This window comes from Mycobacterium conspicuum, from assembly GCF_010730195.1.
GTDB lineage: Bacteria > Actinomycetota > Actinomycetes > Mycobacteriales > Mycobacteriaceae > Mycobacterium > Mycobacterium conspicuum.
In genome coordinates this window covers 5,947,274-6,062,616 of record NZ_AP022613.1, presented here as the reverse complement: position 1 = coordinate 6,062,616, position 115,343 = coordinate 5,947,274, and the positions used below count along the sequence as shown (strand labels likewise).

General features: G+C 67.4%; 100 protein-coding genes, 1 pseudogene and 1 riboswitch (1 of these 102 cut by a window edge). Of the genes and pseudogenes, 46 read left to right on the top strand and 55 right to left on the bottom strand.

All coding sequences use genetic code 11. The annotated features are described in order from the left end of the window. The 3 genes in view from G6N66_RS27910 to G6N66_RS27900 are tightly spaced (at most 1 nt apart) and all read right to left on the bottom strand, a layout consistent with a single transcriptional unit that may run on beyond the window. On the bottom strand, positions 1-331 hold the 5' portion of the coding sequence (locus tag G6N66_RS27910) for an AMP-binding protein (RefSeq protein ID WP_085231872.1). Its footprint begins 1,289 nt before the window's first position; the window shows 331 of its 1,620 coding nt (coding positions 1-331); its start codon is at positions 329-331; its stop codon lies beyond the left edge, outside the window. A 1-nt stretch (position 332) separates the two neighbouring features. Next, positions 333-1,085 carry a GntR family transcriptional regulator gene (locus G6N66_RS27905; RefSeq protein WP_085231871.1) on the bottom strand — a complete coding sequence of 251 codons (753 nt, stop codon included), beginning with the start codon at positions 1,083-1,085 and terminating at the stop codon, positions 333-335. Further along, positions 1,085-2,719 carry an SMP-30/gluconolactonase/LRE family protein gene (locus tag G6N66_RS27900; protein WP_085231870.1) on the bottom strand — a complete coding sequence of 545 codons (1,635 nt, stop codon included), beginning with the start codon at positions 2,717-2,719 and terminating at the stop codon, positions 1,085-1,087. Before G6N66_RS27900 ends, G6N66_RS27905 begins: the two co-directional genes overlap by 1 nt. A gap of 152 nt (positions 2,720-2,871) precedes the next feature. Between G6N66_RS27900 and G6N66_RS27895 the strand changes: the two genes are divergently transcribed. The 12 genes and pseudogenes from G6N66_RS27895 to G6N66_RS27840 all read left to right on the top strand — a co-directional run bounded on the left by G6N66_RS27895 (position 2,872) and on the right by G6N66_RS27840 (position 18,599). Further along, positions 2,872-3,717, top strand: a complete 846-nt coding sequence (locus G6N66_RS27895) for an SDR family NAD(P)-dependent oxidoreductase (protein ID WP_085231869.1) — start codon at positions 2,872-2,874, stop codon at positions 3,715-3,717. After that, positions 3,717-5,093, top strand: coding sequence for an aromatic ring-hydroxylating oxygenase subunit alpha (locus G6N66_RS27890; protein WP_085231921.1), 1,377 nt, complete (start codon positions 3,717-3,719; stop codon positions 5,091-5,093). Before G6N66_RS27895 ends, G6N66_RS27890 begins: the two co-directional genes overlap by 1 nt. Beyond that, positions 5,090-6,940, top strand: a complete 1,851-nt coding sequence (locus G6N66_RS27885; RefSeq protein WP_085231868.1) for a flavin-containing monooxygenase — start codon at positions 5,090-5,092, stop codon at positions 6,938-6,940. The genes G6N66_RS27890 and G6N66_RS27885 overlap by 4 nt, the downstream gene beginning before the upstream one ends. Further along, a complete protein-coding gene (locus G6N66_RS27880) occupies positions 6,937-7,875 on the top strand; it encodes an SDR family NAD(P)-dependent oxidoreductase (protein ID WP_085231867.1) in 939 nt (312 codons plus the stop codon). The genes G6N66_RS27885 and G6N66_RS27880 overlap by 4 nt, the downstream gene beginning before the upstream one ends. Before the next feature lie 67 nt (positions 7,876-7,942). Continuing rightward, positions 7,943-9,088, top strand: coding sequence for a CaiB/BaiF CoA transferase family protein (locus G6N66_RS27875; protein ID WP_085231920.1), 1,146 nt, complete (start codon positions 7,943-7,945; stop codon positions 9,086-9,088). 2 nt (positions 9,089-9,090) lie between these two features. Beyond that, positions 9,091-10,803: a thiamine pyrophosphate-binding protein gene (locus G6N66_RS27870; RefSeq protein WP_085231866.1), complete on the top strand. Its 1,713-nt coding sequence runs from the start codon at positions 9,091-9,093 to the stop codon at positions 10,801-10,803. A gap of 16 nt (positions 10,804-10,819) precedes the next feature. Continuing rightward, on the top strand, positions 10,820-12,250 hold the full coding sequence (locus G6N66_RS27865; protein ID WP_085231865.1) for an aldehyde dehydrogenase family protein: 1,431 nt from the start codon (positions 10,820-10,822) through the stop codon (positions 12,248-12,250). A gap of 7 nt (positions 12,251-12,257) precedes the next feature. Beyond that, positions 12,258-13,241 carry an acrylyl-CoA reductase (NADPH) gene (gene acuI, locus G6N66_RS27860; protein WP_085231864.1) on the top strand — a complete coding sequence of 328 codons (984 nt, stop codon included), beginning with the start codon at positions 12,258-12,260 and terminating at the stop codon, positions 13,239-13,241. A gap of 26 nt (positions 13,242-13,267) precedes the next feature. Beyond that, the gene (locus G6N66_RS27855) at positions 13,268-14,464 is read left to right on the top strand and encodes a MaoC family dehydratase (protein ID WP_085231863.1); all 1,197 of its coding nucleotides are present in this window, start codon (positions 13,268-13,270) and stop codon (positions 14,462-14,464) included. 2 nt (positions 14,465-14,466) lie between these two features. Further along, complete coding sequence (locus G6N66_RS27850) at positions 14,467-16,146, top strand: class I adenylate-forming enzyme family protein (protein WP_085231862.1); 1,680 nt, start codon at positions 14,467-14,469, stop codon at positions 16,144-16,146. Next, positions 16,143-17,303, top strand: a complete 1,161-nt coding sequence (locus G6N66_RS27845) for an NDMA-dependent alcohol dehydrogenase (RefSeq protein ID WP_263988952.1) — start codon at positions 16,143-16,145, stop codon at positions 17,301-17,303. The genes G6N66_RS27850 and G6N66_RS27845 overlap by 4 nt, the downstream gene beginning before the upstream one ends. 46 nt (positions 17,304-17,349) lie before the next feature. Continuing rightward, a pseudogene (locus G6N66_RS27840) lies at positions 17,350-18,599 on the top strand (DUF222 domain-containing protein). Between the two features lie 46 nt (positions 18,600-18,645). Here G6N66_RS27840 and G6N66_RS27835 read toward each other — a convergent pair. After that, on the bottom strand, positions 18,646-19,107 hold the full coding sequence (locus G6N66_RS27835) for an SRPBCC family protein (protein ID WP_085234057.1): 462 nt from the start codon (positions 19,105-19,107) through the stop codon (positions 18,646-18,648). Beyond that, the gene (locus tag G6N66_RS27830) at positions 19,104-19,967 is read right to left on the bottom strand and encodes a rhomboid family intramembrane serine protease (protein WP_085234056.1); all 864 of its coding nucleotides are present in this window, start codon (positions 19,965-19,967) and stop codon (positions 19,104-19,106) included. The genes G6N66_RS27835 and G6N66_RS27830 overlap by 4 nt, the downstream gene beginning before the upstream one ends. Positions 19,968-19,998: 31 nt before the next feature. On the opposite strand from G6N66_RS27830, the gene G6N66_RS27825 reads away from it, so the two are divergent. Both G6N66_RS27825 and G6N66_RS27820 read left to right on the top strand, forming a co-directional pair. Beyond that, positions 19,999-20,367, top strand: a complete 369-nt coding sequence (locus G6N66_RS27825) for a nuclear transport factor 2 family protein (RefSeq protein WP_372515773.1) — start codon at positions 19,999-20,001, stop codon at positions 20,365-20,367. 42 nt (positions 20,368-20,409) lie between these two features. Continuing rightward, positions 20,410-20,634, top strand: a complete 225-nt coding sequence (locus G6N66_RS27820) for a hypothetical protein (protein ID WP_085234055.1) — start codon at positions 20,410-20,412, stop codon at positions 20,632-20,634. 65 nt (positions 20,635-20,699) lie between these two features. Here G6N66_RS27820 and G6N66_RS27815 read toward each other — a convergent pair whose 3' ends face one another. The 6 genes from G6N66_RS27815 to prpD are packed head-to-tail and all read right to left on the bottom strand — an operon-like array spanning position 20,700 to position 29,153. Then, positions 20,700-21,269 (bottom strand): DUF7676 family protein, encoded by a 570-nt coding sequence (locus G6N66_RS27815; protein WP_085234054.1) that lies wholly within the window; start codon positions 21,267-21,269, stop codon positions 20,700-20,702. A gap of 7 nt (positions 21,270-21,276) precedes the next feature. Then, positions 21,277-22,179, bottom strand: a complete 903-nt coding sequence (locus tag G6N66_RS27810; protein WP_085234053.1) for a mycobacterial-type methylenetetrahydrofolate reductase — start codon at positions 22,177-22,179, stop codon at positions 21,277-21,279. A 15-nt stretch (positions 22,180-22,194) separates the two neighbouring features. Then, on the bottom strand, positions 22,195-25,578 hold the full coding sequence (locus G6N66_RS27805) for a pyruvate carboxylase (protein WP_085234052.1): 3,384 nt from the start codon (positions 25,576-25,578) through the stop codon (positions 22,195-22,197). 7 nt (positions 25,579-25,585) lie between these two features. Next, positions 25,586-26,719: a bifunctional 2-methylcitrate synthase/citrate synthase gene (locus G6N66_RS27800; RefSeq protein ID WP_085234051.1), complete on the bottom strand. Its 1,134-nt coding sequence runs from the start codon at positions 26,717-26,719 to the stop codon at positions 25,586-25,588. Further along, complete coding sequence (gene prpB, locus G6N66_RS27795; RefSeq protein ID WP_085234050.1) at positions 26,716-27,633, bottom strand: methylisocitrate lyase; 918 nt, start codon at positions 27,631-27,633, stop codon at positions 26,716-26,718. The genes G6N66_RS27800 and prpB overlap by 4 nt, the downstream gene beginning before the upstream one ends. Next, positions 27,633-29,153: a 2-methylcitrate dehydratase PrpD gene (gene prpD / locus G6N66_RS27790; protein WP_085234049.1), complete on the bottom strand. Its 1,521-nt coding sequence runs from the start codon at positions 29,151-29,153 to the stop codon at positions 27,633-27,635. Before prpD ends, prpB begins: the two co-directional genes overlap by 1 nt. A gap of 110 nt (positions 29,154-29,263) precedes the next feature. Between prpD and G6N66_RS27785 the strand changes: the two genes are divergently transcribed. Together G6N66_RS27785 and G6N66_RS27780 are read left to right on the top strand one after the other, a co-directional pair. After that, complete coding sequence (locus tag G6N66_RS27785) at positions 29,264-30,688, top strand: short-chain fatty acyl-CoA regulator family protein (RefSeq protein WP_139825304.1); 1,425 nt, start codon at positions 29,264-29,266, stop codon at positions 30,686-30,688. A gap of 39 nt (positions 30,689-30,727) precedes the next feature. Further along, positions 30,728-30,921, top strand: a riboswitch (cobalamin riboswitch). A gap of 75 nt (positions 30,922-30,996) precedes the next feature. Beyond that, positions 30,997-32,706, top strand: coding sequence for a PPE family protein (locus G6N66_RS27780; protein WP_085234047.1), 1,710 nt, complete (start codon positions 30,997-30,999; stop codon positions 32,704-32,706). Here G6N66_RS27780 and G6N66_RS27775 read toward each other — a convergent pair. The 3 genes from G6N66_RS27775 to G6N66_RS27765 all read right to left on the bottom strand — a co-directional run bounded on the left by G6N66_RS27775 (position 32,703) and on the right by G6N66_RS27765 (position 35,669). Beyond that, on the bottom strand, positions 32,703-34,094 hold the full coding sequence (locus G6N66_RS27775; protein WP_085234046.1) for an FAD-dependent oxidoreductase: 1,392 nt from the start codon (positions 34,092-34,094) through the stop codon (positions 32,703-32,705). The two genes, G6N66_RS27780 and G6N66_RS27775, sit on opposite strands and share 4 nt — an antisense overlap. 62 nt (positions 34,095-34,156) lie before the next feature. Continuing rightward, positions 34,157-34,894, bottom strand: a complete 738-nt coding sequence (locus G6N66_RS27770; protein WP_085234045.1) for a DUF899 domain-containing protein — start codon at positions 34,892-34,894, stop codon at positions 34,157-34,159. Positions 34,895-34,916: 22 nt separating this feature from the next. Then, positions 34,917-35,669, bottom strand: a complete 753-nt coding sequence (locus G6N66_RS27765; protein WP_085234044.1) for an SDR family oxidoreductase — start codon at positions 35,667-35,669, stop codon at positions 34,917-34,919. Positions 35,670-35,807: 138 nt separating this feature from the next. Here G6N66_RS27765 and G6N66_RS27760 point away from each other — a divergent pair, with 138 nt between their 5' ends. Further along, positions 35,808-36,776: a sigma-70 family RNA polymerase sigma factor gene (locus G6N66_RS27760; protein WP_085234103.1), complete on the top strand. Its 969-nt coding sequence runs from the start codon at positions 35,808-35,810 to the stop codon at positions 36,774-36,776. 137 nt (positions 36,777-36,913) lie between these two features. After that, positions 36,914-41,710, top strand: a complete 4,797-nt coding sequence (locus tag G6N66_RS27755) for a cation-translocating P-type ATPase (RefSeq protein ID WP_085234043.1) — start codon at positions 36,914-36,916, stop codon at positions 41,708-41,710. Positions 41,711-41,808: 98 nt separating this feature from the next. Here G6N66_RS27755 and G6N66_RS27750 read toward each other — a convergent pair whose 3' ends face one another. The 5 genes from G6N66_RS27750 to G6N66_RS27730 form a co-directional block, all read right to left on the bottom strand. Then, entirely contained in the window at positions 41,809-43,380 is a 1,572-nt protein-coding gene (locus G6N66_RS27750; protein ID WP_085234042.1) for an AMP-binding protein, read from the bottom strand. Further along, entirely contained in the window at positions 43,377-44,252 is an 876-nt protein-coding gene (locus G6N66_RS27745; protein ID WP_085234041.1) for an SDR family NAD(P)-dependent oxidoreductase, read from the bottom strand. Before G6N66_RS27745 ends, G6N66_RS27750 begins: the two co-directional genes overlap by 4 nt. Before the next feature lie 104 nt (positions 44,253-44,356). Then, positions 44,357-45,733 (bottom strand): aldehyde dehydrogenase family protein, encoded by a 1,377-nt coding sequence (locus G6N66_RS27740; protein WP_085234102.1) that lies wholly within the window; start codon positions 45,731-45,733, stop codon positions 44,357-44,359. A 20-nt stretch (positions 45,734-45,753) separates the two neighbouring features. Then, positions 45,754-46,845, bottom strand: coding sequence for an acyl-CoA synthetase family protein (locus tag G6N66_RS27735; protein WP_085234040.1), 1,092 nt, complete (start codon positions 46,843-46,845; stop codon positions 45,754-45,756). Between the two features lie 85 nt (positions 46,846-46,930). Then, positions 46,931-47,689, bottom strand: a complete 759-nt coding sequence (locus G6N66_RS27730) for an SDR family oxidoreductase (protein ID WP_085234039.1) — start codon at positions 47,687-47,689, stop codon at positions 46,931-46,933. A gap of 313 nt (positions 47,690-48,002) precedes the next feature. Between G6N66_RS27730 and G6N66_RS27725 the strand changes: the two genes are divergently transcribed. Both G6N66_RS27725 and G6N66_RS27720 read left to right on the top strand, forming a co-directional pair. Then, positions 48,003-49,403, top strand: coding sequence for an adenylate/guanylate cyclase domain-containing protein (locus G6N66_RS27725; protein WP_085234038.1), 1,401 nt, complete (start codon positions 48,003-48,005; stop codon positions 49,401-49,403). A gap of 22 nt (positions 49,404-49,425) precedes the next feature. Continuing rightward, a complete protein-coding gene (locus tag G6N66_RS27720) occupies positions 49,426-50,151 on the top strand; it encodes a methyltransferase domain-containing protein (RefSeq protein WP_085234037.1) in 726 nt (241 codons plus the stop codon). 55 nt (positions 50,152-50,206) lie between these two features. Here the strand turns inward: G6N66_RS27720 and G6N66_RS27715 are convergent, their stop codons facing one another. The 3 genes from G6N66_RS27715 to G6N66_RS27705 all read right to left on the bottom strand — a co-directional run bounded on the left by G6N66_RS27715 (position 50,207) and on the right by G6N66_RS27705 (position 52,253). Next, positions 50,207-51,016: an SDR family NAD(P)-dependent oxidoreductase gene (locus tag G6N66_RS27715; protein WP_085234036.1), complete on the bottom strand. Its 810-nt coding sequence runs from the start codon at positions 51,014-51,016 to the stop codon at positions 50,207-50,209. Positions 51,017-51,038: 22 nt separating this feature from the next. Beyond that, entirely contained in the window at positions 51,039-51,491 is a 453-nt protein-coding gene (locus G6N66_RS27710; protein ID WP_085234035.1) for an SRPBCC family protein, read from the bottom strand. Positions 51,492-51,560: 69 nt separating this feature from the next. Then, entirely contained in the window at positions 51,561-52,253 is a 693-nt protein-coding gene (locus tag G6N66_RS27705; RefSeq protein WP_085234034.1) for an SDR family oxidoreductase, read from the bottom strand. Between the two features lie 85 nt (positions 52,254-52,338). Between G6N66_RS27705 and G6N66_RS27700 the strand changes: the two genes are divergently transcribed. Then, positions 52,339-52,932, top strand: coding sequence for a CGNR zinc finger domain-containing protein (locus tag G6N66_RS27700; RefSeq protein ID WP_232079436.1), 594 nt, complete (start codon positions 52,339-52,341; stop codon positions 52,930-52,932). On the opposite strand, the gene G6N66_RS28935 is transcribed toward G6N66_RS27700, so the two are convergent. Continuing rightward, on the bottom strand, positions 52,929-53,069 hold the full coding sequence (locus G6N66_RS28935) for a hypothetical protein (RefSeq protein WP_169721525.1): 141 nt from the start codon (positions 53,067-53,069) through the stop codon (positions 52,929-52,931). The two genes, G6N66_RS27700 and G6N66_RS28935, sit on opposite strands and share 4 nt — an antisense overlap. A 213-nt stretch (positions 53,070-53,282) precedes the next feature. Between G6N66_RS28935 and G6N66_RS27695 the strand changes: the two genes are divergently transcribed. Together G6N66_RS27695 and G6N66_RS27690 are read left to right on the top strand one after the other, a co-directional pair. Next, positions 53,283-54,134 carry an alpha/beta fold hydrolase gene (locus G6N66_RS27695; RefSeq protein WP_085234033.1) on the top strand — a complete coding sequence of 284 codons (852 nt, stop codon included), beginning with the start codon at positions 53,283-53,285 and terminating at the stop codon, positions 54,132-54,134. A 160-nt stretch (positions 54,135-54,294) separates the two neighbouring features. Then, positions 54,295-54,912 carry a helix-turn-helix transcriptional regulator gene (locus G6N66_RS27690; protein WP_276013056.1) on the top strand — a complete coding sequence of 206 codons (618 nt, stop codon included), beginning with the start codon at positions 54,295-54,297 and terminating at the stop codon, positions 54,910-54,912. Positions 54,913-54,948: 36 nt separating this feature from the next. Here G6N66_RS27690 and G6N66_RS27685 read toward each other — a convergent pair whose 3' ends face one another. Next, complete coding sequence (locus tag G6N66_RS27685) at positions 54,949-56,619, bottom strand: 3-ketosteroid-delta-1-dehydrogenase (RefSeq protein ID WP_139825302.1); 1,671 nt, start codon at positions 56,617-56,619, stop codon at positions 54,949-54,951. 164 nt (positions 56,620-56,783) lie between these two features. Here G6N66_RS27685 and G6N66_RS27680 point away from each other — a divergent pair, with 164 nt between their 5' ends. Next, a complete protein-coding gene (locus G6N66_RS27680; RefSeq protein ID WP_085234031.1) occupies positions 56,784-57,584 on the top strand; it encodes an SDR family NAD(P)-dependent oxidoreductase in 801 nt (266 codons plus the stop codon). A gap of 58 nt (positions 57,585-57,642) precedes the next feature. Here G6N66_RS27680 and G6N66_RS27675 read toward each other — a convergent pair whose 3' ends face one another. From G6N66_RS27675 to G6N66_RS27650, 6 genes are all read right to left on the bottom strand, one after another. Then, positions 57,643-58,473, bottom strand: coding sequence for an SDR family NAD(P)-dependent oxidoreductase (locus G6N66_RS27675; RefSeq protein ID WP_085234030.1), 831 nt, complete (start codon positions 58,471-58,473; stop codon positions 57,643-57,645). Continuing rightward, on the bottom strand, positions 58,470-59,387 hold the full coding sequence (locus G6N66_RS27670; protein ID WP_085234029.1) for an alpha/beta hydrolase: 918 nt from the start codon (positions 59,385-59,387) through the stop codon (positions 58,470-58,472). The genes G6N66_RS27675 and G6N66_RS27670 overlap by 4 nt, the downstream gene beginning before the upstream one ends. Further along, positions 59,384-60,196: an IclR family transcriptional regulator gene (locus G6N66_RS27665; protein WP_085234028.1), complete on the bottom strand. Its 813-nt coding sequence runs from the start codon at positions 60,194-60,196 to the stop codon at positions 59,384-59,386. Before G6N66_RS27665 ends, G6N66_RS27670 begins: the two co-directional genes overlap by 4 nt. Before the next feature lie 109 nt (positions 60,197-60,305). Continuing rightward, a complete protein-coding gene (locus G6N66_RS27660; protein ID WP_085234027.1) occupies positions 60,306-61,772 on the bottom strand; it encodes an FAD-dependent oxidoreductase in 1,467 nt (488 codons plus the stop codon). Then, positions 61,769-62,677: a biphenyl-2,3-diol 1,2-dioxygenase gene (gene bphC / locus G6N66_RS27655; RefSeq protein ID WP_085234026.1), complete on the bottom strand. Its 909-nt coding sequence runs from the start codon at positions 62,675-62,677 to the stop codon at positions 61,769-61,771. The genes G6N66_RS27660 and bphC overlap by 4 nt, the downstream gene beginning before the upstream one ends. Before the next feature lie 9 nt (positions 62,678-62,686). Further along, the gene (locus tag G6N66_RS27650; protein WP_085234025.1) at positions 62,687-63,871 is read right to left on the bottom strand and encodes an acyl-CoA dehydrogenase family protein; all 1,185 of its coding nucleotides are present in this window, start codon (positions 63,869-63,871) and stop codon (positions 62,687-62,689) included. 242 nt (positions 63,872-64,113) lie between these two features. On the opposite strand from G6N66_RS27650, the gene G6N66_RS27645 reads away from it, so the two are divergent. The 3 genes from G6N66_RS27645 to G6N66_RS27635 all read left to right on the top strand — a co-directional run bounded on the left by G6N66_RS27645 (position 64,114) and on the right by G6N66_RS27635 (position 67,204). Further along, positions 64,114-65,721 (top strand): flavin-containing monooxygenase, encoded by a 1,608-nt coding sequence (locus G6N66_RS27645; RefSeq protein WP_232079435.1) that lies wholly within the window; start codon positions 64,114-64,116, stop codon positions 65,719-65,721. Continuing rightward, positions 65,721-66,524: a mycofactocin-coupled SDR family oxidoreductase gene (locus tag G6N66_RS27640; RefSeq protein WP_085234024.1), complete on the top strand. Its 804-nt coding sequence runs from the start codon at positions 65,721-65,723 to the stop codon at positions 66,522-66,524. The genes G6N66_RS27645 and G6N66_RS27640 overlap by 1 nt, the downstream gene beginning before the upstream one ends. 65 nt (positions 66,525-66,589) lie before the next feature. Then, positions 66,590-67,204 carry a PaaI family thioesterase gene (locus G6N66_RS27635; protein ID WP_085234023.1) on the top strand — a complete coding sequence of 205 codons (615 nt, stop codon included), beginning with the start codon at positions 66,590-66,592 and terminating at the stop codon, positions 67,202-67,204. A 15-nt stretch (positions 67,205-67,219) separates the two neighbouring features. Here G6N66_RS27635 and G6N66_RS27630 read toward each other — a convergent pair whose 3' ends face one another. The 3 genes from G6N66_RS27630 to G6N66_RS27620 are packed head-to-tail and all read right to left on the bottom strand — an operon-like array spanning position 67,220 to position 70,229. Next, positions 67,220-67,978 carry a DUF2127 domain-containing protein gene (locus G6N66_RS27630; protein WP_085234022.1) on the bottom strand — a complete coding sequence of 253 codons (759 nt, stop codon included), beginning with the start codon at positions 67,976-67,978 and terminating at the stop codon, positions 67,220-67,222. A gap of 9 nt (positions 67,979-67,987) precedes the next feature. Then, the gene (locus G6N66_RS27625; RefSeq protein WP_085234021.1) at positions 67,988-69,376 is read right to left on the bottom strand and encodes an MmgE/PrpD family protein; all 1,389 of its coding nucleotides are present in this window, start codon (positions 69,374-69,376) and stop codon (positions 67,988-67,990) included. Between the two features lie 7 nt (positions 69,377-69,383). Continuing rightward, positions 69,384-70,229, bottom strand: a complete 846-nt coding sequence (locus G6N66_RS27620; protein WP_085234020.1) for a helix-turn-helix domain-containing protein — start codon at positions 70,227-70,229, stop codon at positions 69,384-69,386. A 129-nt stretch (positions 70,230-70,358) separates the two neighbouring features. Between G6N66_RS27620 and G6N66_RS27615 the strand changes: the two genes are divergently transcribed. The 5 genes from G6N66_RS27615 (at position 70,359) to G6N66_RS27595 (ending at position 75,106) form a co-directional block, all read left to right on the top strand. Then, entirely contained in the window at positions 70,359-71,402 is a 1,044-nt protein-coding gene (locus G6N66_RS27615) for a zinc-binding dehydrogenase (RefSeq protein ID WP_085234019.1), read from the top strand. Beyond that, positions 71,399-71,812, top strand: coding sequence for a nuclear transport factor 2 family protein (locus G6N66_RS27610; protein WP_085234018.1), 414 nt, complete (start codon positions 71,399-71,401; stop codon positions 71,810-71,812). The genes G6N66_RS27615 and G6N66_RS27610 overlap by 4 nt, the downstream gene beginning before the upstream one ends. Positions 71,813-71,821: 9 nt before the next feature. Further along, positions 71,822-72,637, top strand: a complete 816-nt coding sequence (locus G6N66_RS27605) for an SDR family NAD(P)-dependent oxidoreductase (RefSeq protein WP_085234017.1) — start codon at positions 71,822-71,824, stop codon at positions 72,635-72,637. A gap of 269 nt (positions 72,638-72,906) precedes the next feature. Then, positions 72,907-74,187, top strand: coding sequence for a sodium:proton exchanger (locus G6N66_RS27600; RefSeq protein WP_085234099.1), 1,281 nt, complete (start codon positions 72,907-72,909; stop codon positions 74,185-74,187). 73 nt (positions 74,188-74,260) lie between these two features. After that, positions 74,261-75,106, top strand: a complete 846-nt coding sequence (locus tag G6N66_RS27595) for an SDR family oxidoreductase (protein ID WP_085234016.1) — start codon at positions 74,261-74,263, stop codon at positions 75,104-75,106. Here the strand turns inward: G6N66_RS27595 and G6N66_RS27590 are convergent. Both G6N66_RS27590 and G6N66_RS27585 read right to left on the bottom strand, forming a co-directional pair. Then, a complete protein-coding gene (locus tag G6N66_RS27590; RefSeq protein ID WP_085234098.1) occupies positions 75,094-76,845 on the bottom strand; it encodes a SulP family inorganic anion transporter in 1,752 nt (583 codons plus the stop codon). The genes G6N66_RS27595 and G6N66_RS27590 overlap by 13 nt on opposite strands. Before the next feature lie 25 nt (positions 76,846-76,870). Then, complete coding sequence (locus tag G6N66_RS27585; RefSeq protein ID WP_085234015.1) at positions 76,871-77,950, bottom strand: sulfate ABC transporter substrate-binding protein; 1,080 nt, start codon at positions 77,948-77,950, stop codon at positions 76,871-76,873. A 146-nt stretch (positions 77,951-78,096) separates the two neighbouring features. Here G6N66_RS27585 and G6N66_RS27580 point away from each other — a divergent pair, with 146 nt between their 5' ends. Further along, positions 78,097-79,260: a Zn-dependent alcohol dehydrogenase gene (locus tag G6N66_RS27580; RefSeq protein ID WP_085234014.1), complete on the top strand. Its 1,164-nt coding sequence runs from the start codon at positions 78,097-78,099 to the stop codon at positions 79,258-79,260. On the opposite strand, the gene G6N66_RS27575 is transcribed toward G6N66_RS27580, so the two are convergent. After that, on the bottom strand, positions 79,261-80,541 hold the full coding sequence (locus tag G6N66_RS27575; protein ID WP_085234013.1) for a cytochrome P450: 1,281 nt from the start codon (positions 80,539-80,541) through the stop codon (positions 79,261-79,263). A 77-nt stretch (positions 80,542-80,618) separates the two neighbouring features. On the opposite strand from G6N66_RS27575, the gene G6N66_RS27570 reads away from it, so the two are divergent. After that, entirely contained in the window at positions 80,619-81,356 is a 738-nt protein-coding gene (locus G6N66_RS27570) for a MerR family transcriptional regulator (protein ID WP_232079570.1), read from the top strand. Here G6N66_RS27570 and G6N66_RS27565 read toward each other — a convergent pair. The 3 genes from G6N66_RS27565 to G6N66_RS27555 form a co-directional block, all read right to left on the bottom strand. Continuing rightward, positions 81,319-82,848, bottom strand: coding sequence for a flavin-containing monooxygenase (locus G6N66_RS27565; protein ID WP_085234011.1), 1,530 nt, complete (start codon positions 82,846-82,848; stop codon positions 81,319-81,321). The genes G6N66_RS27570 and G6N66_RS27565 overlap by 38 nt on opposite strands. Positions 82,849-82,874: 26 nt before the next feature. After that, on the bottom strand, positions 82,875-84,677 hold the full coding sequence (locus G6N66_RS27560; RefSeq protein WP_085234010.1) for a flavin-containing monooxygenase: 1,803 nt from the start codon (positions 84,675-84,677) through the stop codon (positions 82,875-82,877). A 72-nt stretch (positions 84,678-84,749) separates the two neighbouring features. Then, positions 84,750-85,358 (bottom strand): TetR/AcrR family transcriptional regulator, encoded by a 609-nt coding sequence (locus G6N66_RS27555; protein ID WP_085234009.1) that lies wholly within the window; start codon positions 85,356-85,358, stop codon positions 84,750-84,752. Between the two features lie 56 nt (positions 85,359-85,414). Between G6N66_RS27555 and G6N66_RS27550 the strand changes: the two genes are divergently transcribed. Then, the gene (locus G6N66_RS27550; RefSeq protein ID WP_085234008.1) at positions 85,415-86,026 is read left to right on the top strand and encodes a TetR/AcrR family transcriptional regulator; all 612 of its coding nucleotides are present in this window, start codon (positions 85,415-85,417) and stop codon (positions 86,024-86,026) included. Here the strand turns inward: G6N66_RS27550 and G6N66_RS27545 are convergent. Then, the gene (locus G6N66_RS27545; RefSeq protein ID WP_085234007.1) at positions 86,000-86,491 is read right to left on the bottom strand and encodes a DUF417 family protein; all 492 of its coding nucleotides are present in this window, start codon (positions 86,489-86,491) and stop codon (positions 86,000-86,002) included. The genes G6N66_RS27550 and G6N66_RS27545 overlap by 27 nt on opposite strands. A 16-nt stretch (positions 86,492-86,507) precedes the next feature. Continuing rightward, a complete protein-coding gene (locus tag G6N66_RS27540; protein ID WP_179968326.1) occupies positions 86,508-87,170 on the bottom strand; it encodes a peroxiredoxin-like family protein in 663 nt (220 codons plus the stop codon). Between the two features lie 107 nt (positions 87,171-87,277). Here G6N66_RS27540 and G6N66_RS27535 point away from each other — a divergent pair, with 107 nt between their 5' ends. Continuing rightward, entirely contained in the window at positions 87,278-87,889 is a 612-nt protein-coding gene (locus tag G6N66_RS27535; RefSeq protein WP_085234006.1) for a TetR/AcrR family transcriptional regulator, read from the top strand. On the opposite strand, the gene G6N66_RS27530 is transcribed toward G6N66_RS27535, so the two are convergent. Further along, the gene (locus G6N66_RS27530) at positions 87,875-88,492 is read right to left on the bottom strand and encodes a TetR/AcrR family transcriptional regulator (RefSeq protein WP_085234096.1); all 618 of its coding nucleotides are present in this window, start codon (positions 88,490-88,492) and stop codon (positions 87,875-87,877) included. The genes G6N66_RS27535 and G6N66_RS27530 overlap by 15 nt on opposite strands. A 130-nt stretch (positions 88,493-88,622) precedes the next feature. On the opposite strand from G6N66_RS27530, the gene G6N66_RS27525 reads away from it, so the two are divergent. Further along, positions 88,623-89,186: a pyridoxamine 5'-phosphate oxidase family protein gene (locus tag G6N66_RS27525; RefSeq protein ID WP_139825300.1), complete on the top strand. Its 564-nt coding sequence runs from the start codon at positions 88,623-88,625 to the stop codon at positions 89,184-89,186. A gap of 15 nt (positions 89,187-89,201) precedes the next feature. Here the strand turns inward: G6N66_RS27525 and G6N66_RS27520 are convergent, their stop codons facing one another. Then, positions 89,202-89,675 carry an SRPBCC family protein gene (locus tag G6N66_RS27520; protein ID WP_085234005.1) on the bottom strand — a complete coding sequence of 158 codons (474 nt, stop codon included), beginning with the start codon at positions 89,673-89,675 and terminating at the stop codon, positions 89,202-89,204. Positions 89,676-89,778: 103 nt separating this feature from the next. Here G6N66_RS27520 and G6N66_RS27515 point away from each other — a divergent pair, with 103 nt between their 5' ends. The 4 genes from G6N66_RS27515 (at position 89,779) to G6N66_RS27500 (ending at position 95,922) form a co-directional block, all read left to right on the top strand. After that, positions 89,779-90,600, top strand: a complete 822-nt coding sequence (locus tag G6N66_RS27515; protein ID WP_085234004.1) for a mycofactocin-coupled SDR family oxidoreductase — start codon at positions 89,779-89,781, stop codon at positions 90,598-90,600. 131 nt (positions 90,601-90,731) lie between these two features. Next, positions 90,732-92,117 carry an alpha/beta hydrolase gene (locus G6N66_RS27510; RefSeq protein WP_139825316.1) on the top strand — a complete coding sequence of 462 codons (1,386 nt, stop codon included), beginning with the start codon at positions 90,732-90,734 and terminating at the stop codon, positions 92,115-92,117. A 277-nt stretch (positions 92,118-92,394) separates the two neighbouring features. Then, a complete protein-coding gene (locus tag G6N66_RS27505) occupies positions 92,395-93,204 on the top strand; it encodes a polysaccharide deacetylase family protein (RefSeq protein ID WP_085234094.1) in 810 nt (269 codons plus the stop codon). 3 nt (positions 93,205-93,207) lie between these two features. Next, the gene (locus G6N66_RS27500; RefSeq protein ID WP_085234002.1) at positions 93,208-95,922 is read left to right on the top strand and encodes a helix-turn-helix transcriptional regulator; all 2,715 of its coding nucleotides are present in this window, start codon (positions 93,208-93,210) and stop codon (positions 95,920-95,922) included. Here the strand turns inward: G6N66_RS27500 and G6N66_RS27495 are convergent, their stop codons facing one another. Next, positions 95,923-97,317 carry an FAD-dependent oxidoreductase gene (locus G6N66_RS27495; protein ID WP_085234093.1) on the bottom strand — a complete coding sequence of 465 codons (1,395 nt, stop codon included), beginning with the start codon at positions 97,315-97,317 and terminating at the stop codon, positions 95,923-95,925. 132 nt (positions 97,318-97,449) lie between these two features. Beyond that, the gene (locus tag G6N66_RS27490; RefSeq protein WP_232079432.1) at positions 97,450-98,622 is read right to left on the bottom strand and encodes an aromatic ring-hydroxylating oxygenase subunit alpha; all 1,173 of its coding nucleotides are present in this window, start codon (positions 98,620-98,622) and stop codon (positions 97,450-97,452) included. A gap of 83 nt (positions 98,623-98,705) precedes the next feature. Here G6N66_RS27490 and G6N66_RS27485 point away from each other — a divergent pair, with 83 nt between their 5' ends. Further along, the gene (locus tag G6N66_RS27485) at positions 98,706-99,512 is read left to right on the top strand and encodes a PaaX family transcriptional regulator C-terminal domain-containing protein (RefSeq protein WP_085234000.1); all 807 of its coding nucleotides are present in this window, start codon (positions 98,706-98,708) and stop codon (positions 99,510-99,512) included. Here G6N66_RS27485 and G6N66_RS27480 read toward each other — a convergent pair. Together G6N66_RS27480 and G6N66_RS27475 are read right to left on the bottom strand one after the other, a co-directional pair. Next, on the bottom strand, positions 99,507-99,767 hold the full coding sequence (locus G6N66_RS27480; RefSeq protein ID WP_085233999.1) for a ribosomal protein L7/L12: 261 nt from the start codon (positions 99,765-99,767) through the stop codon (positions 99,507-99,509). The two genes, G6N66_RS27485 and G6N66_RS27480, sit on opposite strands and share 6 nt — an antisense overlap. Before the next feature lie 17 nt (positions 99,768-99,784). Then, on the bottom strand, positions 99,785-100,234 hold the full coding sequence (locus G6N66_RS27475; RefSeq protein ID WP_085233998.1) for a MarR family winged helix-turn-helix transcriptional regulator: 450 nt from the start codon (positions 100,232-100,234) through the stop codon (positions 99,785-99,787). A 128-nt stretch (positions 100,235-100,362) separates the two neighbouring features. On the opposite strand from G6N66_RS27475, the gene G6N66_RS27470 reads away from it, so the two are divergent. After that, on the top strand, positions 100,363-101,253 hold the full coding sequence (locus G6N66_RS27470) for an extracellular catalytic domain type 1 short-chain-length polyhydroxyalkanoate depolymerase (RefSeq protein ID WP_372515703.1): 891 nt from the start codon (positions 100,363-100,365) through the stop codon (positions 101,251-101,253). Positions 101,254-101,257: 4 nt separating this feature from the next. Here G6N66_RS27470 and G6N66_RS27465 read toward each other — a convergent pair whose 3' ends face one another. The 3 genes from G6N66_RS27465 to G6N66_RS27455 form a co-directional block, all read right to left on the bottom strand. Beyond that, the gene (locus tag G6N66_RS27465; RefSeq protein ID WP_085233996.1) at positions 101,258-103,897 is read right to left on the bottom strand and encodes a circularly permuted type 2 ATP-grasp protein; all 2,640 of its coding nucleotides are present in this window, start codon (positions 103,895-103,897) and stop codon (positions 101,258-101,260) included. A gap of 26 nt (positions 103,898-103,923) precedes the next feature. Further along, positions 103,924-107,250, bottom strand: coding sequence for a transglutaminase family protein (locus tag G6N66_RS27460; protein WP_085233995.1), 3,327 nt, complete (start codon positions 107,248-107,250; stop codon positions 103,924-103,926). Between the two features lie 97 nt (positions 107,251-107,347). Then, a complete protein-coding gene (locus G6N66_RS27455; RefSeq protein WP_085233994.1) occupies positions 107,348-107,965 on the bottom strand; it encodes a TetR/AcrR family transcriptional regulator in 618 nt (205 codons plus the stop codon). A gap of 74 nt (positions 107,966-108,039) precedes the next feature. Here G6N66_RS27455 and G6N66_RS27450 point away from each other — a divergent pair, with 74 nt between their 5' ends. The 3 genes from G6N66_RS27450 (at position 108,040) to G6N66_RS27440 (ending at position 110,527) form a co-directional block, all read left to right on the top strand. Beyond that, complete coding sequence (locus tag G6N66_RS27450) at positions 108,040-108,870, top strand: alpha/beta fold hydrolase (RefSeq protein ID WP_085233993.1); 831 nt, start codon at positions 108,040-108,042, stop codon at positions 108,868-108,870. A gap of 67 nt (positions 108,871-108,937) precedes the next feature. Then, complete coding sequence (locus G6N66_RS27445; protein WP_085233992.1) at positions 108,938-109,708, top strand: SDR family NAD(P)-dependent oxidoreductase; 771 nt, start codon at positions 108,938-108,940, stop codon at positions 109,706-109,708. A gap of 6 nt (positions 109,709-109,714) precedes the next feature. Then, positions 109,715-110,527, top strand: coding sequence for a sugar phosphate isomerase/epimerase family protein (locus G6N66_RS27440; protein ID WP_085233991.1), 813 nt, complete (start codon positions 109,715-109,717; stop codon positions 110,525-110,527). On the opposite strand, the gene G6N66_RS27435 is transcribed toward G6N66_RS27440, so the two are convergent. From G6N66_RS27435 to G6N66_RS27415, 5 genes are read right to left on the bottom strand one after another with little or no spacing between them, the layout of a single operon-like run. Then, on the bottom strand, positions 110,524-110,901 hold the full coding sequence (locus tag G6N66_RS27435; protein ID WP_085233990.1) for a hypothetical protein: 378 nt from the start codon (positions 110,899-110,901) through the stop codon (positions 110,524-110,526). The two genes, G6N66_RS27440 and G6N66_RS27435, sit on opposite strands and share 4 nt — an antisense overlap. Positions 110,902-110,919: 18 nt before the next feature. Then, positions 110,920-111,444, bottom strand: a complete 525-nt coding sequence (locus tag G6N66_RS27430) for a VOC family protein (RefSeq protein ID WP_085233989.1) — start codon at positions 111,442-111,444, stop codon at positions 110,920-110,922. Positions 111,445-111,459: 15 nt separating this feature from the next. Beyond that, positions 111,460-111,876 carry a Zn-ribbon domain-containing OB-fold protein gene (locus tag G6N66_RS27425; protein WP_085233988.1) on the bottom strand — a complete coding sequence of 139 codons (417 nt, stop codon included), beginning with the start codon at positions 111,874-111,876 and terminating at the stop codon, positions 111,460-111,462. A 2-nt stretch (positions 111,877-111,878) separates the two neighbouring features. Further along, on the bottom strand, positions 111,879-113,087 hold the full coding sequence (locus G6N66_RS27420; protein ID WP_085233987.1) for a thiolase family protein: 1,209 nt from the start codon (positions 113,085-113,087) through the stop codon (positions 111,879-111,881). Positions 113,088-113,096: 9 nt separating this feature from the next. After that, positions 113,097-115,316, bottom strand: a complete 2,220-nt coding sequence (locus G6N66_RS27415; RefSeq protein ID WP_085233986.1) for an acyl-CoA dehydrogenase — start codon at positions 115,314-115,316, stop codon at positions 113,097-113,099. Positions 115,317-115,343 lie beyond the last annotated feature (27 nt).

The following is a 115,343-nucleotide window of genomic DNA, read 5'->3' as shown; positions in this document are numbered from 1 at the left end:
CGTGGTCGCGCAGCGACGGCAGGATCGGGTTCACCACCATCCCGGCCAGCGTCGCGCCCAGGTAGATGACGGCGGCCTCATGCCAGTTCGGCAGCATGAACGACACGGTGCTGCCGGCCGGCAGGCGCCGCATCAGGGCGACGCCCAACCCGACGGCCTGCGTGTAGAGGGTGGCGCAGTCCAGCCGGGTGTGGTTGTCGACCAATACCGTTCGCTGCGGCGTGGTCTCGGCGGCCGCGCGCAACGAATCGGCCAACGTGCTGGGCACCCACAGCCCGCGCTCGTACGCCTGCTGCGCGTGTGCCGTGTCCTGGCGGGCTCGGGCGATCACGTCAGCCGGCCGCTTGACCGGTCACGCGGCGCATGGTCATCGCGTAGCGGAAGTTCGACGACAAGTGGGTGTTGATGGTCAGCTGAGCCATCTCGCCGTCGGAGGTCTTATAGCTGCGCCGCATCTGCAGCGCCGCCGTGCCCGGGGTGACGCCGAGGCCGTCAGCCAGTTCGGCGGAAAGCAGCACCGCGGCGATTTCCTGGTGCAGCTCGGAGATGCTGACGCCGAACAGATCCTCGATCAGCGGAAAGATCGGTCCGGTGTGGCGTTGCAGCAGCCTGCCAACCGCGGCGAAAGTGCGGTTGATGTAGTACTCGGTGCGGCACAGGGGTACCGGTGCGCCGTCTGCCTGCCGATATCCGCGCACCGAAAGCCACTGACTGCCGGGCTCCAGTCCGGTGCGGCTGGTGAGTTCGTCGTCGATGGTCACCATCTCGTTGGATTCGATGCTCAGCTGCGCGCCCGCGGCGAACTCGAGCAGGTCGTCGATCGACATCGCGTCCTGCGCATAGGAACTCGATGCCGGTCGGGGAACTACCCGGGTGCCCGCACGCGGTCGCGACGCCACCAGGTTATCCTCGCGCAGCCGGCGCAGCGCCTCGCGGACGGTGTAGCGACTGACCGCGAACCGCTCGCACAGTTGGTGTTCGGTGGGCAGCTGCGAGCCCACCGGATACACCCCGTCGACGATCTCTTTGCGCAGAGTCCGGGCGATCTGCAGGTAGCGGTGCTCGCTGGAAATGGCTTGCGACATCAGGGTTTTTCCCGTGCCGGGCGCACCGCCAGGACGCTGCCGTCACCGTCGGCCGAGACGTAGAGCGTCCCGTCGGCCGCGGCGGCGATGCCGGCGAACGGACCCTGCGGCCCGGAAAAGGGCGGCATTCCTTTCAGCGGCTTGGCCACCACGCCCGGCGGCGGGCCGACCGGCAGGCCCGAAGCGATGGTGCGCCGAACGCCGGTGTCGAGGTCGAACGCGATCAACTGCTTGGCGCCGGCATCGACGACGTAGAGCACACCATCGCGCACGCAAATGCCTTGCGGGCGGGCGAGATCGGCGACCAGCACGGCGGTCTTCGAGCCGTTCACCTTGACCACCCGACCGGCACCGGCCTCGGCCACCAGGCACGCCCCGTCTGGGCCGGTCGCGACACCGACCGGCTCACGCAGGCCGGTGGCCAGAACCTCGACCCCGCCCGACGTCAGCGAGAGCACTCGCCCCGTCCCCAGCTCGGCGAAGACCACCGCACCGGCGTTGAGCGCGACACCGTAGAGCTGGTCGAAACCGTCTGCCAGCACGTCGGTTTCGCTGGTGGCGGGCCGGTATCGGCCGACCTGACCGCCCGAGGTCGTCACCACGAACTCGCCGGGGCCCCTCGACACGACGCCGCGCAGGAACCCGGGATACCCCGGGCTGAACAGCATCCCCACCGTCTGCAGCGACCCGTCCGGCAGCGCGGTGTAGAAATACGTGCCGTCGGCGATGTAAAGCCGACCGTCGTGACCCACGGCCAAGTCCATCGGCCAATTCAGCCCGCCGGGCAGCACGGTTCGGGTCGCGCCGTCGGGCGCTATCTCGGTGATCTCGCCGGTGAAGTTGGAGACCAGCACCCGGTCGCCGACGAAGGTGCAGTTGTCCAGCCCCGGGTTCAGCTGGGCCAGCAGCTGTTGTTCGCCGCTGCGCGGATCGATGCGCAGCACCTGTCCGCTTGCCACCTGGGTGGAAACGATGCGGCCCTGCGGATCGAATTTGACCGAGTCGGGCACGCCGAGATCCTTTGCGACACACTTGGGCTCGCCGCCGTCGAGGTCGATGCGCCAGATCTCGTTGGCGCCCATCACCGGGAAATAGAGCAGGCCGTCCGGGCCCACCTCCATCGCGTTCGGTGACGGTACCCCGTCCAGCAGCACCCGGGGCGGCCCGCCGGCCAGGTCGAACTCGAGCAGGCGCCCGCCCTCGCGGCATTCACCGATGAACAACCGGCCCTGGTGAACGGTGATGCCGTTGGCCGACGGGACGTCGTCGCGCAGCACCCGGGTACGGCCGGCGCGGTCGCGCATGCTGACCCGGCCGTCCATGACCTCGGTCGCGTACAGGTTTCCGCTCGCGTCGAAGGCGACGTCGTCGGGGGCGACGATCTCACCGCCCTTGGCGCTGACGACCTCGACCTGCCCGGTGGCCGAATCCAGCGCGCTGATCTGGCTGCCGGTCACCTGCGCGATGTAGATCCGGCCGTCCATGCCGGTGCGCAACCCGTTGGCGCCGAACAGCCGACTCGGGGCGGTGACCCGCTCGAGTCGCCAGCCCTCGGCCACCTCGGTGGGATGGGGCAGTCCATACCGCGAGGGCTGCGCTGGCAGGGACTCCGAGACAGTCGCTGAGGTGGACATATGGCTGGACGTTATCAACTAGTTGTAGTCCAGACAATAGGCTCGCCAGCGTGAGAACCGGCCTTGACAGGCCCATATGTGCTTCGGAATAGTATTCTCCGATCGGCAGAACACGATTCATTGTCCGGACAATCTAGATTCCAAAGCGGGTTATGCAGGATTACCTCAGGCTTGACGGCCGCATCGTGGTGGTTTCCGGTGCCGGCGGTGGCGGGATCGGCACCACCGTGACGGCGATGGCCGCCCGGGCCGGGGCCACGGTGATCGCGGTGAGCAGGTCGAAGGAGAACCTCGACGAGCACGTCGTCCCGCTGGCCCGCGAGGGTCTGGCGGTCGTGCCCGTCGCCGCCGACGCGTCGACCGACGACGGCATCGCCGCCGTGCTCGACCAAGCCCGCGGCGCCGACGGCAGTTTGTACGGTCTGGTCAACGTCGCCGGCGGCGCGGCGCCCTCGACCTGGATGCCGGCCACCCGCGTGACGCGCGGCGACTGGCGGGACATCTTCACCGCCAACCTGGAGACGGCGTTTTTCATGAGCCGCGCCGTGGCCGCCGAACTTGTCGCGCAACGGCTTCCGGGGTCGATCGTGTCGATCTCCTCGATCAGCGGGATGAACACCGCGCCGTTTCACGTCGCCTATGGGACCGCCAAGGCCGCGATCACCGCGATGACGCGCACGATGGCGCTCGAGCTGGCGCTGGCCGGGATCCGGGTGAACGCCGTGGCGCCGGGCGTCACCGAGACGGCGGCATCGGCCACCTACGTCGACGAGGACCCCGACCGGGATCGGCAGGCGATCGCGATGGGCCGACGCGGGCGACCCGAGGAGCAGGCCGGCGCCATCCTCTTTTTGCTCTCGGATCTGTCCAGCTACATCACCGGCCAGACGCTGCTTGTCGACGGCGGGTTGGACCTCAAGTGGAGCCATCTCGGTGCCGACAACACCTCGTTGTTTCTCAAGGACGAATCCTTCCGCGCGGCGATTAGGAGGATGTGATGACCGACCTGGCGAAAGACGCTGCGGCCGAGGAACTCTCGGCGCCGATGACGATCGGCGTCGAGGCCTACATCTCCGAAGACTATGCCCGTGCCGAGCGCGACAGGCTGTGGCGGAAGGTCTGGCAGCAGGTGGGCCGCGTCGAAGAGCTGCCCGAGGTGGGCAGCTATCTGACCTACGACATCCTCGACGACTCGATCATCGTGGTGCGCACCGGCGAGAACGAATTTCACGCCCACCACAACGTCTGCATGCACCGCGGCCGACGGCTGATCGACACCCCCGAGGGCGCCAAGAATGCCCGCGGCCGCGCCCGCAAGTCGTTCGTCTGCGGCTTCCACGGCTGGACCTACGGCCTGGACGGGGCATGCACACACATTCGTGAACAACAGGACTGGCAGGGAACACTCACGCCCGAGAACACCCACCTGCGACCGGTCAAGGTCGACACCTGGGGCGGCTGGTTGTGGATCAACATGGATCCCGACTGCGAGCCGCTGGCCGACTACCTGTTTCCCGCCGCGAAGATCCTCGACCCGTTCGGCCTGCAGAACATGCGCTGCAAATGGCGCAAGTGGCTGTACTTCGATTGCAACTGGAAGGTCGCGTTGGAGGCGTTCAACGAGACCTACCACGTCTTCACGACGCATCCAGAATTCAACAAGTTCGGCGAATTCAAGGGCTGGGCCAAGGCGCAGGGCCGGCACAGCAACATCGGTTACGACGCCCCAAAGGATATGGAGGCCACCAAGTCCAAGATCCGGCTCGGCACCGGTGCCGATCCCCGGGTGTCGACCGCGGAGATGCAGATCTACACGATGGAGGAGACCAACGCCACCACCACCCAGACGCTGGTGAACGCCGCCAAGCGGTTGGTCGACGAATTGCCCGAGGGCACACCGGCCGACAAGGTGCTCGAACACTGGCTGGCGTCGGCCCGCCGCGACGACGAAGCCCGCGGCGTGATCTGGCCGACCATCCCGTCCGACATCCTCGGCCAGGCCGGGACCGCGTGGCAGATCTTCCCCAACTTCCAGATTGGGCAGGGTCTGACCAGCGCGCTGTGCTACGGCGCGCGGCCGCACCCCAGCTACAACCCCGACAAGTGCATTTTCGAGGTGTCGGTGTTCGAGCTGTACCCGAAAGGCGAAGAGCCCCAGGCCGACTGGGAGTACACGCCGGTCGGCGACCCGCGGTGGCGTTCGGTTCTACCGCAGGACTTCTCCAACATGGCTGCCGTGCAGCAGGGCATGAAGTCGGCCGGCTTCCCAGGCACCAAGCCCAATCCCTACCGCGAACGCAGCACCGTCAACCTCCACTACCAACTGTCGAAGTACATGGGTACCGGCGAACCGCAGGAGCTTTCAGATCGATGACCCAGTTTGACACCTGCGGACCGACGCAGACGCCGATCGATATCGATATCGATGCGCTGCGCGAGAAGTACCTATTCGAACGTGACAAGCGGCTGCGCCCCGAGGGCTCCAAGCAGTACCTGGAACTCAAGGACGACTTCGCCGAGTTCGCCGAGGTCGACCCGCACACGCCCGTCACGCCGCGCACGCCGATCGACGAAAACATCGAGGTGGCGGTTCTTGGCGGCGGCATCACGGGACTGCTGGCCGGCGCGTACCTCAAGAAGGCCGGCGTCGACGACGTCCACATCATCGAGATGGGCGGCGATTTCGGCGGCGTCTGGTACTGGAACCGGTTCCCCGGAATCCAGTGCGACAACGACGCCTACTGCTACATCCCGATGCTGGAAGAACTTAACTACATTCCGTCGAAGAAGTTCGCCGACGGCCCCGAGATCTTCGAACACTGCCGCCGCATCGCAAAGCACTTCGGGCTGTACGACGGTGCGATCTTGTCTACCCAGGTTCGCGCGGCCCGCTGGGACGAAACGATCAAGCGTTGGCGGTTGAGCACCAATCGCGGCGACGACATCCGCGCCCGGTTTGTGGTGATGGCACAGGGCTCGTTCAACCGGCCGAAACTACCCGGCATTCCGGGCATCAAGGACTTCCAGGGACACATGTTCCATTCGGCGCGTTGGGATTACGAGTACACCGGTGGGGATTCCACCGGCGGACTGCATAAGCTGCACGACAAGCGGGTCGCGCTCGTCGGTACCGGTGCTACCGGCGTGCAGCTGGTTCCGCATCTGGGCCGCGACGCGGCGCACCTCTACGTCTTTCAGCGGACGCCATCGTCGGTGGACGTGCGCGGCAACGAGCCGACCGATCCGCAGTGGGCGGCGTCCCTGCAGCCGGGCTGGCAGGAGCAACGCAAGCGCAACTTCCACCGTTGGTCACCGCTTGGGGAAGGCGTGGTGTTCGAGGAGCCGGATATGGTGTGCGATTTCTGGACCGAGCTGGGTCGCAACCTGACCGCGCGCGTCGCGGCCGTCGAGGATCCCGCGGCACTGACCGTCGAGCAGATCATGGCGATGCGCGAGGAAGAGGACTACCGCGTGATGGAGCGGCTACGGCGCCGCGTCGCGGAGGTGGTCGACGACCCGGAGACCGCCGAAGCGCTGAAACCGTATTACCGGTTCATGTGCAAGCGACCGTGCAGCAACGACGAATACCTGCCGACGTTCAATCGTCCGAACGTCACGCTGGTCGATGTGTCGGAATGCAAAGGCGTGGAGCGGCTTACCGAGAAGGGGATCGTCGCGAACGGCGTCGAGTACGAGGTCGACTGCGTCATCTTCGCCAGCGGATTCGAGATCACCACCGACATCAGCCGCCGCTACGCCATCGACGTCATCGAGGGGCGGGACGGCCTGTCGCTCTTCGATCACTGGCGCGACGGCTACAAGTCGCTGCACGGCATGACCAGCCGTGGCTTCCCCAACCAGTTCTTCACCGGCTTTATTCAAGGTGGCGTGGCGGGGAACACCACCGCGATGCTCGAGCAGCAGGCCGAGCACATCGCCTACATCATTTCCCAAGCGGTGGCGCGTGGCGCGACGACTGTCGAGCCGAGCCAGCAAGCTCAAGACGCCTGGGTCCAAACGATCCGTGAAACCTCAATAGACGCATCGGAATTCGCGGTCTCCTGCACCCCCGGCTATTACAACAACGAGGGTGGTGGCGGCGGGGAGGGCATTCGCTCGGCCATCGGCGATCCGTATATGCCAGGCTTCTATGTGTTCGACGATCTGCTCAAGCAATGGCGCGCGCAGGGTCAGCTCGAAGGCCTGGACTTGGGCACATGAGCGAAAGCCCCGCGGCCCCATTGCGATTCGACGATCGCGTCGCCGTCGTGACCGGGGCCGGTCGCGGACTGGGCCGCGCGTACGCCGAACTGCTGGCATCGCGCGGCGCGAAGGTCGTCGTCAACGACTCCGGCGGCAGCCTCACCGGCGACGGAGCCGACGCCGCCCCGGCTGATCAGGTGGTCGGCGCGATCGTCGCGGCCGGCGGACAAGCCGTCGCGTGCGCCGAGTCCGTGACGACCCGCGACGGCGGCGAGGCCATCATCGGCACCGCACTGGAACACTACGGTCGCCTCGACATCCTGATCCACAACGCGGGCAACGTTCGCCGCGCAGCACTGAAGGAGATGAGCTACCAGGATTTCGACGCGGTGCTCGACGTGCACCTGCGCGGCGCGTTTCACGTGGTGCGGCCGGCATTTCCGCTGATGTGTCGGGCGGGCTACGGGCGCATCGTGCTGACCTCCTCGATCGGCGGGCTGTACGGCAACCGCGAGGTGGCCAACTACGCCGCGGCCAAGGCCGGCGTGCTCGGGCTGTCTAACGTCGCGGCCCTCGAGGGCGCCGACGACGGTGTGACATGCAACGTGATCGTCCCAGCCGCGGTCACCCGAATGGCCGAAGGCATCGACACCTCGGCCTACCCGCCGATGGGTGCGGATCTCGTTGCGCCCGTGGTGGGTTGGCTGGCCCATGAGTCGTGTTCGGTGACCGGCGAGATCTTCATCGCGCTGGCGGGGCGGGTGGCGCGGGCGGTCATCGCCGAGACACCCGGCGTGTACCGGCCGTCGTGGACGGTCGAGGATGTCGGCGACAACCTGGAAGCGATTCGAAAGGTGGAGGCTCCCCTGGTGTTTCCGGTCGTGCCCGATGGCCATGCCGAGCACATCCGGTACAGCTTCACCCAGGCCGCCCAGGGGGCGCACCATGCCTAGCGGCGATCGCAAGCGCGGCGTTAGCCGGGCGCAGCGGGTCACCGAAATCGCACCTAGCGGCGGACCGCTGACGGGTGTGCGCGTCATCGATCTGACCGCCATGGTGATGGGGCCGTACTGCACCCAGATCATGGCCGACATGGGCGCCGACGTCATCAAAGTCGAACCACCGCAAGGTGATAACACTCGATACATCTCGGTCGGACCGGCGCCGGGCATGAGCGGGGTGTTCGTCAACGTCAACCGCGGCAAGCGCAGCATCGTGCTGGACCTGCAAACCGACACCGGAACGGCGGCGCTGCGCTCGCTGCTCGAAACGGCGGACGTGTTCATCCACTCGATGCGCGCCAAGGCGATCGCCAAGCTCGGCTTCGCCTACGAGGACGTCGCCGCGATCAACCCGGCGATCGTCTACACCAATTGCTACGGGTACGGCCGGCGCGGGCCCGAGCGCGACCGGCCCGCCTACGACGACACGATCCAGGCCGAGTGCGGTCTGCCCGCGGTGCAACAGCAGCTGACCGGCGAGGCCGACTACGTCGGCACCATCATGGCCGACAAGGTCGCCGGGCTGACCGCGCTGTACGCGACGACCATGGCGTTGTTCCACCGCGAACGCACCGGGGAGGGACAAGAAGTCGAGGTGGCCATGTTCGAGACCATGGCCACGTTCATGCTCGTCGAGCATGCCAACGGCGCCATGTTCGACCCTCCCCTGGGCCCGGCGGTGTATCCGCGGACCGTCGCGCCCAACCGCCGCCCGTATCGCACCAGCGACGGCCACATCGCCGCATTGATCTACAACGACAAGCACTGGAACGCGTTCGTCGACGCCGTGCGGCCACCTTGGGCCAGCGAGCTGTATTCGACGCTGGAACAGCGTGCCCGCCAGATCGACACGGTGTACGGCTTGGTGGCCGAGACCATGAAGGAGCGCACGACGCAGGACTGGCTGACGCTGTTCGGCGAACTCGAAATACCCGCCGCGCCACTCAATGCGCCCGGCGACTTGTTCGACGATCCGCATCTCAACGCCGTCGGGATGTTCGAAACCGTGGAAACCCCGCACGGACCGGTCCGCTTCCCCGGCGTGCCCACCTGGTTCTCCCGGACCCCGGGTCGCGTGGCGGGGCCCGCGCCGGAGCTGGGCGCCGACACCGAAAAAGTACTCGCCGAAATCGGCATGGACAGTCGCGAACCAAAGGAGCTGTAGGGATGGGCGTACCGGTATACAAGCGAATCCTCGACCTGTTCGAGGCCGAGGGCGTGAACACGTTGTTCGGCATCCCGGACCCGAACTTCGTGCACATGTTCGCCGAGGCCGACGCCCGCGGGTGGTCGGTGGTCGCACCACATCACGAACTGAGCGCGGGATTCATGGCCGAGGCGGCGTCGCGCATGACGGGTAAACCCGGCCTGTGCATCGGCACGCTCGGGCCCGGTATGGCCAACATCGCCGGAGCGATCCAGTGTGCGCTGGTGGAGAACTCGCCGGTGATCTTCCTCGGCGGCCAACGGGCTCGCATCACCGAGCGCCGCGTCCGGCGCGGCCGCATCCAATTCGTCCAGCAGGAACCACTCATCGCGGCGTCGGTCAAGTACAGCAGCTCCATCGAGTACGCCGACCAGACCGACGAGATCATCCACGAGGCCATCCGCAAGGCGATGTCCGGCACCCCGGGCCCGTCCTACGTCGAGTTCCCTTCCCACGTCATCCTCGAAGAGCTCGACGTCGATGCCGCACCGGCCCCGTCGAGCTACCGGCTGGTGAACCAGGGCGCCGGCAGCCGCGAGGTGGCCGAAGCCGTGAAGTTGATCCGCGAGGCCAAGAACCCGGTGCTGCTGGTCGGTCACGCGGTGCACACCTCGCGGACTCAGCAGCAGGTCAAGGAGCTCGCCGAGTTGATGGCCTGCCCGGTGATCCAGACCTCCGGCGGCACGTCGTTCATCCCGGGCCTGCAGGACCGGACATTCCCGTATCTGTTTTCGCCGGCCGCCAACGAGGCCGTCGAGGAGTCCGACCTGTGTGTCGCGCTCGGCACCGAACTCGGCGAGCCCATGCACTACGGGCGAACTCAGCACTGGGCGGCCAACAATGCGAACCGCAAATGGGTGCTGGTCGAGCAGGATCCGACCACCATCGGCGTCAACCGGCCCGTCGACGTGGCGCTGGTGGGCGATCTGCGCGGCGTGGTGCCGCAGCTGGTCGAGGCGCTGCGCGACGCCCCCCGCGCCGCGTCGGCCAACCTGGAGAAACTGATCAAGGCCGACGCCGCCGAGCTGGCGCGGGTGGCCGAGGAAGCGCCGACGGGTCGCACCCCGGTGCACCCGGCGCGTTTCGTCGTCGAGGCGACCAAGGCTTTCGACGAACTCGAGGACGGCATCATGGTCCGCGACGGCGGCGCGACCGTGATCTTCCAATGGACCTACTCGCAGACCAAGCCGCGCGACGTGATCTGGAACCAGAACTTCGGTCATCTGGGCACCGGCTTGCCGTATGCGGTTGGCGCATCGGTGGCCGAGGGCGGCAAGCGCCCGGTCATGCTGCTGACCAGTGACTCGGCGTTCCTGTTCCATATCGCTGAATTGGAAACCGCTGCGCGGCAACAGCTTCCGCTGGTGTGCGTGGTGGGCGTGGATCACCAATGGGGCCTCGAGGTGGGCGTCTACAAGCGCACCTTTCCCCAGCCGTCGCCACAACCCGGCGTGCACTGGAGCAAGGACGTGCGGATGGACAAGATCGCCGAGGGCTTCGGCTGCCACGGTGAATACGTCGAGAAGGAATCCGAGATCGGCCCGGCGATCAAGCGCGCCTACGCGAGTGGCAAAGTCGGCGTTGTGCACGTGTGCATCGACCCGAAGGCCAACTCCGAGGAGATGCCGAAGTACGACCGATTCCGAACCTGGTACGCCGAAGGCACCCAGTAACGAGAAGGATGATCCGATGCGCGAATACCTGAAGTTCTACATCGACGGCAGCTGGGTCGACCCCCTGCGGCCCAATAGGTTTGACGTGGAAAACCCGGCGACCGAACAGGTGTCCGGGCAGATCTCGCTCGGTTCCGCCGCCGACGTCGACCTGGCGGTCAACGCCGCCCGGCGCGCCTTCGCCAGTTGGTCGCAGACCAGTCGCGAGGAGCGCCTCGATCTGCTGCAGGGCATCCTCGCCGAATACAGCAAGCGGGCCGGCGACCTCGCCGAGGCGGTCACCGAGGAGATGGGCGCGCCGCCGTCGCTGGCCGCGGGCCCGCAGGTCCAGCTCGGGATCGGTCACCTGGTGACGGCGATCGACGTGCTGAAGAACTTCCCATTCGAGGAGCAGCACGGGGAAACGCTGATCACCAAGGAGCCGATCGGCGTGTGCGGGCTGATCACGCCGTGGAACTGGCCGCTGAACCAGATCGCGGTCAAGGTGTATCCGGCGTTGGCGACCGGCTGCACGATGGTGCTGAAACCGTCTGAGGTGGCGCCGTTCTCGGCCTACATCTTCACCGAGATCCTCGCCGCCGCCGGCGTCCCGGCCGGGGTCTACAACCTGGTCAACGGCGACGGCCCCGGCGTCGGCGTGGCGCTGGCGAGCCACCCCGGCGTCGACATGGTCTCGTTCACCGGCTCCACCCGCGCCGGCGTCGAGGTGGCCACGAATGCCGCCCCGACCGTCAAACGGGTGACCCAGGAACTCGGCGGCAAGAGCCCCAACATCGTCCTCGATGACGCGGGCTTCGCCGACAGCGTCCGGGCCGGCGTCGTCAACATGATGCCGAATTCCGGGCAGAGCTGTAACGCGCCGTCGCGCATGCTGGTGCCGAATTCGCGGATGGCCGAGGCGATCGCGATCGCGCGGGAGACCGCCGAGCAGGTGAAGGTGGGCGACCCCGGCGAGAAGACGGCGATCGGCCCGGTGGCGTCGAAGGCGCAATTTGAGAAAGTCCAGGGCCTGATCCAGAAGGGCATCGACGAGGGCGCGACCGTGGTGGCCGGCGGCCCCGGGCGTCCGGCGGGGCTGGACAAGGGCTACTACGTCAAGCCGACGGTGTTCGCCGACGTCACCAACGACATGACGATTGCGCGCGAGGAGATCTTCGGCCCGGTGCTCTGCGTCCTCGGTTATGACGACCTGGATCAAGCCGTGGAGATCGCCAACGACACCGATTACGGGCTGGCCGGCTATGTCTCGGGGGCCGACAACGACAAGGCGCGTGAGGTGGCCCGCAAGATTCGGGCCGGGTGGGTGACGATCAATCACGCCTTCGACATGAACGCGGCGTTCGGCGGATACAAGCACAGCGGCAACGGCCGTGAGTGGAGCGAATTCGGCTTCCACGAGTACCTGGAGGTCAAGAGCACCTTGGGCTTCGCGCCCCAGAAGCGATGAGACAGAGATGTTTTCGGGAATCTTGATCGAGAAGGGCGACGCGGGGCAGACGGTTGCCGTCACCGAGATAGACGAAGCACAGCTGCCCGATGCTGATGTCAGCATCGACGTCGAGTACTCGACGCTGAACTACAAGGACGGCCTGGCCATCACGGGCAAATCGCCGGTGGTGCGGAAGTTTCCGATGGTTCCCGGCATCGATCTGGCCGGTGTGGTGACCGAGAGCAGCCACGCCGACTGGAGCAAGGGCGACCGTGTGGTGCTCAACGGCTGGGGTGTCGGCGAGACGCATTGGGGCGGCCTGGCCCAGCGTGCCCGCCTCAACGGTGATTGGCTGATCGCCCTGCCGTCGGCCTTCACGGCCCGCCAGGCGATGGCGATCGGCACCGCCGGCTACACCGCCAGCCTGTGCGTGGATGCGCTGCTGGCGCACGGAGTGTCCCCCGACCAGGGCGAGGTCCTGGTGACCGGAGCGACCGGCGGTGTGGGCACCGTCGCGATCGCACTGTTGACCGCGGCCGGGTTCACCGTCGCTGCCGCGACCGGAAAGTCGTCCGAAGAGCAGTTCCTCAAGCAACTCGGCGCCGAGACCGTCTTGGACCGCGCCGAACTCAGCGAGGCCGGCAAGCCGCTGCAGAAGGAGCGCTGGGCGGGCGTCGTAGACACCGTCGGCAGTCACACGCTGGCCAACGCCTGCGCGCAGACGAAGTATGGCGGCGCGGTTGCCGCGTGCGGCCTGGCCGGCGGGATGGACTTCCCGGCGACGGTCGCGCCGTTCATCCTGCGCGGGGTGTCCCTGCTCGGCATCGACAGTGTGATGGCGCCCAAGGCGTTGCGCACGGTCGCGTGGGAACGCCTGGCCCGCGACTTGAGCGCCGATGCCCTCGAATCGATCGCGCAGGACATCGGACTGGGCGAGGCGATCGCCTCGGCGGGCGAACTCATGGACGGCAAGGTCCGCGGCCGGTTCGTCGTCGACGTCAACCGCTGACGGGACAACGAGGCCAAACGACAACGATGACCAAGAAGACAACGAAATCCGAAGGCGTCCAGCTCGATCTGTCCGATGTCGACCACCGCGTCGGAAAGCCGATCGGCGGCGGGCAACTGTGGGATCCCTGCACCTCCTCGGACATCCGCCGCTGGGTGATGGCAATGGATTATCCCAATCCGCTGCACTGGGATGAACAGTTCGCGCGCGAGTCCAAGTTCGGCGGCATCATTGCACCACAGTCGATCGCGGTGGCCCTCGACTATGGCCACGGCGCGGCGCCCGCATGTGTGGGCCACATCCCGAACAGCCACCTGATCTTCGGCGGTGAGGAATGGTGGTTCTACGGCTGCCCGGTCCGACCTGGCGACAAGCTGTTTCAGCAGCGCCGGTTCCACGACTACAAGGTGACGGAGACGAAATTCGCTGGGCCGACGATGTTCTCGCGCGGCGACACCGTCCACACCAACCAGCACGGTGCGCTGGTGGCGCGCGAGCGCTCCACCGCCATTCGCTACCTCTACGAGGAAGCGACCAAGCGCGGAATGTTCGAAAACCAGCTCGGCGAGATCAAACGCTGGACGCAGACCGAACTCGAGGCGGTCGACCGGCTGCGTCGGGAGTGGCTCGAATCCAACCGGATGGGTGTCTCACCGCGCTTTGACGAGGTGAAGGTCGGCGACACGCTCCCCCGCCGGGTGATCGGCCCGCACAGCATCGCCAGCTTCACCACCGAATATCGCGCGTTCCTATTCAACATCTGGGGCACCTTTGAGTGGGTCGCGCCGCCCGGCATCAAAGACCCCTGGGTTTATCAGGATCCGGGCTGGGGCAAAGACTTTGCCTTCGACGAGGAAGACGCCAAGATCGATCCGCGCAAGCGCGACGGGCTGTATGTCGGCCCGTCACGCGGACACATCGACGCCGACCGGGCCAGCCAAGTCGGAATGGCTCGTGCCTACGGGTACGGCGCGACGATGGGCGCGTGGTGCACCGACTACCTCGCATATTGGGCCGGTTACGACGGCATGGTGCGCCACACCAAGGCCGACTTCCGCACCCCCGCCTTCGAGGGCGACGTGACCTACTTCGACGCTGAAATCGTCGACAAGCAACCGGATACGGCCTGGGGTGTGCCCCTCGTGCAGGTCAAGCTGCGACTTACCAACCAGAATGGCGAGCTGCTGGTGGGTTGCACGGCCGAGGTCGAGCTGCCATTGTAGCCATGGTCGCCGCGACGAATTCTCCTGCCGCCCAAGGCCTGTCGATTGTGAGCGGGCCACCGCTCGCCGATGAGCCCGGGCTGGGCGCGCTCACGTTGCCGGGGTTTCTCCGCGAAGTGACGCGGCTCTACGGCGAGCGCGAGGCGCTGGTGTGGCGCACCGCCGACGGCGCCACGCGCTGGAGCTACGGGCAGCTTTGGGAGCGTGCGGTCGAGGTGGCCCGCGCATTGCGCGCGGGCGGCCTGGGCAAGGACGGCCGCGTCGGCGTTCTGATGACGAACCGGCCGGAATGGCTCGCCGCCGTGTTCGGTACGGCGCTGGCCGGCGGGGTGGCGGTGACCCTGAGCACGTTTTCCACGGCACCCGAATTGGACTATCTGCTAAGGGCTTCCGCCGTTTCGGTGCTGCTGTTCGAGCGCAGGGTGCTGTCGAAGGACTTCGCCGAGATGCTCACCGAATTGGAACCGTCGCAGTACCCGTTTTTGCGGCGGCTCGCGCTCGTCGGCGAATCGGCGCCTGGCATCGAAACCTGGGACGACTTCCTGGCGTCCGGTCACGCGGAACCCCCCGAGCAGGTCGACGCGGCCGCCGCAGCGGTGCTGCCCAGCGATGCCGCCGTGTTGTTCTTCTCGTCTGGCTCCACCAGCAAGCCGAAAGGCATCCTCAGCACGCATCGCGGTGTGTGCATCCAGTTGTGGCGATTTCGGCGCATGTATGGATTCAGTCCGGATGACCACGTTCGCGGCTGGACCGCCAATGGCTTTTTCTGGTCCGGCAACTTCGCGATGGTGCTCGGCTCGACGCTCGCCAGCGGCGGATCGCTGGTCCTGCAATCGACATTCGACGCCGCCGAGGCGCTCGAACTCATGCAGGCCGAGCGGGTGAGCTTTCCGTTCGCCTGGCCGCACCAGTGGACCCAGCTGGAAGGCGCGCCCAACTGGAGCCAGGTGGATTTGAGCAGTGTGAAATTCGCGGACTTCAAAACCCCGATCGCGCACCATCCCACCGTCTCGGGCGAATGGCACGAACCGGGCCACGCCTACGGCAACACCGAAACATTCACGATCACAACCGGTTACCCGGCCAACACACCACCGGAAGTCCATGCCGAAAGTTTCGGCGTGGCGTTGCCCGGGGTCACGCTCAAGATCACCGACCCGCTGACCGGAGACGTCGTTCCACGCGGCGAGCCGGGCGAAATCAGCGTCAAGGGGCCAACTCTCATGCTCGGCTATATCGGCACCCCGCTCGACGAAACCCTGGACGCCGAGGGATTTTTCCCAACCGGCGACGGCGGCTATCTCGACGACGACGGCCGGCTCTACTGGCAAGGCAGGCTGACCGACATCATCAAGACCGGCGGAGCCAATGTGTCGCCACGCGAGGTCGACGAGACCCTGATCTCGCATTCCGGCGTCAAGGTGGCGCAGACCGTCGGCGTTCCGCACCAGACGCTCGGCGAGGTCGTGGTGGCCTGCATCGTGCCGCACGACGGCGTGGTCCTCGACACTGAGCAGCTGCTGGCATTCGCACGCCAACGATTGGCGAGTTATAAAGTGCCGCGGCATGTGTTGTTCTTCCGCGAGGACGAAGTGGCGCTGACGGGCAACGCCAAGATCAAGGCCGGTGAGCTGCGCGAGCTCGCCGCCAAGCGGATCGCCGAAACGGCAGGCCTGCAATGAAATGTCGTGCCGCAGTGATCCGCGGGGTCGGCATGGATTGGGAGATCCGCGAGATCGAGCTTGATCCGCCGCACGGCGGTGAAGTCCTGGTGCGAATGGCCGTCGCCGGAATCTGCCACTCCGACGACCACCTCTTCACCGGCGACGTGGTCCCGACGCCCGAGGCGTTGGCCGCCAGCGGTCAGCCCGCACCGGACTGGTTCCCGCTGCTCGGCGGTCATGAGGGTGCCGGCGTCGTCGAAGAAGTCGGGCCGGGCGTCACGACGGTGCGGCCAGGGGATCGGGTGGCGCTCTCGTTCATTCCCGCATGCGGCAATTGCCGGTTTTGCGTGAACGGTCAGAGCTACATCTGCGATGTCGGCGCGAGCCTGTTCGTGCGGGAGATGCCCACCGACGGAACGTGCCGCCGCCATCTCGGCGACGAAAACCTGTTGGCCTACGGCCAACTCGGCACGTTCGCCGAATATGCCGTGCTTTCGGAGAGGTCCGTCATCAAGATCGACGACGCGATCCCCTTCCACGCCGCATCACTGGTGTCCTGCGGGGTCAGCACCGGCTGGGGCTCTGCGACCGTTTCGGCGGGCACCGAGCCCGGCGACACCGTCGTGGTAATCGGCACGGGCGGGGTGGGGATGAACGCGCTACAGGGGGCTCGCGCCGTTGGCGCGAAATATGTGGTCGGCGTGGATCCGGTTCAATCCAAGCGGGATTCGGCCAAGTTCTTCGGTGCCACGCACACCGCGGCCTCGGCCGAGGAAGCGATACCCGTCGTCAACGAGATCACCGCCGGTGTCATGGCCGACCGCGTCGTCGTCACGCCCGGCGTCGTGCACGTGGACCTGATCCCGTTGGCGATGGCGCTGCTTCGCAAGGGCGGGGTCTGCGTGCTCACCGGCATCACGCCGTTCACCGAGCCGCCGGTTCCGTTGGTGCTGCAGGAGATGACGCTGTCGGCCAAGCAACTCCGGGGTGCGCTCTACGGCGGGATGAACCCGCGCACCAGCGTGCCGTTGCTGCTTTCGTTGTATCAAGCGGGCGCACTGAAACTCGACGAGCTGGTCACCCGCCACTACCGGCTCGAGCAGATCAACCAGGCGTTCGTCGACCTGCGCGAAGGACGCAACATTCGCGGGATCATCGACTTCGTCGGAACTTAGATCGCTGCGGCCGAAACTTGTCGGTGGTGGCTGCTTTGATGGCGGTATGGCTTCGACCGCTTCTGCTGACGCCGTGGAGATGATCCCGAAGGATCGTCTTGCGGTGTTGTTTGAGGAGTTGGCGGAGTTGTGTGGTCAGCGTAATGCGATTGATGGGCGCATCGTGGCGATCGCCGCCGAGCTCGATGGTCGGCAGTTGTGGGGAATGACCGGGGCGCGGTCGCTGGCGGCGGTGATGGCCTGGAAGACGGGCTGCTCACCGGCCAATGCGCGCACCGTGGCCACCATCGCCGAGCGGTTGGAGGAGTTTCCCCGCTGCGCTCAAGCTTTGAGCGAGGGCCGGCTGTCGCTGGATCAGGTCGGGGTGATCGCCGCGCGCGCGGGGCAGGGATCCGATGAGCACTACGCGCAATTGGCCGCGGTGGCCACGGTGACCCAGTTGCGTACCGCGGTCAAACTCGAACCGCGACCCGACCCCGGCCCCGCGCCCGAGCCCGAACGCTCATTCACGAAATCGAGCACCGAGCAGGGCAGCTGCTACCGCATCAAACTCGGCCGCCTCGATGCCGCCAAATTCGACGCCGCGCTGGCCTCGCATCGCGACGCGTTGTTCGCCGAATGGCGCCGCGATCACGGCGATGACGAGCAGGCAGCACAAGACAGGCCTGCGTTGCCCACGACGGGGGATGCGTTCATGCGGTTAATCGAGGCGGGCTGGGATGTGGAGGCGGCCCTTCGCCCGCACGGGCAGCACACCACCGTGGTGGTGCACGTCGATGTGCAGCAGAAAGCCGCCGCCCTGCATCTGGGGCCGCTGCTGTCGGACGCCGAACGCCAGGAACTGACCTGCGATGCCACCTGCGAGGTCTGGTTCGAACGCCACGGCAACGTCATCGGCGCCGGGCGCACCACCCGGGTGATCAACCGCCGGCTGCGCCGCGCCCTCGAACACCGCCACCCCACCTGCGCGGTCCCCGGTTGCGGCGCCACCCGCGGCCTGCATGCGCACCACATCCAGCACTGGGAAGACGGCGGCCCCACCGAGCTGCACAATCTGGTGCTGGTCTGTCCGTACCATCATCGGCTGCACCACCGCGGCCTGATCAGGATCAGCGGACCCGCCGACGCCCTGACCGTCACCGATGACACCGGCCAACTACTCAGCCCAGGATCGCTAGGCGACCACCCACCCAACCCCCACCCGCGGTCCCGCCCTGCCGCGGGCCCCTCGGCGAACGCGCCGACTGGTGGTGGTACACACCCTTCCAACCCCAACCACCACCAAGCAACAACTGAGTTGGTGAGCGCGGGGCGGAGCCGAAACACGTTGTGGCAACAAGCATTAAACCGATTCGAAGTGACGCCGGATTCCGGCCAACATCTCGATGTGCGCCTTGATCCCCTCGCGCGTCGTCAGCGCGGCCAGCGGCCGCGGCGCGGCGAATCGGATTCGCTCGGTGACGCGTGTGCCCGCGTCGATCGGCTCGAAACTCACCCGCCCGTGTAGACGCACCCCGGGGGACTGCGCGGCTTCGGTGAGCACGTCACCCTGGTGCGGGACGTGCAGCCGCGCCCGATAGGTGATCTTGATGGTCAACGGCCCCAACGGAATTCGATCCACCACGCGATAGCTGTGCAGATATCCATCCGGGCCCTCGGTGCGCGACGTCGTCTCCACCGACACGATCAGCGGGTGCACGACCTTGATGTTGTCCAGGTCGACGTAGAACGCGCGCACTTCGTCCGGCGGTGCGGGGACGTCTTCGGACACCTCGGCTTCGGTGTGGGCGACCCACCAGCTCATAGATACAACTCCGCCGCGAGAACACCTGTGCGCCACCAGATCAACGCGGCGAACAGACCGACCGCGAAGACAGTCACCGCGGCTTGGATCGCGTTGCGCTGTGCTCGGGGCGCATAAACATAAGCCGCAGCAACCAACGCCCCGGTGATCAGCCCGCCCACGTGCCCCTGCCAGCTGATCCGTTGCGTACTGACCGCCGGCGCGACAAAGGTGAAAACCAGGTTGACCACAATCACCGCGGCCACCCAACGCAAGTCGAGGTTGAGCCGCTTCGCCACCACCAGCGTCGCGCCGAAGAGGCCGAACACCGCCCCCGATGCGCCCGCGGTCGCGGCGTTCAGGGTGAGCAGGTAGACCAGCACCGACCCACCCAGCAGGCTCAACGCATACAGCGCACCGAAACGCAGCCGGCCGAGCAGCATCTCCAGCGGCGGGCCCACGACGTAGAGCGCCCACATATTCAGCAGCAGATGCGCCGCGCCGTAATGCACGAACGCCGAGGTCACCAGCCGGTACAGCTGGCCGTCGGCGACCGCCGGCGACCACAAGACCAGCTGACTTTGCAAGCCCTTCACCGACATCTGCAGCGCGAACGTCACCACGTTGATCGCGATCAGCGCGTAGGTGATCACCGGCGCGCCGGCCCGTTCCCGCCCGCCGAATTGGGTACGCGGCTGCCGGACCGTCCGGGCTCCCTCGGCCACGCACTCCACGCATTGATGACCGACCGCGGCCGAGCGCAGGCATTCCGGACACGTGTATCGGTCGCAGCGGTTGCAGCGCAGGTAGGTAACACGATCGGGGTGTCGATAACAGGTGGGTGCCACGGTCTGCGGTGGCGGTGCGCTGGGACCGTTCACGGCACCAATCTTGCCCGCTATTGTGATTTTCGTGGCCGATACGGGCGCGGTTGAGCGTTACCTGCAGTTTCTCGCCGCCCACGATTGGGACGGCCTGGCCACCACCATTGCCGACGAAGGCTTGATCCGAGAAGGACCGTTCTGCGACGTCGTCGAGGGCAAGGAGCACTACGTCGCCTACCTGCGCAAGGTGTGCACCACACTCAACGGCCACCGGCTGGACGTCAAGCGGATCTCGCACGTCGACGGCCGCGTCTGCTTCGTCGAGCTAACCGAGACGTTCGAGATCGACGGCACCGCCGCCGAGTGGCCCGAATGCCTGCTGTTCGAGCAGGACGACGACGGGCTGATATCTCACGTCAGCGTGTTCTTCAAGCAGCGACACGCCGACACCCCGTAGAGCTCTATTCCCTCACCCACCGAATTGACCTAACGTGTGGGGATGGAGTCTGACGGAACGACGGAGTCGGTATCGGTCGAGAAATTGCACTCGGGCGACCCGATCACCGATTGCGGCCAACGCTACATAGTCCTCGAATCCAAAGCCGTCGGCGATAGCTGCGTAGTTCTCGAGCTGGAGTCCAGAGTGGACCACCAGTTGCAGGTCATCGAGAAGTCCTTCCCCGCTGGGTACCAGGTCGGCAGGGCGCATCACCGAATTTTGTAACCCACGTTTTCCCAGCCCGAATAGGCGTCAGTGGCCATTCGACGGCTACGCGTACTTTTGCGTAGTTAGCCGTGTTGAAAACCTTTGCCGCTGCGATCAAGTGGGTCGGGATCCAACCCCAAATAGGCGGCCCGCAGTCGGTCCCATAACTGCAGCTGTTCCCATGCAGGCTCGTCGCGGAACTGCTGGGTCTTGGTGAGAAACGGATTTGGCAGCATTAGCGTCATCATCTGTTCGTCGCGGCCGTTGTAGAGCCGCAAGCCCCAGGAGGTCGGGAAACCGTCGTCGCTGATCCGGCGATAAAGCTCCGCCCGCGCGCAACGACGGATCCGGCCGAGTTCGGGCCCGCTGTCCAGGTGCTCGCCGATGCGCAGGTGGAAGTGCCAGCGCCCGAAGTCCACCGTCGCGTACCCGTCGTACATCGAGATCCGTGTCGGAGGGTTGGGTGCGGCAACTTCCCAGGCGGCGCCCTCGATGAGGACGCCGAACCAGATTTCGTCCCAGTACTCGTCGAAGCAGACGTGGATCAGATCGAGCAGGCTCTGCTCGTCGACCGGCAGCGGCCACCGCTGTTCGCGTCCCCCATCTTCGGTCTCGACGATCGGGGGGCCGGGGGCATCTGTCGTCCGAGTCATGACCTTCTCAATCTAGTAGGCCTTGTTCCGGAGCCCAGTAGGCAAGCATCTCCGCGAAGGTCTCGAAAGCCGCCGCGGACACGCCGTAGGTGGCCTCCAGGTGGATGCTAAGCGGAAAGCCCAGGTCAGCAACGCCGTCCAGCACCCGCTTGTACAGGTCGACCAGGAGTCGGCGCTTCACGGCGGGTTCGGCGGCGGCCAATTGCCGCACGAATTCTTGCTCTCCGGCCACCGCCTCGTTTCCCGGGTCCTCAATCAGCCAATTGATGAGGCCGACGCGGGATTCCATCTTTGGGACGAACCCAAACGAAAGCAGGATCTCCGGACGGTGATCAGTGCTCGCTGCGAATTCGGTCAGAAAACCCACGATCGCATCGGAATACAAGAGCTGGGTCATCCCGTAGGTAGCGCCTTGGTCGCACTTGAAGTTGAGCCGGCCCGCCTCGCCTTCCCTCGTTGGGATAACGATCACGCCGCGGTTAACCACCTGCTCGCGGTAGATCGACAAGGCGTCCGTCGGGGCGACACCGGAGCCCTCACCGTCGTTCATGGTGCGCGGCACCCCGACGAAGACGACGCCCTCCATGCCTGCCGCGGTCAGCTCAGCGAGGCGATGATCTAGGTCGGACTCATCCATGAAGGCGGTGACCTGCGTGCACAACCCGCTGAGCCCGGGCAGTTCGGGTTTGACGACGGACCAGAAGTCCAGCACGTCCAGCTTGGCCTCCATCGCGACGGGCCGGTCGCCGTCCTCGGGGACCAGCCCGGGGATCATCACGTGCCGGATCCGTCCGTCCAGGCCCGACTCGGCCGATAACCGCGCGACTTTGCGCACGTCTGCTAATGCGCGGTCCTTTCCCCCGTCCACGTTCGGCGGTACCAACTCAAGCGCGATGGTTTTCAGTGTCATACCGATCCTTTTCCGTCAGCTGATGACCGCCAAGAGGTCGCCGCCTTCGACTTGCGCGGTGCGAGATACCGCGACGCGTACGACCCTTCCGGCTTTGGGGGCAGTGACCGCGGCTTCCATCTTCATCGCTTCGATTGTCGCGATGGTCTGCCCGGGCTCGACTTCCTCGCCGACTTCGACTGTGACGGTGACGACGCCGGCGAACGGCGCGGGGATGTGGTCGACGTTGCCGCGGTCGGCCTTTTCCGCGGTCGGGATGTCGGTGGCCGCACTGTGGTCGCGCACCAGCACGGGACGCAGCTGCCCGTTGAGAATGCACATCACCGTGCGCATTCCGCGTTCGTCGGGATCCGAGATCGCCTCCAGACCGATCAGCAGTTCGACACCGCGCTCCAGCTTGACGCGATGTTCGTCGCCGTGGCGCAGTCCGTAGAAGAACTGATTCGCACTCAACTGTGACGTGTCGCCGTACTTTTCCTGGTGAGCCTCAAACTCTTTGGTGGGCCCCGGGAACAACAGCCGATTCAGAGTAGCCTGGCGCTCCGTCCCCGGTACAGCCAACAAGCCTTCATCCTCGGCCGAGAGTGGTTGCTCCTGCTTTGCGGGTCCACGACCATGTAAGGCTCTGGTGCGCAAAGGTTCCGGCCAGCCGCCGGGCGGGTCCCCGAGTTCGCCGCGCAGAAAGCCGACCACCGAATCCGGAATGTCATAGCGCGCCGGATCAGCGGCGAAGTCCTGCGCGGTGGTCCCGGCCGCGACCAATGCCAGCGCCAGATCCCCGACCACCTTGCTCGACGGAGTCACCTTGACCAGGTGTCCCAGGATCGAATCGGCACCGGCATAGGCGTTTTCGATGTCCTCGAATCTATCGCCGAGGCCCAACGCGACGGCCTGTTGACGCAGGTTCGACAACTGCCCGCCCGGGATTTCGTGACGGTACACCCGCCCAGTCGGGGACGGCAGCCCGGACTCGAATGGCGCGTAGACGTTTCGCAGTGCCTCCCAGTACGGCTCCAGATCGCACACGGCGGTAAGCGACAGGCCGGTGTCGTAACACGTGTGGGCCGCCGCGGCAACAATCGAGGAAAGGGAGGGCTGGCTCGTCGTCCCCGCCAGCGGCGCCGCCGCTCCGTCGACCGCGTCCGCCCCCGCCTGCCAGGCCGCCAGATACGTGGCCAGTTGGCCGCCCGGGGTGTCGTGGGTGTGTACGTGCACCGGCAAGTCGAAGCGGGACTTGAGCGCCGATACCAGCGTCGTGGCGGCCGGGGCCCGCAGCAGCCCCGCCATGTCTTTGATCGCCAGAACGTGCGCGCCAGCCGTGACGATCTGCTCGGCCAGCTTCAGGTAATAGTCCAGGGTGTAGAGGTTTTCGGCCGGATCGCTGAGGTCGCCGGTGTAGGAAATCGCGACTTCGGCTACCGCCGTGCCGGTGTCCCGGACGGCGTCGATCGCGGGTCGCATCGAATCCACGTTGTTCAGCGCGTCGAAAATCCGGAAGATGTCGATGCCGGTGCTCGCGGCCTCCTCGACGAATGCCGTCGTCACGATCTCCGGATACGGCGTGTAGCCCACCGTATTACGTCCGCGCAGCAGCATCTGCAGACAGATGTTGGGCATCGCCTCACGCAACGCGGCCAAGCGGTACCACGGGTCTTCCTTCAAGAATCGCAGGGCCACGTCGTAGGTTGCGCCGCCCCAGCACTCCACCGAGAGCAGCTGAGGCATCATCCGCGCGATGTAAGGTGCCACCATGAGCAGGCCGGTGCTGCGAACCCTGGTCGCCAGCAACGACTGATGTGCATCGCGGAAAGTCGTGTCGGTGACACCGACGGCTTCGGATTCGCGCATCCAGCGCGCGAATCCCTCGGGGCCCAACTCGGCGAGACGCTGTTTGGAGCCCGGGGCCGGCGGCAGCGAAGGGTCGAGCTCCGGCAGTTTGTCGTGTGGATACACCGACGATGGCCGAGGACCGTGCGGTTGGTTGACGGTCACTTCGGCGAGATAGTGCAAGATCTTGGTACCCCGGTCAGCGCCGGCGTTCGCGGTCAGCAGCTGTGGGCGTTCGTCGATGAATGATGTCGTCGCGCGGCCCGCTACGAAATCGGGGTCGTCGAGCACGGCCTGAAGGAACGCGGTGTTGGTGGTTACTCCGCGGATGCGGAATTCGGCGACCGCCCGTCGCGCGCGGCGCACGGCGGCCGCGAAATCGGATCCGCGGCAGGTCAATTTGACCAACATCGAATCGAAATGCGCCGACACTTCTGCACCCAAGTGCGTGCCGTCATCCAATCGGATCCCCGCGCCCCCCGGTGTGCGATAGGCGGTGATGCGTCCGGTGTCGGGCCGGAACCCGTTGGAGGGATCCTCGGTGGTAATTCGGCACTGCAGCGCGGCGCCGTGCGGTGTGATCGACTCTTGACTCAAGCCCAGATCGGCCAGGGTTTGTCCGGATGCTATGCGCAGCTGACTGGACACCAAGTCGACGTCGGTGATCTCCTCGGTCACGGTGTGTTCTACCTGGATGCGCGGATTCATCTCGATGAAGACGTAGTTGCCGCGTTCGTCGAGGAGGAACTCGACCGTTCCCGCGCACGAGTATCCGATATGCCGCGCGAACGCCACCGCGTCCGCGCAGATGCGTTCGCGTAGCTCAGGTTTCAGGTTCGGCGCGGGAGCCAGCTCAACGACCTTCTGGTGGCGGCGCTGCAGGCTGCAGTCCCGTTCGTAGAGGTGGATCACGTTTCCGCAAAGATCGGCCAGTATTTGCACCTCGATGTGGCGCGGGTTGACCACCGCCTGCTCGAGGAACACCGTCGGGTCGCCGAAGGCGGACTCGGCTTCCCGCGACGCCGCCTCGATCGCCTCGGCCAATTCAGCGGAATTGCTTACTCGGCGCATTCCTCGGCCGCCGCCACCGGCTACCGCCTTGACGAACAACGGGAATTGCATCGAGTGGGCCGCGGCCACTAGGTCCGCGGTGCACGAGGATGGCGGCGACGACGCCAGGACGGGCAGCCCCGCGGCCCGGGCTTCGGCCACCGCCCGCGACTTGTTTCCGGTCAGTTCGAGAACCTGCACCGACGGCCCCACGAAGGTGATGCCGGCTGACGCGCAGGCCGCCGCCAGAGTGGGGTTCTCCGATAGGAAGCCGTAGCCCGGGTAGATCGCGTCGGCACCACACGCTTTCGCGGTCGCGACGATGTCCTCGACGTTGAGGTAGGCGCGGACCGGATGGCCTTCTTCGCCGATCTGGTACGACTCGTCCGCCTTTGTCCAATGCGCCGAGTTGCGGTCCTCGACCGGGTAGATCGCGACCGTACTCATGCCCAGTTCATAGGCGGCGCGGAACGCCCGGATCGCGATCTCGCCCCGGTTGGCGACCAGAACTTTCGAAACCACAGGTGGGCTAGCGGGTCACTTTGAGCTCACGCTGCGGCGGGCCGACATACTCGCTCAGCGGACGGATCAGAGCGTTGGAGGCGGCCTGCTCCATGATGTGCGCCGTCCACCCGGTGATGCGGCTCATCACGAAAATTGGTGTGAAGCAACCGATATCGAAGCCAATCAGATAATAGGCCGGCCCGGTCGGGAAATCCAGATTGGGTTTGATCCCGTTGGCGGACGCCATCCCTTTCTCCAGCACTTCGTAGATGTCGAGCCACTTCTGGCCGTCGCGGGCGGCGGCAACACGCCTCAACGCTTGTTTCATGCTCGGCACCCGGGAGTCACCGTTTTTGTATACGCGATGACCGAAGCCCATGATCTTTTCTTTGCGGTCTATCTTGCCCTGCAGCCACTCGGCGGCGTTGTCGGCGCTACCGATCTCGATCATGTCGTGCATAACTGCTTCATTGGCTCCGCCGTGCAACGGGCCCTTAAGCGCGCCGATAGCCGCCGTGACCGCGCTGTAGATGTCGGATTGCGTGGAGGTGACGACCCGCGCGGCGAATGTGGAGGCGTTGAAGCTGTGCTCGGCGTAGAGCACCATGGACCGTTCGAACGCGTCGACGATCACTTGCTCAGGGACATCGCCAAAGCACATGTGCAGGAAGTTCTGCGCATAGCTCATATGACTATGCGGGGCAATGGGTTCCAGGCCGCGCCTGCGACGCATGTCGGCAGCCACGATGGTCGGCAAAACCGCGAACATCCGCAGGGATTTGGCGTAGTTGGCCTCGGGGCTGCTGTCGTCTTCTTGAGCGTCCTCGGCGCCCATGTAGCTGATCACTGTGCGCACCACATCCATCGGGTGGCAGGTGTCAGGCTGCTTGGCGATCAGCGACAGCATGGATCGGTCGAGCCGACGCGAAGCGCGTTCGCGCTGGGTGAACAACGCCAGTTCCTGATCGTTGGGCAATTCGCCATGCCACAGCAGGTAGGCCACCTGCTCGAAGCTGCAGTGCGCGGCCAGGTCCTGCACGGCGTAGCCGCGATACGTCAGGGAGTTGGTTTCCGGCACGACCTTGGAGATCGAGGTGGTGTCAACGACGACACCGGCCAGGCCTTTGTAGATGCGGGGTTGGTCGTCAATCGTGCTCACTGGGTGACTCCTTGGCGGGCGAAGTTGTAAATGTCGGAATCGAATTGGTTGTAGTCGGCGTAACGCAGCAGCTCGTAGAGGCGGCCGCGATGTTGCATGCGGTCGAGGAGGCCGGATTGCGTACCGGTACTGGCGATTTCACGGAGTCCGACCTCTACGGCGTGCATCGCCAGGCGCAGCGTCGTGACGGGATAGATCACGACGTTGTAGCCGATCTCGGACAACTGTGCCGCCGTCAGCAGCTGCGACTTTCCGAACTCGGTCATGTTGGCCAACAAGGGGGTCGCCACCGCTTCGCGGAACTGTTCGAACTCCGTTGGGGTATACAGGGCTTCGGTGAAGATCAGGTCGGCGCCGGCGTCGGCGTAGGCCTTGGCCCGGTCGATCGCGGCGGGAATTCCCTCGACGCCTGCGGCGTCGGTGCGCGCGCAGATGATGAAATTCGGGTCACGCCGCGCGGATACGGCGGCACGCAACCGTTTGACCATCTCTCCGGTGGGCACGACCGCTTTGCCGTCCAGATGCCCGCATCGCTTGGGGTTGACCTGGTCCTCGAGATGGCAGCCCGCCAGTCCGGCGTCCTCCAACAGCGTCACGGTGCGCGCGGCGCTCATCGGTTCGCCGAACCCGGTGTCGGCGTCGATCAAAGTGGCCAGGTCGGTCACCGCCGCGATCTGCGCTCCCCGCGAGCTGACTTCGGTCAGGGTCGTCAGTCCGATGTCGGGCAGGCCGAGGTCGGCCGACAGCACCGCGCCCGACACATACACGCCGTCGAATCCGATCTCGCCGACCAACTTGGCGACCAGCGGCGAAAAGGCCCCCGGAAACCGAAGCAGCCGGCCGCTTTCCAGGCCGCTGCGGAACTTGGCCCGCTTCCCGGCAGCGGGGACGTCGCTGGCGAGCAAGCCGCTCATCAGAAGATCCCTGGCGGAATCGTCGGCGCCATGTCGAGCACTGAGGGGTCGACGACGATGTTGAGCGCACCCAGCGCGCCGGCCCGCTGTTCGGCAAGGCTTTCCACCACCGAGATGAACCGGTGTTGCTCGGTGTCGGTGACCACACCGTTGGCCAACTCGTTGAACTTGCCGATGTACTGCTTTCGCTCAAATGGCCTGGCGCCCAACGGGTGAGCGTCGGCGAGGGCGATCTCGTCGATGATCACCTCGCCGCTCCTCAGGGTCACCTCCGCGCGGGCGCCGAACGCCTTCTCCGCCGGGTCGCTTGCGTGGTAGCGCCGGGTCCATTCAGGGTCTTCGCGGGTGGAAATCTTGTGCCACAGCTCGATGGTGTCCGGCCGGTGGGCCCGCTCCGGTGCGTAGGAGCGCTCGTGGTGCCAGGCGCCGTCCTGCAACGCGACGGCGAAGATGTACATCACCGAGTGGTCGAGCGTTTCGCGGGAGGCGTCCGGGTCCATCTTCTGCGGGTCGCCCGCCCCGGTGCCGATCACGTAGTGGGTGTGGTGACTGGTGTGCAGGACGATGGTGGCGATCTGGTCCAGGTCGCCGATGCGCTCGCGCATCCGGCGGGCCAGGTCGATCAACGCCTGGCTCTGGTATTCGGCCGAGTGCTCCTTGGTGTAGGTGTCCAGGATGGCGCGCTTCGGCTCCCCCGGCTCGGGAAGCGGAACCTGATAGGTGTGCTCGGGGCCCGAGAGCAGCCAGGCAATCACCCCGTCCTCGCCTTCCCAGATGGGGGCGGGCGCACCCTCCCCGCGCATCGCGCGGTCCACGGCCTCGATGGCGACCTTGCCGGCCCAGGCGGGCGCGTACGCCTTCCAGCTCGAGATCAGGCCTTTGCGCGATTGCCGGGTGGCCGTCGTGAGGTGCAGCGACTGGCCGACGGCCTGATAGATGGTCTCCTTGTCCAGGCGGAGCATGGTGCCAAGGCCGGCGGCGACCGACGGGCCCAGATGCGCGACGTGGTCGATCTTGTGCTCGTGCAGGCAAATCCCCTTGGCCAGGTCGACCTGGATCTCGTAACCGGTGGCGATGCCACGGATCAGGTCGGTGCCACCGATGCCGAGGTGCTGGGCGACGGCGACCAGCGCTGGGACGTTGTCCCCGGGATGGGAGTACTCGGCGGCGAGAAACGTGTCGTGGTAATCCAATTCGCGCACGGCGACGCCGTTGGCCCAGGCCGCCCATTCCGGCGAGTAGTCGCCACCGACACCGAAAACCTTCGCGCCCTTAGCCTTTGCCTCTACCGATGGGGCTGGGTGCGCCAGCGCCTGTGCGCGGGCGGCGGATACCGGGCGACGGATGACCGAAGCCGCCGACACCGACGCGTTGTCGATGATGCGGTTGATGACCATCGCCTCGGTCTCGGCGGGCACGGCGACCAGGTCTGCCGCTACCTCGGCGATCTTCCAAGCCAGGTGATCAGTGCGGGGGAAATCCTCAGCGCTGCGTCGGGTTCGAACTTCATGGATCCGCATAAACCGCACGGTACGCAGCTGCTGCCATGGCGTAAATGCACTGTAAAAGCGTAATTTTGTGTCCTTGGCGATACGATTTTGCGAATTTTGCGTAAGGGCGAGGGCGTACTCTGACACACGTGGCGAGGACGTTCGTCGGAGCTCGGCTGCGGCGGCTGCGCGAGGAGCACGGCCTGACCCAGGTGGCGCTGGCGCGCGCCCTAGGCCTGTCGACGAGCTACGTCAACCAGCTCGAGAACGACCAGCGCCCGATCACGGTCTCGGTGCTGCTCACCCTCACCGAACGTTTCGACCTACCGACGCAATACTTCGCCCCGGATTCCGATGCCCGTCTGGTGTCTGACCTGCGGGAGGTTCTTGCCGAGGGAAACGCGACTGCCGCACAGATAGCAGAGCTCGTCGCCCGGATGCCAGACGTCGGTCAGACGTTGGTCAACCTACACCGCCGATTACACGACGCCACAGCGGATCTCGAGGCGCTGCACACCCGTGCAAATGTCGAGACATCGGCGTTGCCTCAGCAACCCATGCCTTTCGAAGAGGTCCGGGATTTCTTCTACGACCGCAAGAACTACATCGGGGAACTCGACATCGCGGCCGAGGAACTGTTCAACCGCAACCGACTGCGGGTCGGCGGCCTCGATGGCCAGCTGGCGCGGCTCCTTGACAGCGAACTCGGCGTGACGGTGGTCATCGACGACGGGCAGACGCTAAAACCCAACTCCAAGCGCCTGTTTCAGCCTGATTCGAGCACGTTGTACCTGGCTCGCTGGCTTCACCCAGGCCAACGTGCCTTTCAGATCGCAACCCAGATCGCGTTGCTCACCCAGGCCGAATCAATCGATGCAATCATCGCCGGCAACGACCAGTTGAGCGACGACGCGCGCGGCGTGGCCCGCATCGGCCTAGCCAACTACTTCGCCGGCGCCCTGCTGCTGCCCTACCAGAGGTTCCTCGACGCCGCCGAAAGCGTCCGCTATGACATCGACCAGTTGGCGCGCCGGTTTGGGGTCGGTTTCGAAACCATCTGCCATCGACTGTCGACCCTGCAGCGCCCCGCCGCGCGCGGGGTACCGTTCATCTTCGTCCGGACCGACAGCGCGGGAAACATCTCTAAGCGGCAGTCCGCCACGGCATTCCACTTCTCTCGGGTCGGCGGCAACTGCCCGCTGTGGGTCGTTCATCACGCGTTCTCCCGCCCCGGTCAATTCCTGACCCAGGTAGCTCAAATGCCCGACGAACGTACATATTTCTGGATCGCACGGACCACCACGACCGAGCCCAGCCGCTACCTCGGTCCGGACAAGAGCTTTGCCATCGGGCTGGGGTGCGACGTGGACCACGCTGAGAAACTGATCTATTCCGTGGGTATCGATCTGACCGACTCCGAGGCAATCGTGCCGATCGGCGCGGGGTGCAAGATCTGCGACCGACCCGCCTGCCCGCAACGCGCGTTTCCCTACCTAGGTCACCCGGTACGCGTCGACCCGCACTCCAGCACCGACCTGCCCTACCCGCCCGCGATCGCGCGTTAAACCGCCCGACCGTCGGTTTTCTCCAAATGGGACCCCGCGACACTGTCGGGGTGCGACAATATCGCGCGTAAGGCGATGATGATGCAGGAAGCCGGTGTGAATCCGGCGCGGTCCCGCCACTGTCATCGGGGAGCGACCCTCAACAGCCACGGCCCACTGAGCTTGACGGCCGGAAGGCGAGGCGAGCGGAGATCCGAGAGCCAGGAGACTCGCGTCATCGCATCCTGCTAGCCCGGGGCGGATCTCCCCGGAGAGAGCTGACCCGCCATGGCGCTGCAATCCGCCCCTCTCGAATTCGGTCGTCAGCGATGACCGCCCCAATTTGGATGGCCTCACCACCCGAGGTGCATTCGGCGCTGCTCAGTAGCGGGCCCGGGCCAGGTTCGTTGCTGGCCGCGTCCGCGTCCTGGACCGCCTTGAGCACTGCGTACACCGAGACGGCCGACGAGCTGATCGCGCTGCTCGCGGGCGTGCAGGCCGGGGCGTGGGAGGGCCCGAGCGCGGCGGCGTATGTCGCCGGCCACGCCGCTTACCTGGCCTGGCTCGCCCAGGCCGCCGCCGACAGCGCGACAGCGGCTGTCCGACACGAAACCGCGGCCACCGCCTACACCGCCGCGCTTGCCGCGATGCCGACCCTGGTCGAATTGGCCGCCAACCACGCCACCCACGCGGTGTTGTTGGCGACGAATTTCTTTGGCCTCAACACCATTCCCATCGCGCTCAACGAGGCCGACTACGTGCGGATGTGGGTTCAGGCCGCGACCGTGATGGGCACCTACCACGCGGTCTCCACCGCGGCGGTGGCCTCGTCCTACCCGACTCCAAAGGTCCCGCCGATCGTGCACTCGCTGATAGACGAGTTCTACAAGCTCTTCCCGCTGCCCCCCGACACGGAGAACCAGGTCATGGCCTGGCTGACGAAGATCGGTTTCATCGACTACTGGAACAACGTTTTACAACCGTTGAGCAACGCGTTGTACGACAACCCCTTCTTCGCGGCGATGTTTTCCGGCTTCGATCCGTACCTGCCCATCCTCGGCAATCCGCTGATCTTCCTCAGCCCGTACAACATCGCGTTCGCCCTCGGCTACCCGATGGACATCGGTTCCTATGTCGCGTACCTGTCGCAGACCTTCTTCTACATCGGGCTGGATCTGACCGCGGCGTTCGCTTCGGGCAATCCGGCGACAATCGGTTTCACCATCCTGTTCACCACCGTCGAGGCCGTCGGCACGATCATCACCGACACCATCGCGCTGCTGAAGACGCTGCTCGAGCAGACCGCGGTGTTCTTCACGGTTTTCGTGCCCCTGATAACCGCCCCGCTGGTGACGGTGGCCACCGGCGCGCTCGCGCCGATCGGCCTCGCCGGCTTGGCGGGTCTGTCCGCCCTTCCCCCGGCACCCCCGGTCGCGCCGCCCATTGCGCCGCCCGTCCTGGCGCTGCCTCCGAGCGCCCCGACCCCCACGTCGTCTTCGACGCCGGCCCCCGTGGAGGCCACCGTCCCGGCCGCTACACCGACGGCGCCACCGCCGTCGCTCACGCCACCGACGCTTGGCGGCCCGGGCCTGAGCATGACGATGGGTGCGACCATGCCTGCTGGTATGGAGAACTTCGCCTACCTGGTGGGCGGCCTGACCGCGGCGACCGGCGCGGCGGCGGCCGGCAGGGCCCGACGAAAGGCGCCCGAGGCCGACAGCGCCGCGGCCGCGGCGACCGCGGCGGCACCCATTGAAAAGGACAAGACGCAGCGGCGCCGACGGGTGAAGGCGCAGATGCTCGGGCGCGGTTACGAATACATGGATTTGGAAGACGTGGATACCGGCGAACTGGTTGGCGCGGTAGCGGCCTCGGCGACCGGCGCCGGGCCCCAGGGGTTCGCCGGAACCGCCACCAAGTCCGGTGCCGGACGGGCGGCGGGGTTAACCACGCTTCCCGACGACTTCGGCAGCGGCCCAACGATGCCGATGATCCCGGGCACCTGGGACACCGAAGCACCGCCGGGCGACAATCGCTAACTCACCCTGGATGCGGTCGGTCGAGACAGCGAATTGCGTTGCCTGCGTTGCAGATTGATCCTGGCGACGCGGCCAAGCAGTGCGGGGTTGAGTAGACGCGCCGGAGGATCCAGCAGCCCGGTGACCCTGAAGAACTGCGTGGTGACGACGGCATCGGTCTCGCAGGCGGTCAGGACACGATCCACGAGTCGGTTCGTCAGGCGCATCGATGCCGTTCGTCGCCCCTCCACTTGCGGGAACGCCAGATCGGAAGTGGCCCCGGTTTGCCAGGCCACCCCGATCGTCTTGGCGGCGGCACGAAAGTACCGTCGCGGCAGGTCGGTCAGACCGCGCCGCAGGCAGTCAAGCAGCACCACCGCGTCCAGCGCCGCCACCGACATGCCCTGCCCGTAGATGGGGTTGAAGCTACAGACCGCGTCGCCGAGAGCCAGCAGGCCCTCTGGCAACCGTCGCATCTTGTCGTAGCGGCGCCATTGGCTGCACGGCATGCGGTGCTGCACCACCGGTCCAAGCGGTTCACCGGCGCGCACCACCTCCAGCAAGCGATCCGGCACGTACTCGGCCGCGAAGGACAGCATGCCGGCGAGCTCGCGCGGAGGCTCGTGACCGACCATTCCGAAGACCGTGAACAAACACGTCTCGTTTTCGTTGCGCACCAAGAACATTCCGGTCGGGCGACCGGGTGCCGGGCTGACGAGGGCCAGCACCTCCGTCATGGCGCCGGGTGGGATCCGCAGCCGTTGGCTGACATAGACCGTGTGCATGGTGACGCGATCCTCGACCGGCCGGCCATAGCCGAGGCTCTCCAGAAAGGCGGGCGTGTGGGCACCGCGGCCCATCGCGTCGACAACCAGGTCGGCCGCCAACTCCTCTAGACCGTCTCCCCCGCGGCTCGTTACCCGAACTCCGGTGACCCGACTGCGGTCCGCGTTCGAAATGAATTCGGCGGCGTCCCGGCCCTGCTGAATCGTCACGTTGGAGATCGCCTGCACGCGGCCCCGGACAAGGCGTTCCAGCAGGGCTCGGCTGGGCGCATACACCGCCAGCTCGACGGGATCGCAGGTCAGCTTCGCGGACTGAATTACCTCATGGCCGCTGTAGCACATGTACACCTTGGCCAGATCTCCGTCATCGGACGCCGGCGCACCGGCGGCGACGAGCTCGTCGATCAAACCGGAAAACAGCTCCTCGAGGATGAGTGCGCCGCGCGCCAGCAGAGCGTGCGGGTGCCGGCCCTGCGGCACCCCCTTCCTGGTGACCGGATCGTCGGGCAGGTCGTCCCGTTCGATCACCGTGACGGTGCCGAAGAAGTCGGCCAGCACCCGGGCCGCAAGAAGCCCGCCCATGCTGGCCCCGAGAACGATCGCGCGCTCACCCAGTACCGGCATGGCAGCGAACCGTAGCAGCCGACCTACCGGAATATCGGAAAATGGACAGCAGATACGACCCCTTATTTGCTGCGCGCCGGACGGGGATCGTTGGGGTCGTCCGGGTCGGGCTCACCAAACCATCGCGACGGCACATGGTCGGGGTACGCGTCGTGCCAGGCCCACCACTCGTACGGCTTGGTTTGCGGGTAACCCTGCGGCGAGTCCTCCCAATCCTCTTGGCGCCCAAGCGCCGTCAGGTCCAGCAGGCTCCACGTGTTGCCCAGCACCTCGTCGCCGCGGTTGTTGACGAAATAGGTGCGGAACACGCGTGGCCCGTCGTGGATAAAGGCGTTGGTGCCGTGCCATTCGTCCACGCCGAAATCCGCATCGAAACCGTCGGTGAGCGTGTACCACGGCAGCTGCCAGCCCATGCGTGCCTTGAGTCGCGCGATGTCGGCCTGCGGCGCACGTGAAGCAAACACCAGCGTGGTGTCGCGGGCATTCAAGTGAGCCAGATGACCGATGTGGTCGGCGATCATCGAGCAGCCCGGGCACGCGTGGTCCGGCCAGCCGTGCACGCCCGGCTCGAAGAAGGCGCGGTAGATCACCAGCTGGCGCCGGCCATCGAACAAATCGAGCAGGCTCAGCGGGCCGTCGGGGCCCTCGAACTCGTAGTCCTTTTCCACGGCCACCCATGGCATCCGCCGGCGCGCGGCCGCCAGCGCGTCGTGTGCGCGCATCACCTCCTTCTCCTTGACGAGCAGCTGCTGGCGCGCGGCCTCCCACTCCTGCGCCGAAACGATCGGTGGTGTGTCCATTTACGTTGTTCTCCTTGGTGTTTCAGTCCAGGCCGACCAAGCCCGCGGCCGTCAACAGATAGGCGAGGTGGCCGTCCCGGTCGCCGTCGGCGATCTGCAGCACCGCCTTCCCGACTTGTTCGGCACTCAACGCGGGCCCCGACGAGGCCAGGAACGTCTCGACGTCGACGCCCTGCCGCTCGGCGTAGGCCGCGACCGCCTTGGCGCCCAAGTCGGTGGCCGGGGTCAGCTGCGGGAGAACCGAGACGAAGTCGATGCCCAGCCCGGCCCGTTGCGACTCGGCGGCGGCATAACCGGCGATGAACCTGACCGTGGCCTTGGCCCCGGCGTAGCCACCGGACAGGGGCGACCCCTTGACGGCCGCGCCGCTGGACATCGCGATCACCGTGCTGCCCGGCGCCAGCGGGCGCCGCAGCGCGTGGCGGATCCAGTGAAAAGCCTGCGCGACATCCATGTTCCAGTTCTGGCTGAAGCTCTCCCAGGTCTGATCCTGCACCGGCGCCAGCGGTGGGGCGGCGCCGGCGCACAGCACCAGCGTGCGCGGCGAATACTCGTCGAGCAACCGGCCGGCGGTCGCCGGATCGGCGGCGTCGGCGGCAACTGCGGTGCAGGTGTCACCCAACTCACGCCGCAGCTCGTCGAGCGCGGCGGCGCCGCGCGCGACACCGATGACGTGGGCGCCGGCCGCCGAAAGCGCCCTGGCGATGGCGCGGCCGAAGCCGCGGCCGGCCCCGGTCACGATCGCTGTCGATCCGGGTTGCGGGGAGGTTGTCATGGTCGTTCTCACTTTCGGGCGGGATTAGGTGTGCACCAATCCAGATACGGCGGGACACCGCGATTCATCGCTGCCCAGGTCAACCGATGAGTCCGGGGCTCCGGGCGTATCTATATGAATGTCGGAAGGAGCCTGACCGTGCCGGCTCAGGAGAAGTTCATGGAGCAGGCGGCGCCTTTTCGCGCCGAGCTGATCGCGCACTGCTACCGCATGCTCGGTTCGGTGCATGACGCCGAGGACCTGGTCCAGGAGACCTACCTGCGCGCCTGGCGTGGGTACGGGGCGTTCGAAGAGCGCGCGGCGTTGCGGACGTGGCTGTACCGCATCGCCACCACCGCATGCCTGCGGGCGCTGGAAAGCCGCGCCCGCCGGGTGCTGCCGGCCGGAGTGGGTGATGCTTCGGTCGACCCGGACGCCAGCCTCGGCGGAACCGGTGGCGCGCACGACTGGCTTGAACCCATCCCGGACGCGTTGATGTTTCAAACCCCGGAAGACGCCGTGACGGTGCGGCACAGTGTGCGGCTCGCTGTGATGACGGCCCTACAGGAACTGCCGGTGCGCCAGCGGGCCGTGTTGATCTTGCGCGATGTGGTGCAATTCAGCGCCGCCGAGGTTGCCGAGCTTTTGCAGACCACACCCGCCGCGGTCAACAGCTCGCTGCAGCGGGCCCGCGCCCATCTCGCCGAAATCTCCCCCGCCGAGGAAGACTTGGCCGAGCCAGACGACTTCGAACGACGCGACCTGCTCGACCGCTACTGCGCGGCGTTCGAGAACTCCGACATGGCCGCCCTCACCGCGCTGCTGCAAGCCGAAGTCAAGCTCGAAATGCCGCCTGTGCCAATCTGGTTCACCGGGCGCGACACCGTTGTGCGCTTCCTCGTCGCGCGCGCGTTCACCACTGCGGGCGATGTCGCGCTGGTCCCGACGGCCGCGAACGGGCAACCCGCCGTCGCCGAATATCGGCGCACCGCCGATGGCGTCATGGCCGCGCATTCGATACACGTCCTGACCGTCGGCCGCGCCGACGGCACCATGGCCATCGCCGCCCTCACCGTCTTTCTCGATCCGGCGCTGTTTCCCGCGTTTGGTTTGCCGCCCTCCCGGTAAGACTGGTGAGGTCGCCGTGTTGGTGCCCACGTCAACATCCGAGATCTCGTGTCCTGCGCATCCCCGGCCATGTCGGTAGACATGTAGCTAAGACGCCATCAGGATTAGGCGCGTATTCGTACTTGGAAGGTGACGGAATGAGGATCCCGGGCGTGCCCGGCTTCGTCGGCGGTTTGGCCGGTGGCGTGGTGAACGCCGCGGCCGGAGCCGCCGGCACAATGCAGATGCTGGCCGGTCCGGTGGTGCAGTCCGTGGCGCAATCGACGGGCCGAGTGCTCGGCAATTCGGGCTCCAATCACGTCGAGCCGCCGGTGCGGTGGCAGAGCGGCCGACGGGTGCATCTGGACCTGGATCCGCTGCTGCCGTTCCCGCGCTGGGACGAACATGCGGCCGTCGTCGAGGAGCCGGTCCGCCGGATCGCGGGCGTGGCCGAGGCCCACGTGGAACGCTCGCTCGGGCGGCTGGTGTTCGAGATTGACGAAGGGGCGGACCCGGACGTCGTCCTGGACGAGGTACGCGACGTCGTCGGCGCGGTGGCCGACGACCTGACACTGTCGGGAGCGACGGGCGGCCCGAAGACCGCGCCGTTTGCCGATCCCGGGAACCCGTTGGCGATTCTGGTGCCGCTCACCGCCGCCGCGATGGATGCCGTCGCGATCACGGCCGCCGTCACCGGTTGGGTCACCCGGCTGCCCGCCGCACCGAAAACCACCCGGGCCGCGGCCGCGCTCATCAATCACCAACCGCGGATGGTGTCGCTGCTGGAGTCGCGACTGGGTCGGGTGGGCACCGACATTGCGCTCGCCGCGACGACCGCGGCGGCCAACGGGCTGACGCAGGCGGTCGGCACACCACTGCTGGATTTCACCCAACGCAGCCTGCAACTCTCCGAGGCGACGGCGCACCGGCGGGTGTGGCGAGACCGGGAGCCCGCGCTGGCCTCACCCGACCGGCCGCAAGCGCCGGTGGTCCCCGTCATCTCATCGGCCGGGGCGAATTCGCAGGCGGCGCGGCACAGCTGGGCAGCCGCCGCGGCGGGTGAGGCTTCGCACGTCGTGGTCGGCGGCTCCATCGATTCCGCGCTCGACACCGAGAAGGGGTCGATGAAGGGCCCCGTCGAGAGTTACGTCGATTCGGCGGCCAATGGCTCGTTGATCGCCGCGGCGAGTGCGTTGGTGGCCGGCGGTGGCACCGAAGACGCGGCCGGCGCGATCGAGGCCGGCGTGCCCAGGGCGGCGCACATGGGCCGTCAGGCGTTCGCCGCGGTGCTGGGCCGCGGGCTCGCCGACGCCGGGCTGCTGGTGCTCGATCCCGGAGCACTGCGCCGCCTGGATCGCGTGCAGGTGGTCGTCATCGACGGCGCCGCGCTGCGCGGTGACCACCGCGCGGTCCTACTCGCCCGCGGCGATGCGCCCGGCTGGGACGACGACCGTGTCTACGAGGTTGCCGACGCGCTGCTGCACGGCGAGGAGGCACCCGAGCCCGACCCCGATGAGTTGCCCGCCACCGGCGCGCGCCTGAAATGGGTTCCGCAGCAAGGGCCCTCGGCGATGCCCGCCCAAGGCCTTGAACACGCGGACCTGATCGTCGATGGCGAATGCGTCGGCGCCGTCGACGTCGGGTGGGAGGTCGACCCGTACGCGATCCCGCTGCTGCAGACCGCGAACCGCACCGGCGCCCGGGTGGTGTTGCGCCACGTCGCCGGCACCGAGGATCTTTCCGCCAGCGTCGGCGCGACGCATCCGCCCGGCACTCCCCTGCTGACGTTGGTGCGTGATCTGCGGGCGGATCGCGGACCGGTGCTGCTGATCACCGCCCTGCACCGCGACTTCGCCTCGACCGACACGCTGGCCGCGCTCGCCATCGCCGATGTCGGTGTCGCGCTTGACGATCCGCGGGCGGCCACCCCGTGGAGTGCGGACATCATCACCGGCACCGATCTGGCCGCCGCGGTGCGGATCCTGTCGGCGTTGCCGGTGGCCCGTTCGGCCAGTGAATCCTCGGTGCGCCTGGCCCAGGGCGGCACCACGCTGGCCGGGCTGTTGCTGGTGACCGGTGAGTCCGCCACCACCGGCGCTAATCCATTTACCTTGCGGCGCTGGTTCAATCCGGTCAATGCGGCCGCGGCGACCGCCTTGTTCACCGGCGTGTACTCGGCCGGCAAGGTGGTGCGGCTGGCCGATCCCACACCGCAACCGCTGACCGCCTGGCACGCGCTGGACCCGGAGATCGTGTACTCCCGCCTGGCCGGCGGCACCCGACAGCTGGCGGTGGAGCGTGGCACTTCGGACTGGCGGCGGCGCCTCGACGATCTGTCCTACACCCCGCTGCTGGCGCCGCTGCGCAAGCCGGCAAGCAGCCTGGCGAGGTTGGCGGCCGCGACCCGCCACGAGCTCGCCGACCCGCTGACTCCGATCCTGGCCGTCGGGGCGGCCGCGTCGGCGATTGTGGGCAGCAATGTCGACGCCCTGCTGGTCGCCGGGGTGATGACCGTCAACGCGATAACCGGTGGGGCGCAACGATTGCGGGCCGAAGCGGCGGCCGCCGAACTGTTCGCCGAGCAGGACCAGCTGGTGCGGCGCGTCGTGGTGCCGGCGGTCGCGACGACGCGGCGCCGCCTGGAGGCGGCCCAGCACGCTATTCGCACGGCCACCGTGTCGGCCAAGTCGCTGAAGCCCGGCGATGTCATCGATCTGGCCGCGCCGGAGGTGGTGCCGGCCGATGCCCGCATCCTGGTCGCCGAGGACCTCGAGGTCGACGAGTCGTTGCTCACCGGTGAGTCGCTGCCGGTGGACAAGCAGGTGGAACCCGTCGCGGTCAACGACCCCGACCGCGCGAGCATGCTGTTCGAGGGCAGCACCATCGTCGCGGGACGGGCCCGGGCGATCGTGGTGGCAACCGGGGTCGGCACCGCGGCGCAACGCGCGATCTCGGCGGTCGCCGACGTCGAAACGGCGGTCGGGGTGCAGGCCCGGCTGCGCGAGCTGACCAGCAAGGTCCTTCCGCTGACGCTGACCGGCGGCGCCGCGGTGAGCGGGCTGGCGTTGCTGCACCGCGCGCCGCTGCGCCAAGCAGTTGCCGACGGCGTCGCCATCGCGGTGGCCGCCGTCCCGGAGGGCCTGCCGCTGGTGGCCACCCTCTCCCAGCTCTCCGCCGCCCAGCGCCTGACGGCGCGCGGAGCGCTGGTCCGCGCCCCCCGGACAATCGAAGCGCTGGGCCGCGTGGACACCGTGTGCTTCGACAAGACCGGCACCCTCACCGAGAACCGGCTGCGCTTGGTGTGCGCCGTGCCGGCCACGGCCAAGCCCGGCGATCCGTTTCCCGATACCGCCGATCCGAAGTTCGCGGCGGTGCTGCGCGACGCCGCGCGGGCGTCGACGCAGCCGCACGACGGGCAGGGCCACGCGCACGCGACCGACGAGGCGATCCTCACGGCGGCGAGTTCGCTTAACGGGCAATCGGATTCGGCCTGGAGCCTGCTGGCCGAGGTGCCGTTCGAGTCCAGTCGCGGGTACGCCGCCGCGATCGGCGTCATCGGCGGGAACGGCAAGGGCCCGGTGCTGATGCTCAAGGGCGCGCCGGAGCAGATCTTGCCGCGCTGCCGGTTCGCCGACCCCGAGGCCGACGCTGCGCACGCGGAGGCGTTGGTACAGAGCCTCGCCGAGCAGGGCTTGCGGGTCCTCGCGGTGGCGCAGCGCTCCTGGGACCACGACACCGACGACGATGACGACACCGATGCCGACGCCGTCGACGCCGCCGCGCACGAGCTGGAGCTGATCGGCTACGTCGGGTTGGCGGACACCGCACGGCCGTCCTCGCGGCCGCTGATCGAGGCGCTGGTGGAGGCCGACCGCAACGTGGTGCTGATCACCGGGGACCACCCGGTCACGGCCCGCGCGATCGCGCGCCAACTGGGCCTGCCGTCGGATGTGCGCGTGGTGACCGGGGCCGAACTCGTCGGACTCGACGAAGACGCGTCCGCCAAACTCGTTGCCAACGTTCAGGTCTTCGCCCGGGTCAGTCCGGAGCAGAAGGTGCAGATCGTGGCGGCGCTGCAGCGCTGCGGGCGCGTGACAGCGATGGTCGGCGACGGCGCCAACGACGCCGCCGCCATCCGGATGGCCGACGTGGGCATCGGGGTGAGCGGTCGCGGTTCCTCGGCCGCCCGCGGGGCCGCCGACATCGTGCTGACCGACGACGATCTGGGCGTGCTCCTCGACGCGCTGGTCGAGGGTCGCAGCATGTGGTCGGGCGTCCGTGATGCGGTGACGATCCTGGTCGGCGGCAACGTCGGCGAGGTGCTGTTCACCATCATCGGGACGGCACTGGGCACCGGACGGGCGCCGGTGGGAACCCGTCAACTGTTGTTGGTGAACCTGCTCACCGACATGTTCCCCGCCCTCGCGGTCGCCGTCACGTCGCAATTCGACGAACCCGACGACGCAGAGTTCGACACCGAGGAAGAGGCCCGCGAGGCGCGCCGCGCGTACCAACGCGAAGTCCTGACCGCGCCCCCGCCCTCGCTCGACGCCCCGCTGATGCGTCAGATCGTCAACCGTGGCGCCGTCACGGCCGCCGGCGCGACGGCAGCGTGGGCCATCGGACGCTGGACGCCGGGCACCGAACGCCGCACGTCGACAATGGGATTGACCGCGCTGGTGACGACGCAGCTGGCGCAAACCCTGATCACCCGCACTCACAGCCCGCTGGTGCTCGCGACCGCGCTGGGCAGCGCGGGTGTCTTGGTGGGCATCATCCAAACCCCGGTCGTCAGCCAGTTTTTCGGATGCACACCGCTGGGGCCGGTCGCCTGGGCGGGCGTGTTGGGCGCCACGGGCGGCGCCACCGCGGTCTCGGTGGTGGCACCGAAGTGGTTGAACCGGACCATCGGTTTGGTGGTGCCCGGCGACGAGGACGAGGACGACGACGAGTGAGGCGTTTTCGCCGAACGTGAACGGGCGGCGCAAATTTCGGCTGATTTCCGCAGTGGCTTCACACTCGGCGGGGCGGGGCTCGGCGCCGCGACCTTTCCTTAGGTAGCCAGCTCCTTGCGCAGCACCTTGCCGGCGGGGTTGCGCGGGATGCCCTCGACGATGCGGATATCGCGGGGCTGCTCGAAGCGAGACACCTTGTCCTTCAAGTATTCTCGTATCGCCTGTTCATCCAGGCCGCTGCCCTGCCGCAGCACGATGAATGCGGCCAGCCGTCGACCGAATTGCTCGTCGGGCACGCCGACGACCGCGGTTTCGGCGACGTCGTCGTGCGCGGCGAGCGCGTTTTCCAGCGCGCGCGGATAGACGTTCTCACCGCCCGAGACGATCATGTCGTCTTCGCGGCCAACGATATACAGCCGGCCGGAGTTGTCGAAGTACCCCATGTCACCGGTGCTGGTGAACCCGTCGATGACCGCCTTGGCACCACCACCGGTGTAGCCCGCGCCCAGTTCACCGCCCACGAAGATGCGTCCGGTCACCCGGGGCGCGACGGGCTTGCCGCTGCGGCTGTAGATGCGCACCGGGCATCCCGCGACCGGCCGGCCCACGGTTTCTGGCGCGTTGCGCAATTCGAATGGTGTTGCGAGCGAACCGATTCCGACCTCGGTGGAACCGTATCCGTTGTAGAGAATGTCGCCGTAGGCGTCCATGAACCGTCGGCCCAAACTGGGATCGAGCCGGTCGCCGCTGGATATCACCGCCTTCAGCGACGGCACGGGGTTTCGCGCCCGCACGCGGTGGGGCAGGTCCAACAGGCGCGCCAGCATGATTGGAACCACGCTCATCGCGTCGGCGCGCTGCAGCGACGCCTGCGCCAGGGTGGTCTCGGCGTCAAAGCGCCGATGGGTCAGCACCGTGCCGCCCAGGCCCACTGTCAGCATCAGCATGCCGAACCCCAGACCATGAAACATCGGGACCGCCACCGCAATTCGCGATCCCACGCGCAACCCGGTGCGCTCGATGAGTGTCACACCGACGCCCAGGCCCGAACTCAGTCGGGGCACGCGCGGCACGCCCTTGGGCACGCCGGTGGTGCCCGAGGTCAGCAGCACGAGCCGTCCGGACCGCGCGACCTTGGGCCGCGGCTCGTCGTATCGGATCCGCACGGTCGCCGGATCGATGGTCCGGATGGACCCGTCGGCGTCGCGTATCCGTTCGGCGAATTCGTTGTCGCAGAACAACGTCGTGATTTGGTGCGAACCCAGCGCACCGCGCAGCGCGTCGGCGCGGAACTCGGTATTCACCAGTACGATGTCGGCGCCCACCAGGCTGGTGGCGAACACCGCCGCGACGAAGTCGCGTCCGTTGCGGCACATGACGCCGACCGCCTGTCGTGCGCCAAGCTCGGCGCGATGGAGCTCGCGTGCCAGCGTTTCGATCTTCGCTTGCAACTCGCGGTAGCTGAGCGCGCCGTCGTCGTCGATGATCGCGGCGCGGTGCGGCCAGCGCGCCGCGGCGATCGCGAACAGGGTGTACAGGTTCGTGCCCCCCTTCGCGACACCTCGGTACACCTCCCGGATCAGCCGAAGCACGGCGATCGGTGCGGGCGGGCCGAGCAACCCGCACGACACCAGCGCGCGCGCCGCCGTGGTGGCCACTGCGCCGGTCATGCCGAGCTCCCGGCGAAGTATCTGCGGTGCCACAGCCGGGCCGCGCGATCGGCGGGCCCTGCCAGCAGCACCGACGCCAGTTCGGCCGGCCACAGCCACGGCGGCTCGACCGTCCGGGGACGCTCGATGATCGCCTTGGCGATCGCGTCGGCGGCCTGGTCCGGATCCATGGCCGGAAGTTTGCCCAGCATCGGCGTGGGCTCGATCATGCGGGTGCGAACCAACGCGAAGAAGACCGAGGTTACGTCCACGCCGTCGGCGTGCAGCTCCGGTGCCACGCTGCGCAGCCAGCGGTCGAAGGCGCCTTTGGACGCTTGATACGCGCCCCACTGCGGGCCGGGCACGACGCGGGCGCCGACGCTCGACACGTTCACGATGTGTCCGCGCCCGTTGTCGCGCATCGCCGGCAGCAGGCCGAGCAGCAGCCAGATCGGGCCCAGGTAGTTGATGTCGATGGTGCGCTGAAAGTCGTGCGGCCGGTCGTACTGGTGATGCAGCGAGCGGCGCAACGACTTGCCGGCGTTGCTCACCACGACGTCCAGCGGACCATGGTCTTCGGTGATCTGCTTGGTCAGCTCGTTGACGGCGGTCTCGTCGGTGAGGTCGGTCGGATAGGCGACCGATCGCCCGCCGCCCGCGTTGATCGCCGCCGCCAGGTCGTCGAGCCGTTCGGCGGATCGGGCGACCACCAGCACGGTCGCGCCCGCCGCGGCCAGCTTGCGCGCGGTGGCCTCGCCGATCCCGTAGGACGCCCCGGTCACCAGGATCGTCTTGCCGGAGACCACGCTGCGCAGTTTGTCGGGATCGGACACCCGTGCGGGGTTGGCCAACCTGTTGATGGCCCCGTTGACCGCCTCTGCTATCACGTTCACCTTCGCTGCCGCGTTCGCACTTACCTGGTATGCGGAGGTGCGGCTCTGGCTTAACCGTGCTCCTCGCTTGCCAAGCTACCGGCAGCGCGGACGACGCCGCCACGTCAGTCGCGGATGAAGCCCTTGTTGCGCATCAGGGCGTCGGCCAGGAACCCATCGTGGGGAATGTGCGGTGCCCCGTACCAGGTCGGGTAGCGCCCGCAGTAGAGATTGCCGATCGTCGGTTCGGCCAGCAGGTCGTCGATCAGGTTGTCGTCACCGGTGATCGCGGTCACCACGAGCGAACGCCGCAGTGGCTCCATTCCGGCCGCGCGCGACCACGGCGATACCCACACGCACGGAAACGGCAACTCGATGTTGAGCTTGTCGACGTCGGGCTCGGCCAGCAGATGCACGGCCGGGCGCAGCGCTGCGAACCCGCTCCCGACGGGCGCGACGATCTGGTCGGCGCCGAGCAGCGGTGTCGTCCCCCCAGACCCTGCCCCAGCCTTGGCCGCCAGGTAACTCGCCAAAGCCCTTGCCTTGTCTAGGGATTGGGTGGGCAGGATCGCTCGTTCGTCTTCGGTCGGCAGCGGCTCGATCGCCGCCAACCGTTCGGCGATGGCCCGCGCGAGCGGGGCGGGGTCGCCCTCGTAGAGCACCGCGGTGGTATTCACGCACGCCATGCCCCCCAGGCCGGCGATCGAGTCGAGGATGACGTCGAGGTAGTCGCGCCAATCCCGGTCGGCGGTGATCAGGATCTTCGCGCGGCCCGGCCCGTTCACCAGCACCGCCGGATCGTGCGCGTACTTGTCCACCACGGCCTGGCCGCCGTACACCATGGCGATGTCGGCCGACCGGATGATTTCATCGGCTCCGTGGTGATCGGTGGGCAGATAGGCGGCGTCCTCGGCGCGGAACCCGGCCTGGCGCAGGGCAGTAACCAGCCGGTGGGCGGTCAACGGTTCGCGGCGCGACGGTCGCACCGCCACCCGGTAGCCCAGCGCGAGCGCCTGCGGCCACAGGCCGTGCACGCCCGGGCCGTTGCCCGCGGCGTGCACCGCGAACACCTCACCGCGCCGTGTCCACACCGCGCCGCCGCGACGGGTGCCGTCGTCGTTCCAGTCGCGCGCCGCACCCACCGGCTGCGCCGGTCGCACCGCGTCGACCGCGGCGGCGACGGCGTCGGCGACGCTGTGAGCGCCGGCGCGGGCGATCGCGATCGGCAGCCCCGAGATGCGGCTGGCCAGACCGACATAGGCCTCGAAATCGAGGCCCGCGATGGCGCGGGTCGAAAAGACCTGCGCCGCTTGGGCCAGGGCCGCTTCGCGCTGTGTGGCCGGAAGCGCGCGGACCTTGCGTTGCGCCCCGATGGTCCGCGAAACATACAGCGGCGGAACGATACTCAGCTCGGCCACCGGTTCGCCGCCCGTGGTCGCGATGACTTCGCGGTTGCGGGTGCGGTACTCCCCGTCGGGCCCGAGCGCGTCGATGCACACCAGACCCGCTGTGAGCGTCATGTCTAGTACACGCCTTCGATGACGGCCTCGCCCTCGAAGCTGGCCACGGGACGCACCTCGCTGACGGAGTCGCTGAATTGTCCTGCGGGACCGGGCATCCGGATCGCCTCATCGCGCTCGAGGTTGTTCGGGATGAACATGCCCTTGCTGATGTGATTCATCACCACCTGACCGCGCTGCCCGTAGGGCATCGGTTCGCCGGTGTCGGGATCGATCACCCAGAAGACGACGTAGGGCGTGCGCGGATCGAAAATGAACGTGTCGCCTTCCACCCGGGTGACCGCCTGCGATAAAACCATGGTGCTGCCGAACGCCATGGTGATCGTCGTGTCGGGGAAGATGTCGCGCAACAAATCGAGCGTGTCGACATCCACATGGGCGCCACTGAGCAACAGGTAGCGGATCTTGGCGTTGACCAGGTCCACCACCCGATCGTTGCGGGCGATCGCCTCCAGCAGCGGCGGGGTGGTGTGCAGATTCGCGACATGCTGCGTCTGCAGCACGAACACGGCCTGCTCGACGACGTGGTCGACGTAGGCCGCCACTTCCGCGGCGGCGTCCCGGGCGGCCAGCTTTTTCACCCAACGCGGGTCGATGTCGATGGCGTGGAAGATCGAGCCCAGTCGTTCCGAGACCATGCGGGAGAAGTAGCCCACACCGTGCGGGCCGCTGGGCATCAGGCACAGGAAGCCCTGTCCGCGGCGAAAGCCACCCGAGGCGAAGTCCTCGGTTTGCCAATCGACGATCTGCGCGACCCAATCCGGCAGCTGCACAGTGCGTTTCGGGGCGCCGGTGGTGCCGCCGGATTCGAAGATCTGGGGCACCGGCGGCCGGGATCCGTACCCGCGCGGTATCAGGTCCTCGACCGGAACGGTCCGCAGCTCGCTGAGCAGGTTGGGAAACAAGCGGAGATCGGTGGAGGTCTTGACGTCGGTCAGCGGGTTGAAGTTCAGCGTCGGGGCCGTCCGCAGCCAGAACGGGGATCCGGTGTCCTCGCCGAAGTGCCAGGCCATCGCGGCGCGCAGGTAGGCCTCGGCGTCCTCGATCGGCCCCGACCGCGGGACGTCCAACAGCGAGAAGTCGACCTCGGCCATGTTCCCGATCCTGTCGCATCCCGGACGGGACAAGCAACGTGATTGCGCGCCGTTCAGCCGGCGGCAAGTTCGGCGCAATGGTCCCTTAACGACCGGACGTCATGGCCTCGTTGAAGCGTGGATAGATGTCGTCGTATTCGCCGTTCCGCTCGGCGAACCGCCACCGCTTGGCATTCTCGACCACGATCTCGTCGGGGGTGGGCTGCGAGTGCAGCAGCGCCATCGTCTCGCTGATGTAGTCGTCCAGCGGCATCGCCCTGGGATCAAAGCCGCGCTCGCCCTGCAGCGCGGTCTGCACATGCGGCGGAATGATTTCGATCACCGCGACCGAGGTGTTGCGCAGCTGAAAGCGCAGCGATTCGGTGTAGGAGTGCAGCGCGGCTTTGGCAGCGCAGTACGTGGGCGTGAGCGCGCTGGGCATGAACGCCAGGGCCGAGGTGACGTTGATGATCGTGGCGTGCGGCTTGGCCCGCAACGACGGCAGCAACGCGGCGGTCAGTCGGATCGGCCCCAGCAGATTGATCCCGATGGTCAGTTCGGCCGCACCGGGTCCGGGGGCGGTGAGGTCCTCCACCCGTTGGATGCCGGCGTTGTTGACCACGACGTTGAGTGCCGGGTAGTGGTCGGTCACCTCGGTGGCGAATCTCCGGATGTCGGCGGGGTCGGACTGATCGAGTGACATGGCCTGCATGCCCGGGTTGGCCTCGGCGACGGCCTGCAACGGGCCGCGGCGCCGAGCCGCGATGATGACCTGGTTGCCTAACCGGTGAAATGCCTCGGCCAGGCCGCGCCCTATCCCCGTGCCGCCGCCGGTGACCAGGACGGTGTTGCCCTCCATCTGCATCGCGTTCTCCTCCGCTCGACGTACCGGGGTGCCCCGAATGGGCAAGCCGCGAAACACTCATCTTTGCGTGGGCGGGGCCCCGGGCGATAGTGCGCACGTCCCGGCGGAGCCACACGTGGGATGGATCCTCGTCGACGCGGGGGTGCCAGACGGCGTGGAACTGGCCCGGGTGATCGGCGAACCTCCGGTTCCGCGGGTTTGCCGTGTTGCCGCTGCAGGTTCCCGCCGCCGCGCGGAGCTGGAGCGCGCCGCTGCCCGGCACGGTCTGTATCGGCCTGGGACATTTGTCGGGCCCCTGAACTAGCCTGTAGCGGTGGCTGGGTTCGCAGGGATCCCCCGGACCCGGTACGCCAGTAGCGGCGAGGCCGACATCGCCTACCAGGTCTTCGGCGACGGGCCGACCGACATACTCGTGCTGCCGGGACCACTGATCCCGATCGACACCGTCGACCAAGAGCCGTCGATGTACCGCTTCCATCGGCGCCTGGCATCGTTCGGCCGGGTGATCCGGTTCGATCAGCGTGGCATCGGTCTGTCCTCGCGGGTCTCCTCGGTGGACGAGATCGGGCCGAAGTCGTGGGCGCAGGACGCGATCGCCGTCATGGACGCGGTCGGCAGTGAGCGGGCGACCATTTTCGCCCCCGGTTTCACGTCGCTGGCCGGGCTCGTGCTCGCGGCCGATTACCCGGACCGGGTGAACAACCTGGTGATCTTCAACGGCGCGGCGCGGACGCTGCGCGCGCCCGACTACCCCATCGGCAGCGACGTCGTCGAAACCGATCCATTCACGACGGTCGGGATCCAGCCCGACGCGGTCGAGCAGGGCTTCGACATCCTCGGCATCATCGCTCCCTCGGTGGCCGCCGACGACGCGTTTCGGGCATGGTGGGATCACGCCGGCAACCGCGCCGCGTCGCCCAGCATGGCGCGGGCGTTCATCATGAAGATCAGAGAGGGCGACGTCCGCGACACCTTGGACCGCATCACCGTGCCCACGCTGATCCTGCACCGCGACAACCCCAATTTCAGCCCGATCTCACACGGCCTTTACCTGGCCGAGCACATCGCCGGGTCGCGCTTCGTCGAACTACCGGGCCAAGATTCGCTGTACTGGGTTGGCGACACCGCGCCGATGCTCGACGAGATCGAGGAATTCATCACCGGCGTGCGAGGTGTCTCGGATACCGAGCGGGTGCTCACCACGATCGTGTTCACCGACATCGTCGGCTCCACCGAGCGCGCCGCCGTGCTCGGCGACGACCGATGGCGCGACCTGCTGGACAACCACGACACCATCGTGCGCCACCAACTGCAGCGGTTCGCGGGCCGCGAAGTCAACACCGCCGGAGACGGTTTCGTCGCGACGTTCACCAGCCCCAGCGCCGCGCTAGCATGCGCCGACGAAATCGTCGACGCGGTAAGGGTTTTGGGTATCGACGTGCGAATCGGCATTCACGCCGGCGAGGTCGAGGTGCGCGGCACGTCGCAAAAGGATGACTCAAGAGACGACATAGCCGGCATGGCCGTGCATATTGGGGCGCGGGTGGCAGCGCTGGCCGGCCCCGGCGAGGTCCTGGTGTCCTCGACGGTGCGTGACATCGTCACCGGATCACGCCACCGGTTCGCCGACCGCGGCGAATACGCCCTTAAGGGGGTGCCGGGCCACTGGCAGCTGTGCGCCCTGGTGCGCGAGCACGCGGTCGTCCGGAGATAACCCCCGATTAGAAGGAGTACGCATGACCGACGTGCACGTCTCGCTGCCCCCGGCGCTGCGCCGGGCGCTGGACCTACTGACCGATCCGCCCGCGGACCCCGACGTGAGCAAGGGTTACCTCGATCTGCTGGACGCGACCGTCGCGAAAAACACCGGCGTGATCCAGGCGGCCTGGTCTTCGTCGATCGGGTCGATGTTCTACGACAACGCGCAAGCCATCTCGCGGCGGTTGCTCAGCGCGTGGCAGCACCCCGTCGAGTGGTTGAACATTCCGCCAGGCGGGACGGCGCTGGACGTCGGCTCGGGTCCGGGCAACGTGACCGCATCGCTGGCGCGCGCCGCCGGCCCGGACGGGCTGGCCTTGGGTGTCGACATCTCCGAGCCCATGCTGGCGCGCGCCGTCCGCGCGGAATCCGGACCGCAAGTCGGCTTCATCCGGGCGGATGCGCAGCGACTTCCGTTGCGCGACAACACCATCGATGCCATCACCTCGATCGCCGTGCTGCAGCTGGTCCCCGATCCCACCGCAGCCCTGACGGAGATGGCGCGGGTGCTGCGGCCCGGCGGACGGTTAGCCCTCATGGTTCCGACCGTCGGAACCAATGCCCGGTTCTGGCGCATCGTGCCCAACGGCGGTGCCCACATATTCGACGACGACGAGATCGGGGATCTGTTGGAGGACAATGGCTTCGCCAGCGTGCGGGTGAAGAGCTACGGCACGATTCAGTGGGTGCGCGGCAAGCGCTGACGATCGCATCCGTGCGGGCGCGTCGCCGGGCGCGGCAGGTGGGCCAGCACGAACGTTAGCGCTCGCGTTTGAATGCCGGGTGGCTGCGCCGGTAGATCGGCAGCAGCAGCTCGGGTGGGCTATACCGGACGATGGCCCCGGCGACCTGATTGACCCGCCCCGGGACCACCATGGCCTTACCGGCCGCCAGCCCGTCGATTCCGGCCTGGGCCACCCGGTCGGCCGGGACCCACATCACCCGCGGCAGGCTGTTTTCGGCTTCCTCCTTGGTGAACCCGGCCGCGTCGCCGAATCCGGTGTCCACCGGACCCGGACATAGCGCGGTCGCGCTGACCCCGATGCCGCGCAGCTCGGCGCGCAGGCTGTGGGTGTAGGACAACACGAACGCCTTGGCGGCGCCGTAGGCGGCTTGGCCCGGCAGCGGACCGAACCCGGCCATCGAGGCGACGTTCAGGACGGCGCCACGCTTGCGCTCGACCATGCCGGGCAGGATGCGGCTGCACAGGTCGACCACCGCGGCCACGTCGACCTCGACGAGGTTAAGTTCTTTCTCGGGAACCGATTTCGCGACCAGACCCATCGTCGACAGCCCGGCGTTGTTGACCAGGATGTCGGGCACCAGCCCCAGCGCGGTGACCCGCTCCAGCAGGGCCGCGCGATCGGCTCGGTCGGACAGGTCGGCCGGCAGCGGGTGCGCCGGCTCGCCGAGCCGCGCGGCGAGCTCTTCGAGGCGATCGACGCTGCGGGCCACCAGCACGACCTGGTAGCCACGGCGGGCGAGAATCTTGGCGAATTCCTCGCCGATGCCCGACGAGGCACCGGTGATGACGGCCGCGCGGTCTTTTCCTGGTTGCGGGAGAGCCATATGGGGACGGTACCCGGGTCGGTCAGCTGCCCTGAGCCAGCATGGCCAGGCGGTCCATCGACTCGCGCAGCATTTCGGGCGTCGTCGAACGGGCCTTCTCCAGCCGGCTCTGATCCGTGAGCGCGGTCCAGTCGTAGGTGTGCGTCACGCTGGTCAGTGTCGGGTTGATCTCGCTGACCTCCCAGCGCCAGAGGTGGCCGGGCGGAGGCTTTCCGGGTTCGGCTGGACGCCAGGCGATCTTGGCGCCCTCGATGAACTCGACCACGTGGTTTTCCCGCACGGCACCGTTGGTCAACGTCGTCTTGAACACGTCGCCGACCTGGCGGACGCGCTGCCCGGGAGCGGCGGAGGCGAGATTGTTGTTGCCGTCCCAGCTCGGCTGGACCGCCGGGTCGGCGATCAGGTCGAAGATCTTCTCCGCGCTGGCCGAGACCATCCGGGTAGCGCGCACGATGCCTTCGGGTTCGGGTTCCATGCGACCAATCCAAACACCAATGTGCGGGGCCGTCTCCTCGCCGGCCCCGCACTGGTGAGATTTCCGCGGCTATTCGACCCGCAGCGCCTCGACCGGCCCGGACAGCGCCGCCTTGAAGTGCCGGGTGAAGTCGTCGGCGAGCACCTCGACGTCGCCGCGCTCGACGACGTCGACGATCTCGCGCGCCACGTCGCGTGGGTCGTTCTTGGGCACGTCGAACCCCGAGGTCATTTCGGTGTCGGTGTAGCCCAGGTGCGCGCCGACGACCTGCGTGCCCTGCTTCTCCAGCTCGATGCGCAGCGAGTTGGTCGCCGACCACAGCGCGGCCTTGGAGTCTCCGTAGCCGCCGAAACCGGCGACCCACGACAACACCGACGCGATGTCCACCAGGGCACCGCCGCCGTTGTTGGCCAGCACCGGGGCGAACGCCTTGGCGACCCGAAGCGCGCCGAAGTAGTTGGTCTCAAAGACCGCCCGGATCTCCTCGATGTCGGCGTCGAGCAGCTTCGGCGCACCGAGCACGCCGGCATTGTTGACGACGATGTCTGCGTCTGCGGCCGTAACAGCCAGTGCCGCAACCGAATCCGCCTTCGTGACGTCGAGCTCGACGCTCACCACGCGCGGGTCGTCGCTGGGCTTCGGCGCGCGCGCCGTGGCGTAGACCTTCGCCGCGCCGCGCCGCAAGAACTCGTCCACGATGGCCTTGCCCAGTCCGCGCTGCCCGCCGGTGACTACCACTGTCGATCCCTTGATGTTGACCATGACCCGTCCTTTGTGACTTAGGTGAAGTAGCTTTGCTTCTGTCACCGTAATTGACCGTTGCGACATAGTCAAGTACTCTTTATCTATGTCTATTTCATGGTCTGCATCACAGCGGTACGGCGCCGTGCCGGCCCCGGGCGGGCTGGGGTTGGTGCACGACTTCCTCAACACGATGGGCGTCGCGACCTACGGCCCGGACCTGCTGGCCGATGCCACCCTGGCGCGCGACTGGGTCGACGGCGCGGTGCGGACGTGGTCGGCGCTCCGTGGAGTTGGGGCGCAGCCGCCGGCGCTCGACGACGCGGATCTGGCGAAGCTTCGGGCGCTGCGCGGCACGATCGCCAAGCTGGTCGCCGGGGAAACGCCCGCAGCGCCTGTGCGCCCCGTTTCCGGGACCTTTGCCCTCTCAGACACCGGCGAGGTGCGGCTGGACCCCATGGGCAGCGGCTGGCGCTGGCTGGCGTCGGCGCTGTGGGGTGAGATCCTGCTCAGTCAGCAGCACGACACCTGGCGCCGGCTCAAGACCTGCCACAACCACCGGTGCGGGTCGGCGTTCTACGACCGGTCGAAGAACAACAGCGGCGTGTGGTGCAGCGTCAAGACGTGCGGCAACGCCGCGAACCTGCGTGCTTCCCGGGCCCGCAAGCGCGAACGCGCGCGGTCGGCCGGAAGCGTCTAGCAGCGCTCGGCGCCCTTGCGCATGATCTGGGCGGGTTTGCGGGGCTTGGTGCGCACCACGGCGGACAGCGCGTCGCACGCGCGCGCCTTGATCGGAGCGACCACATCGAAGTTCGTCGAGCTCTGTCGCGTTGGCACAGCTTTCTTTCCTTCGGTCGTGCGGCAGGGGTGCCGCACCAAAATTGCACCTCGCCTCTTTTACGAGATGACCGCGCTGGGGTAAACGGGACGAAAACCGTGGTGTGGCATGCCGCACAGCACGGAACTGGCATCGTGGCCGGAACCCCCTCGGCCGCGCGGACAAGCGCATGGCAGGCTCGTTGGGTTGCACCCTGCACTGATGGAGGATCTGTGGCCCCCCTTGACGACGACTTGCATGAAATCGCCACTCCGGCCGGAGTGTTGCGCTATTACGACACCGGAGACGGACCGCCGCTGTTGTTCTTGCACGGCTCGGGCCCCGGCGTCACCGGCCACCGCAACTTCCGCGGAGTGTTGCCCACCTTCAGCAAGCAGTTCCGGTGTCTGGTGCTGGAATTTCCCGGCTTCGGCGTGAGTCCCGACCTGGGCGGTCATCCGATGATCGCCGCGCACGGCGCGGCCATGTCGTTCATCGACGCGCTCGCCCTCGACCGCTTCGACATCATCGGTAACTCGATGGGCGGCGGCGTCGGAATCAACCTGGCAATACAACATCCCGCGCGGGTGCGTCGGTTGGTCACCATCGGCGGCATCGGGACCAACCTGTTCACCCCGGGACCCAGTGAGGGCATTCGGTTGCTGCAAGAGTTCACCGAGGACCCGACCCGCCAGCGGCTGATCGACTGGCTGAATTGCATGGTGTACGACCCCGCCCTGATCACCGACGAGTTGATCGAGGAGCGCTGGGGCCTGGCCAGCGATCCCCAGGCCTTGGAGTCCGCCCGACGGATGTACAGCAAGGCCGCCTTCGCCAAGATGACGGCGATGATGGCCAAGTCGGACGCGCCGCTGCCGTGGGCAACGATGCACAAGGTCGCCGCCCCCACCCTGTTGACGTGGGGACGAGACGACCGGGTGAGCCCGCTGGACATGTCGATCATTCCGATGCGCACCATCCCCAACGCGGAATTGCACGTGTTCCCCAACTGCGGGCACTGGGCGATGATCGAGGCCAAGGAAGCGTTCGAATCGACCGTACTGGCATTTCTGGCGCGCCAATAGCCCAAAAGCACTGCGGCTCTTGGCCGCAACGCGGTGTCCCGGTCAGCGGTCCTTGGCACGCATGCAGCGCCGACCGCGTTGTTAACCTGGCCCCGTGGACCCCGCGCGCGAAAAGCCGACCACCGCGGCGCTTGCCGCGACCAGTCGAGCGCTGCTGTGCATGATGTCCTACGAGGAGGAGATCTCCGGCTACGACCTCAAGAAGTGGATCGACTGGAGCGTCGACCTGTACTACTGGAGCCCGTCGTACAGCCAGATCTACACCGAGCTGAAAAAGCTGGAGAGCCTCGGTCTGGTGACCTCGCGCGTCGAGCGCGATGAGGGCACCCGCACCCGCCGGCTCTACAAGATCACGCAGGCCGGGATGGACGCCGCCATCGAGTGGGTCAACGATGCGCCGGTGGACCCGCCGATGCTCAAGCACAGTGTGCTGCTGCGGGTGACGTTCGGCCACCTCACCGACCCGGGTCGGCTCAAGGAAGTGCTGCAGGAGTATGCGGCCTACGCCGAAGCCCGCCACGCCAAGGCGGTCGAGGACGCCGACGGCGCCGAGGGCGAACCGGCCTGGGCGTACTCGGTGATCGCGTTGCGGTGGGCGGCCAAGTACTACGCCGCCGAGCGCGAGTTCGCCCTGGAACTGATGAAGGACCTTGACGAGGCGGACGCCACCGTACAGAAGGCCGCCAAGGGCGGCTTTGGGAAGCCGCGCCCGACGCCGGGTTACTGGCGCGAGGTCGAGAAGCGGGTCCAGGCCAGGCGCGCCACCGACTCACCTTGATGGTGGCGACCCGCGTCGCCCGCCCCTCGATCGCCACTAATCGCGGCCGGCCGCATCGCGGGCCGCGATGTAGCCGTTCACCAGTCCTTGCGCGATCGTCGCGCCGGCGCCGGGGTACGTAGCGCCGAACGCGTTGGCGGCGGTGTTGCCGATGGCGTACAGGCCGTCGATGACGCCGCCGTCCTCGCGCAGCACCCTGGCCCGTTCGTCGGCCTTGATCCCGCCGCAGGTGCCCAGGTCGGACAGCACCATTTTCACGGCGTAGAACGGACCCTGAAGTAGCGGGCGCAGATTGGGGTTCGGGGTGATGGTCGGGTCGCCATAGTAGCGGTCATAGGCGCTGCGCCCTCGGCCGAAGTCGGGATCCTCACCGGCCGAAGCGTTTTCGTTGAAACGGGTCATGGTCTGGGTGAATTGTGCTGCCGGGACGCCGATCTGGGCGCCCAGCTCGGCGAGGCTGTCGGCCCGTTTGGCGATGCCTTCGTCGTACCATGCCCGCGGAATCTTCATCCGCGGAAACAGCGTGGCGCCAAACACATAACTGTTGCGGTACTGCTGGTCGAACACGATCCACATCGCCTCGACGGGGCTGCCGGCGCGTTCGAGTTCCAGCAGTCGTTGACCGAACGACATGTAATCGGCCGATTCGTTGGCGAACCGGCGGCCGTTGTGGTCCACGATCAGGCAGCCGGGCAGCGACCGTTCGGCCAGCATCACCGCGGGCTCCTTGCCGGGCAGCGGCGCGACGGCGGGAAACCACCACGCCTGGTCCATCAAACCGATGTCGGCGCCCACTTCCTGGGCCGCCCGGATGCCGTCCCCGGTGTTCGCCCTGGCACCCAGGCTGTGATTGGCGCCCAACGACTCGGACTGGAATTTCCAGCGCATGTCCATGCTGTGGTCGAAGCCGCCCGTGGCCAACACCACCCCGCGTCGCGCGGTGATCGTCACCTCGCGGTCGCCGCGCTGCACGACCGCGCCGCGCACCCGGTCGCCGTCGCTGTCGAGTCGCAGCAGCGCCGTGTCGGTCCACACCGGAATGCCGGCGCGCAGCACACCGGCGAACAGGCCGGCCATCAAGCCCTGCCCGCCGGCGGCGTAGCGTCGGCCCAGCAGTAGGCCCCCGACGCCCTGCGCTATCCGCTTGGCGAACACCGGGATTCCCTTGCGCGGAACCCGCGCTACCAGATTCATCCAGCGGTAGTCGGCACCCGTCGTCGGCACCGGCACGCTGGCCTCCATCACGCCGGGCTGCAGCTTGCCGCGGTGCTCGCCGAGGATCGAGGTGTTGAAGGGGTGGCATTCGCAGGTCCGACCCGCCGCGCTGCCGCCCTGTTCCTCGGGGTGGTAGTCGGAGTAGTCGCGTGCCCAGAAAAATCGCAGCGGAGTCGTCCGGCGCAGCATCTCGACCGTCGCCGGCACATGGTTGACAAACGCGGTCGATCGCAGCCGGGGCGCCGATCCGGCGACCACCGCATCCAGGTAGGTGGCCGCGCGCTCGGCGGTGTCGTGGGCGCCGCCCTCGGCCAGCACCGGGCTGGCGGGAAACCACAATGCCCCGCCGGACCGGGCGGTGGACCCACCCACGTACGAGGACTTCTCCACAATCAGCACCGACAGCCCCAGTTCGTGCGCGGCCAGGGCCGCGGCCATGCCGGTGCCCGACCCGATCACCAGCAGGTCCACCGCGGTGTTGTGCGGAGTCATGGTGGAACCGTATGCCGTCGCGGCGCAGCGGAGAAAGAGCCGTCCTGATGAGCGGAACAGTCCCGCCGCGGGCCCGCTCAGCGGAGTTAAATCGTCGGGTATGACGTTGTCTGGCGTCGACGGGAGGCGTGGATGAAAGAGGTCGAGGCGATGGTCGACGCATCATGAGCGGGCCCGTCGCGGTGGTGACCGGGGCCAGCCGCGGCGCCGGATACGGCATCGCTGCCGCGTTGTCCGCGCGGGGCTGGCAGGTGTATGCCACGGGCCGCAGCATCGTCGATGCGCCGGCCGGCGGAATCGCCGTCCCGATCGACCACCGCGACGATGCCGCGGTGGCCGCCCTATTCGAGCGGGTGCGCCAAGACAGTGGCCGGCTGGACCTGCTGGTCAACAACGCCGCCGCCATCTCCGATGACCTGGTGAGCCCAAAGCCGTTCTGGGAGAAGCCGCTTGGATTGGCCGACGTGCTGGATGTCGGTCTGCGCTCATCCTATGTCGCGTCCTGGTATGCCGCCCCGCTGCTGACGGCTTCGGAGCGTGGCCTGATCGCCTTCACCTCGTCACCGGGGTCGGTGTGTTACATGCACGGCCCGGCGTACGGCGCGCAGAAGGCCGGCGTGGACAAGATGGCCGCCGACATGGCGGTCGACTTCCAAGGCACCGGCGTCGCGACGGTGTCGATCTGGATGGGCATCCTGTTGACGGAGAAGCTGCGCGCGGCGTTTGCGAAACATCCCGAGGCGCTTGCCAAAACGGCGGCGCATGCCGAAACACCGGAATTCACTGGCTATTTGATCGATGCGCTCTACCGCGATCAGCAACTTGCGGAGCTGAGCGGGCAGACGCTGATCGGCGCCGAGTTGGCCGAGCGGTACGGCATCACCGACGAGGGCGGCCGTCGGCCGCCGTCACACCGGCAGATGATGGGTTCCCCGCGGGTACCGAGCACCGTGGTGATCAGATAGCGGACCGCCCCCTCGCCGAACGTGTTCTGAGGGCGGGAAATTCTCGAAAAGCTCGCCCTCAGTTCACACTCGGCGGCCCTGGCGGCCTTTGCGCCGCAAGCACATTCGCGCGTTGCGCCATGGCCTCACCGACCGACGGCTCGGTCAGCAGATAGAAGCGTCCCTCGGCGGCGCGCTCGAAGATTGTCTCGGCGGCCGCCAACGCGTCCATGGCGCCGGCCTTGATTTCCAGCATGGCCGAGCGTTGCGCCTCGGCGACGGCGACATCCCCGCCCTCGTCCACCCCACCCGCCGATTCGAAGATGTTGGAGACCACCGCTGCGGGCAACACCGCCTGTACATGAATGTGGTGGCCATGCCCGGCCGACTGCACGTCGAGATACAAGCACTCGGTCAGTGCGAGCACCGCGTGCTTACTCATGATGTAGGGGCCCTGCAACGGAATCGCCAGCACCCCGCCCACCGACGACAGGTTCCACACCCACGCCTGCTCATCGGTGGCCATCATCTTCGGCAGAAAGGCCCGCACGCCGTGAAAGACTCCGCTGACATTGATCTCGACGACGCGCCGCCAGTTCGCCACCGGCGTATCCCACAGGTAGCCGAACTGTTCGACGCCCGCGTTGTTCACCAACAGCCGCACCGGGCCGACATCGCGGTAGGTCCGCTCTGCGAGGTCCCAAACGGCCGCCGGGTCACGCACGTCGCAGACGACGTCCACCGCGGCGCCGAGTTCGCCGCGCAGTGCCGCGATCGCGTCGGCGTCGATGTCGGCCAGCACCACCGTCATACCGAGACGCACCGCGTGCCGGGCCAGCGCGGCGCCGATGCCCCCGCCCGCTCCGGTGATGACGGCGACGCCGCCGGAAAACGTTTCGCCGGCATTCATCCGAGCAACCAGCTCAGCTCGGCGCTCGCGCGCCGCCGCGCCTCCTGCGCGAGGCCCAAGCTGGGCATGGTCATGAAACCATGGATGGCGCCGGCGAATTGAACGCGCGCGACCCGCACGCCGGCGGTGTCGAGCTCGGCCGCGTAGGCCAGCGCCTCGTCGCGCAGCGGGTCGTGCCCGGCGATCACCACCACGGCGGGCGGGAGGTCATGCAGCTCGGCGTGCAGCGGCACCGCATAGGGATGAACGCGGTCGGCTTTGGTGGGCACATACTGGTCCCAGTACCACTGCATCGCCGGCTTCGGGTTGTAGTAGCCGTTGCCGAAAAGCCGGTAGGACTCGTTGTCGAAATCTGCTGCCAGCACGGGGTAGAGCAGCAGCTGGGCGGCCAAGCTCGGGCCGCCGCGGTCCCTCGCCATCAGCGCGCCGACAGCGGCCAGGTTGCCGCCGGCGCTGTCGCCGCCGACGGCGATGCGGTCCGAGGCGCCGCCCAGGCTCGCCGCGTTGTCGGCGGCCCACTGGATGGCGGCGTAGAAATCGTCGGCCGCCGCCGGCCAGCGGTGTTCGGGCGCCAGCCGGTAGGCCACCGAAACGACAATGGCGGGAACGCGATTGGCGAAAGAGCGGCATAGTCCGTCGTGGCTGTCCAGATCGCAGAAGACGAAACCGCCGCCGTGCGCGTACACGAGGATTGGAAGAGTTGAGCCGTCGGGCCGGTAGATCCGCACCGGGATGTCACCCCCGGGGCCTGGGATGGTCTGGTCGCGAACCTCGGCGACCGGCTCGGGCTGCAGCGCCGGCACGAACCGTGCGCGAATCACCTCTCTGGCCTGCGCGCCGGTCATGGTGTGAACCGCCGGGAAGCCGGCGTCCAGGTCCTTGACCAGGGGCGCCAGCTGCGGGTCGAGGCTCACGCGTACTGCACAGCAGCGCGCGCGGGCCGCGTCGAGCGAATGGGGCGTAGCGGCTGCAGCGTCGGCGCAACTCGCTGGGGGCCGCCTTCGATGTTGCGCCAAATGCCCATTGCGGTCATGCGTACGGGAGCGGCCAGCCGGGAATCGAACATCATGCGACTCATTGGACCACATACCGAGACGGCGGCCACCGGTTCTCCGGGATCCCCGATCGGGGCCGCCACACAACCGAATCCGAGCAGCGATTCCTCGCGTTCGAACGCAACGCCGTGGGCCCGCACCTTGGCCATCTCGGCGGCCAACTGAGATTTGGTGGAAATCGAATACTTGGTCTTGCGGTCCCGCAAGTCGACCTCGTGGTCGCAGTACGCCAGCATCGCCTTGCCGACGGCGGTGCAGTGCGCCGGCTGACGACCACCGACCCTGGTGGGGATTGCGCGGTCGCCGATCCGGTCCAGGTAGACGACGGCGGGGCCATCCAGAACCGCGAGGTGCACGACAAGCCCTGTCGCGCGGTGCAATTCGCCCAACAGCGGAGCGGCCGCCCGCACCAGGCGATCCTGATGCACGGCCAGTGAGCCCAGCTCGACCAGTCGCATGCCCAGCTCGTAGTCGCGACCGCTGCGGCGCAGCCAGCGCAGCTGCACCAGGCGCTCCAGCATCCGGTGCGCCGACGAGCGCGGCAGACCGGTGCGGCGCACGATCTGGGCCAGCGTCAGCCGTCCGGGCCCTTCGAAGGCGTCGAGGACCAGCGAGATGCGGTCGATGACGGCGCTTGGGGTTTCGTTGGGCGCGGCGGTCGGCGGCACCTGTCCTCCTAGTAGCAATATTCCTATTAGGAAGCTAGCCGATGCCGAGCAGACACAAAAGCCCCCGACACACCGATCGTGGGGGGACCTTTATGTCTGTTCGGCGGTATTAGCCCTTGGCTGCGGAGCGGCCCGCGCGGCGCCCGTAAAAGCTGCCGTCTCCGAGCGACACGCCGCTGGCATAACCCCAGGCCGCCAGCCCGGCAGCGGACCTGCCGGCGGCGAAGAGCCCCGGAATCGGCTCGCCGCTGACATGCAGCACCTCGGCATCCAGGGAGGTGCGCAGGCCACCGAGGGTGAACCCGCCGGTGTTCTCGCGCAGGTCGATCGCGCCCACCGGCGACCCGATCGGCTTGAGCCATTCGCGCTTCTTGTGCAGCAGTGGGTCCTCGCCGCGCGCGGCGCCCTCGTTGTAGGCGGCCACGGTCGCCTGCAGTGAGCCCGGCGCCAGCCCCATGTCGCGCTCCAGGTCGGCGACCGTGTCGGCCACCCAGGTCGCCGGCCGCAGCATGAACTTGGGCGACCACGAGTTCATCGCCTCGTCCTGAGCGTCGCTGTCGATGATCAGGTACGCGGTGTTGTCCTGGTGGTAGAGGGTGAGCTGACCGACGCGACCGGGATAGGTGTCCTCGGCGACGTAACGCTGACCGCGGCCGTTGACCAAGATGCCACGCACCAGTTGTTGCGGGTCGATGAAGATGGCGACCTCGGTGGCATCCATGTGGGCCAGGTCGGCCCCCAGCGCCTGCGCCATCCGGATCGCCTGCCCGTCGTGCTGTTCAATCGACGCCGCCGGGCGCCCGGCGATCCGCGGCGCATATTGCGCCACCATCGCGTCGTTGTAGGCGAAACTGCCCGTCGCTAGCACGATTCCGCGGCGCGCCCGGATCGTCATGTCGGTGCCGTACCGCCGCGCCCGGACACCGACGACCCGGCCGTCGGATGCCACGACCAGACACCGCACCCGAACGTCGAAGAGCGCCCGCGCGCCTGCCGCCTCGGCGGTCTGCACCAAGGGCTTCATCAGCATGTAGCCGGCGCTGGCCTCACCCTGCTTCTTGTTCTGCATCTGCGGGACATGCCCGCGCGGGGCCGGGGTGGCAATGGTGTTGAACGGGTAGGAGTTTTCGCCGCCGCTGTACATCAGGCCCTGGTCGCCCATGGGTTCCCAGCCGGGTTCGGAGAAAAATTCCGCCTTGAACGGCACGCCGCAATCGACGAGCCAGTCGAAGTGGGCGACGCTGCCCTCGCAATAGTCGGCGATGCGGGCCTCGTCGGCGCCGGGACCCATCGCCACGTTGAGGAAGGCGCGCATGTTGTCGACGGAATCATCGAAGCCGCAAGCCTTTTGCAGCGCGGTGCCGCCGCCCAGGTAGATGAATCCGCCCGCCATCGCCGCGGCCCCACCCCAGGAACCCGTGCGTTCCAGCACCAGCACGTCGGCACCGGCGCGGGCGGCTTCGACCGCCGCGGCGGCACCCGCGATTCCGTAGCCCGCGATGACGACGTCGGCCTCGTCGTCCCAGGACGTGATCGAGGCCGCCGGAATCGGCGTGACGTCGAACTCGGCCGTCACGGTCGCATCGCCGCGGGCATGTCACTGACCCACTGGTGACCCCAGTAACTGTCGGCCGTGATTTCCTCTGCGGTGTAATAGGTTTCGTCGACCCGCATGCCTTCGGTGCCGAATTCGATGTCCCAGTCACCCGGTGTACGGACGTAAAACGACACCATCTTGTCGTTGGTGTGGCGGCCCAGCGTGGACGACACCTGGATGCCTTCGGCGTTGATGCGGTCCAGCGCTTGCCCCACCGCGTCAAGGGTGTCGACCTCCACCATGATGTGCACGACGCCGGGGTCGCGTTGATGCATGGCGGGGCAGATCGCGAGGCTGTGGTGGCGCTCATTGATGCCCAGGAAGCGCACCCGGATCGGACCGAACTCCGGCGGCGCGGGGATCCGGAACGCACCGCGGGAGCGGAAACCCAGCACGTCGGTGTAGAAGTCGAAGAGCCCGTTGGGGTCCATGGCGGGCACGACGATGTGGCCCATGCCCTGATCGCCGGTGATGAACCGGGCGCCGAACGGTGTGATCACCGGGCTGTGGTCGAGCACCGCGCCGTGGAACACCTCGAGGGTGATGCCGGCCGGATCCTCGAAGGTGATCGCTTCTTCGACCCGTCGGGCGTCCGCCTCTTCTTGTGACAGTTGCTTGAAGGCCACGCCGGCGCCGTCCAGCGTCGCCTTGACTCGCTGAAGGGCGGCGCGATCGCGTACCTCCCAGCCGACGTTGACCACCCGCTCGGTGTCGCCGGGAACCAGGATCATCCGCGCCGTTCGCTCGTCCATCCGCAGGTACAGGGCCAATGGATCCGGCCCCTTGCCTTCGGCGAAGCCCAGGACACCAAAGGCGAAATGGCGCCAGCGCTCGATGTCGTTGGTCGAAATAGTGACGTAGCCAAGGCTTTTCAGGTCACCCATGAACGTCTCCTAAATCAGTGCCCGCAGCGGACCCTCGGGTGGTTCGATACCAAGCGAACTGAGCGCCGCCGCGTGGTAGGTGGTGCCGGGGACGTGAATCGCATGCATCTGGCCCACATGGACGTCGCGCCAGTATCGCTGCAGCGGTTTGTCCATCCGCGATGCGTTGCCGCCCGAGCGGGCGAAGATCTCGTCGACCGCGGCCACCGCGCGCCACACCGCGCGAACCTGGGTGCGGCGACCGGCCGCGCGGTCGGCGAACGACACCTCCTTGCCGGCGGCAACCATGTCATAGATGCGGTCGGCGTTGGCCAGCAATTCCTGGCGGGCGGCGTTGATGTCGGCGGCGGCCTCGCCGATCGCGTGCATGACGTAGGGGTCGTCCTTGATCGCGGTCCCGGTGGCGCCGACGCGCTCGCGCTGGTAGTCCAGGTGCGCGGCCAGCGCTCCCTCGGCGATGCCGATGGTGGCCGCCGAGATGCCCAGCGGGAACATCGTCGACCACGGCATCAGATACAGCGGCTCGGTCATGCCGGCCTCGCGCTGGGCGGTGCCGTCCATTACCTTCGTGGCATCCATGGTGCGGTAGGACGGCACAAACGCGTCGGAGACGATGACGTCCTTGGAGCCGGTTCCGCGCAGCCCCACGACATTCCACGAGTCCTCGACGATCTCGTAATCCTTGCGGGGCAGGATCATGTGCAACATCTGCGGCGGCATCAGCGGGATGCCCTTCTCGTCGCCGAGCATCGCGCCCAGGATGATCCAGTCGCAGTGGTCGGTGCCCGAGCTGAACTGCCAGCGCCCGTTGAAGATGTAACCACCGTCGACAGGCTTGGCCACGCCCTGTGGCGCGTACGGGGAGGCCATCCAGGTGTCGACGTCGTCGGCCCATATCTCGGCGGGCACCTTCGGGTCCGCGTACGCCAACTGATAGGGGTGCACGCCCACCACGCCGACGATCCAGCCGGCCGCCGGGTCCAGTGCTGCCGTGGCCATCACCGTCTCGGCGAACTCGCGCGGGTGGGCCTCGAACCCGCCGTACTGCTTGGTCTGCAGCAGCCGGATCAGCCCGGCGCCTTTCATCAGCTTGACGGTGTCGTCGGTGAGCCGGCCGATCCGCTCGGCTTCCGCCGCCTGTCCCCGCAACTGGTCGGCCAGGGCCATCACCTGGTCGATAACGCGCTCGGTCATACTGCCGTCCTTTGGTGTTCGCCCTTGTGGACCCAGATATGGTCTACCGCAGTCCGCGCCGAGAGTCACCGTGATCCCGGTGAGCGGGTCAAAACTCGCGCGCCCGGCGGCGCGGCGCGGGCTTGGCCTGACGTGCGGGGTTGAGCCCTTCCCCGCAGGTCGTCGGGCCGGTACGGCCGGCGCAGGCCCGGTGATCGGGACAGGTGTGGGCTCGCGGTCGCGGACGTCCTACCGTGATGGCTGTGGATTTAGCTGAACCCCTCGACGCGATCGTGGTGGGCGCCGGCTTCGCCGGCCTCTACGCGCTGCACAAGCTGCGCAGCCAAGGGCTCTCGGTGCGGGTGCTCGAGGCCGCGCCGGAGCTGGGCGGTACCTGGTACTACAACCGCTATCCGGGTGCGCGCTGCGACGTCGAGAGCGTCGACTACTGCTACTCGTTCTCCGACGAGCTGCAGCAGGAATGGAACTGGACCGAGAAGTACGCCACCCAAGCCGAGATACTGCGCTACCTGAACTGGGTCGCCGACAAACTCGACCTGCGCCGGGGCGTCACCCTCAACACCCGGGTCGTCGCGGCGAAGCTGGACGAGGCCACGCTGCGCTGGACGGTCACCACCGACGGCGGCGAGAGCATCACCGCGCGGTTCTGCCTGATGGCGACCGGGCCGCTGTCCGACGCGCTGACCCCGGATTTCGCCGGCCTGGACACCTTCGCGGGCGAGGTTTACCACACCGCGCACTGGCCCCACCACGACGTCGACTTCACCGGCAAGCGGGTGGCGGTCATCGGCACCGGATCGTCTGGCATTCAATCGATTCCGATCATCGCCGAGCAGGCCGCGCATCTCTACGTCTTCCAGCGCACCCCCAACTACAGCATCCCGGCGGGCAACAGGCCATTGTCCGCCGAGGAAATGGCCGAGATCAAGGCGGGCTACGCCGAGCGTCGCCGACTGTCGTGGCGCAGCGGCGGCGGATCACCACACCTCACCCCACCCAAGCCGACCATGGAGTACACCCCCGAGGAGCGTCGCGCCCATTTCGAAAAGCGTTGGCAGCTAGGCGGTGTGCTGTACTCCAAGACCTTCTCAGACCAGACGACCGACATCGCAGCCAACGACGAGGCTCGCAAGTTCTATGAAGAGAAGATCCGGGCCATCATCGACGATCCGGCGATCGCCGACCTGTTGATTCCCAACGACCACCCCATCGGCACCAAGCGAATCTGCACCGACAGCAACTACTTTCAGACCTTCAACAGACCCAACGTATCGCTGATTAGTGTCCGTTCCACCCCCATCGAATCCGTCGATGCGGCGGGCATCAACACCACCGACGCCCACTACGACCTCGACGCGATCGTGTTGGCAACCGGGTTCGACGCCCTGACCGGTGCGCTGGCCAAGATCGACATCGTCGGCCGCGACGGCACGGTGCTGCGCGACTACTGGGAGCAGGGCCCGCGCACCTACCTGGGACTGGGCGTCGACGGGTTTCCCAACCTCTTCGTGATTTCCGGTCCGGGCGCACCCGCGGTGCTGGCCAACATGGTGCTGCACGCCGAGGCGCACGTGAACTGGATCGCCGACGCCATCGCCCACCTCGACGAGCATGGTTACACCGCAATGGAGCCGACGCGCGACGCCGTGGACGGCTGGGTCGCCGAATTGGCGCGCCGGGCCGACGCATCGCTGTTCGTCAAAGCCAACTCGTGGTACCTGGGCGCCAATGTCCCTGGAAAGCCACGGGTTTTCATGCTGTTCATTGGCGGCTTCGCGGCATACAACGACATCTGCGCCGAGATCGCCGACGCCGGCTACAAGGGCTTCGATTTGATCAAAGTCTCGTGATGACCGGACTTGACGGCAAGGTCGTCGTGGTCACCGGGGCGGCCCGAGGTACCGGGCGGGTGCATTGTCAGCGGTTCGCCGAGGAGGGCGCCGACGTGATCGCGCTCGACTTCGCGGACGCGGCCGACGAATTGCGTGATCTGGCAACCGAAATCGAGGCACATGGCCGGCGGTGCGCCACCGGCCTGGCCGACGTCAGTGACATCGATGCCGTCGCGACGGCGGTCGATGCGGGCGTTGCGCAATTGGGGCGCCTGGACGTCATCGTCGCCAACGCCGGGGTGCACCTGCCGGGTGCGCCCGCCTGGGAACTCGACCCAGCGCAGTGGCAGCGCACGCTTGACATCAACCTCACCGGGGTTTGGCACACGGTCAGGGCGGGAGTGCCGCACATCGGGCAGGACGGCGGATCCGTCATCATCATCAGCTCCACCAGCGGCATTCGCGGATTGCCCAACACCGCCGCCTACACCGCCAGTAAGCATGCCGTGGTCGGGCTGGCCCGCACACTGGCCAACGAGCTTGGCCCGCGGCGCATTCGGGTCAACACGGTGCACCCCGGGCCGGTCGCGACGCCGATGGTGCTCAACGAGGCCACGTTTCGGCGGCTGCGACCCGACCTGGACCACCCGACGGCGGCCGACGCCGCCGAGGTACTCGCCGCGCGCAATTTGCTTCCGGTGCCCTGGGTGGAGCCGGTCGATATCGCCAACGCCGTGGTGTTTCTGGCTTCCGATCACGCGCGCTACATCACGGGCACCCAGCTCGTCGTCGACGCCGGCCTGACGCAGAAGACGACGTGACCCAGCCCGAATTCGCCGCGCCGAGGTCGCCGATACCACCCAGCGGTAACTGTTAGGTTGGCTAGATGTCTGACGAATGGCCGAGCAGCGACCCCAGCCGGCTCGAGATGGTGTACCGGCCGTTGGCGGAATCGATCCGCCGGTTGGTCGACATCAGCATCCGCACCACGGCCGATCCCGCGACGGTTGCCGCGGCACAGCTCAAAATCGAAAGTGCCGCAAATGAATTGAGTGCTTCGGCGCAACCCGGGCCGTTCGGCGTGCAGCGTGCACCCGACGGCAGCACCATTGCCTGGGGCAATGCCGTGGTTGGCCTGCGCAATCCGGTCGCACCGCCGCTGGTGATCCACCGCGAGCCCGACGGACTGGTGTGGTCGGAATTCGTGCTCGGCGCCCCCTACGAGGGCCCGCCGGGTCACGTGCACGGCGGCGTGTGCTCGTTGATCCTCGACCACGTGCTGGGTGCGACGGCGCACCAGCCGCTGCGGCCCGCGTATACCGGCACCCTGATCCTGCGTTATCTGCGCAAGACCGAACTCGGCCGCCCACTGCGCGCGGAGGCTCACGTCGAGCGCGTCGACGGCGCGAAGACCTTTTCCACCGGCCTTATCGCCGACGACGAGGGCCCCACGGTCGAAGCGGAGGGCATCTTCATCCAGCCCAAGCAGCCGCCCGCTTGACGGGTTCCATTGGCGTCAGTTCGTCATGGCGGCGCGCTCGACGTCCAGCAGTTGCTCGCCTCGTCGTTCCTCGTCGTAGGCCTTCCGCCCGCCGCGCAGGCCGAACAGCCGCTTGGACACCAGCAGATAGATCACCGCCGCGACATTGATGGTGAACGTGACCACGCGAGTCATCGTGATGCCCTTAGCCAGGTCATGGATTTCCAGTGGCAAAAAGACCGAGGTGGCGATCACCGCAAAGTATTCGCCCCACCGTTTCACCAACCACAGACCGACGGCCTCGATCAGCTCGACGATGGCGTACGCGCTGAGCATCAGCGTCAGTATCGCGAGCGTCGACGGTTTGGCGGCCAGCGCCTTTTCCAGCTCATGCACGATGCTCATCTGGTCGACCTTGAAGCCGGCGGCGCGAAAGATCGGCAGGTCGCGCTCGAGCGTGGCCTGGATGGCGCCCTGCGCGCCGCGGAACTTCCACACCGCGTAGGCCGCGAGCGCGATGATCAGCGCACGAAACAGGCGTTCGACGGCCAGCGCGCGAATGATGATCGCCTGGCGTAACGCCTTGCCGCGCATGATCATCGGCGCGGCGTCGGCGTGGCCGCGACCATGGGGTGCGCCGAGGATGAACTCTCCGCAGCGCAGGCAGCGCCACACCTCGCCCAACCCGGTTTTACCGCTGAGCCGGTCGGCGAGCGCCTCCTCGTCGGGCGCGTAGGTGACGTGTCCGCCCACCGCGCAGGTGACCAACTCCCACCGGTTGGTTTTCTTTGCCACCAGCCGACCTTACAGCCGTACCCTGCTGCGGGGGCGCCGCGCGACCCGGCTCGCCGTGCCCAACAGCCCGGCGAGCTCGGCGACCGAAATCTCGTCGATGTTCGCCACCGCCGCGACGATGTCGGCGCGCAACGCTTCGTCGCAGAACGGCTCGGCGAGCCAGTGAAACTTCTCCACGACCCGCTCCCAGGACATCGGTCGGGTGGGCGATCCCTCGTAATCGGATTCCTCGCGGCTGAACTCCCGGCCGTCGCGAGTGAACACGTGCACGCGGGCCGCCGTGCGTTGCGGGTAGTCCGCGGTCAGGTCGTCGGCGGGTTCGACTTCGACGCGTGCCAACAGGTTTTGCACGTCGGCGCGTCGAACGCGTTCGGTTTCAAGCTGTTCGGGACCCACGCCGCCGTCCAGGAGTGCGACGGCGCTGAGGTATTTGAGGTTGTAGTCGGCCTGCTCCTTGGTCCACGGGTGATCCTTCGCTCCGTAGACTCCCCCACCGGCGAAGTCGAATGCACCCTGAAAGACTTCGAGTTTCACCCTGGCCACATCGTCGCCGTCCAGATCGTTCTCGGTGCGAATCGCCAGCACCGCATCGATGATGACCTGCCCGTGAATGAGTGCGCAGTACTGCTTGAGGTAAGTGTGTTCGGCGGCGGTGAGCGCCCGGTCGGCGGTGCGGAAATCGATGGGCTGATCAAAGAGCTGCACCAAACCCTGCGGACCGTCGAACAGCGACTTGGGGCCCGTGACGCCGCGGCGGGCCAACATCGTGGTGTAGACCGCACGCATGCCGGTGATGGCGGGCGAGATGCCCTTCCAGTGCGATACCGGTTCGGCGTGCACACCGGCAAGCGATAGGTTGTCGACCGCCGACGCCGCGATTGCGTTGGCGCTCTGTTCGGCGTCGCAGCCAAGCAGCTTCGCCGAACCCGCCGCCACCGACATCGCCAGCTGCAGCGCGTGATTGAGCCCGCGCGCCATCACGGGAACCTGTGCGCTGAAACGGCATTGGATCTCGTAGGCCACCGCGAGCGCCAACAGGAAATCCGACCCGCTGGCGTCGACGTGCTCGGCGACGGCGAAGACGGCGCCGAAGTTGTCCGCCGGATGGCACAGCCCTCCCACGGTGAGGTAGGTGTCCAGCAAGTCGGGATAGCGCACCAGCACTGCGTTGAAGAACGCGGCCTGATCGACCGATGCGCGTCCGCCGCCGACAAGTGTCGCGCTGCCGCGACCGCCGAACTGTTCGGTGTGCTCGCGTAGCGTGGCGATCAGCTCGCCGTCCAGCGATCCGATAGCGCAGGCAATGCTGTCCAGCACATTGCGTTTCAACATCGCCCGGGAGTTCCCGGTCAGATCGGCCGGCGCCGCATGGACGACGAAAGCTCCGAGGTCGTCCACGACATAGCTATGCGACATGGCTTCGTTCGCTGATCGCATTGGTTTCATCGGTGAGCTTTTTCCCGATGATGCGGATCTGCCGCGAACTCAGTGTGCACAACGGATGAACGGCCAGCATCAGGGCGGCGCGCCGGCGCTGATCGAAAACCGGTGCGGCAATGGTGACTACGGGCTGCTTGCGACGACCTGGGTTGTCGTCGGAGAGGAACCCGATGGTGGTGAACTCGACCAGCAGCTGATCCATGATGTCGCGCACCGGAGTCGGCATGTCGTTGCTGTCCAACGTGCCCACCACCTGGACGGCCTGCGCCAGCGCGGGCGTTGTCCAGTCCACGTCGTATCCACGCTGCCGAGTGTGTTCCAAAACGCGTTCGAGGCGTTCCGTGCGATCGCTGTTGTCGCCCGCACCCCGGCGGACCCACGCCCGTCGCTCCTCGTCGGTGTCCCAGGCCGCCAGCGCCACCCCGAACGGTGGCGCATACGGGATGCGATCACCGGGTATTCCCGCCGGTTGCGTCGCGGCGTCGCCCTCGAATGCGGTGACCACCAACGAATCACCGAATTTCTCCACCACCGAGCCGGAGTAGCCGACCTCGCGGGAGAGGCGCAGCGCGGCCTCTCGAGCGGCGTGCGCGAGTGGACGAGCGGTGTCCGTCCGGGCCGCCACGACGGCGAGCGCGGGCCCGAGAGAAAAGGTCTTCACCACCGGATCGCGGCTGGCCCAACCCCGATCGCACAGCGTTTTCAGGATCGCGTGCGCCGTCGCCTGGGTGAGCTCGAGCTCGCGGACGACGTCGGAGAAGCGCAGCGGCGTGTTGCCGGACCGCGCCAGGAGCTCCACGACATCAAGCACCCGGGCGGTCGGCGCCGACGGCGATCCGCGAATCGCTTGACTCCTTTACGAGCGGATTCCTACAGTAATACCGAACATTCGAGATCTTATATCGATTATTCGAGAAAGTGAATCGACACTTTGCGAGCTGTGGTCTTGCGGGATGGCCGACTCGAGGTGCGGCAGACATCCGACCCAGAGCCCGGAACCGGCGAACTGCTGCTGCGCACGCTGAGCACCGCGATCTGTGCATCCGACGTGCACTTCATGGACCACCCCGAGCTCGCCATAAACGACCCGACGGGTCGCTCACTCTACGACGCCGACCGTGACATCGTGCTGGGCCACGAGTTCGTCGGCGAAGTCATCGGATATGGGCCCGGCTGCACCGAACAGTTCGCCCTCGGTGCGCGGGTGACCGCAATGCCGATACGCCTCGTGGACGGCGGGGCGGGCGGCGTGCGGATCATCGGCCAGCACCCGCAGTCGCAGGGGAGTTTCGCCGAGCTGCTGGTGGTTTCGGAAGCGGCCGCCAAGCCGGTCTCGGCCGATGTCTCCGCCGACGCCGCCGCGCTGACCGACGCGTTCGCCGTCGGCGAGTTCTGCGTCCGCTCGGCGCGGATCCAGCCGGGCGAGGTCGCCATCGTCATCGGAGCCGGGGCGATCGGGCTCTCGGCGGTCGCGGCCCTGGTCAGCCGCGGCGTCGAGCCGATCATTGTGGCGGACTTCAAGGCAGATCGGCGCGAACTGGCCCGCGACCGGTTCGGTGCGCACATCGTGGTCGACCCCGCCGTCAAGTCCGCGTTCGACGCCTTCCAGGAGGCTCGCGCACAGCGCGGATTGCCCGGTCCGGCAGTCGTTTTCGAATGCGTGGGTGCGGCCGGACTCATCCAGAGCATCGTGGAATCCGCCGAAATGGCCACCCGCATCTACTGCGCGGGTGGCTGGTACACCGGCGATACGCTGGACATCACCACCGCCACCCGCCAAGGCGTCACCATCCAGTTCGGCGGCGGGCCGCACCCGCAGGACTGGTACGGAACGCTCGATGCCATCGCCGCCGGACGGCTGGATCCGCTACCCAGCGTGGGCAGGATCATCACCCTCGACGAAGTGCCCGACGCCCTCGAGCTCGCGCGGCGCTCCGACGGGCCACCGCGCATCATCGTCCATCCGAACGGAGACCCCGCATGACCGAACGCGAAGATCGCCAAGATATTTCGGATCTGCTGGTGCGCTACGCAACCGGCATCGACCGACGCGACTGGGCGCTGTTTCGCACCGTGTTCACCGACGACTGCGAGCTGGACTACGGCGTGATCGGCGTGTGGAAAGGCGTCGATGCCGTTACCGAGTTCATGGAACAGGTCCACGCCATGGCGGGACACACGATGCACCGGCTGAGCAACCAGGCCATCGCGGTCGAGGGCGATACGGCAACCGCCCGCACCTACATCGACGGGCTGATCATGTCCGCCGACAACAAATCTGGTGTCAACCCCGTCGGTTTCTACGACGACGAGATCGTGCGGACACCCGACGGCTGGCGCATTGCGCGCCGGCGCTTCACGCAGGTTCGTCTGACCACCGTCGGCGAGACGTAGGAGAATCCGGTGACATTCGCTAACAAGTACGGGCCGTGGGCACTGGTCGCCGGCGCTTCCGACGGAGTCGGTGCCGCATTCGCCGAAGGGCTCGCCGAGCGTGGCGTCAACGTCGTGCTGCTGGCACGCCGGCAGCAGGTGCTCGATCGAGTCGCGGCCGGCATCGAGTCGCGCACGTCGGCTCAAACCCGCACCCTCGCAATGGACCTCGCGCGGCCGGGCGCGGCCGCGGCTATCGCCGAGGCAACCGCCGATCTCGAGATCGGTTTCCTGGTCTACTGCGCCGGGGCCGACCCGAATTATCAGCCCTTCCTGGCGAATTCGATCGCGGCCGCCGAGGCAATGGTGCAGCGCAACTGCATGGTGCCGATGCAACTGTGCCATCACTTCGCTGCGCCCATGGTCCAGCGCGGCCGCGGCGGAATCGTCATCTTCGGATCCGGCGCCGGATTGGCCGGCGGGCCCAACATGGTTGCCTACGGCGCCACCAAGGCATTCGACATGGTCTTCGCCGAAGCGCTGTGGTCCGAGCTGCACGACACCGGCGTCGACGTGCTGGGCCTGATCCTGGGCAAGACGAACACCCCGGCACTGCGCGAACTCGAATACAGCCGCGGCCAGATCAGCGCGCCCGACGAGGTGCCGCCGGGCGCCGACTCGGTGGACGACGTGATAGCCGAGGCCTTCGAGAACCTCGCCAACGGGCCGACCTTGTTCGTGGGCGAGATGATGCGCGCGGCCGAGCAGCTGACGAGTTCGCTCACCCGCAAACAGACGGTCGAACTCTTCGCGCAAATGGCGGTCGCGGCGATGGGGTCCGATTAGGGGAACCGCAAGCTTGCCGTCGGCGTCGAAATAGCTATCAACCTCCCCACGCGTCCCCGGAACGTTTTGCCAAAGTTTGAATTTGGGCCAGTCCAAGTTTTAAGTGGCGGCACCTGGCCAGCAAAGATGCGTCGGTGCAAGTCGACAAGTCGGCTGTGCCCTGCGTTGCTGGGTGTGGTTCGGGCAGGTACGGTGAGGAGATCGCAAACGGCCGCAAGAGTAGCCACCAACGATCACCGATCTCGATGAAGTCGATGAATTCCGAAGAAATGGCGATGCTTGCCGTGGACCGCCCCTCGCCGCCGCGCGCGCCGTGGCGCACCCTGACCCGGTCGGCGGTGATCACCGCCGCGTTTGTCGCTCCGGCGCTGGTGGTGCGCATCGGGGGGATACATCTCAACGCGGTCGCCGCCCTGCTGATCTACGGGGCCGCGGTGGTCGCCGCCAGCTTCCTGCTGGCGTGGGCCGCCGAAGCCGCGCAGATCGACGTCTCCGGAGGCCTCGCGATCGCGGTGCTCGCGGTGATCGCGGTGCTGCCCGAATACGCCGTCGACCTCTACTACGCGTACGTGTCCGGCCACGTCCCCGAGTACACGCAGTACGCCGCCGCCAACATGACGGGGTCCAACCGGCTGCTGATGGGTCTGGGCTGGCCGGTCGTGGTACTGGTCGGCGTCGTCGTGGCCCGCAGACTGGGCGGCAAAAAGACCACCGGGGTGGCCTTAGAACCCGCCAACCGGGTGGAAATCGGCTTCCTACTGGTCGCCGGCCTCGCGGCCTTCCTCATCCCCGCGACCGGACACATCCACCTGGTGCTGGGGCTGGCACTGCTGGCCTGGTTCGCCTTCTACCTCTACAAGCTCAGCCACGGCGACGTCGAGGAACCCGAGCTGGTCGGCACCGCCGCCGCCGTCGGACACCTGCCCGACCGCGGCCGGCGAATGGTCGTCATCGGGTTGCTCGCGGTGTCGTGCGCGGTGATCCTGCTCTGCGCGGCGCCGTTTGCCGACAATCTGGTTGCCGCCGGCACCGAACTGGGCGTCGACCGGTTCCTGCTGGTGCAGTGGCTCGCACCGCTGGCCTCGGAGGCGCCCGAGTTCATCGTGGCGACCATCTTCGCCAGCCGCGGCAAGGGCACGGCGGCCATCGCCACGCTGATCTCGTCCAAGGTCAACCAGTGGACGCTGCTGATCGGCTCGCTGCCGGTGTCCCACCTGCTGGGCGGCGGCGGATTCGCCCTGGCGCTCGATCCCCGGCAGGTGGAAGAGGTGCTGCTGACCGCCACCCAAACCCTGATGGGTGTTGCGCTGATACTCGGGCTGCGTTTCCAGCGAGCCACCGCCTGGGCGCTCCTGGTGCTGTTCCTCGCACAGTTCCCGATCAACACCACCCACGGCCGTCTGCTGCTCTGCGGCGTCTACACCGCGGCGGCCATCGTCGGGCTGGTCATCAACCGCCGGCACCTGACCCCCGCCATTCGCGCGCCGTTCCGGGGCACCGCTGTGCGACACAGCGGCCACCCACACGAGGACCCGGAGGCGGCCGGCTAGAGCGCCGGCGGAGGGGCGCAAAAAGCTCGACCCGCAGCTCCGTCCGAAATCCCACCGCATATACCGTCCAGGTATGAATCGAGTTTCGGTGATCACCGGCGGTGCCGGCGGCATGGGCCTGGCCACGGCGAAAATCGTCGGCCGCGACCACACCCTGATCCTCTGCGACGTGAGGCAAGACCGGCTCGACGCCGCGGCCGCGGCGCTGCACGAGCTCGGGATGCAACCCACGATCGTCAATTGCGACGTCACCGACCGTCGTGCTGTCGAGAGCCTGCTCGACACGGCGAACGACCTCGGAACCCTCGCCTCGGTCATCCACACGGCGGGGGTCAGCCCGAGCATGGGGTCCGCCGACTACGTCATGCGGACCAATGCGGTCGGCACCGTCAACGTCAACGAGGCGTTTTATGCGAAGGCCGGCGAAGGCGCCGTGATCGTCAACGTCGCGTCGATGGCGGCCCACATGTTGCCCGCGGAAATGGTTCCGACACAACACTTTCCGTTGGCGCTGCACGACGCGGACGCCTTCTGGGACGCCATGATGGCGCCCTGTGACGCCCTTCCCGAGGAGGCACGATCCGGCATCGCCTACGCCCTGAGCAAAAGCTTCGTGCGGTGGTACAGCCAGTCGCAGGCCGAAAGGTTCAACGCGCGCGGCCTGCGCATCCTGTCCGTCTCTCCCGGGTCCATCGACACCGAGATGGGCAGGCTCGAAGAGCAAGCCGGGGCCGGGGCGATGGTTGCCGACGCCGCGGTCCCGCGGTGGGGCAAGCCCGAGGAAATGGGCGAGCTGCTCGCCTTCTGCGCCAGCGCCAAGGCGGGCTATCTCACCGGCACCGACATCCTCAACGACGGCGGAGTGATCGCCTCGATGACGGAGCGCGCCAGGGCGGCCACCGCCAATCAGACCAGGTAGTAAAGATCGGCCCGGTCCTTCAGATCGATCGCATTGACGGGCGACCTGCCGACTTCGACCGGAGCCAAGTGGCCGCGGGCGTGACGCACGGCCCTGAGCGTCGCCGAAAATTCCTCGTCTTCTTCGGGGAAGATGTGCACAGGCGGGAACCAGCTTTCGATTCCGACATTGTGCAAAATGCGAAGCGCGTCAGCGCGAACCCCGGCCAGCAGAACGGTCACGCCGCGCGCGGTCTGCTCGCGGAGGAAGTGCTCGATGCGCTCGATGCACACCACGTCCGGGTGGCGGACGCGCTTGAGCCGCAGGACCACGAACTTCACGTCATCGTCCGCGATCCGTTGATGCAGCACCATCAGGTGGCGGTCCAATTCCGGTGCAGCGCCGAAGAATAGCTCGCCTTCCAGGTCATAGATGATGATCGACGGGTCGACGAGGTCACCGGGGATCCGCTCGCGGACCACACGCTCGGGGGCGACAACGAGCTCCTTGGCTTTCAGCCTCGCCGCCCGCGGTACGAATAGCAGGATCGACAGGATCACACCGAGCAGGACCGCCTTATCGAGATCTATTGCCACGCCGGTGAATGCCGTCACGATCACCAGTCCGGCGTCATAGCGCGACGCCCTGAGCGTGTAGAACAATCGCCTGAAGTCGACCAGCCTCGCCGCGGTCACCAGCAGCAGCCCCGCCAGCGCGGGCTGCGGAACGTATCGCAGCAGCGGCGCAAACAGCAGTAACGCGGCGGCAACCGTTGCGGCCGAGACGATTCCAGAGAATCGTGTCTTGGCGCCCGACTGGTAGTTGATCGCCGAGCGCGACAGCGAACCCGAGCCCGGTAAGCACTGAAAGAAGCCGCCGCCGAGGTTGGCCAGTCCTTCGGCCATGATCTGTCGGTTGTAGTCGATCTTCTGCTGGGTCTCATAGGCAATGGCTTTGGCGATCGACAGCGCCTCGATGATACCGACGAATGCGATAGCCAAAGCGCCCGAAGACAACTCGGGCAACCAGTCCGGGTGAACCTCGGGGATGTGCGGGGCGGGCAGGCTGCGAGGGATCTTTGCCGCCACCGCCACCGCCGTATGCCCACCGCCGCCGGGAACCGACCAGCCGGCGAAATAGGCGATCAGGCCGGTAATGATCAGCACGGCGAGCATGTCGATCTGGGGCCACCCGAAGCGGCGCACCAGTTGCCGCAGCACGACCGCCAATGCCACCGCGGCGGCGCTGAGCGTCAACGCGCGGTAGTTGATGTGATCACCGCGGAACATGGTGAGCCACACCCGACGCAGCACTTGCATGTGCCCGTTGCCCTTGTCGCGCACCCCCAGCGCGTTGCCCAACTGTCCGATGGCAAGCAGAGATGCCGCCGCGGCCATGAAGCCGATGATGACCGACTCGGAGATGTAGCGCGTCAGGTTGCCCAGCTTGAACAGGCTGATCACGATTTGGAAGGCGCCGACGAGGACGGCCAGCAGGAACAGGCCCTCGAACAGCTCGGTGGTGTTCTCCGAATCGATGAAGGCGAGCGCAGTGAACACCAGCAGCGATATCGCGCTCGTCGGCCCGTTGATCAGGTGCGAGGACGAGCCGAAGATCGACGCCACGATCGTCACGACGATGGCCGAGTACACGCCGAAGCGGGGATCCACCCCGGCGATCAGCGCGTAGGCCATCGCCTGGGGGAAGGAGATGGCGGCGACGGTGAGCCCGGCGACGAGGTCGTGCCGGCCTTTCGCCATGTCGTAGTTGAGAGCGCGGCGCACTTTAGGTGCCCAGCGCCGCGGAGAGCGTGTCGAGGATCCCGTTGGTGCCGAAGAACTGCTCGCGCGCGTCGCTCCAGTCCTTGGCAATGGCTGTGATCGGGAAGAGCGTCAGCGGAGGCAGCCGGTCGGTGTGCTTGGCCAGAATCGCCGGATTGCAAGGCCGATAGCCGAATTGGGCCACCTGCTCCTGCGCGGCGTCGGTGAACAAGTAATTCAGGTAGGCCTTGGCGTAGGTGGCGGTCTTGGGATCGGTGAGGTTGGCGTCGACCCAGGCCACTGCGGGCTCGGCGAGGATGCTGACCGGTGGGTAGACCAACTCGAGTTCGTCCTTGTTGGCGGCCACCTCGCGCAGCGCCTCGTTTTCCCAAGCCAGCTGCACATCGCCAACCTTGGCCAGGGTGAAATTGTCGCCCGCGCTCCGGGCGCCGGCGTCGGACACCGCCACATGGTGCAGCAGCGTCCGCACGTACGCGGCCGCCTGGGCTTGGCTGCCGCCGCGGGTGGTGACCGAACCCCATGCGGCCAGAACGCTCAGTTGGCCGTTGCCCGAGCTGCGCGGGTTGGGTGTCACCACCGCGACGTCGCTCTTGATCAGGTCGGGCCAGTCGTGGATGCCTTTGGGATTCCCCTTGCGAACCACGAACACAACGGTCGAGGTGTAGGGCACCGAATTGTTGGGCAGGCGTCGTTGCCAGCCGGATGCGATCAGCCCCCGCTTGCTCAACGTCTGGATGTCGCTGATCAGCGCCAGTGACACCACGCTGGCTTTCTGGCTGCCGTCCAGCACGCTCTTCAGCTGGCGCCCCGAACCACCGTGCGACTCTTCGATGTCCAGCGTCACCCCGCTACGCGCGCGGTATTGCGGAATGAACGCCTTGTCGAGCGCCGCGAACAACTCACGCGTCGGGTCGTAGGACACATTGAGGATCCGATTGGCTTTGGCGTTGGGCAACGCGTCCGGTACGTTCTTGACCGCCAGCGCGGCCGCGGCAAGGACGACGGCGACGACGCCCAGGACGTTGAGCCACGGAACGCGCCGTCGGGCACGGGCACGCTCGTCCAGCGGAGGCGTTTCCACCATCGGCAGGCGTCCTCTCACAGTCCAGCGCCGAGCTTTTGGTTGACGTTAACGGTCAGGCCACCTTCTGGCAGCGTTGAGAATCAGCCTGAAGCAAACTGCCGGGGGCGCGGCAACCGCGGCCGCACCCGGCATTTAGGGTCAGGCACATGAGAAGCCGCGCGGCGATCCTCTACGAGTACGGCAGTCCCTGGACGGTCGAAGAGTTCGAATTGGACCCGCCGCGAGCCGGCGAGGTGCTGCTGCGACTGGCCGCCACCGGGCTGTGCCACTCCGACGAGCACATCCGGCAGGGCAAGCTGGCCCCGCCGCCGGAAACCTTACGCTCGCTTGGGTTGCCGGCCATGTCGCCGACGATCGGCGGGCACGAAGGATCCGGCGTGGTGCTCGAGGTGGGCGACGGCGTCACCGGGTTCGCCCCCGGCGACCACGTGGTGACGTCGTTCGTTGCGGTATGCGGGCTGTGCCGGTGGTGCGCATCGGGAATGGAATACCTGTGCGACAAGGGTTCCGGGACGATGACCCCGGGCATGCCGACCGACGGCACCTTCCGCCATCACACCGTCGACGGACGAAACCTGGGGCATATCTCCAAGATTGGCGCATTCGCCGAACACACCGTCGTCTCGGCGGACTCCCTGGTAAAGATTGACCAAGACTTCCCGCTGGTGCCCGCCGCCCTGCTGGCGTGCGCCGTTCCGACCGGCTACGGCTCGGCGGCGCGGCGGGCCGAGGTGCGCGGCGGGGACACCGCGGTGATCATCGGAGCCGGAGGCATTGGCACCGCGGCGATTCAGGGCGCGCGCATCAGCGGCGCCGCGCGCATCGTCGCGGTCGACCCGGTCGAGTTCAAGCGCGAGTCCGCGCTGAAGTTCGGCGCCACCCACACCGCCGCAACGGGATCCGATGCGATCGAGCTGGTGCGCGAGTTGACCCGCGGCGTGATGGCCGACGCGGTGGTGGTCTCCCCGGCGATGATAGGCGCGGCCGACGTCGGGACAGCGCTGGAGCTCACCCGCAAGGGCGGCACCTGTGTGCTCACCGGACTGCCGTCGCCGCGGTTGAATTCGATCGCCGTCACGCTGCAGGATTTCGTCTTGATGAATAAGACGTTGTGCGGCACCGTGTTCGGCTCCTGCAATCCCAAAAGCGATATTCCGCTGCTGGCCTCGCTCTACCGGTCCGGTCAGCTGCTGCTCGACGAGATGATCACCAAGCGTTACCGGCTCGACGACATCAACGAGGCCTATGCCGCCAAGGCTTCCGGCGAACTGATCCGCGGCGTCATCGATTTCGGCGTGAGCACTTCCTGATCACGCCGGCGTCAGACGGACCGCCAGACGGGTCGGTCCCCGCAGCAGGCTATTGGTGGACCACTCGGTCGCGCCGACGACGGATATCCGGCTGACGTGTGTCACCAGTTCCCGCAACACCGCCTGGGCCTCCATGCGCGTCAACTGCGCCCCGATGCACAGGTGTGCCCCGAAGCCAAAAGTCATGTGCTGGATGGGATTTCGATCCACCCGGAAAGCATCGGGGTCGTCGAACGCGCGCGGATCCCGGTTCGCGGCGCCGATCGCCAGCATGACCCGCGCACCCGCCGGGATCGTGACGTCGCCCACCCGGTAGTCGTTCACGGCGGTGCGATGGACATTCTGCGCAGGCGACAGATAGCGCAGTAACTCCTCGACCGCCGTCGGCACCAGGTCGGGATTGGCGCGCAGCAGGTCGTACTGCTCAGGGTGGGCGGCCAGCGTGTCGAACATGCCACCGAGCAGGTTGGTGGTGGTTTCATTGCCCGCCAGCAGCAGCAGCATCGCGAAGTAGAACAGCTCCCGGTCCGGCAGGGAGCCGGCCTCGTTCTCGGCCAGCAGCCGTCCCAGGATCGTGTCCGAGCCCTTCAAGCCGCCGGCGGCGAACTGCCGCGTGAAATAACGGTGCATCGCCCACGAACCGCGCAGCGCGGCGGCCAGCCTGCGGGCTCCGCTTGCGGTGAGATCGATGTTGGTGATCTGTACCGACGCTTCCGACCAGCGACGAAAATCGTCGACGTCGGTGTCGGGAATGCCCAGCAACTGGGCGATCAGGCGCACCGGCACCGGTATCGCGAGTCGCTGCACCATGTCGCAACCCGGGTGGGCCAACACGTCGCGGACCGTCTCGGCGGCCAGCCGGTCGATGATCGGACGCCAGCTGTCCAGGGCCGCTCTGGTGAAGGCGGGCATCACCTGACGCCGCTGTCGGGCATGTTTTTCGCCATCCAGCGACACCAGGATCGGCGTGGGTATTCGGGCCAGCGTGGGGCCGTCCGCACTGGACAGGTTCGCGTCGTCGCGAGCGGCGGCCCGGACATCGTCCAACCGGCTCAGGATCCACACTCTGCGTTTCGGGTTGTACTGCACCCGAGCGCCCGCGTGCAATCGACGGTAGGCCTCGTGCGGCTGGGCCGCGGTCGCCGCGTCCATCGGGTCGTAGCTGGTGATCTCCGCGTCGATCCGGGCGCGCCGGCGGGCGCCCCCGGCGTTGGCCACCATGGCTCCGGCGAGCGTGCGTGCCGCCGAGCCCGTGAAGCGAACTCCGTCCGTGAGCGTCATCGGCCACCTACCTGTATAGTTACGAATGCGACCGTAACGGAAACTTACGTAATCGACAAGAGGTCAGCGCAGTGGACATGACAATCGACGAACTCGCCCGCCGCGTCGACATGACGGCGCGAAACATTCGCGAGTGGCAAACCAACGGCCTGGTGCCGCCGCCCCAGCGCCGTGGCCGGATCGGAATCTACGGTGACGACCACATCTCGCACATCGAGCGGATCAAATCGCTTCGTGCGCAAGGCTTTCCGCTCGACATCATTCGGCAAATACTGGACCAGTCCGGTGAGTCGGCGCCTGAGATACGCCGAATGGCCTCGGAAGTGCTCGGCCCCGCGAACCTCACCGGATCGATGGAGATGAAACGGGTCGACCTGGCCGAACAGTTCGGCGCCGACGCGGAGCACCACTTGGCCAGTTGCGGGCTGATCGACGTCGTGGACGACGAACTGCTCGTCATCACCGACACACGAACGTTCGACTACGTCGATCAGCTGGTCGCGGCCGGCTTGCCGTTGGACAAGGTGGCAAGGTCGCTCACGCACATGACCGATCACCAGGTCGCGAGCATGCAGGAGTTCGTCGACCTCTATCGCCACGAGATCTGGGAACCATTCCTGCGGGCCGGGCTGCCCATCGACGAGTGGCCCGCGATCGCCGAGAAGACCCTGCAATTGCGCTCCCTGGGAATCGGTCTCGGCATGCAGGCGTTCCGCAGAGCCATCGACAAGGTGGCCGGCAAGGTCGCCACCGAGGAAGCCGCCAAGATCGAGGTGCCTACACCCGCGAGGAAGAACGCTTCGAAGCGGAGCTGACCAACGCCTCTCCGGCCGCGGCTGCACCGGTGCGGTGCAACCAATCTCGCGGCCGCAGCCGCCAAGTCCGCCGCGCGTAGTCCAGCTCGGTGTAGGGCCACTGGGTAACGATGCGGCCGGTCGGTGAGCGGAAGTAGCTGTCGCATTGCGTCCAGATGCTGCGCTCGAGGTCCGCGGAAAGCCGGTCGTTGTACCGCTTTTCGGCCTCCGGGCGCACGTCGAGGGAGCCACCTCGACGCGCCAGGCGGGCGACCGCGCTGGCCACCAGCCGCGCGCCGGCTTCGAGGATATAGACGATCGAGTTGCCGCCCTGGTTGGTGTTGGGGCCATAAAGCATAAAGAAGTTCGGGAAGCCGCTGACGGCGACGCCCAGGTAGGCGCTGGGGTCGGGTCCCCATCGCTCGTGCAGGTGCTGTCCCCCAATTCCGATGACGTCGATACCCGATAGGTAGCGCGACGTCTCGAATCCCGTGGCGAGCACGATGGCGTCGACGGGAAAGGCCTGGCCGGTCCGCGTCACGATCGACGTCTCGGTGATGCGGTCGATTGCGTCGGTGACCAGTTCCACATGCTCTTGCTGCAGAGCCCGGTAGTAGTCGTCGCCCAGCAGCACACGTTTGCAGCGGAACGGGTAGTCCGGTGTCAGCGCTTGCCGAAGCCGTTCGTCGGCGACGGTGCGCTCGAGGAACGAGGTCGCGATCTGGCTGCGGGCGGTGACGACCGGGTCGTCGGCGAGGGTCGCGGTGTTGTCGTGCTGGAATTTCCAGATCTGCCAGCGGGTGCGGCGGGTAGCCAGCGGGTCGCGCTTGAATCGAGCCAATTCTGTTGCGCTGTAGGGTCGGTCGTCCTTGGGGACCATCCACGGCGGGGTGCGCTGGAACACCGTGAGGCGTTCGGTCATTTTGGCCAGCTCGGGGACCACCTGCACGCCGCTGGCGCCGGTGCCGATCACCGCCACCCGCTTGCCCGCCAAATCGACGCCGTGGTCCCACTGCGCGGTGTGCATCAGGGTGCCGCCGAAGTCGTTCAGACCGGCGATGTCTGGGAGCTTGCGGGCGCCGAACAGACCCACCGCGCACACCACGACGTCCGCGGTCAGGGTGGCGGTCCGCCCGGCGTGCTCCAGCTCGCAGTCCCACCGGGAAGTGTCGGCGTTCCAGCGGATGGTGTCGACCCTGGTGTCAAGCATCAGGTGGCGACGCAGGTCGAAGTCGTCGGCCACCGACTCCAGGTAGGAGAGGATCTCGGGCTGGCGGGCGTAGGTACGGCTCCAAGATCTGTTGAGCGCGAACGAAAACGAGTACAGGTGACTCTGGATATCGCAGGCGGCACCGGGATAGGTGTTGCGCCGCCAGGTGCCCCCCACGCCGTCGGCGGCCTCGATGATCGTGAGGTCGTCGATGCCGGCGCGGCGCAGCGCCACCGCCGTGCCGAGGCCGCCGAACCCGGCTCCGATGATCGCCACCCTCGGTGCGGGTCGACGCCGCAGCATCGCCCGGGCTCGTCCCAGGAGGTACTTCACGGACCTGCCCCGCGGATCTCGAGCCCCTGCAGGTCGCCCGCGGCGCGCCAGGCCGCCAGGATATCGGCGTACTCGGTCGGTGCACCGAAAAAGAAGCTGCCCTGCCGAGTCTTGGCGTCCGCCTTGCCTTCCCGGTTGTAGTAGCCGGGAGTGCAGGTCTTAGCTCGTTCGGCGGTCATCGCCGAACGGGCCACCACGGTGTCGACCCAGGCGGCCTCGGCGTCGGCTGAAGCCTCGACTTCGGTGGCGCCGTGTTCGAGAGCCCAGGCGATGATCCATGCGGCGTGGCTGGCCTGCACGTCAAGCAGATACGGAAAGTTCACCGTAAGCCCGGCCTGGGCAATGCTTTCGATGAAGCAGTTCGGAAAACCGTTGGTATACAAGCCGTGAAACGTGCGCACACCGTCGCGCCACTTGGCGGTCAGCGTCACGCCGTCGCGCCCGATCAACTCGAACCCGGTGCGGCGACAGTAGTCCGTGCCCACCTCGAAACCCGTTGCGAAGATCAGGCAATCGAGCTCATAGTCAACCCCGTCGACCACGACACCGGTTTCGGTGATGCCGTCCACCCCGCGGCCGCGGGTGTCGACCAGCGTGACGTTGTCGCGGTTGAAGGTCTGCAGATACTCGTCGTGGAAGCAGGGGCGCTTGCAGAAGTAGCCGTACCACGGCTTGAGCGCCTCGGCGGTGGCCGGATCGATCACGATGTCGGCGACCCGAGCCCGGATTTCCTCCATCTTGGCGAAGTCCGCGAACTCGATGTCGCGGGTGCGTTGTTCGGGACTCACCGACGCTTGGATTTCACGGGTGTCGTGGCGCATCACCGGGAGTTTCCGGGTGATGCTGGTCCAGGCGTCGGCGACCAGATCTTGCTCCGCTTGGCCACCGGCGGTGAGGATCTGAAAGTTCTGTATCCGCTGTTGTTGCCAGCCCGGTGCTAAGGCCTGTGCCCACTGCATGTCGGTGGGCCGGTTGGCGCGGACATCGACCGACGACGGTGTGCGCTGAAAGACGTAGAGGTGCTGCGCGGCCGCGGCCAGATGCGGCACGCATTGGACCGCGGTCGCCCCGGTGCCGATGATGCCGACCCGCTTGCCTGCGAGGTTCTCCAGCTGTTGGCCGGTGTAGCGGTAGTCCCAGCGGCTGGTGTGAAACGCCTTCCGCCGAAAGGAGCCGATCCCGGGTATGCCGGGCAGCTTCGGTTTCGCCTGATACCCGTTGGCCATCGAGACGAACCTCGCCCGCATCTCGTCGCCGTGGTTGGTTCGGATGATCCAGCGCGAACTCGCCGCGTCCCAACGGATCTCATGCACATCGGTCTGCAGGCAGGCATCGCGATACAGGTCGTAGTGCGCGGCGATGCGCTGGCAGTGCGCGAAGATCTCGGCGCCCTGGGCGTACTTGTCCGCGGGGATGTAGCCGAGCTCCTCCAGCAGCGGGATGTACACGTAGGACTCGACGTCGCAGGCGATGCCCGGATACCGATTCCAGTACCAGGTGCCGCCCACGTCGGCCGCGCGGTCGATCAGCCGCACGCTGTCGACGCCGAGCTGGCGCAGCCGCGCTCCGGTCAACAACCCGCCGAAGCCCGCGCCGACGATGGCCACGTCGACCTCGTCGGTCAGCGGCTCGCGGGTGAACGTTCCATCCACCCAGGGGTCATCGGCGAACCGGGCGAACTCCCCGGCGATCTCGACGTACTGCGCGATGCCGTCGGGGCGCAGGCGCCGGGCGCGCTCGTCGGCGTATTTCTGCCGCAGCGCATCGACGTCGAACGCGCACCCCACCGTCTCGGTCAAGGTCTCGGCCTCACTTCCCGTGCGCCAGACTCTATAATTAATCGCTTGATCGTATCAAGGGATCGGCCCGCGCTAGCCGAAGAGTGTGCCTCTGACCAGGACTTTGGCCGAGCCCAGCGCGGACTGGTAGGCATCCGACGGCAGCGTGGCGGCCAGCTCGGTCAGCCCATAGACGAGCGCATAGATCGCCTCGACCGTGCCCCGCGAATCCGTGTCAGCGCCAAGTTCGGCCAGCTCCCCCCGCCGGTCCGCGTCCGCGACGATCCCCTCGATGATCTCCCGGAAGGCCTCGAACCCGGCGCCGATGGCCTCGATGTTTTCGGCCCGGATCGCCCACTCGAACGCGGCCAGGTGCGGGTACTCGCGCATCAGCTGACCGCACTCTTCCAGCACCGCTTCGATCCGGTCGCCGATGCTGCCCGGTCTCGCTGCGGCCTCGCGCAGGCGCGGCATCGCGGCATCCGCCCTGGCCGCGACGGTCGCGTTGATCAGCTGGGCCTTGGTCGGGAAGTAGTTGTACAGGCTGGCGCTGCTCACATCCGCCATCCGGGCGATCTCGCGGATGGTCGCCTTGGAATACCCGACCTCGGCCACGCAGCGCATGGTCGCGAAGATGATCCGCTGGCGGGTCTCCTCGCCGCTGGCACCGACGGGTCGGCCCAGCTGCGCCCGGGTTCCCATGCGCTCGAATATATTCGACCGATCGATGCGTTCCCGGTTCCCAAGGTGGGGGTGGCATGACCGTCGCGGCCTCTCCGCTGGGCCGACCCGTGGGCGCGGACAGCGCGCAGACGCGGCGGCGCATCATCACCGCCGCGATGCGTTGTGTGGCCCAGGCCGGCTACTCGCAGGCCACGATCCGCGAGATCGCCCGCGCCGCCGACATGACCAGCGGCAGCCTTTACCACTACTTTGCGAACAAATCCGACCTCTTCAGCGCGACCGGCGAGGAGATCGAGCAGATCGTCCTGCCGCGACTGCGCGCGGCCATCGCACACACCGACGATGTCGTCGACCGACTCGATGCGGTGCTGGACGAGTCGAAGCGGTTGATCGTCGACTATCCCTACCTGACCCCGTTCCTGCGGGCGATGCGCGCCCACAGCACCGCGCAGGCCGGATCCAAAGCACTGCGCGATGTCGTCACCGAGGTCGTCGAGGACGCCCGGGTTAAAGGACGGCTGTCCGTCGAGACCGATGCCGGCGCCGCGGTGGAGGCCATCTGCGCCCTGACGCGCGGGCTGTCCGAACAGGCCGCCAGCCTTTCGCCGCGGGCCTACGACGCCACGCTGAACGCGGCGAAGAAACTGATCAGGGGATCGTTATTCGCGCGACCGAGCCAACGTTGAGTTGGCCGCGGCGGTCAACGAGTCGCCCAATGTCCAGAGCGCCACGCCAATCAGCACCAGATCCTTGAGCAGGAATTGGCCCGGCAGCGCCGACAACACGGGCAGGCCGCCGGCGTGGGTCAAGACGACGCGGGGCGTGGTGAACAGGAAACTGATCGTCCCGGAAAAGAGCACCACCGCCAGCGCACTGCCGACGGCCGACGCGCGCGGCGCCAGTGGGTGCAGCGCAATGAGAAGCGCCGCAACGATTTCCATCGTCCCGAGGCCCCGCGCCACCGTCGTCACGCTGAATACGTGGTAGATCCAGCTCATCAGCGGGCTGTGTTCGATCAGCACGCGGGATTCCATCTTCACGTACTTGCCGAATCCGATCCAGGCCAGCACCACCACCAGGCCGTAGCGACTGACCAGCTGCCCGGCGCGAGTAACGTTGTACGCCAGTGGGTTTGGCCCCCCGTCGATCATGCAAGATGTCCTTCCGTCAATCGAGGACCGTCAGGGCGTCGACGATGTCGGACACCTCGGTGCGGGACGTGTAGTCGGGATGTACGTCGATCCAGCGGATGATCCTGGTGCCGTCGACGACGACCACGGTCGGCATCGGCAGGCCGTGGGTCCCGTCGGCGTTGGCCGCGGACGCGTCGACACCAAGCCTGAGCGCAGCGGTGCGCGCCGCCTCGCCCGGAGCCGTCAGCACACCCAAGGCGGTGGCTATCTGGTTGCCGGGATCGGACAGCACGGTGAAGCTGAGCTCGTTCTGCTGCTGCGTTGTCAGCGAGCCGTCGGGCTTTTGCGGGCTGATGGCCACCAGCGGGATATCGCGCGCGGCCAGTTGCGGGACGAGGTGTTCCTGGTAGGCGCGCAGCGCGAGGTTGCAGTAGGGGCACCAGGCCCCGCGGTAGAACACGACGACCGCGCCGCGCCCGCCGATGGCCTCGGCGAGTGTGGTCGGCGCGCCGTGCACGTCGAGGAGTTGTCCGTCGGGCATGGTGTCGCCCGGTGCTGCTACGCCCGCCGGCACCCCGGCGGCCCGCAGGGCGGCCTGCTCGGCGCCGAAGGTGCTCAGAACGTCGTCGGGGAGCTGGCCGGTCATCGCGCCCTGCAGTTGCGTGACTCGGTCGGCGATGGTGTCTGAGATGTCCATGACTCTGTGCCCCTCGCAAGAAGTGAAACCGATTGGTAGACGGACGAGCTCAGCCTGCGAGTTCAAAAATGGAGTGTCAACTCCAAAATCGAGTACTCTTGTGGTCCATGCCAGTCGCCTACGAAAAGCTCACCGCCAAGGGCCGAGCCACCCGGGAACGCATCGTGGCAGCGGCCTCCGACTTGATGCTGCGGCGCGGCGTGGCACGAACCACCATCGAAGACATTCAGGAAGCCGCGGCCATCAGCACCTCGCAGCTGTACCACTACTTCGCGGACAAGAACGATCTGGTCTCCGCCGTGATCGACTATCAGGCCGACCAGGTGCTCGGCTTTCAGCACCTCGGCCTGGACCGCATCGAAAGCATCGCGGACTTGCGGCGCTGGCGTGACGCCATGGTCGACGTCGTGGGCGGCCGAAGCGGCGTCGGCGGCTGTCCGCTCGGGTCGATGGCCAGCGAGCTCTCCGATTGCGATCCCCTCGCGCGGGCGCGGCTCGCACGAGCATTCGCCCAGTGGGAGAACATGATTCACGACGGAGTGGTCACCATCGCGAAACGTGCGGAATTGCCCGCGGGAACGATCGATCGGATCGCACTGGCGATGCTCGCCGCCCTTCAGGGCGGCCTGCTGCTGAGCCAGGTCCGCCGCGACGCCGCCCCGCTGGCGGCCGCGGTCGACACCATGATCGACCACCTCAGCCGGCTAGGGGCGCGCTGAACCGGGCAGCCGTTCTAGTCCGGAAACGATGAGCCGCAAGCCGAACTCGAACTCGTCGGCCAACCGAACCGGCAGTTCGTCGGCGAGGGCGACCGTGGCCGGATAGCGGGCCGGATCGAGTTGATGGAAGGCCGCAGATATTTCGGCCTCCTGGGAAGTGCCGTCCGTTGACCCGGCGACCTGGATCGCGAACCCCAGCACATAGCGGGACACGGTGGCGTAGGCGCAGGCGGCGGCGGCCGGCGCGAATCCGTTGTCGAGCAGCACCGACAACACGAGCTCCCGTTGGGCCAGCGCGTTGGGGCCCAACGGAACGTGCCCGATCAACAGGGATGCCACATTGCCGTGCCGGCTCAGCGCGTCAAACATGTTCTGTGCGAACGACATACAGGCTTGCTGCCAAGGCAGCGTGGCAATTGCATGCAGATCGGCTTCGCCGATCATGCGGTCGACGAGCGCGGCGACCAATTCCGAGCGATCGGCGAAGCGCCGGTACAGCGTCGCGGTGCCCGATCCCAGGCGCTGAGCCAGCGACCGCATGGACAGCGCCTGCGCCCCCTGTTCGTCGACGAGTTCCACGGCCGCGGCGAGGATCCGGTCCAAAGGCACGGCCGGGCGGCCACGGGAGCGGGGCTGGTCGGCAATGCTCACTTGACACCCTTCGGAATATTGGTCACACTGTATCCATTAATAATTTCCGGGTCAAATCCTCTGACAACAAGGACAATTCGCCATGCTTCCCGCGTTGCTCCCACTGGCCCGTGAGCCCTTCACGGCTCCCACCGACCGCGACATGCTGCCCTCCGAGCGCCGCGAATTCGTACGCACGCATCGCACCTGTGTGTTCGGTTACCGCCGCCGCAACGACGGCCCGGCCATGTCGGTCGTCTACTACATCCCGACCGACACCGACGAACTGCTGGTGTCGACGATGGCCGGCCGCGGCAAGCAGCGCATCGTCGAACGCGACGGCAAGGTCAGCCTCTGCGTGCTCGACGAGCGGTGGCCGTTCAGCTATCTGCAGGTCTACGCCGACGCCACCATCGACCGCGACCGTGAGCTGGCCGTCGAGGTCATGATGGCGGTGGCCGGCCGGATGTCGGGCCAGGCGCTCCCCGACGAGGCACGCCCCGCGGTCCAGGACATGTGCGAGCGCGAGAACCGCGTCGTCATCCGCTGCCGGCCCTACTCCAGCTACGCAACGCCGCCGCGTCACCTGCACCGCAACGATCAGGTCGAACAGCTCAGCCACTGGGTGTCCGGTGTGGTCGGGTGGGACGCCGCCGATCCGGGCTGATCCCCTACTGCGCGACTACTCCGCGGTGTAGCGGTCGCGCAGCTTGACCAGCGTCGCCTCGATGCCCGCGGCGTTGTTCTTTCGGGCCCCGATCAGGTCGTAATACCTGATCAGGTTCTTGAGCGCCCCGGCGTCGTGAAAGTCGAAGGTCTCGGTGACGCGGGTCCGCGTCGGGGAGAGTTCCGCGAACTCCCAACGCCAGCGATGGCCCACCGGATGGCGCCATTCGACCAATTCGTTGGGCTTGAACGCGGTCACCGTGCTGGTGATTCGGTACGGCAACCCGTACATCTTCATGCTCGTCGAAAACTTCGATCCCACAGCCATTTCCGCGGGCACCCTGATGTTGTCGCGCACGGTGCCCGACCCGTCCAATTCGTGGTGGCGTCGGGGATCCGCGGCCATCGCGAACAGCTCGGCGGCCGGCGCTGCCACTTCGACCGACCGGCAGACCCGCCGGGGGCCTGCGTCCACAACGGTGACAGTCATGACTCTCCTTCCGTCGGCGACGACGCGGACTCGACGCTACGCTTCGCCGAGTGCTCCGTGAGCACGGTTCGGACAACGGCGTTGCGGCGAGGAGGTTCACCAGATGGGCCAGGCGCTCTCGGGAAGGGTGGCGCTGATTACCGGCGCCGCGCGGGGACAGGGCCGGGCGCACGCGGTGCGCCTGGCCGCCGAAGGCGCCGACATCATCGCGGTTGATCTCGCCGGGCAGCTGCCGTCCAGCGTTCCGTACGACTCGGCGACGCCCGCCGATCTCGCCGAAACGGCCGAGCTGATCGGCGCCAAGGGCAGACGGGTCATCACCGCGGTGGTCGACATCCGTGACCTCGACGCGTTGAAAGCGGCCGTCGACGAGGCGGTCGGCGAGCTTGGTCGTCTCGACATCGTCGTCGCCAATGCCGGCATCTGCAGCCCGGCGCCGTGGAATCGGATCACGGCCGAATCCTTCCGCGACACCATCGACACCAACGTGACCGGCACCTGGAACACCGTGATGGCGAGCGCTCAGCACATCATCGACGGGGGCCGCGGCGGGTCGATCATCCTCATCGGGTCCGCGGCCGGCGTCGTGATGGAGCCGTTCATGATCCATTACGTGGCGAGCAAACACGCGGTGGTCGGCCTGGCCCGCGGGTTCGCCGCCGAGCTGGGCCGGCACAGCATCCGGGTGAACAGCCTGCACCCGGGGGCGGTCGAGAGCCCGATGGGCGGGGGCCAGATGCGCGAGGCGATCCACTCGGCCGGCGAGACCTACCCCTACCTGCGGGGCCTGAACAGGCCGCTGCTACCGGAAGGCCACGCCCAGCCCGAGGACATCGCCGACGCCGTCGCCTGGCTGGCCTCCGACCAGTCCAAATTCGTCACCGGCACCCAGCTCTCGGTCGACATGGGCATTTCCTACTGCTGACGCCTCCCGCGAACCGAACCTGGCTGCGATTTCCGGCGCCGGTCTTCGCAGTGTGGTTTGGCTCGCGGAGCGGCCGATATGGGATAGTTGGTGCAACTCACACCGCGTCCGGCGCTCTACGAAAGTCATCACTGTTGGGTCACTTTGAACAACTGTCGCTGCTGCGTGGCTGGCTGCCAACGGCGGTACAGGCGTTCACCGTGCTCGTCGGGCTCGGCGGGATCGGACTGCGCAGGCGGCGTTGGCGCCGGTGGGCGTCCCCGGCGGCGCTGGTCGTCGCGGCCGCGGTCACGGTGCTGGCGTATCGGTACATCGCCTCCCTGGGGCTGGCCGGCGACCCGGCGCCGACGTCGTTGTGGCTGTGGATAGCGATGGGCGGGCTCGCCGCCGCCGTGCTCGTCTTGGGCTGGACGGGTGCTCGTTGGTGGCGGCGCGGGTTGTCGCTGCTGGCGGTGCCGCTGTGCGCGCTGTGCGCGGCGTTGTCCCTGAACCTGTGGGTCGGTTACTTCCCGACGGTGGGTGCCGCCTGGAATCAGCTCACCTCGGCCCCGCTGCCCGACCAGATCGATCGCCTGAAGGTGACCGCGATGCAGATCAAGGGCACCAGGCCGGCCAAGGGCGTGGTGGTGCCGGTGACCATCAACGCCGACGCGACGCATTTCCCGCACCGCCAGGAACTGGTCTATCTGCCCCCGGCCTGGTTTGCGACCAACCCGCCGCCGCGGCTCCCGACCGTGATGATGATCAGTTCGGCGTACAACACCCCCGCCGACTGGCTGCGCGCGGGCGGCGCTTTCGACACCGTGGACAACTTCGCGGCCCGGCACCAGGGCTACGCCCCGGCGCTGGTGTTCGTCGACGCCACCGGCTCGTTCGACAACGACACCGAGTGCGTCAACGGCAGCCGCGGCAATGCCGCCGACCACCTAACCAAAGATGTGGTGCCGTTCCTGGTGAGCAACTTCGGGGTGAGCGCCGACCGCGCCAATTGGGGCGTCGCCGGCTGGTCGATGGGCGGCACCTGCGCCGTCGACCTGACGGTCATGCATCCCGAGATCTTCAGCGCATTCGTCGACATCGCCGGCGACATCCGCCCCAACATCGGCACCAAGGAGCAAACCCTCGCCCGGCTGTTCGGAGGCAACCAGGCGGCCTGGGCGGCCTACGACCCGATCACCGTGATGAACCGCCACGGCCGCTACGCCGGGGTGTCGGGCTGGTTCGACGTGCCGGCGCCCAGCGGTCCGCACAACGTTGCCCAGGCGGCCGGCCCCGGTGCGAACAGTGCCGACCCGGTCGCCAACCCGGAAGGCCAGGACGCCGCCGCAAACTCGTTGTGCAACGCCGCCGCCGCCCACGGGATCAACTGCGCGGTGGTCACCCAGCCGGGCCGGCATGACTGGCCGTTCGCGGCGCAGGCCTTCGCCGCGGCGCTGCCGTGGCTGGCCTTTACGCTGGCAACGCCGAACACCGAGCCCATCGAGTTGCCTCAACGCCACGGCGGGCAGCCGCACTAGGTGGGGGTTGCGGCGCCGAGCTATCTATCCTCGGGGCCCCCGCGAGGCCTTCCGTGCACCCGATGAGACGCTTTTCGCAGCGAATCGTTAGCTAACCCCCCGAGCTCAATACGACATATCGTCGCTGCTACTGGTACGGTTCGCTGCTGTGGACGCGGACTTTGGCAGCGTGGGCGCCCCTCGCGGGCGCCCGCGCGACCGAGGCGCTCACCGCAAACAATCCACGCAGAATCGGGTGGCCTCCGCCGGATTCTTTGACGGCATCGCAATGCCGGAGCTGAACCGCCGTCGCTTCCTCGGGTCGCTTGCCGCTGCCACGGTGGCCGTTGTCGGCGCGGCGCGGCTGGTGGTCGATCCGCAGCCGCGGACCTTCGCCCAGACGACCGGTGGCGCGCCCGCGACCTCGGGTCCCGCCGCGCCGGCGGGGTTGCTGCCGCCCCCCTCGCCCGGTGCGCGCATCGCGCTGCCCGGTGGCGGCGCACTCACCCGGATCCCCGGCGACGGTGATCTACTCGCGCTGACCCTCGACGACGGCGTCAACAGCGAGGTGGTGCGCGCCTACACCCAGCTCGCCAAGGACACCGGCATACGGCTGACGTATTTCGTCAACGGCACCTACGACTCATGGACAGAGAATGCGGCGCTGCTGCGGCCGTTGGTCGAATCCGGACAAATTCAGCTCGGCAACCACACCTGGTCGCACCCCGATCTGACCACGCTGACCAAGAGCGAGGTCGCCCGGCAGCTCACGCGCAACGACGACTTCCTGAAGAAGACGTACGGAGTCGGCGCCAAGCCGTACTTCCGGCCGCCCTATGCCAAACACAACGCCGCCGTCGATGCGGTGGCGGCCGACCTTGGTTACAAGGTCCCGACCTTGTGGTCGGGCTCGCTGTCGGATTCCACGCTGATCACCGAGGACTACATCGTGCAGATGGCCGACAAATACTTCACTCCGCAGCAGATCGTCATCGGCCACCTCAATCACGCGCCGGTCACCCATGTCTATCCGCAGCTCGTGGACATCATCCGAGCCCGCAACCTGCGCACCGTCACCCTCAACGACGTGTTCCTCAAAACCCCCTAAGCAGTGACGGCTACCGCGCCGCATCTGCGGGTGCCACTCACCAGTTTCATCGGTCGCGAAACCGAAGCCGCCGACGTTCAACGGCTGCTCGCCGAGAACCGGCTGGTGACAGTGAGCGGTGCGGGCGGCGCCGGGAAGACGCGGCTCGCGTTGCACGTCGCGGACCGGGTGGCCGCCGGTTACGACGACGGCGTGTGCGCGGTGGATTTTTCGCCCGTCGCGGAGCCCGAGCTGGTGGCCGTGACGATCGTCCGCGCCTTTGGCCGGTCCGATCAACCCGGGCGTTCCGCGGTGGACACCCTGCTGTCTTTCGTCGCTGGCCGACGTGTGCTCCTGCTCTTGGACAACTGCGAGCACCTGCTCGACTCGATCGCGTCGCTGGTCGACTCGCTGCTGCCCGCCTGTCCGCAGGTGAAGGTGCTGGCGACCAGCCGGGAGCCGATGGGCGTTGCCGGCGAGGTGACGTGGCGGGTGCCGCCGCTCTCCCTGCACGACGAGGCCGTCGAACTGTTCGCCAGCCGGGCGCGGCTGGTGCGCCCCACGTTCCGCCTCACCGAAGCGAACCGTGCCACCGTCACCGAGATCTGTTCTCGCCTCGACGGCATGCCGCTGGCCATCGAACTGGCTGCCGCCCGCGTTAGGGCATTGTCCCCCAACGAGATCTTTGACGGGCTGCGGGATCGCTTCCGTCTGCTGACCGGCGGCGCGCGCACCGCGGTGCCCCGGCAGCAGGCGTTGCGGGCGTCGGTCGACTGGTCGCACGAGCTGCTGACGCAACCGGAGCGCATCCTGTTCCGCCGGCTGGCGGTATTCAGCGGTGGCTTCGATCTCGATGCGGCCCAGGCGGTCGCCGCTATCCGGTCAACGGGGGCAGACCTCGAGCGCGAGGAGGTTCTGGACCTGGTCACCCTCCTCGTCGACAAGTCTCTCGTGGTGGCCGACACCGAGGACAGCCGTACCCGCTACCGACTACTGGAGACCATGCGCCAGTACGCGTTTGAGCAATTGGACGACTCCGGCGAAGGCGATGCCGTGCGCGCGCGGCATTGCGACTACTACGTACACGTGGCGGCCGCGGTGGACACGGCAGCCCGCACCGCGTTGGATCGCAGCCTCGCGCGGGCCGTGGTGGAGATCGACAACTTCCGCGCGGCCTTCGCCTGGACCCGCGCAAGGTCCAACACCGAGGCAGCCCTGATGCTGACGTCTTCGTTGCAACCGTTGTGGCTGGCATTGGGCCGACTGAACGAAGGCTTGGCGTGGTTCGATGCCGTCCTCGACGATGCTGACTCGACGACGGTGTCGCCCGGCGTGCGGGCGGCTGCGCTCGCCGATCGGGCCCTGCTCGACACCTGGGCTTTCGGAGCCCGGGGCGCGCAGCAGGCCGATTCGGCATTGGCGCAGGCCCGCGCGACCGGCGATCAGGCGCTGATTGCTCGAGCACTCACCGCGCGCGGCATTGTCGCCACAATGCACGGCGAACCGGCCCAAGAACAACTGGCCGAGGCGGCCGACCTGGCCCGCACCGTCGGCGACAGGTGGCGGCTCTGCCAGATTCTGGGCTGGCAGGCAAACCTCGCATACCTGGCCGGGGACCCGATTGCCGTGCGGGACGCCACCACCGAGGGCCGCAAGATCGCGGAGGAGATCGGCGACCGGTTTACCTCGCAGCAGTGCCGCACCTGGGCGGCCTGGGCGCAACTGGTGAGCGGCGAGCCCGGGGAAGCCGCGAGTCGATTGGGTGCGATCGCCGAGGAGGCCCGCGCGGATCAGGCGTTGATCTGGTGGGTGGTGAGCGCCCACTATGCGGCGCAAGCCGCCGCCTGCCAGGGCGATTTGCACCCGGCGGCGATCGGGCTCGCCGCGGTTGCGTCGCCGGCCGAAGAATTCGGCCCGTTGTGGAGTGGGAATTCGCACGCCGTGCGCGCTGTCGTGGCGCTGGCGGAGGGCGACGTCGCGAAGGCCGATCAGATGAGCCGGATCGCGTGGGATCAGCTGATGCCCGCTCCGCTCCATCAACACATGCACGGCCATCTTCTCGCCGACGTTGCCTTGGCGCGGGGTGATCTGGGCGCGGCACACACCTGGGCGGATCAAGCTGTTGCCACGGCCACGGGCTGGCATCGAGTGCTGGCCTTGACCGCCAGAGCACGCGTACAGTTCGCCCGACGGGAGCCCGAACTCGCCGAACAAGACGCCTACGAGGGACTGGCCCTCGCCGCCGCCCTGGGCGCGCTTCTGGCTGTCCCCGACATACTCGAAAGCCTCGCCACTACTGCGCGAGCCGGTGGCGGCCACACCCGTTCGGCGCGGCTGTTCGGTGCCGCCGAGGGTATTCGCGCGCGGATGGGGACGGTCCGGTTCAAGGTCTACGACGCCGATCACGAAGGGGCGACCCGTGCGACGCGCGACGCGATGGGCGACAACGCCTTTGAGGCCGCGTTCGCCGAGGGATCCGCACTATCCACCGCCGAAGCGATCGCCTACGCGCGGCGCGGAAAAGGGGAACGCCGGCGGCCCACGATGGGATGGGCCTCGCTGACGCCGGCCGAGCGCGACGTCGTGCGCCTGGTGTGTGATGGGCTGGGTAACAAGGAGATCGCCCAGCGGCTACTGATCTCACCGCGCACCGTGCAAACCCATCTCACCCACGTTTACACCGAACTGAACCTGACCTCTCGCGTGCAGCTCGTCCAGGAGGCATCCAGCCACGACTGATCAGACGCTTGCCAGCGGTGCGCGATCCGCGTCGTGGCCGCGTTGCCCCTGGCTTCGCCGTGTACTCAGCGCTCGCCGAATCATGCTGGGCCGCAACAGCTTAAAGGGCGAGTCGACTAGCCATGCGACCCTGGCGAACTGTTCGAACACGGCGACGTCATGCTCGGCGGCGCGCAGCACACGGTCCATGTAGCCGTTCAGCAGGCGGGTGGCCAGCGGCGGCGTCCCGTCTACCTCGGGCAGGCTCAGGTCCCCACCGACCGTCAGCTGCCAAGCCTGGCCGATGGGTATTGCGGCCGCCCGGAAGAACCGCTGCGGCAGGCGATTTAAGCCACCGACCAGGCAGTCACGCAACACCAGCGCCTCCATCGCCGCGACCGTCATGCCCTGACCGTAGATCGGGTTGAAACTGCACACGGCATCCCCGACGGCCAGCAATCCCTCGGGCAGCCCATTCGCTCGGTCATAGCGGCGCCAGCGACTTGACGGTAGGCGGTGCTGCGCCACCGGGCTCATCGGTTCGCCGGCGCGCACCGCAGCCAACAATCGGCCCGGCATGAACCCCGCGGCAAACTCGCACATGCCCGGCAGATCAACGGGTGGGTCGTTGCCAACCATGCCGAAGGCGGTGAAAAACGCGGTGTCGTTTTCGCATTTGACAAGCACCGCACCCGTCGGCCGCCCCGGCACCGGCGAGACGATGGACGCAACCTCCTCTAGCCCGTGGCCCGGCATCCGCAAGAGCTGGCTGGCGTACATCACGTCCACGACGACCTCGTCTTCGGGGGCCGGTTGATAGCCAAGCCCCTTGAGCAGGGCCGGCGTCCGGGACCCACGCCCGGTCGCGTCCACCACCAGATCCGCCGTCAGCTCGAGGGTTGCCTTGTCGCTGCGTCGCACCACCCGGGCCCCGCTGACCCGGCGCCGACCCGTGACGCAGATGTCGGCGATGTCATGACCGTCGAGCACGGTGAGGTGGGGAATGGCGCGCACCCGGCGCCGGACGTGGCACTCCAGGAAGGGTCGGGTCATGCTGTAGGTCCTGAGCCCGGTCGACGCGCCCGCCCGCACGGCCAGGTGCCCGTTCATGCAGAAGTACAGCTTCGACAGGTCCGTGCCGTCGAACACGACGGCACCGTCGGCGACGAGTTGCTCGAGCAGTCCGGGGAACAACTCGTCGAGCGCTTGCGCGCCCCGCATGAGCAGCCCGTGCGCATGTCGACCTTGCGGCACCCCCTTCCGGACGTCGGCGGTGTCTCCCAGCATGTCGCGTTCGACCACCGTCACCCGCGCGTAGAAGTCGGCGAGCACCCGCGCAGCGAGCAGTCCGGCCATGCTGGCCCCCAGCACAATCGCGTGTTCACCGAGCGGTGCCTTTTGGGCGAAAGGATTCATCGGTCCAGCATCGGCGGACGGCCGGCGCATATCATCGGCCAACATGCGTAGACGACGCCAAGGGGGTCGTAGGCCAGAAACGAATCGAGCGGATGAACTCGCTTACGCCGTTTTGCCGCTGACTCCCTTCGGTCAGCGATCGGCCATGCGGGCCAGACGGTCGTCGAGGGTGGCGTGGAAATGCCCCGCGGCGCTCTCATGCCGCCCGAATTCCACGAACGCGTTTGCCCCGGAATGCAATCCGCGTTGGACGCCCTCCGACATCTCGTTGTCCTCGATGAGACCGCGGGCGATCAGGCTGGCCCCGCCCGTCGGGTTGGACTCGGCGGCATCAGCTGAGTCAGCGAGGTCGGGCCTGACCATCGAATAGGTGGTGACCGTGGTGTGCCCGACGTCGACCGGGTCGATCACCACCATCGACACCACGTCCGGGAAGGTTGCCAACATTACGTTGGGGAACAGCTGATACAGATACGTCACCCGCGCGAAGGTCGTCCAGGTGCTCTCGGGGCGATCCCGAAGCCGTTCAATGTTGCGGTACGGGAAGGTGATACGGCTGTTCGGGCCGAATGTCTCGATCACATTGAGGTTGTCGTATTGCAGCGGGAAGAAGGTGGTCTTGTGCGTCGAGCGGATGTGATAACCCTCCAGGAATTGCTCGGCGAGCACCTTCCAGTTCATGGCGCGCATGGTGGATTCCACGTGAACCAGCCGCTCGAACGGGAGCAGCTTGTCACGCCACGGGCTTCCGTCGGCCAGCCCCGCCCAATCCGGCTGCGCCGCATCGGCATTCGCGGGATCGACCGGCCCGATGACGATGAGCGCGTCGACTTCGCGGCTCGCCACCTCGACCAGGCCGCGCGCCGAAGGCTCCAGATCCGGGAACGCGGCATCGTGTGGCACGTGGGCCAGCGAACCGTCCAGCCGGTACGTCCAGCCGTGGTAGCGGCACACGAACGCGTGCGAGCAGCCGGCCCCCTCGACGAGGGCGAAGCCGCGATGCCGACACGCGTTGCGAAACACGCGTGCCCGCCCATCTGAGCCGCGCACGGCGAACAACGGCACCCCGAACGCGGTCCGCTCGACGTGGTCACCCGGGTTCGGGATCGTCGCCGATGGAACGAACACGCTCGGCATTGCGCGCAGCAAATTGAGTTCGGCGGTGAACCTGGCCGGGTTCAGATAGTTCTCGACGGGCTCACGCCACGCCTCGCCCTCGTCGGTGGTACCGGCGTCGATATGGGCGAGGATGCGCCGGACAATCTCGACGTCATCGGCGACCAACGGCTTCGTCAGGGCACCCATGCGTGTCAGTATCACATTATGATCGTCATGCGTCAATGAACGAGTGATATGCAGAATGTCCGCTGATCAGTGAAAATAGCCGGATGGCCGCAGCACCCAAGTCCCGCGTGAGCGACCTGATCGGCAACCGGCCGCTCAGCGCGCGCTCGGTGCTCGCGTCGGCGCTGCTGGGTGCGGACCAGGCGCGCCTTTCGGTCAGCGCGCTGGTCGCGATGGCCTCGCTGTTCGGTATCAGCGACGGCGCGGCCCGCACCTGCCTGTGGCGAATGGTCTCCAGCGGCGAACTGACCGCGGCCGACGGCTACTACACGTTGGCCGGGCACTTGCTGGAACGCCGTGAGCGCGTCGACGAGGCGTCCCGGATCGAGGATGCGCGGCGGTGGGACGGCACGTGGGAGCTGGCGATCGTCTCGCTGGAGCGCCGGCCGGCGGCCGATCGCCTCGAACTCAGGAAGGCAGCGACGGCGCTACATCTGGCCGAACTTCGGGAGGGCGTGTGGATCCGCCCGGATAACCTTGACCCGCAACGGCTCCCGGCGTCCCGAGCCATCCTCGACCGGCAGTGCACCCACTTCCACAACGCCGCAACGGATATCACCGCCGACAAGATGCCCGCGCTGTTTTCGCTCGACGCGTGGATGACCGATGCCAAGCTGCTCACCGAGGCGATGGACGCCGAACTCAAGCGGGGCAGCCGTGACGATTCGACCGAAAGCATGCGGTATGAATTCGCACTGTCGATCGCGGTGGTCCGGCATCTTCAGCTCGATCCGATGTTGCCCGACGAGCTGACTCCCAAGCACTGGCCGGGGCACACCTTGCGCAGCGTCTACCGCCGTTTCGACGGTGCGTTCAAACGGCGAATCAACGAATTCCTGCGGCAGTCATAGCGCGTCGACGATCTCCTTCGCCTCGCGCAAATCGGCCCCGGTAATCTCGCGAAACAGCTTGATGGCGGCGATCTTATTGCCGGAGCGGGCCAGGGAGATGACTTCAGCGGGCACACCGCCTCCCGGACGCCCCGCCGCGGCGGCGCCGTCGCTGAGGAACGTTGGACAGGGGACGCCGGCGGCTTCCGACAACCGTCGGACCTGTTCTTCGAGCAGCGCCAAGCGGCGGTTGAGGAGCGCAAACCGTTCTTCCATGCCGACACGATATCCGGTCAGCCGCCGGATTGGGCATCGAGCAACACTTGCAGGGTCCTGCGCAGTTCAGCCATGCGGCGTTGACCCAGGAGCTGTTGCCAGCGTTTCTCCAAACCGACTGCATGGGAGCGCATTACGCGCAGCGCCTGGCGGCCGCGGGGGGTCAGCTCGATGAGTCGGGCTCGTGCGTCCGCCGGGTCGGGAACCCGAACGACGTAGCCGTGGCGTTCCAGGGCGGCAACGGCCTGAGCCACGGCCTGCCGGCTCACCCGGAAGTGGTCGGCCAGATCCGACGCGTGCAGCGCTCCGGCGGCCAGCGGCACCAGCACCGCCGATTGCGCCGGCCGGATGCCGTCGAGTCCGGCCGAGGCGAACGCCGCTCGCAGGTGCGGAGCGCCGGACGCGGCCAGCAATTGCACCAGGGCCGGAACGGTGGGCTCCCACTCGGCATCCACTGCGCGTCGCATGGCCACGAGTGTGCCACCCGTCGGCAATTGACAAGTTACTTGTCAAGTATCGCTGGGGCTGCCACGATGGGCACATGGGGTTTCGGTGGGTTCGGGTGGGTGCGGTGTTTCTGGCCGGAGTGCTTGCGATGCTTGTGGGCGGCTGCGTTGGCGGCGGTCATGCGTTGGGAACGCCCGGGGGCCGGGGCATCCCGGTCGGCGAGTCGACTCAGACCATTGATGTCGGCGGTGTCAGCAGGACCTTTCACCTGTACCGTCCGCAGGGTCTGGCCGGCCCGGCCGCACTGGTGGTGATGATGCACGGCGGCTTTGGCACCGGCGACCAGGCCGAGCGCGATTACAACTGGGACACCGAGGCCGACGGCGGCCATTTCCTGGTCGCCTACCCCGACGGACAGGGTCGCGCCTGGAACGCCGGCTCATGCTGCGGCGAGCCGCAACGCACCAACCTCGACGACGTCGGGTTCATCACCGCCATGGTCTCCGACATCGAGCGCCAGCTGCCGATCGATCCGGCCCGCGTCTACGCCACCGGCATGTCCAACGGGGCGATGATGGCGCTTCGGCTGGGTTGCCAGAGCGACACCTTCGCCGCGATCGCCCCGGTGGCCGGCACGCTGCTGACGGACTGTTCTCGCGCGCGGCCGACGTCCGTGCTGCAAATCCACGGCACCGCCGACGACAGGGTCCCATACAATGGCGGGCCCGGAAAAGCGTTCGCGGTCAACGGTAATCCGCGCGTCGACGGCCCATCGGTGGAATCCGTCAACGCCACCTGGCGATCCATCGACGGGTGCGGGCCGCCCAACTCGACCACCGCCGGTGACGTGACGACACAGGTCGCTGGTTGCCCGAATGGCCGCACGGTGGAACTGATTTCGGTGGCCGGCGCAGGCCATCAATGGCCGGGCGGCGTGCCCAAACCCGTGCTGCAGCAGCTCGTCGGCCTTCCCGCGCCGTCGACGGCGCTCAACGCCACCGATACCATTTGGCACTTCTTCACGCGGAACCACCGCTGAGCGCTCAGGCCATCACGCGTCGCTCGTCGGGCCCCCACAGCGGCTGCATGTCGCCGGGCAGCGACAGCTGCGTCGCGCTGATCACGTCGGCCAAATCGCGCAATCCGGCGTGCACCGCCGTCAGCAGCTCGGCGAGCTCCTCGCGGCGTCCGTCCACGACCTCCTCCAGCTCGTCGGGATGCGACCGGCGCAACCGGGTGCTGATCTCGGCGATGGCCCGCTCCGGGCGCGACGACCCCGACGAGCCCGGCAGGTCGGACAGGTCTGCGCGAAGCCGTTCCAACTGATAGACCAGCGACCGCGGGTTCGTCGCGTCGAACAGCATCAACTCGGCGAGGGCGGCAACGCTGACGTTGCCGACCGTGCGGCGCCGATAGATGACCGACGATTCGGACGCCAAAAGCGTTGACTCGATGATGGTTTGCTCGGCGACGGCGGATCGGACCGCGGTGAGGGTGTCGCGCAGCAGCGCGGTCAACCACAGGCCGCGCTCGATGCGCTTGCCGATGTCCATCATCGTCCAGCCGACATCACGCACCATCGATTCGGCGGCCACCCCGGACAACGTCAACATCCCTGCCAACGTCTGCGACTGAACCGAGGCCAGCAGGGCGTCACCCTCGGCGAGCGAATCCGGCGGGTCGGCCCGGTGCACCATCGCGCGCTCGACACCGGCCAACACCATCCAGGTGTCGCGCGACAACTGGTCGCGCACCGCCCGGGCGGCCAACGCCAGTCCATCCACCGACTGCACCAGCGATCCCGGCCGTTCCCGGTCCACCGTCAGCGACCACAACGTCGAGGGTGCGACGGCGATCATCTCGGCGCGATCGCCGGCCACCGCGATATCGGTTCCGGTGATCCGCACCAGCGCCGCCATCAGCACCGGCACGCACTCGCTTTCCTCCGTGTTCTGCCGGTGCCGGAATTCGTGGTAGCGCTCGCGGGCGACGATCAGCAACCGCGCCATGTTCTCGGCGCGCTCGCCGTAGCGGCCCATCCAGAACAGATCGGACAACACACGCGGCGAACTGACCCCGAGCGTTCCAGCACCGGTCTTCACCGGCGTCACCGTCGGCAAACTCACCGCCTCGGCCCGTGCCCGCTCGGCGGGAAGAACCCAGATGTCTTTCGCGGCAACGGTATTCAGTGCGTACGCGGCCGCACCGGATGCCATGATGTAGCCCAATCCGCCGATCATCGGGGCATACCCGCTGCGCTGGGCGACGGTGAACAACCGCATGCCGGTGCCGGCCGAGGACAACACACCGGCATAATCGGTGGGCGCCGAAGAGAACTCCGGCAGCTCCTGGCCAACCCACTGCTGCGGGATGGCCGTGATGCGCGCGGCCAGCTCGTCTCGTTCGGCTGACGAAAGTGTCGGCCCGACAATCGTTTCCCCGCCGACGGTGGACTTGATCAACAACGACGAGAGGTTCGCCAGCAGGTGCGAGCGTTCGTCGTCGATGCCCGCCCAGTACACGGGCGCGGTCTGCAGCAGCGGGTCCTCGTCGAGCAGGAATCGCGCAAGCTCGGGCAAAAACCGCAGCAGCCCAGCGCTTTCCAGGATGCCGCTGCCAAGGGTGTTGACCACGGTCACCGTTCCACGGCGTTGGGCCTCGACCAAACCGACCACACCGAGCCGGGAATCGGCCCGCAGGTCCAGCGGGTCGGCGTAGTCGGCGTCCACGCGGCGAAACACGACGTCGACGCGCTTCAGCGTGCCCAGCGAGCGCATCCACAACGTACCGTCGCGCACCACCAGATCCGCGCTTTCCACCAGCGGGAAGCCCAGCAGAGTGGCGAGATACGCTTGGTCGAAAGCGGTTTCGGAGTAGATGCCGGGGCTGAGCACAACCACCGCGGGATCCTGTGCGCCATCGGGCGCCGCGTCGATCAACGCCAGCCGCAGCGCCTGCGCGAATGGGGTCGTCGGTCGCGGCCCGATTTTCTCGTAGAGGTCGGGGTTTGCGTGCGCGATGACGCGCCGGTCGGCCAGCGCATAGCCGGCGCCCGACGGCGCCTGCGTCCAGTCGGCGTTGACCTGGAAGCCGCCGTCCGCCAGCCGGCTGACGTCACAGGCGTGCATGAAAAGCTGGTGGCGCCCGGGGATTTCGATGCCATTGGCAACCCGTAGGTATCCCGGGTGGGCGAACAGCAATTCCGGCGGCAACACACCGGAGGTCAGCGCCCGGCGGGGCCCGTAGAGGTCGGCGAGCACGGCATCGAGCAGACGTGACCGCTGCACGAGTCCGGCCTCCAGCACCTCCCAATCGACAACCGACAGCAGCAGCGGCAACGGGTCCAGGCGCCAGGGACCCGGTTCGGCGCCATGACCGCCGGCGCCGGTGTAGGTAATGCCGTCGTTGTCGATCAGGTTGTTGACCACCGAGTGCAGCCGGTCCAGCCCGGCTCGTCCCCGCTCCCCGAGCGCGGCGGCCAGCTCGGTCCACGCGGGCCGCACGTTGCCGGCGTCGTCGACGAATTCGTCGTACCCGATGCGCGGGCCGTCCCGCAGATCGAACAGGGCTTGCTGGGCGCGGGTGGAACGGTAGCCGGCCAGCAGGCGGTCGGCGTCGGAGCCCTGCTCAGATCCGCTGGATCCGCCCGACGCGTCGCTGGTGCCCAGCACCGCCGCGCCCATTGCTACCCCAATTTCTGAGGATGCCATTACCGCAGCACGGTACGCACGCGCCGGAGGTCGAGGATGCCCGGCGCGCCGACGTCGGTGGAAATCCTGGCCTGCTTTTCCCGCAGGCCGGACGTGTCGGCCTTGCCCGGGGTGAAGCCGGTCGCCTCGAAGCGCCGGCTGCGCCGCGCCTCGGCCTCGACGGCGTTGACGGGCGGGTCGTCATAGGCGCGGCCACCGGGGTGCGCGACGTGGTACGTGCAGCCGCCGCGGGAGGTTTCGGTGGCGAGGTCGATGAGCTCGAACCGCAGCGGAGCGTCGATCGTGATGCTCGGGTGCAGCGCGCTGGGGGGTTGCCAGGCCCGAAACCGCACGCCCCCCACCTGGATGTCGGGGTTGTCGGTGGCGAGCAACGGCACCGGGTAACCGTTGCACGTCACCACGTAGCGCTGACGGTCCGCACCGATGATGCGGACCTGGACGCGCTCCACCGACGAGTCGACGTAGCGGGCCGTGCCGGTGGCGGTGGCTTCCTCGCCGAGGGTGTTCCACGGCTCGATCGCCCCGCGCAGCTCGATCTCCACGCCGCCGAAGACGGCGGTGCCGATGCGCGGGAAGCGGAATTCCGTGAACGGGTCCAGCCAGCTGGTCTCGAAGGCGATACCGTGCTCGCGAAGATCGGCCGTCACGGTGGCGATGTCCTGAATCAGGAAGTGCGGCAACAGGTATCGGCCATGAAGGTTGGCGCCGTGGCGGATCAGCGGCGCGCGCAGCGGTTCGTCCCAAAACCACGCCACCAGCGATCGCACCAGTAGCGACTGCACCATCGCCATGTGCGGGTGCGGCGGCATCTCGAAGCCGCGCAGCTCCAGCAGGCCGAGCCGGCCCCGCGCGCTGTCCGGGCTGTAGAGCTTGTCGATGCAGAACTCGGCGCGGTGGGTGTTGCCGGTGATGTCGACGAGCAGGTGCCGCAGGGCCCGGTCGGTCAGCCAGGGCTTGGGGGATCCGCCGACCGAGAGCCGCGCGATCTCGGCGAACGCGATCTCGAGTTCGTAGAGCGCCTCGTCGCGGCCCTCGTCGACGCGCGGCGCCTGCGACGTGGTGCCGACGAACCGGCCCGCGAACAGATAGGACAGCGCCGGGTGCCGTTGCCAGTAGGTCAGCAGCGAGACCAGCAGGTCCGGGCGGCGCAGCAGCGGGGAATCGGCCGGGGTCGCGCCGCCCAGCGTGATGTGGTTACCGCCGCCGGTGCCGCCGTGGGTGCCGTCGATGTCGAACGATTCGGTGGACAGCCGGGCCAGCCGGGCCTGCTCGTAGAGGGTGGCGAGCTGCTGTCGCTGCTCGGCGAAGCTGGCGGTCGGAGCGATGTTGACCTCGATGACGCCGGGGTCGGGGGTGATCGTCATCGACGTCAGCCGCGGGTCCGGCGGCGGGCCGTAGCCCTCGATCACCACCGGGCAGTCGGACTTGGCCGCCGCGGCCTCGATGCGGGCGATCAGGTCGACGAAATGTTCCAGCGCCTGGGTGGGCGGCAAGAAAATGTGGAGCAGCCCGCCGCGAACTTCCGCGACCACGGCGGTCGTCGGCGCCGTTTCGGGGTCCTCGATTTCCGCTTGCAGCGCGCCCGGCGCGGCCGACAGCGCGCGCCCGACGGTCATCGGGTCGAGGTCGAACGACATGCGCGCCGGCCGCCAGCTGATCGAGTCGAGCGGCAGCCGCAGGCCCGCCGGGGAATCGCCCTCGACCAGCACAATGCGGCCGCGGCGCAACCGCCAGTTGGCGCTCGCCCAGCCCCGGTCGTCCTCCCGGCGATGCAGCGGCAGCACGAACGCCACCGGGGAGGTGGCGGATTCGTCGAGCCGGCTCAGCAGCGCGGCACGGGCGGCGGCGCTGTCGTCGGCGAGGTCGTCGCCGGCGTCCACCGGGTCCCCTTCGGGCATTCGCATCTGGGCCGCCAGCCGGCTCAGCGGGTCCTCGTAGGCCGGCCGCACCTGCGACATCGGCAGTCCGAGGCCGTCGGCGATCTCGGCGAGCACCTTGTGGGCCGCTTCCGGGTCGAGTGACCCGGACTGCGACTCGCTACTCCAGGGGTCGGCCAACAGCGTGTCGTTGGTCCACAGCGGCAGGCCGTCGGCGCGCCAATGCAGCGCGATCTGCCACCGCGGCAGCGGCTCTCCGGGATACCATCTGCCCTGCCCGCGATGGATCAGGCCGTGCGGCGCCCAGCACGCCTTGAGCCGGGCGGCCAGGTCATTTGCCAGGCGGCGCTTGTGCGGGCCGTCGGCGGCCGTCGTCCACTCTTGGTCGACCTGATTGTCGACCGAAACGAACGTCGGCTCGCCGCCGACGGTCAGCCGGACATCCCCCGCGGCCAACCGCCGGTCGACGTCCTCGCCGACCGCGCAGATCGCCTGCCACGCCGCCTCGGTGTAGGGCAGCGTGACGCGCGGGTCCTCGTGCACGCGGGTGACGGTGTTGGAGAAGTCCAGCGTGGTCCCACACGGCTCGGTCGTGCCGGTGATCGGCGCGGCCGAGGCGGGGTGCGGCGTGGCCGCCAGCGGGATGTGTCCTTCGCCGGCGAACAGCCCCGACGTCGGGTCCAAACCGATCCAGCCCGCCCCCGGGATGTACACCTCGGTCCACGCGTGCAGGTCGGTGAAGTCGGCGGTGGGCCCCGACGGTCCGTCCAGCGCCTCGACATCGGAGGCGAGCTGCACCAGGTAGCCGGAGACGAACCGGGCGGCCAGCCCCAGCTGGCGCAGGATCGACACCAGCAGCCACGCCGAGTCCCGGCACGACCCGACGCCGGTGCGCAGCGTGAAATCCGGTGTCTGCACCCCGTGTTCCATGCGCAGGGTGTACCGGACGTCGGTGTTGATCGCGTGATTCAGCGCGACCAAAAAGTCAATGGTGCGGGTGCCAGCCGGCACCGAGAAGTCGCTCACCCACCCGCGTACCAGCTCGCCGGGGCCGGAACCCTCACCCTTATCGTCGACGGGCCGCAGATAGGGTTTGAGGTCGTCGGCCAGTTCCTTGGGGTAGCTGAACCGCGATGATCCCGGCCAGATCTCGGCCCAATCCTCGATGAAGAAGTCGAACGGGTTGATCACCTTGAGGTCGGCGATCAACCCGACCGTGATGCGCAGCTCGCGCATCGGATTCGGAAAGACCAACCGGGCCAGGAAGTTTCCCAGCGCGTCCTGCTGCCAGTTGACGAAATGCTCCGCGGGGTCGATCCGCAGCGAATAGGCCTCGATGGGCGTGCGCGAGTGGGGCGCCGGGCGCAGCCGCACGACGTGCGGATACACCTGCACCAGCCGGTCAAAGGTGTAGCTGGTGCGATGCTCCAGCGCGACCTTGATACTCATAAGCGCCGATCACATCACAAGAGTCGGACTGACGCATGGCGTAGGCGTTAGCCCTGGGTTTCCAAGTCGGTAGCTGGCCTGCCGAGCCTCACCGGCGCTACGCCTTCGCCTTCGCCCCGAGCATCCCGTCGATGAGCCGGTGCAGCACCTGCCTGGTCTCGCGGCGCGTGCGTTTGGGGTCGTCGGCGGTGGCGATCACCATCGCCGCTTCATCGAGCGCGCCGATCAGCACGTGCGCCAGCGGCCGGGTGGGCTGGCGCGCCAGCTGGCCGGCCCGAATTGCCTCGGTGAGCAATTGCTCGGTCATGCCCAGGCTGTACCGCTGGGCGACGTCGCGGAAAGCCGGCCAGCCGAGCACACTGGGCCCGTCCAGCAGGATCAGCTGCCGCACCTCCGGATCGGCGGAGACCTCGAGCCAAGCGTCGACGGCGGCCCGGATCGCGTCCGCGGGTGTCTTGGCTCCCGACGAGGCGACCATGCCAGCCATCCGGGCCATCACATCCTGTTCCACCGTCTCGACGACCTCGCTGAAAAGCGTTGCCTTGTCGGCGAATTGGTGATACATCGCGCCCCGGGTCACGCCCGCTTCCTTGGCGATCTCCGGCGTCCCGACCTCGGCGTAACCCCGCAGGCCCCACAGCCTGCGGGCGGCCGAGATCAGCGCATCGCGGGTCGCCGCCGAGCGCTCTTCCTGGGTGCGTCTCTTGATTTCCATACAACCTGTTGGTAACTTACGAACAGACAGTCTGTTTGTAAATGTACATCTGAGAAGTGAGTAGGGGTTTAACTATGCCGACGATCGACATTAATGCCGGAACCATCCATTACGAAGCAACCGGACCCGAAACCGGCAGGCCGGTCGTCTTCGTGCACGGCTACATGATGGGCCGCGAGCTGTGGCGGCAGGTCAGCGCGCGACTCGGTGCTCGGGGCCTGCGCTGCATCGCCCCCACCTGGCCGCTCGGCGCACACCCGCAGCCGCTGCGCCCCGGCACCGACCGCAGCATCAACGGCGTCGCCCGAATCGTCGCCGACGTGCTTGCCGCCCTCGATCTCGACGACGTGGTGCTGGTCGGCAACGACACCGGTGGGGTGGTGACCCAGCTTGTCGCGGTATACCACCCCGAGCGGTTGGGCGCGCTGGTGCTCACGAGTTGCGATGCGTTCGAACACTTTCCGCCGCCGATCCTTAAGCCGGTGATCCTGGCGGCCAAGTCCAAGGCCATGTTCAAGACCGTGGCCCAGGCCATGCGCGCGCCCGCGGCGCGCAAGCGCGCGTTCGACGGCCTGGCGCACCGCAACATCGACGACCTCACGGCGGCGTGGGTGCGCCCGGGGCTGTCCGACCCGGCCATCGCCGAGGACCTGCGCCAGTTCACCCTGTCGCTGCGCACCGAGGTCACCACCGGAGTCGCGGCCCGGCTGCACGAGTTCGACAAGCCCGCCCTCATCGCCTGGTCGGCCGACGACGTGTTCTTCGAGCTGTCCGACGGCGAGCGACTGGCCGCGACCATCCCCAACGCCCGCTTCGAGGTCATCGAGGGCGCGCGGACGTTTTCGATGGTGGACCGACCGGAGCGGCTCGCCGACCTGCTCTCGTCGATCGCGGTGCGCGCCTGACGAGCTCGCCGACCCGGGACCGGATTCGGAGCCCTGACCGCGTTGGCCGCCTTGGTATGTTTCGGCCATGTCAAATGTGTCGCCACCACTGCAAGGCCGACGAATCCTGGTCACCGGCGCCGCTACCGGCATCGGCGCGGCCGCGGTCCGGGTGCTCTCCGAGGCGGGCGCCGAGATCGTCGCCACCTATCACCAGACACCGCCGCCGGATGACCTGACGGCCACCTGGCTGCAATGCGATGCGCGGGACGCCGACGCGGTCTCGGCGACCGTGCAGCGGGCCGCCCAACACCTCGGCGGCCTCGACGTCTTGGTGAACGCGGCGGGCCTGTGGCAATCCGGGATACCGGGATACATCGGACCCGACGACATTTCGTTCCTGTTGGACACCAACGTGAAGGCGACCATCCTCACCAACCAGGCCGCCTACACCGTCATGAAGGACCAAGACCCCAGAGGGGGCAAGATCATCAACTTCGGATCCTCCGAAGCCGTTATGGGAAGCCCGATTTCGGCCGTCTACGCCGCGACGAAGGGCGCGGTCCAGGCGTGGACGAGGTCGGCCGCCAAGGCCTGGGGCGCCGACAAGGTCACCGTCAACGCGCTGGCGCCGGCGGTCAAGACTCCCGGAGCGGACCGATTCCGCGAGTTCCTCGGCCCGGAAGCCGCCGGCCTCGTCGACCAGCAGATGCAAATGATGATCCCCATCGGCGGCACGCTCGGAGATCCCGCGCGGGATGTCGGGCCGATGCTGGTTTTTTTGGCCGGGCCGGGTGCTGACTTCATCACCGGGCAACTGCTCGCCGTGGACGGCGGCTTGATGATGGTGGGCGGTTAACCGCCGTTGTCGCGCGATCTCGGCATCGAGTTCATCAGCGTCTTCGGACTGCCGCCCGCCGACTTCGTGCATCTGGCCGCCGATCTGGGCTGCCGCTACATCTCCACCGCGCTGGTCGGGCGCCCACTGAAATCCCTTGGCTATCCGGCCTTCTCACTCAAAGACGACCGTGCGCTCAGGCGCGAGCTGCTGGCCGCGATGGATGAGCGCGGCGTCGGCATCTCCCTGGGCGAGGGCATGGTCATCACCGCGGACACCGACGTCGCCGGCCTGGCCGCCGATCTGGACGTCATGGCCGAACTCGGGGCCGCGCAGATCAACACCCTGAGCTTCGACCGGGATCGCAACCGCACATTCGACCAACTGGCCACGCTTGCCGAGATGGCCGCCGCGCGCGGCATCCGAACCACCGTCGAATTGGCGCCCGGGGCGACGATCGGCGACCCGGCCACGCTGCTCGCGGCCATCGAACACGTCGGCAGCCCCGGTCTGCGGCTGACGCTGGACACCATGCACTGGGTGCGGTCGGGCTTGGGTGCCGCCGAACTTCGCGAACTCGGCCCGGAGAACATCGGCTACGTCCAGCTCAGCGACACCACGCTGCAGCCACGCCGCGAGTCCTACCTTCAGGAGGCGATGTACGAGCGGATGGCTCCGGGCGACGGGGAGCTGCCGCTCACCGAGATTCTCGCCGCGGTGCCGGTCGATGTGGTGGTCGGTCTGGAGATTCCGATGCGGAGCCTTGCCGAGGCGGGTGTGGGCCCGATGGATCGGCTGCGGCCATGCGTGGCGGCCGCGCGGCAGTTGGGTTGCCGCTAAGGCTTGTTGGCGTACACCCGCTCGCCGGTAATCAGGTCGTCGTCGTCGAAGCCGAACACCGCCCACAGCCGGACCTCGAAGGGTGCTTCACCGACGGGCGTCCCCCGCAGCCAGAATTCGATCAGCACGTCGCCGTCGTCGCGGTGGGTGAGTTCGATCAACTCGTTGGTCTGATCGGGCACCAGCGTGCGGCCCTCGATCCAGTACTTCATCACGTCGTCGGTGCCGTCGATGACGGTGCCGTCGGGCAGTTCGTAGCGGGGGTGGCTGAACGTCGCCATGGTGCGGTCCCACTCCTGCACGTTCTCGCTCTGCATGTGCTCGATCACGCGGGCTTCGCGGCGGGCACGCCGATCGTCGTCGATGTCACCCATTTCCCAGGCCTTTCTTGCTCAGCCGATGCGGCGGATCGGGTCGGTGCCGTCCCAGCTGTCCGCCTGTTCGCGGATATAGGCGAACAGCTGACCCTTGGCACCGCTGATGTCGGAGATCTCGATGACGGTCCCTTGGTCGTGCTCGGTGTCGAGGTAGGCGAATTTGCCTCGCTCGCCGCCGATTTGGCCCTCGTGGCCCACGGTGTAGCCGGCCGCCAGCGCGCGCTGGTAGAGGGCTTCGAACTCGGTGGTCCAGTAGGCGATGTGTTGGGCGCCCGAGCGGCCGGAATCGAGGAACTCCCGGTACATCGAGGGCGCGTCGTTGCGCTGTTGGATGAGCTCGAGCTGGACGTCGCCGGAATTGGCCAACGCGATGCTCATTTCCACCGGGGAGTCGACGCCGCGGTGCCGGAAGTAATCCGTCTGGACCCGCTCGATGTAAAACCACGGGCCCACCCCGTGCCGGAGCCACTGCCGCATCGACGCCTCGATGTCAACCACGACATAGCCGATCTGCGCCACCCGACCAAAGATCCGGCTCATGGGAGTTAAGTTACGTCACTGCTCGGCGGGCTCGTAGCGCAGCAGGGTGACCTCGTGTTCGGGATGGTCGAAGAACACCGGCCGCACCCGCATGCCGACGCGCAGCTGATCCGGGTCGACGTTGACCATCTCGGTGGAAAACCGCGGGCCCTCGTCCCACTCGACGATGGCCAGCAGTTGGGGCACCGCGTCGGCGAAATGCGGGCTGACCGGTCGGCGCGCGACGGTGTAGGAGTACAGCGTGCCCATCCCCGAGATCTCGCGCCATTCCAGGTCGTTGGCCAGCGTGCGCGGCGCGCGCACCCGCGGATAGAACACGTAGGACTGCGACGACGGTGAGTACTGGATGACTATGCGATGCTGCGCCAACGCATCCCAAAACGGCGCGGTGGTAGGCGTTTTGACCGGCATCGGGCGTTCCATGGTGGCCACGGTCAGTCTCCCTCCAGGACGAGCGCCGTCTGCTCGGACAGGATCCCGCCGTTCCCGGAGACGAACGCGCGGTTGCAGTCGGCGACCTGGGCGTCGCCGGCGCGGCCCATGATCTGGCGGGTGGCGTCGCACACGTGGTGCATGCCGCCCGCCAATCCCGCTTGGCCGAAGCCGAGTTGGCCGCCGGCGGTGTTCAGCGGGAAATCACCGCGGAAGGTGAGGTCGTGGCCGGCCACGAATTCCATGCCCTTGCCCTTTTCGCAGAATCCGGCGTCCTCTAGCGACAGCAGCACGGTGATGGTGTAGCAGTCGTAGATCGACACCATGTCCATCTGGTCGCGGGTCAGATCCGTCATGGCGAACGCGGTGTCGGCGGCCTCCACGATCGGTGTGCGAAGCAGATCGGCGGCGTAGGTCGGAGTCTTGAACGGAACGTGTTCGCCGAAGCCTTTGACCCACACCGGGCGGTTGCGCCCCCGGCGCGCCAGGTCGGCGTTGGCCACCACCACCGCCGCGCCCCCGACGCACGGCATGACGATCTCCAGCATGTGCAGCGGGTCGGCGATGACCGGGCTCGCCAGCACGTCATCCACGGTGAGCGGCTTGTCCTTCCAGACGGCGCCCTCGGTGTGGTTGGCGTTGACCCGCGTGTCGACGACGATCTTGGCCATCGCACGTTCGTCGTAGCCGTAGACCGCGGCGTAGCGCGTCGCCACCTGACCGTAGGGCCCGTTTTGGCCGAGGTTGCCGTACGGGATCTCGAATTCGGCCTGCGGAGAACCGTATTGGTTGCTCGACGATCCGAAGTACAGGGCGTCGCCATAGGTTTTGGGCTTCTTACTGGACATGGGCGTGATGTATCGGGCGGGCAGCGCGCACACGACGGCGTCGCAGATGCCGAGTTCGACGGCCGCGGCCGCCCGCCACACCATCGCCGCGGCGCTGGCCCCGCCGAGGTCCACGTGCTCGGCGAATTTCGCACCCACACCGAGATATTCGGCGATGGTCGACGGGACAAAGATCTCCGACTCCGACAGGTGTGACGCCACGATGCCGTTGACGACCTCGAAGGGCAGTCCCGCGTCATCGAGAGCGGCGGCACCGAGTTCGGCCCATTGTTCCAGTGCGAAGGGCGCGGGAGACGCCTTGTTCATCCGCTCGGGTGGCAGCTCGACGTAGCCGACGATCGCGGCCTCTCCGCGTAATCCCATGTGGTTGCCTTACTTTCGCGGTAAGCCGAGAATCATCTGCGCGATGATGTTCAGCTGGATTTCCCTGGTTCCGCCGCCGATCAGCTCAGCCGGCAGATGCAGGTAGGGGCCGACGACCGCGGGTTCGGAGTCGGTGACCATGGCCGTCTGCCCACACAGTCGCAGGGTGGCTTCGAACGTCCGCCGCAGCAGGACGTTCATCGCCACCTTGGCGATGCTCGACGCCGGGCCGGATGGCTGCCCGTCGAGCAGCCGGATGGTTTCCCGGACCCCGAGCGCTCGGATGGCGTTGGTGTAGGCGTCGAGCTCGCCCAGCGCCCGCTCGGCGTCGTCACGGTCGGGACCCGGTTCGGCCGCGAGCCTGCGCAGCGCCACGGCGCGGTCGAATTTGACGTATCCGCTGATGGCCGAACGCTCTTCGGCCATGGTCGAGATCGCCAGGCTCCATCCGTCGGTCGGGCCGCCGAGCAGCATGTCGTCGGGGATGAAGACGTCGTTGAGGAAGACTTCGTTGAAGTGCGCCTCGCCGGTCGCGGTTTTGATCGGCTGGACCTCTACCCCGGGGGACCGCATGTCGAGGATGAAGTAGCCGATGCCGCGGTGCTTGCTGGCCTCGGGGTCGGTGCGGGCCAGCAGCGCGCCCAGATCGGCGTACTGCGCCAGCGACGTCCAGATCTTGTGGCCGTTGATCCGCCAGCCGCCGTCGACCTTGGTCGCCCGGGTGGCCAGCGACGCGAGGTCGGAGCCGGCCCCGGGCTCACTGAACAGCTGGCACCACCAGATGTCGCCGCGTTGCGTCGCCGGGATCAGCCTCTCCTGCAAGGCTTTTGGCGCGGCGGCCAGGACCGACGGCAGGATCCACTCGGCGATGTTCAGCGACGGCCGGACCAACCCGGGTCGCTTGGCGAACTCCTCGTCGATGATGAGCTGTTTTAGCGGGCCGGCGTCGACGCCCCACGGCTTCGGCCAGTGCGGCACGATGAGGCCGGCGTCGGCGAGCAACGTGCGCCGCGGCCCGGTGGCCTGGTCCTCGTAGTCGCCGTGCGGTGGCGGTTTGTCGTTGTCCAGCCGCATCGCCGCGTTTAGCTTTTCGGCGACCCAGCAACGGAATTCGGATTCGGCGTCACCCAGGTTGACGGACATGTCGCGCTGCATGCCGCAGGCCAACTGTCCCAGCAGGCGCGCCCACCGATTGGCCGGGCCGATCGATCCCGCCAGGCTGATGGCCCGCCGCCAGTACAGGTGTACATCGTGTTCCCAGGTGAACCCGATCGCGCCGAGCATCGTCAAGGCGTCGAGCACCAGGTCCGGGGTCGGCGAGACCGCGATCGTCGCGGCGCCGGCCGCGGCGAGGCGGTGCTGGTCGAGCGATTCGTCGGCGGCCCGCACCGCGTCCCAGGCCGCCGCGGTGGCCAACTCGCTGTTGACCAAAAGCATTGCCGCGCCGTGCTGCAACGCCTGGAAGGTGCCGATGATTTTGCCGAACTGCTCCCGGGTGCGCAGGTGGGCGGTCACCGCCTCGACGCACCACTGCGCGATGCCGGCCGTGGTGGCCGCGACGAGTCCCACCGCGACGCATTTCGCGCGTTCGGGGTCGATACCGGTGAGCACGGCGTCGGTGCGGTAATCGTCGAGCCGCAGGATCCCCACATCGCCGACGAGGTCGGTGCCGCTCGCCGATTCGACCGCCGCGGTGGGCCGGCCGGTGTCCACGGGCACCCACACCAGCTCGCCGTCGTCGGCGCGGGCGGCGAGCAGGATCACCCGCGCGGAGCACGCGCCAAGAACGACCCGCGAGGCCCCGCTGACGAGCCATCGTCGTCCGTCGGCGCGCGCCTTGAAGTCGCCGTCGTCGGGCAGCACGACCGCTGCCGGAGCCCCCGAGGCCAGGTCGCGCACCAGAGCCTCGGCGGCCGGCGCGGTGTCGGCCAGCAGCGCGACGGCTCCCGCCGTCACGGTCGGCAGCAACGGGCCGGGGAGCAGCGCCTTGGCCGCCGATTCCAGGACGCATGCCGCGTCGATCAGTCGCCCGCCCTGGCCGCCGAGGTGCTCGGGCAGGTGCACGGCGTGAAAGCCGTTGTCCACCAGTGCGTCCCACCAGGTCGGCAGTCGTCCGGCGGCCAGCATGTCGAAGCTGTCGCGGGTGGCGGCGATGGGGGCGTGCCGCGCGGCGAACTGTGTGACGGCGTCGCTGAGTTCTCGCTGCTCCGGCATCAGTCCCAGCGTCACGGCAGCGCGATATCCTTTCCGCGTCAC

Bases quoted from the DNA above. Each gene is read 5' to 3' on its own strand.
- G6N66_RS27710 (WP_085234035.1), bottom strand. From the start codon at position 51,491: ATGGAACCCGAACCCGAAGGCATCGTGCGCGCTACCCGGATGGTCTCG.
- G6N66_RS27450 (WP_085233993.1), top strand. From the start codon at position 108,040: ATGCCGACGATCGACATTAATGCCGGAACCATCCATTACGAAGCAACC.
- G6N66_RS27610 (WP_085234018.1), top strand. From the start codon at position 71,399: ATGACCGAACGCGAAGATCGCCAAGATATTTCGGATCTGCTGGTGCGC.
- G6N66_RS27700 (WP_232079436.1), top strand. From the start codon at position 52,339: ATGTCTATTTCATGGTCTGCATCACAGCGGTACGGCGCCGTGCCGGCC.
- prpD (WP_085234049.1), bottom strand. From the start codon at position 29,153: ATGCGGATCCATGAAGTTCGAACCCGACGCAGCGCTGAGGATTTCCCC.
- G6N66_RS27520 (WP_085234005.1), bottom strand. From the start codon at position 89,675: ATGACTGTCACCGTTGTGGACGCAGGCCCCCGGCGGGTCTGCCGGTCG.
- G6N66_RS27810 (WP_085234053.1), bottom strand. From the start codon at position 22,179: ATGACACTGAAAACCATCGCGCTTGAGTTGGTACCGCCGAACGTGGAC.
- G6N66_RS27555 (WP_085234009.1), bottom strand. From the start codon at position 85,358: ATGGGAACCCGGGCGCAGCTGGGCCGACCCGTCGGTGCCAGCGGCGAG.
- G6N66_RS27680 (WP_085234031.1), top strand. From the start codon at position 56,784: ATGAGCGGGCCCGTCGCGGTGGTGACCGGGGCCAGCCGCGGCGCCGGA.
- G6N66_RS27850 (WP_085231862.1), top strand. From the start codon at position 14,467: ATGGTCGCCGCGACGAATTCTCCTGCCGCCCAAGGCCTGTCGATTGTG.
- G6N66_RS27565 (WP_085234011.1), bottom strand. From the start codon at position 82,848: ATGCTGCGGCGTCGACCCGCACCGAGGGTGGCGATCATCGGAGCCGGG.
- G6N66_RS27470 (WP_372515703.1), top strand. From the start codon at position 100,363: ATGCTTGTGGGCGGCTGCGTTGGCGGCGGTCATGCGTTGGGAACGCCC.
- G6N66_RS27675 (WP_085234030.1), bottom strand. From the start codon at position 58,473: ATGAATGCCGGCGAAACGTTTTCCGGCGGCGTCGCCGTCATCACCGGA.
- bphC (WP_085234026.1), bottom strand. From the start codon at position 62,677: ATGGGTGACCTGAAAAGCCTTGGCTACGTCACTATTTCGACCAACGAC.
- G6N66_RS27420 (WP_085233987.1), bottom strand. From the start codon at position 113,087: ATGGGATTACGCGGAGAGGCCGCGATCGTCGGCTACGTCGAGCTGCCA.
- G6N66_RS27775 (WP_085234046.1), bottom strand. From the start codon at position 34,094: ATGCCGGTACTGGGTGAGCGCGCGATCGTTCTCGGGGCCAGCATGGGC.
- G6N66_RS27545 (WP_085234007.1), bottom strand. From the start codon at position 86,491: ATGATCGACGGGGGGCCAAACCCACTGGCGTACAACGTTACTCGCGCC.
- G6N66_RS27735 (WP_085234040.1), bottom strand. From the start codon at position 46,845: ATGGCCGAGGTCGACTTCTCGCTGTTGGACGTCCCGCGGTCGGGGCCG.
- G6N66_RS27480 (WP_085233999.1), bottom strand. From the start codon at position 99,767: ATGGAAGAACGGTTTGCGCTCCTCAACCGCCGCTTGGCGCTGCTCGAA.
- acuI (WP_085231864.1), top strand. From the start codon at position 12,258: ATGTTTTCGGGAATCTTGATCGAGAAGGGCGACGCGGGGCAGACGGTT.
- G6N66_RS27600 (WP_085234099.1), top strand. From the start codon at position 72,907: ATGGCGATGCTTGCCGTGGACCGCCCCTCGCCGCCGCGCGCGCCGTGG.
- G6N66_RS27835 (WP_085234057.1), bottom strand. From the start codon at position 19,107: ATGAGCTGGTGGGTCGCCCACACCGAAGCCGAGGTGTCCGAAGACGTC.
- G6N66_RS27485 (WP_085234000.1), top strand. From the start codon at position 98,706: ATGGCCGCAGCACCCAAGTCCCGCGTGAGCGACCTGATCGGCAACCGG.
- G6N66_RS27730 (WP_085234039.1), bottom strand. From the start codon at position 47,689: ATGCAGATGGAGGGCAACACCGTCCTGGTCACCGGCGGCGGCACGGGG.
- G6N66_RS27525 (WP_139825300.1), top strand. From the start codon at position 88,623: ATGCTTCCCGCGTTGCTCCCACTGGCCCGTGAGCCCTTCACGGCTCCC.
- G6N66_RS27435 (WP_085233990.1), bottom strand. From the start codon at position 110,901: ATGGGTGACATCGACGACGATCGGCGTGCCCGCCGCGAAGCCCGCGTG.
- G6N66_RS27585 (WP_085234015.1), bottom strand. From the start codon at position 77,950: ATGGTGGAAACGCCTCCGCTGGACGAGCGTGCCCGTGCCCGACGGCGC.
- G6N66_RS27550 (WP_085234008.1), top strand. From the start codon at position 85,415: ATGACCGTCGCGGCCTCTCCGCTGGGCCGACCCGTGGGCGCGGACAGC.
- G6N66_RS27845 (WP_263988952.1), top strand. From the start codon at position 16,143: ATGAAATGTCGTGCCGCAGTGATCCGCGGGGTCGGCATGGATTGGGAG.
- G6N66_RS27430 (WP_085233989.1), bottom strand. From the start codon at position 111,444: ATGAGCCGGATCTTTGGTCGGGTGGCGCAGATCGGCTATGTCGTGGTT.
- G6N66_RS27880 (WP_085231867.1), top strand. From the start codon at position 6,937: ATGAGCGAAAGCCCCGCGGCCCCATTGCGATTCGACGATCGCGTCGCC.
- G6N66_RS27595 (WP_085234016.1), top strand. From the start codon at position 74,261: ATGAATCGAGTTTCGGTGATCACCGGCGGTGCCGGCGGCATGGGCCTG.
- G6N66_RS27650 (WP_085234025.1), bottom strand. From the start codon at position 63,871: ATGACCGAGCGCGTTATCGACCAGGTGATGGCCCTGGCCGACCAGTTG.
- G6N66_RS27460 (WP_085233995.1), bottom strand. From the start codon at position 107,250: ATGAGTATCAAGGTCGCGCTGGAGCATCGCACCAGCTACACCTTTGAC.
- G6N66_RS27755 (WP_085234043.1), top strand. From the start codon at position 36,914: ATGAGGATCCCGGGCGTGCCCGGCTTCGTCGGCGGTTTGGCCGGTGGC.
- G6N66_RS27685 (WP_139825302.1), bottom strand. From the start codon at position 56,619: ATGACTCCGCACAACACCGCGGTGGACCTGCTGGTGATCGGGTCGGGC.
- G6N66_RS27445 (WP_085233992.1), top strand. From the start codon at position 108,938: ATGTCAAATGTGTCGCCACCACTGCAAGGCCGACGAATCCTGGTCACC.
- G6N66_RS27815 (WP_085234054.1), bottom strand. From the start codon at position 21,269: ATGACTCGGACGACAGATGCCCCCGGCCCCCCGATCGTCGAGACCGAA.
- G6N66_RS27720 (WP_085234037.1), top strand. From the start codon at position 49,426: ATGACCGACGTGCACGTCTCGCTGCCCCCGGCGCTGCGCCGGGCGCTG.
- G6N66_RS27890 (WP_085231921.1), top strand. From the start codon at position 3,717: ATGACCGACCTGGCGAAAGACGCTGCGGCCGAGGAACTCTCGGCGCCG.
- G6N66_RS27820 (WP_085234055.1), top strand. From the start codon at position 20,410: ATGGAGTCTGACGGAACGACGGAGTCGGTATCGGTCGAGAAATTGCAC.
- G6N66_RS27780 (WP_085234047.1), top strand. From the start codon at position 30,997: ATGACCGCCCCAATTTGGATGGCCTCACCACCCGAGGTGCATTCGGCG.
- G6N66_RS27465 (WP_085233996.1), bottom strand. From the start codon at position 103,897: ATGGGCGCGGCGGTGCTGGGCACCAGCGACGCGTCGGGCGGATCCAGC.
- G6N66_RS27455 (WP_085233994.1), bottom strand. From the start codon at position 107,965: ATGGAAATCAAGAGACGCACCCAGGAAGAGCGCTCGGCGGCGACCCGC.
- G6N66_RS27715 (WP_085234036.1), bottom strand. From the start codon at position 51,016: ATGGCTCTCCCGCAACCAGGAAAAGACCGCGCGGCCGTCATCACCGGT.
- prpB (WP_085234050.1), bottom strand. From the start codon at position 27,633: ATGAGCGGCTTGCTCGCCAGCGACGTCCCCGCTGCCGGGAAGCGGGCC.
- G6N66_RS27770 (WP_085234045.1), bottom strand. From the start codon at position 34,894: ATGGACACACCACCGATCGTTTCGGCGCAGGAGTGGGAGGCCGCGCGC.
- G6N66_RS27905 (WP_085231871.1), bottom strand. From the start codon at position 1,085: ATGTCGCAAGCCATTTCCAGCGAGCACCGCTACCTGCAGATCGCCCGG.
- G6N66_RS27865 (WP_085231865.1), top strand. From the start codon at position 10,820: ATGCGCGAATACCTGAAGTTCTACATCGACGGCAGCTGGGTCGACCCC.
- G6N66_RS27870 (WP_085231866.1), top strand. From the start codon at position 9,091: ATGGGCGTACCGGTATACAAGCGAATCCTCGACCTGTTCGAGGCCGAG.
- G6N66_RS27705 (WP_085234034.1), bottom strand. From the start codon at position 52,253: ATGGTCAACATCAAGGGATCGACAGTGGTAGTCACCGGCGGGCAGCGC.
- G6N66_RS27580 (WP_085234014.1), top strand. From the start codon at position 78,097: ATGAGAAGCCGCGCGGCGATCCTCTACGAGTACGGCAGTCCCTGGACG.
- G6N66_RS27495 (WP_085234093.1), bottom strand. From the start codon at position 97,317: ATGAATCCTTTCGCCCAAAAGGCACCGCTCGGTGAACACGCGATTGTG.
- G6N66_RS27750 (WP_085234042.1), bottom strand. From the start codon at position 43,380: ATGACCGGCGCAGTGGCCACCACGGCGGCGCGCGCGCTGGTGTCGTGC.
- G6N66_RS27540 (WP_179968326.1), bottom strand. From the start codon at position 87,170: ATGGACATCTCAGACACCATCGCCGACCGAGTCACGCAACTGCAGGGC.
- G6N66_RS27535 (WP_085234006.1), top strand. From the start codon at position 87,278: ATGCCAGTCGCCTACGAAAAGCTCACCGCCAAGGGCCGAGCCACCCGG.
- G6N66_RS27490 (WP_232079432.1), bottom strand. From the start codon at position 98,622: ATGGGTGCCCTGACGAAGCCGTTGGTCGCCGATGACGTCGAGATTGTC.
- G6N66_RS27635 (WP_085234023.1), top strand. From the start codon at position 66,590: ATGTCTGACGAATGGCCGAGCAGCGACCCCAGCCGGCTCGAGATGGTG.
- G6N66_RS27900 (WP_085231870.1), bottom strand. From the start codon at position 2,719: ATGTCCACCTCAGCGACTGTCTCGGAGTCCCTGCCAGCGCAGCCCTCG.
- G6N66_RS27765 (WP_085234044.1), bottom strand. From the start codon at position 35,669: ATGACAACCTCCCCGCAACCCGGATCGACAGCGATCGTGACCGGGGCC.
- G6N66_RS27575 (WP_085234013.1), bottom strand. From the start codon at position 80,541: ATGACGCTCACGGACGGAGTTCGCTTCACGGGCTCGGCGGCACGCACG.
- G6N66_RS27475 (WP_085233998.1), bottom strand. From the start codon at position 100,234: ATGCGACGCGCAGTGGATGCCGAGTGGGAGCCCACCGTTCCGGCCCTG.
- G6N66_RS27515 (WP_085234004.1), top strand. From the start codon at position 89,779: ATGGGCCAGGCGCTCTCGGGAAGGGTGGCGCTGATTACCGGCGCCGCG.
- G6N66_RS27570 (WP_232079570.1), top strand. From the start codon at position 80,619: ATGACAATCGACGAACTCGCCCGCCGCGTCGACATGACGGCGCGAAAC.
- G6N66_RS27640 (WP_085234024.1), top strand. From the start codon at position 65,721: ATGACCGGACTTGACGGCAAGGTCGTCGTGGTCACCGGGGCGGCCCGA.
- G6N66_RS27855 (WP_085231863.1), top strand. From the start codon at position 13,268: ATGACCAAGAAGACAACGAAATCCGAAGGCGTCCAGCTCGATCTGTCC.
- G6N66_RS27895 (WP_085231869.1), top strand. From the start codon at position 2,872: ATGCAGGATTACCTCAGGCTTGACGGCCGCATCGTGGTGGTTTCCGGT.
- G6N66_RS27690 (WP_276013056.1), top strand. From the start codon at position 54,295: ATGATGTCCTACGAGGAGGAGATCTCCGGCTACGACCTCAAGAAGTGG.
- G6N66_RS27590 (WP_085234098.1), bottom strand. From the start codon at position 76,845: ATGGCGAAAGGCCGGCACGACCTCGTCGCCGGGCTCACCGTCGCCGCC.
- G6N66_RS27885 (WP_085231868.1), top strand. From the start codon at position 5,090: ATGACCCAGTTTGACACCTGCGGACCGACGCAGACGCCGATCGATATC.